Below are 110,377 nucleotides of genomic sequence, written 5' to 3'. Positions count from 1 at the left end.
CCAGTTTCCGCATTATCGTTTCCCCTTTTAGCGAAATCACGCCACGTCGTGGCCGTTGTCTACCGCTTCTATTGTATTCATGCAAGCGGACACACACCCTGACTGTTGCCAAAAAACAACAACGAAGTGTTGTTCTAACGACAAAACCATTGTGGAAACGCCCTCATGTGCCCCTCCAAATGCGATCTCGCCGATTTGGTTCCGTCAGCTGGTCGAAAAAATGCCCGAACTTTGCAGAAGTCCCAGAATTGCGCCGATTGCGGTGCGTGCCTGCGCATCGACCACCGTTCCGCCGGAGGGCGCCGGCGGGGCAACTGACCGCTGCCACGATCCGGCATAGGTCAGCTGGCATCCGCGGCTGGCGTCATGGACGCGAAGCCCGGCATGGGGCGCAACGAAACGCCAGCCACCTTCCGACCACGCCGCGATCGTATCCTCGCGGCCGGCAAAGGCGCCGACGGCACTGGTCGCCACGATCCAGCACGCGCCGACGGTGGGCGCGGCAGGCGCACTCGCGCTCGTTCCCTGAACCACCGGGTGCAGCAGGATATCTGCAAGCAGCAGGGCCTCGTTGACGGTCGTCTCCTTCTGGCTCTGGCCCACGAAAAGCATGGGCAGGGCGTGCCTGGCGGTGGTCGAGGTAAAGGCTACCGGGTCAGTCATGCTTGGCTCCATCGGAAAAGCTGGTCATGCGGGAAAAGCGATCGACAAGGTGCGGGACACCGATCCCCTGCCGATCTGGCGCACCTGGAAGAATGCGCCGCCCGGCGCCGCTGCCAGGCCCGCCAGTTGTGACGCGGGAATGGTGAGTTGCGGTTCGGCAGTCCGCCAGCGCAGCGCCGCCGCGGCGAAATCGCCGGCGGCGATCTCCCAGGCCTCGGTTTCTTCGTTGAGCGGTGTGTCGACGCCGTCGGGCCATGTCCATGCGCCCCTGGCGCGGCGGACCCAGGTCAGCGTGACAGATCCGTCGGCCAGCCGCCGCGCATCGCCATGCACCGGGGCCAGTGGGCGCAACGTCGTTCCCGCGCCCGCAACGGCGGCCTGCGCGGGCGTGATGTCGCCCCGGCCCACGGCTATCACCACGGGGTCGTTGCCGCTGCCCACGATGTCAGCGCGCAGCCGGGTCGGGCGGGCGTCGAGCAATGCAAACGGCTCGCCCGGGGCATGGCCGCCCACGGCCCACTCCGTCCCTCCGCGACCGCGCAAAAGGCCGGACAGCAGCCAGCGACCCGCGCCGGCCGGCGCGGCCCTGCTGAACTGGATCACCTCCGCGCCCACCAATGCGCGGCCCGCGCCGTTGAACAACTGGGTGGCGGTGGCGTTGGGCAGCGTCAGGTCGTCGGCCACAAGCTGCACTTCGAGCACGGATACCTGATCCACCAGCAAGGGAGATGCCGGTCCGAGCTGGTTGATGGTGGTGCCGATCACCGCGCGGCGCTGCGCCGCCGGGCCGAGCGGCAACAGGTCGTCGGAAACGGCGGCCGGGCGGACAAACAGGGCCGCTCCTTTCCAGCCCGTCGATGCGCCCGATGCGGCAGCAAAGATGTCCGGCGTCGTCCCGCTGCCCACGCCGTCCCAGGGCAATTCAAATGCCTGCAACAGTGTTGGCGCGGCCACGGCATCCGCGATCTGGTTGTAGCGCCCGGCGTCGATGGCCGGGCTTGCGGCCGATCCGCCGACTTCCGTCGCCGGAACCGCTGTCAGATCGAGCAGCACGCCGTCCTTCTGCCATTCCCATCCGTCCACGCGCCACAGCCCCGCCGCCACCGGCACGCGGACGACCGAGCCGGGCGCGATCGCGGGGTCGATTTCCGTGATCCGGTAGGTCATTGCATCCCTCGGCCGCGATAGACGGCGGCCAGCCGCATCGGCGATGGCACGCGCTTCCGATGCCGAAAGCGAGGCTGGCAGTTCGATCATGGCGAGATCGCCCTGCTCGCTCCGGCCGATCCCGCGTTGCAGCCCCGGCTGATAGTCGCGCCCCGTGTCGTAATAGCGCAGGCCGCACTGCCGCGAGCGGGGCAGCGGCTGCCGCCGCCGCGCCCATCCTCCGGCCTTGGCCTGTTCTGCCTGCTGGTCCTCGCTGGCGGCGGGTAGGGGCAGCATCGCGAGGGCCGCCGGCAGACCTTCGGCCGATCGCAGCACCAGCCGCTCTCCATGCAGCGAGCAGGCGAGGGGAACCGCATCGCCGATCGTCGCCAGCGTATCGCCAATGGTGCCCTGGTCGATGGTGAACCCGCCAAACACCATCCGCAGGTCCGTGCCATCTGCCTCGGGCAGGATTTCGGCCGCGATGTCCTGCACCTGGCACGGACCTTCGTCGGCGATGATTTCGAACGTCAGCGAGGGCAGCCGGTTGCCGTATTCGGCCAGTTCGAGATCCTCGAACATGACATAGGCGCACCCCCGATGGGCAGGGCAGTTTCCAGCCCCTTCGGCCTGCGCGAGCAGCGGATCGGCCGGCTGGTCGCCGTGGCCCCGATGAACGCGCATCGTCCCGCCCACCTTGAGGTCTCCGGCCGCGCCGCGCAGCAGGTTTCCGTCCGCCCACACCCGGCCGATGCCCGCGATCGGCCGGCTGGAGACGGCCACCGCGAACGAAGCGGTGTAGCTGTAAGACGTCATCGAAGGACGTCCCTTGCCGCCGCCCGAGGTTTCCTCGTGTTCGACCAGTTCGGTCGACCAGATCACGCATCCCGCCGCCCGCATCCGGCCGAAATGCAACGGAAGCGCGGTGCCATAGCTTGATGTCTGGACCGACAGTTCCTTCAGCCGAGGCCCTGAAACCCTGCGTCCGCCGATGACGGCAGCGTCGACCTGCCGTCCCACCAGCGCGCCCAGCGCACCGCCGAGAGGGCCGCCAAGGACCGTCCCGACGGCGGTCAGAATAAGTGTAGCCATGGTGCTAGCGTCCTAGTTGGGGGCGATCCGCCATTGCAGCGGGATGTGCCAGGGCAAGGGGCCGGGCATGAGCGCCACCCGGCGCAGGCCGGCGTGGGCGTGGACAAACCCGCCCTCCACCGCGATCAGCAGGTGCGGCTGGATGGGATTGACCATCGCCAGCGCAATGTCGCCCCCGGCATCGACGGCACGAAAACCGTTGCGTTCGGCAAAGGGCAGCCAATGCCGGAAGGACAGGTTCCGCAGGGTATATCCCTGCGGCGCGGTCGCCGGGTACCCTGCCCGGCGCAGGGCTTCCGCAACCAGGCCCACGCAGTCGAGGCCTGTTTTCGCATCGCGCCCGTGCAGGCGATAGGGGGTGCCGACGAGGCCAAGTGCGGCCTCTGCGAGGCGCGGGTTCATGCCAGGGGCGCCGGGTAGCGTGTCAGCAGGTCGTTGCCCGGAAGGAACGGTTCGCCCTGGAAGTTGATGGCGTTGGCGAAGCGGGCCGCGCAGGTCTGCAGCGTGTGATCGCAGCCCTCGCGCACTGCCAGCCGCGTAGCCGGAAGCGTGGCGAGGCTGACCGCGCGGTCAAGCATCAGCCAGTCGCCGTCCACGCCCTCGATCCGCCGCCAGAGGCCGGCTTCGGGGCCGTCAATCCAGCGCATCTTCCCGAATGCCAGGTTCGCAGCGGCGGGGCCGCCTGCAATGCGCACGGCATTCCCCTCGGGCGCGATGTCCGTCAGTGTGCAGACGGTGGCGAACCGGCCGGCAGACAAGGTGCAGCCTTCGCCGCAGAATTCGGCGCGGCAGGTCGGCGATGTGCGGGGCACGATCTCGCGGTCGAGCATGGCCTTGAGCGACTGAAGATCCGCCGAAAAGCCCGACCCTTCCATGCCGACGGTGCCGATGGTGCCCTGGTAGAGCGTCACCCGCTCGCCGTTTTCCCAATCGACCAGCCCCATCGCTACCGCCGCGCCGTCGAAGCGCCCGGCGGACAGATCCTCCTCACGGATGGCATCGTGGCTGAGCGCGCCGGCGATTTCGGCGCTGTCCGGCTCGAATGTCGCGGTGCGGCGGATGGCCGACGGCACCATGCCCGGCGCGGTGCGGTGGACCACGCCGTCGATGTCGAGATTGCGGTCGTGGCTGGTAAAGCCCAGCGTCACCCCGTCGGTGCGTTCGATCCGCCACCATACGGCGGCCGTTTCCAGCGGCTGGCTGAACCAGATGCGCGCGCTTCCGGCCATGTCAGGCATCCTCCCGCAATTCGACCAGCGGCACGCTCGGCGCCTCTCCAGCGGCAAAGGCTGCGCCGGAAATGTCCAGCCGGTCTTCGGCGAAGCGCACCGGCACGTCGAACAGGAAGCCCGCGCGGACTAGCGCGCCCGCTGCGGGCGCGGCTGCGAATACGATCGTGCCCAGCGCATCGAGCGACCAGTCGTGGTTCTCCGTCCCACCCACGCTCACGCGCAGGCTTTCCGCGCGCGGCCGGGTGATCCGCCGCCGTTGGGCATCGCTGCCCGCGCCATAGGCCTTGATCAGTTCGAAGCGCGCCGCCGCCCCGTCGCCGGTGCCGATCAACTGGTCGACGGGGGTGGGCGTGCCGGTCATCCCGTTCGAGCTGAAATCCGATGGATCGCGCAGGCGAAACCCCCGCGCCTGTCCGCGCCGCGCACGGAAGAAGCCGATCAGTTCGCCCAGTTCGGCTTCGGAGCGCACCCCCGGTCCCACGTCGAAACGCAGCCGCGCGTCCGACCACAGGCTGTTGCGCCGCTCGAAGCCCGATGCGGTGATGGTGACGTCGGTCGAAAACTCCGGTGTGACCGTGGCGTCGCGGCCCAGCGCGATGGGGAACAGCACATCGTCGAACGGTTGCATGGACAAGTCCTCGGTCGGATCGGGCAAGCGGGTGAAGCCGTCGCGGGCCACCTGCGGCAGCGCCCAGATGAAGGTTTCGCGCACGCCCAGTCGGCGCGCCTCGGTCGCGGCGGCGTCGATGCGCGGCCAGAGCGCGGGCGCATCGGCGGCGTTCAGCACGAAGCCCGAAAGGTAGTGCTGGCGGTGGCGCGGATAGGCCAATCGCTCTTCGGCGATCCGGCGTCCTTCGGCGCGGCGCGCGTCATATCCGGCGGTCAGCCAGTCGTAGTCTTCCAGCTGGAGCACGTCGAACGCGGGCGAGGCCCAGCCGGCCGGCAAGTTTGCCCGCCGCGCTTCGGGCTGCGCGGGATCCAGCACGGTCGGCAGGAAGGCCAGCAGCAGCGCCTCGGCTCCGGCGCTCCCGGCCTCGGCGCGCACCGCGGCAACCATCCCGGCGGTTGCACTTGCCAGCAGGCTTCCGGCCGCATCCAGCAGCGCCGTCTGCGCCGCGCTCAGCGTGGCGGCCATGTCGTTGATGACCACCGGATTGCCGCCCAGGGCTGCTTTCGCGGCATCGTCATACAGGCAGATCCGCCGGTCGGATGTCACCCACCACCACGGCTCACCGACCTGGTAGCGCACCGGAAGACCGGCCGCCTTCTGCATGGCGGCCAGCTTCACCGCCACCTTGCGCAGCCATGCGGTGGCGCCGGCATGGGCGGGCGAGAGCAGCGCGGACGGCGGCGACCAGCCCGTGCGCGCCGGATCGCCATTGGCGGCGCGCTGCTGCCACGACGCCGGGCAATGCTGCGCCAGCACCTCGAACGATTGGGAGAGGATTACGGTGAAACCCAGCGCCTTCGCGTCCGCCAGAAAGGCGCGGTGCCATGCCTCCGCCGCGCCGTTCATCGCCGGCAGTGCGGGATCGACCACGAACCCGCCCGCCCCGTCCGGCGTCAGCGGGAAGAAGTGGCTCATTCCCACATAGTGGTTGATGCTGCCGCGATAGCCGAGGCCGATCGCCGCGCGCAGCACCCGCGCCGGGGTCTGGTTGTAGCCGTCGTCATAGCCGGTCGCGATGGAAAGGCCGTGCGGCGGCACCATCACGTCGCCGATGGGCAGCATCGGCCGATGGCCCTCGCAGCGGATGTCCGACAACTCCGCCCAGCCGCTCGCGGCGGCGGCGAACGCGGCGGTGCTGCCAGGCGCATAGCCCGGCGATGCCAGCGAGACGAACATCCGGTCGATGTCCGAGGGATGAACCGGGTCGGCCTCACCGGGCAGCAGGAAGCCGCCCGAAAGGCTGGAGAACGGCAGTGTCACCCTCGCATCGGTCGGCGTGCCGGTGGCATAGTTCCACAGCCGCACGTACCACGTGCGCGCGGCACCGGCGGCATCGCGGCCCTCGATGGTCAGAGTTGGCCCGTGCACCGCGTCGAGCGCCAGCAGTCCCGACGACCGCCAGCGGAACGACAGCGTCAGCCGCGCGTAATCGCGGTCCGTGTCATAGGCCAGCAGCGGATGGTCCCAGCGGTCCTCGCTTTCCCAGATCAGGCCGACAAGGTCGTCGGCCTTCTGGAACACCGCATCGACGCGCAGCGCGTCGGGAGCCGTGGTAACGACTGCCGCCATCGCCGGGCGGGGAAAATCCACCGTCCAGAAGCGCGGGTCGAAACGCTGGATCAGGTCGGCCTGCTGCACCGTGCGCCGTTTGGCGAGCCAGAAGCTCATGGTCTGGCCTCCCTCAATATTCGTTGAGCGCGCGGCGCACGGCCTGCGCCACCTGTCGGCTCGACCGGCGCAGGCTTTCCGGATGGCTGCTGCCAGCCGGGGAAACGACCCGGATCGAGACGTTGACGGCGCGCGCCTGACCACCGCCCCCGCCGGTCTCGACCCGGCCGGCGGAAGTCGGCACGAACATCTCCGGTCCGCGCTCGCCCACCACATAGGGCCGCCCTGGCGAGACCGGCCCGCCGGTGGCGCGCCCCGGCAATCCGAAGATAGAGCCGATCAGCGATGTCAGCCCGCTGCCCGCCACCGACGCCAGCCCGCCATCCCCGCCGCCCAGCCCGATGGACCCCAGCCCTGCGCGCAGCGCCTGCGCGGCGATGTCGTCCAGCACGCGCGTCGCCACGCGTCCCAGATCCTCGAAGCCAAGGCTGCCCTTGCGGATCGCGCCTGCAAGGCTGCGTTCGAGCGTGCCCCCCGCGCGGGCGAAACCATCGACCAGGATCGCGTCGAAACTGCCGCGCATCCTGCCGATATCGGCGGCGAAGCCGTCGGTGCTGGCGCGCACGTCGACGACCAGAGTGTCCAGACTATCCATGTTGCTCATGCTCCATCAGGGCATTCAGCGTTCGCCGGTCGATGCCATCGCCGGCGGCGGGCGCAGCGGCGGTCAGCACGCTCGCCAGTTCCTCGGGCGTGGCCTGCCAGAACCGCTCGGGTGACCAGCCCAGCCACAGGCCGATCTGGCCGGAAAGGCGCGCGGCCCCTGCGCCGAACTGCTCGGTCACGCCGCGCCCTTGAGCACCTGCACCAGCAGCGCGCGCAGCACCGGCGCGCAGGCGGCCAGCCCGGCGCGGGCCAGCGCCTCGGCAAAGGAATCCCGGTCGGTGTCCTTGCGGTCGCGCAGGCAGTGCCAGAACAGCGCGGCCATCTCGCGCAGCGCCAGCCGCCCTTCGCTAGCCCGTTCGACCAGCGTGAACAGCGGGCCAAGCTCCTCCTCGGCGGCGACCAGCGCGCCGAAGCTGGGGCGCAGCACGTGTTCTACGCCGCCGAGCACGATCATGGCTTCCCCGCGATGGGGGTTCGCGGGCGCGCTCATGCCTGGGCCACCATGCCGGAGCTTTCCAGCGTCATGGTGTAGTTGCGCTCGCCGTTGAAATCGCCGGAATAATCCAGGCGCTGCACCAGGAACTTGCCGCGCATCCGCTCGCCGCCCTCGAACGACAGCTCGTAGTCGGCGATGGTGCCGGCCAGCGCGTTGCCGCGCACCTGCGTTTCGGCCGCGCTGCCCAGGAAGATCCCGGCCGCGCTCACCGTCACCGAGCGGGTGCCGGCGCCGGACAGCAACTCGCGCCAGCCGCCCGAATCCTTGCTGGTGACGACCACCGCCTCGCCGTTGATCGACATCTGCGTGGTGCGCAGCCCGGCCACGGTGTTGTAGGTGGGCGTTGCCGCGCCGTCGCTGATCTTCAACAGGAAAGCGCTTCCCTTCTGGGCTGCCATCTTGCGTCTCCTTGAGTGAGGTTGCGCCCCATTGCCGGGGCAAACGTGTTCGTCGGGCGGCCGATCAGGCCGCCATCAGCCGTGCCCGGTATTCCAGCACCAGCGCGCGCCGCGCTTCGCCGCGCTGTTCGGCCCGGGCCTTCAGGAACATCAGGCTGGCGATGCGGAATCCGGCGGCGGTCTGATCTGCCGGCAGGCTCTCGGCCCGCCGCTCGATGGCGGCGATCAGCGCGCTTTCAGCCAGCGGATCGTCGCCGCGATAGTTCAGTTCGAGTGCCACGCGCACTTCGCGTCCCGGCTCTGTCTTGGTGCTCCAGTCGCTGCTCGCGCTGGCGGTCAGCGCCAGCCAGGGCAGCGCGGTGCGGGAAGGGGCTTCCTCCGCGATCGCGTTGAGGTTCGCCGAAAGCGCCGGGTCGGCCGCCAGCCAGCCCAGCAGCACGGCGCGAAAGGCCAGTTCCATGCGTCAGTCCTTTCCGAACAGGGGCCACAGCAGGGCTGCGGCGCGCCATTTGCGGGGCGATGGGCCGAGGCGGACGGCGTCGGCACGGCGAGCGCCCAGCGCCTGCGCCTTTTCGCGCAGCCGCCGTTCCAGACCGGCCAGGTCCGCCCGGATTCCGATGATTCCGCTCCCGGTCATGCCAGTCGCATCCGGCGCCATGGTCGCCACAGCGCGGCGACAGCGGCGGGCGGAAAGCCCGATGCGACCGCCTTGTCGGCATCGCGCCCGCGGTGCTGGTGCGCCGCCAGCCGCATGATGCCGTGCCGCAGCGGATCGGGCAGCGCGCTCCACCCGCTGGCAAGCCCGGCGGTGAACGTCACTACCACCCGCGCAGGGTCGATCGGCCGTCGCAGCCGGAACAGCCCCGCGCCCTCGGCATCGAGGTCGAACTCGTAGTCGCTGGCTGAAAGCGCCGTGCGCGAGCCGTTCACGGCCAGCGCCGCCGCCCCGGTGATTGCCTGCACGGGCCGCGTTGCCAGCGCCTGCCATTCGGCAGAGGCAGGCAGCACTTCCTCGCAGCCGGCCTGCAACGGCAGCGTGCCGGTGAAGCCTTCGCACAGGTCCAGCGCGGTCATGATGAGCGCGGTCAGTTCCGCGTCGTCGCGGCTGGTGCTGATCCCCAGCCACGCCTTCAGCTCTGAAAGCGCCGCCGGTGCCAGCGAAGGCGGCGCGACTATTGCCCGCTTCATGGCAATCTCCGGTTGTTTGGAAGGAAGAAAGGGCGTCCGCGGCGGCGGTTGAAACCGCCGCGGACGCAGGCACCGGGCGCGCGAAGGGGGCACGCGCGCCCGTGGATCCGAAGGATCAGGTGGAGATCTTCAGGAGCTTGATCGCGTCGCTGTCGAGCACCTGCCCGCCGATGCGGCGGGTGGCGTAGAACTGGACGTAGGGCTTGTTGGTATAGGGATCGCGCAGGATCGTGGTCGCGGCGCGCTCGGTGATGAGGTATCCCGCCTTGAAGTTGCCAAAGGCCACCGGGAACGCGCCCGCGCCGATGTCGGGCATGTCCTCGGCTTCCATCACCGGATAGCCCAGCAGGCGGTTCGGCTGGCCATCGACGATGCCCGGCTGCCACAGGAACGAACCGTCGGGCGCCTTGAACTTGCGCACCGCCGCCAGCGTGGCGGAGTTCATCATCCACACTGCGCCCTGGCGCAGGCCGGCGCGCAGCGAGAAGACCATGTCGATCAGCTTCGAATCCGGCGCGGTATCGAAGCCCGTGGCATTGCCCGAAACCACGTGCTGCAACGTGCCATAGGCACGCACCGTGTCCCCGGTCGTTGCCGATCCCGCCTGGAGAAAGCCCTTCGGCTGGTTCGTGCCGGTGCCGTTGATGAAGGCCGCGCCTTCGGCCCGCGCGAACTCGGTTGCGATTTCGCCCGCCAGCCAGTTCTCGACGTCGAACGCCGCATCATCGAGCATCGCCTGCGTGGCAGAGGGATTGGCGTAAAGCTCTCCCATCGGCGGCACGATTTCGGCCAGCTTGGGGCTGGCGCTGTCCGGGCGGGCGGCGGTTTCGCTGACCCAGCCGGAGGCGGTGCCGCCGGTCGAGATCAGGCGGCGGAAGCCGCTGGTGCTCGTCTGCACCACGCTGGCCACGCTGCGCACCGGGCTGATCTTCACCAGGCGGCGGGCGATCAGCTCGTCGATCTGGCGCGGCACGGCATAGCCGCCATCGACCGCGACCGCGGTCGAAAGCGACTTCAGCTCGGTCTCGCGGCCGCTGCGGATGTAGCCGTCGATGAAGCCCTTCACTTCCGGGGCCGCATCCCCCGCGCCCAGCATCGGCCGCGCCGCGCCGGTGCGATAGACCCGGTCGAGCCGGCTTTTCACTTCGTCCACCTCGCCGCGCAGCATGGCGAGCGCCGCATCGTGCGCTTCCTGCCGTGCGGCAAGATCGAACGAGGATTCCAGCGCATCGGCCTTGGTTTCGAGATCGAGCGAGCCGTCGAAGCTCTCGTGGTTTTCGATGTCCATGGGGCTGAACGTCCTTTCTGCTAGGGGGCCACCCCACGGGCGGCCTTGGAAAAATGAAGGGATCAGTCGTTGGCCGGGTCGACCATGTGGACCCGCGCCAGCGGCTGCATCGGGCGGGAGACGAGGCTGACCTCGAACAGGTCGACCGCGCGCAATTCGCGCCCGCCGGGGCGCATCTGCCCCTCCCGCACCCGGTATCCGAACGACAGCCCGGTCACGGCGCCGCGCGCCAGCGCACGGGCTGCCGGGCTATCCGGCGCGGAAAGCTGTGCCACCACGCGCAGGCCGCGGGCGTCCTCCTCGGCGCGTTCGATCCAGCCGATCTGCTGGTCCGGCCGGTGCTGCCAGTAGAGCGGCAGGCGTGCGCCGGTTTCCCGGCGGGCCGCCAGCGTCGCGGCGAAGGCACCGGGCACGATCGTATCGCCGCCGCTGTCGCGCTTGCCGAAGACGGCGGCATATCCCGCGAAGCGCAGGGGGAGCGTGCTCATCGCAGCAGGTCTCCCGATCCGAAGCGCACCGCGATGGCGAAGATCAGAAGCGCCAGCACGCCGCGCACCGTCCAGTCGACGATGGCCTTCCACGCGCTCGCCTTGGCATCGCGCCAGGCGCGCAGCAGTTCGCGCAGTTCGGCCAGATCCTCGTGTGCGCCGTCGTCGGCCAGCCCCATGCGCTTCAGCACCCGTGCCGCGCCAAGGTCGGTGGCTTCCTCCACGATCGCGCGCAGCGTGATCAGCTCGGATCCTTCGGTCTCGGCCTGCGCCACCAGCCGCGCCAGCATATCCTCGCGCTTCATCACGCGGCCTCCGGCGCCAGGCCGAGCACGCGGCGCTTTTCTTCGGGGCTGAGGAAATCGGCGGCGGAAACCTGCGACCACAGCCGCTCGCGGTCCTCGGCCAGAGCCGGCACGCGGTCGAGGTCGATGGTCAGCCGTGCGTCCGGAAACCATGGCGCCAGCCCTTCGGCCAGCGCCGCCAGCACCTTGCCCGCCAGCGGCAGCAGCGTCAGCCGCCACAGCGCGCGGTTCGCCTCGCGGTAGTTCGCATATGTGCTGTCGCCCGGCAGGCCCAGCAGCATCGGCGGCACGCCGAAGGCCAGCGCGATGTCGCGCGCCGCCGCGGCCTTCAGCGTGGCGAAGTCCATGTCAGCCGGGGTCAGCGCCATCGACTGCCACTTCAGCCCGCCTTCCAGCAGCATCGGCCGCCCGGCATTCACCTGCCCCGAATAGGCGGCGCTCAGTTCGGACTTGATCCGGTCGAACTGCTCGGCCGTCAGCGTCGCGCCCGCTTCGCCGGGGTCATAGACCAGCGCGCCCGATGGCCGCGCCGCGTTGTCCAGCAGCGCCAGGTTCCAGCGCGATGCGGCGTTGTGGACCGCCACCGCATCGTCCGCCGCCTCCAGGCATCCCGCGCCGTAATGGTCGTCGGAGGGGTGAAATCCGCGGATGTGGATCACGTTCGGCTGGCCGAAATCGTCGAGCGCATCCAGCGTCATGGTCCGCTCGCCCACCTTGTAGGCAAAGCCCGCCGGCCATCCGCCCGCATCGGGCACCACCGTCACCCGGTCGGGACGCAGCGCGAACAGCTCGGCCGGTTCGCCATCCGCATCGCGCAGCACCTGCACATAGGCATTGCCATGCAGCAGCATCTGGCTCGCCAGCGTCTCGATCAGCGCCTGCCCCGCGCTCGTCGCGTTCACCAGCGCGGCCAGCGCCGGATCGGATGCGGTCAGCGGCGCCCCGCCCAGGCTTTCGGCCACCAGCCGCACTGCGCGCTGGGCCACCGGATTCTTGAGATAGGCCTCGCGCGTCGCCACCGGATAGTTCAGCGGGCCGCGCGCATCGCCGCCGCGCCAGTCGAAAGCTTCGGCCCAGGGCGAAACGAAGCTGCGTCCCAAAGGCGCGCGCGGGGTCACTGCCGCGCCCTTGAAGGCGGCGGCCAGGTTCTGGAAAAAGGACATGGAATACCTTTCGAATGCGAAGGGATCAGTCGAACCACACCTTGGGTTCGCCGGCCCGGCCCAGCATGAGTTCGGTCAGCGCCCACACGCAGGCGTCGGCGCGGTCGGGGGACCGGCCCGGCCCTTGGTAGGAGCCGCCCGGCATCAAACCGCAAAGCTCGTCTTCCAGCCGGGCGAACTGCCCGGCATGGCGCACGCGTCCCGCTTCGTAGAGCGCCGCCACCGGCTCGGCCCGGGCCACTTTACCGCGGCTGGCGTGGACCAGCCGCAGCGGTAGCCGCTCGCTCGCCGCCCGAAGCACCGCTTCCACCATCGCGCCGCCCTGGTTGGCCTCTGCCACCACCCGGTCCGCGGACCACGCGCGCGCCGCGTCGGCGGCGGCCCGCGCCCAGCGTTCCGGGCTGGCCCGCTCGATCGAGGCATCGGCCAGCACCCTCGCGATGCGGTCCTCGCCAATCCCGCAGACCACGATGCCGCAGGCATCGCCCTCGGCGCTCGCCGGCGGGTCGATGCCCACCACGATCCGCGTCAGCGGCGGCGACGCCGCTTCGCGGCAACGTTCGATCAGCGCGCGCGTCCACAGCGCGCCCGGCAGGTCCGCGATCAATTCGCCGTCCAGTTCCTGCCGCCCCAGTTGCGAACCGCCGAACGAACGCCGCATCGCCTGCACGAACCGCGCAGGCAGGTTGTCGGCATTGTCATACGTGGTGCCGCGCGTGACGGCGGTGTCGCCGCTCCGCGCCTCTGCCAGCAGCCGGCCGACCAGCGGCACCGCGCGCGGCGTCGTCGTCGCCAGCACGCGCGGATCGCGGCCCAGCCGCAGCCCCATCAGCAGGTTGTCCCAGGCGCTTTCGGCGCGGGCAGAGGCATTGTCCCACTTCGCGATCTCGTCGCACCAGGCGTGGCTGTGCTGCGGCCCGCGCAGCGATTCAGGTTCCGCCGCCGAATAGAGCAGCGCCTGCGCCCCGTTCGGCCACACCAGCCGGCGCAGCGAAGGCTCGAAATCCGGTCGGCGCCACGGTGCGGTGGCGCAAAGCAGCCCGCTTTCGCCTTCGATCATGATTGACCGCGCCTCGCCCAGGTTGGCCGCCACCAGCGCAATCCGCGCATCGGGATCGGCCTCCGCCACTGCGCTTACCCATTGCGCGCCGGTGCGCGTCTTGCCGAAGCCGCGCCCCGCCATCAGCAGCCACACGCGCCAGTCGCCCGGGGGCGGCACTTGCGAACCGCGCGCCTGCAGGCCCCAGTACCAAGGCCATTCGCGCAGTTCGTTCGCGTTCAACTCGCCCATCAGCGCATCGATCTCGGCCTTGCCCGCCTCGGCCATCCAGGTCAGCGGATCGTCCTCAAGCATCGGCTGCGCCTTCCTCGTGGAGGTCAGCCCCGACTTCTGTCCGGACTGCGGCCCCGGCTTCCGCCTCCTGCTGCGCCTCACGCTGCGCCAGCAGCTTTTCGCGCAGCCGCGCCAGTTTCGCGTCGATAGAGGCGCGCACCAGGGCGACGTCCTCGTTCTCGCGCATGGCGCGCTCGCGGGCGGCCGTCTCGCGGTGCTGTCCCAGCAGCCGCAGCGCGGTGGCGTTGTCGAACTTGCGTTCGTCGTCCTTCGGCTCGCCGAAACGCAGCCGGTGGAGCACTTCCATCTCCAGGTGTTCGTATCCTTCCAGCAATGCGCCGCGCCATGCGCGGGCAAAGTCGGGTTCCGCCCGGCGCACCTTGTAGGGTCGGCTGGGATGCACGCCCGCGGTCGTCGATGCCGCGGACACGTTTGATGTCGCGGCCAGTTCGGCAAGGAAGGCTCCCCGCCAGTGGCGATTGCTCTTGTCCTCGGTCTTGACCAGGTCAGCACTGATCTTCGTCCGGCGCTTGCCGGGCGAAGGCCGTTTGGGTTCGGCCATGAACCATCCTCGCTCTGGTTAAGGGGGGCGAAGGAGCGGCCGGCTGGCGACTCACACCTTCACGATGTTCTTGTTATGTACCTATCAAGCGTGGCGATGTCAAGATTTTTGTGCCAAATAGGTTAACTAGTGCGCGCGGCTGGCACTTTCCGGCGCGCTTGGGTAAGCCCTGCCGCAACGCAACAGATCCGGATGCCTGCCACGATGCTTCGCCGCCTCTACGATTGGACCATCGCCAAGGCCTCGCATCCCCACGCCGAATGGTGGCTCGCGCTCGTCGCTTTCGTCGAAGCCAGCTTCTTCCCGGTGCCGCCGCATCCGCTGCTCGGGCTGATGTGCCTGGCGGAGCCGAAGAAGGCGGTGCGCTTTTCGCTGATCGCCACCGTCGCGTCGGTGCTGGGCGGCCTGCTCGGCTATGCCATCGGGCACTTCCTCTACGACAGCGTGGGCACCCAGCTGCTCGCCGCGCTCCACCTCACCGAAAGCTTCCCCAAGGCGGCGTGCTACTTGCGCGAATACGGGGTGGAAATCATCGTGATCAAGGGCGCCACGCCCATCCCGTTCAAGCTGCTGACGATCACCGCGGGTTTCATCTCGATGCCGCTGGTGCCGTTCCTGCTCGCCAGCCTGGTGTCGCGCTCGATCAGCTTCATGATCGTCGGCGTGCTGTTCCGCCTGTTCGGAGCGCCGATCAAGCGCTTCATCGACAAGTATCTCGGCCTCGTCACGATCGGCTTCGTCGTCCTCGTCGCGGGCGGTTTCGTCGCGGCGTCGATGCTCGGCGGCGGCGGCAGCAAGCAGGCTCATGCCAAGTGCGAGCATTCGGCCCAGTCCCAGCTTCAGGGCCAGTCCCAGCTTCAGGCCCAGATCCAGCCCCGGCCCTGATCGCATCCCCCGCTTGCCACGCGGCGGCAAGCGGGTACAGTTCACAACCATGATAACACTGTACCATTGCCGCGACGCGCGCTCGTTCCGCGCCCTCTGGGCGCTTGAGGAACTGGGGCTGGACTACGATCTGAAAGTCCTGCCGTTCCCGCCGCGCCAGCGGCACGAAGGGATGAAGGACATCAATCCGCTGGGAACCATTCCGGTGATGTTCGACGGCACGGCGCGGATGACCGAAAGCGCGGCGATCCCACACTATCTGGCGACGAAATACGGACCCAGCCCGCTCGCCGTGGCGGTGGAGGAGCCGGGCTATGCCGACTACCTCAATTTCCTCGTCATGGGCGAGGCGACGCTGACCTTCCCGCAGACGATTCACCTACGCTACGCCGTCTTCGCCCCGCCCGAGGCGCGCCGGCCCGAAATCGCGCGCGACTACGCTGAATGGTTCGGCTCGCGGCTGCGCAATGCCGAAGCGATGATGGACGGCGATTATGCCGCTGCCGGCCGCTTCACCATGGCCGATGTTTCGCTGGGCTATGCGATCAAGCTCGCGCTCAATGTTGGCCTCGCCGAATTCGTTACCCCCGGCATGAACGCCTATTTCGCGCGGCTGAGCGCGCGCGAGGGCTATGTCCGTGCGATGGAAGCGCAGAAGGTCGCTGAAATCTGAGGGCGGGAAGGGCGCAGGGGCGGTAAGCCCCTGCCGCGAATACCCCGTGTCTCGCGGTCAGCGCCGTCCCATCGCCTGCGCCTTGCGCGCGGCGACCTGCTTCTCCGCATCGGCCAGCGCGGCGCGCGCGATCGGCTCCATCACCGCATAGCCGGCGGCGGTGGGGTGGACGTTGTCGCCGGACAGGCCCGGTTTCATCCCGCCCTCGGTGTCGGTCATGGCGGCGTGGTAATCGGCGAAGACCAGCCCGCGCTGCTTGGCCAGTTCGCGCAACCAGCCGTTGATGGCGATGACCTGCGCCGCCGGGCGATAGCCGGGCCTCCACGAAACGCTGGAAACCGGCAGCACGCTGCCCAGCACCACGGCGATGCCGTTGGCCTGTGCCAGATCGACCATCGCGGTGATCGCGTTGGCATATTCTTCGGGGCTGGTCGGCCCCGTGTTGCCGAACAGGTCGTTGGTCCCTGCCATGATGTGGACCACGCGCGGGCGCAGCCGGATCACGTCCTGGTAGAACCGTGCCAGCATCTGCGGGCTGGTCTGGCCCGCGATCCCGCGATCCAGCACGCCGCTGGCAAACAGTCCGGGCGAGGCGGGCAGCCAGTATTCGGTGATCGAATCGCCCATGAACACCGCGCGCGGCGGGCCGCTCACCTGCTTGTCCGCCTGCTGGTATTTGCACAAAGCGGGCCAGTCGTTGCCCGGTCCGCGCGGTTGGGCGCAGGGCTGCGCGATCATCGCGGTCAGCGGAGCCGTTGGGCTTGCGGCCGGCCGGGCGGCCGCCGCCGGCGCCGGCGCTTGGGCCAGTGCCGAAGCCGCCGTCAGGGCCAGCGCCGCCGCCGGGATGATCCCGACCATGCGCATCAGATGATCCCGACCGACTTGCCGGCGCGCTCGAACATCCCGATGATCGCCTGCACCTGCTCGGCCGAATGCTCGGCGCACAGCGAACAGCGCAGCAGCGTCATGCCTGCAGGCGTTGCCGGCGGGCGGGCCAGGTTCACGTAAAGCCCTTCGTGCAGCAGCGCTTCCCACATGGCGGCGCCGCGTTCCAGATCGGGCATGATGACCGAGATGATCGCGCTCTGCGGCTCGCTGGTGCCCAGCTGGAAGCCCTTGTCGCGCAGGCCCTTGTGCAGCGTGCGCGAATTTTCCCACAGGTGCGCGCGCTTGTCGCCCGCGTGCATCAGCTTGCGGATGCTGGTCGCGGCGGTGTGCATCACGCTTGGCGGCAGGCTGGCAGTGAAGACATAGGGGCGGCAGACCAGCCGCAGGATCTCGAATTTGGGGTGGTTCGACACGCAGAACCCGCCGACCGTACCCACCGACTTCGAGAACGTGCCGATCACGAAGTCGACCTGGTCCAGCACGCCCTGTTCCTCGGCTACGCCGCGCCCGTTCGGGCCGATGAAGCCCATCGAATGCGCTTCGTCGACCAGCACCATCGCGCCGTTTTCCTTGGCGATGCGGATCATTTCCTTGAGCGGCGCGATGTCCCCCAGCATCGAATAGACGCCTTCCAGCACGACCAGCTTGCCTGCGCCTTCGGGAATTCGCTTCAGGCGCTTTTCCATCGCCTCGATGTCGTTGTGCTTGAAGGGCACCACTTCGGCATCGCCCATCTTGCAGCCGTCCCAGATGGAGGCATGGCTATCGATGTCGAGCACGATGTAGTCGCCCTTGCCGGCGATGGTGCTGATGATGCCCAGGTTGGCCTGGTATCCTGTCGAGAACACCATGGCATGATCCATGCCATAGAATTCCTTGAGCGCATCCTCGCACAGGCGGTGTCCGGCATACGTGCCGTTGAGCACGCGGCTGCCGGTGGTGCCCGCGCCGAAATCGTCGAGCGCCTGCTTGCCGGCCGCGATCACGTCGGGGTCGAAGGTCATGCCCATGTAGTTGTAGGTGCCGAGCAGGATCGTCTCGCGCCCGTTGCACACCGCCACGGTGGGCGAGAGCACGCGCTCCATCACCAGGTTGAACGGGTCCTCGACGCCGGTGTCCAGCAGCGCCTGGCGCTGCTGGATGAGCGGATCGAACTTGCTGAAAAGATCGGTCATTTCGCTTGTCAGCCCTTGAGCTTGGTCACCGCGTCGACGAGCTGGCCATACGTCTCGATCTCGGCCTGCTGGTTCATGCTGATGATGATGTCGAACTCGTCCTCGATCGCCGCGACGAAGTCCATCACGGTCAGGCTGTCCCATTCGAGGTCGCCGGCGAAGGTCGTCGCATCGCTGATGGCCACGCCCTTCTTGTTGAACGGCTCGATCAGTTCGGCGATGCGGGCGGCGGTTGCGGCGCGATCCATTGTCATTCTCCACTGGGCCGGCAGGCCGGGAAACGGTCTCGAAGCCGCCTGCCAGACGATTGCGGCGGAAAAGCGGCCTTGTCCCCCGCTTGTCAAGGACGGTGGCCCCGTGTCATCCACGAACGCGATGAATATCGCATGATCAAAGGGGGGAACAGATGGCCCAAGCAGCGCCCGATCCGCAGCCTCGCGTCGTGGCAACCCCGTCGCCGCCTTCGCCCTCGGGTTTTTCGAACCACGCGATCCATCTGGTCCGCACCTCGCAGCAGATCAACCTGACGCTGAGCCAGATGGCCGACGCCAAGGCCTCGATCCTGATGGGGGCGACGTTCCTCGTCTTCACGATTTCGGTGGGGCAGGCGAAGAACGGCAGCCTGCCGTGGTCGCTCTCGGTGCTGGCGCTGTTCGCCTTCGCCTCGGCGATGTGCGCCGTCTTCGCGGTGCTGCCATCGGTGTCGAACCCGCAGGGCAACAAGCTGCACGGAAAGCCCAACAAGCTGTTTTTCGGATACTTTTCGCATCTGGACGAGGATGCGTGGATGGATTCCGTGATCCACGAACTGCGTGCGGACGAGACGATTTTCCGCACTATGCTGCACGACATCTACCAGAACGGGCAGGTGCTTCAGCACAAGAAGTACCGCTACCTCGCGCTGGCCTACAAGATCTTCATGGCCGGGCTGTGCCTGACCGTGGCGACGTTCATCGCCGAAAAATTCTTTCACTGATTACAGAAGCTTGCGCACCGCCTGCATGAACGGGGTGATAGACACCGGCTTGGCGAGATAGCCCTCTGCGCCGGCCTCGCGGATGCGTTCCTCGTCGCCCTTGCCGGCGTAGGCGGTGACGGCGAGAATCGGGATGGTGCGCAGTTCGACGTCGGCCTTCAGCGCCTCGATCAGGGACAACCCCGACACATTGGGCAACTGGATGTCCATGATGACCAGATTGGGCACGAAAAGGCGCGCCCGTTCAATGGCTTCCCGGCCATCGGCAACAGGCTCCACGGTGAACCCGTTGGCCTTGAGCAAGTCGCAGAACAGCTTGCGGTTGAGGTCGTTGTCCTCGACAACCAGAATTCTTTTTGTCACTGGACACGCCTACCCTGAACCACACCTAAGTGCACCTGAAGCGCACCTCTATTGACCCGGAAAGGCCCTGACAATCATTCGGACGCGCGCAGAGATGCCAGATGCTTCCGCCGTGGCGCTGCAGGTGCTCGGCTGGGTGCTGTCGGACAGCCAGCGGGCCGAGCGCCTGCTCGCGCTGACCGGGCTGACGCCGGACGCCTTGCGCGCCGGGCTGGGCGATCCGGGGGTGCTGGGCGCGGTGCTCGATTTTCTCGCCAATCACGAGGCGGACCTTGTCGCGGCGGCCGAGGCACTCGACATTAGCCCCGAAACGATCATTTCCGCACGGGAGAACCTGACATGAGCCGTCCGCTGGTCATCAGCGACTGCGACGAAGTGCTGTTGCACATGGTCGCGCCGTACCGCGATTTCCTCGACGAGGCGCACGGCATCGATTTCGTCATGAATTCCAGCGATTTCAGCGAGGCGATGCGTTACCGCGAGGACGGCCGCCTGGTCGAGCCGGCGGAAATCTGGCGCCTGCTCAACCTGTTCTTCGACACCGAGATGCACCGCCAGCAGCCGATCGCGGGCGCGGTGGAGGGTATCAACGCGCTGGGCGAGCACGCCGACGTTGTGATCCTCACCAACCTGAACGACCACCGCCGCGACCACCGCGCCGAGCAGCTGAAGGCGGTGGGCATCGATGCGCGCGTGTTCACCAACCAGGGGCCGAAGGGGCCGGCGCTGAAGGCCATCCTCGACGAATACAACCCGACCCGCGCGCTGTTCATCGACGACCTGCCGCAGCACCACGGATCGGTGGCCGACCTTCTGCCGCACGTGAAGCGCCTGCACCTGTGCGGTGAGCCGATGCTGGCGCCCTTCATCGATTGCGCGCACAAGGCGGGCCACGCCCACGCCCGCATCGACGACTGGAACCACGCGCTGCCGTGGATCCTCGAACAGATCAATGGAGCCGACAATGACTGACACGATCGCCGACCGTCTTGCCTCGCTGGGCCATGTGCTGCCGCAGCCGGCTGCGCCGGTGGCGGCCTATGTTCCCACCGTCGAGGTGAATGGTCTGCTGCACGTGTCGGGCCAGCTGCCCTTCGTGGACGGCAAGCTGGTGACCGGCCGGCTGGGCGAGGACGTGAGCCTTGAGGACGGCACCGCCGCCGCGCAGGCCTGCGCGCTGATGCTGCTGGCGCAGGTCAAGGCCGCGCTCGGTTCGCTCGACCGGGTGGCGCGCGTGGTCAAGCTGGGTGCTTTCGTCAATTCCGTGGGCACCTTCACCGACCAGCCCAAGGTCGCCAATGGCGCGTCCGAACTGATGGTTGCCGCGTTCGGCGATGCCGGCCGCCATGCCCGCAGCGCAGTGGGCGTGCCGGTGCTGCCGCTGGGCGCCGCTGTCGAAGTCGATGCTGTCTTTGCTATTCATCCTGCTTGATCGCTGGCTGGCACCCGCGCCGGCGGCGGACCGGGTCGGCTGGCTGACCCGGACGACGTACGCCCACCGCGGGCTGCACGGCGGCGGGGCGCCCGAAAATGCGCCCTCCGCCTTCGCGCTGGCGGTCGAACGCGGGCTGGGCATCGAATGCGACGTCCAGCGCACCAGCGACGGGCAGGCGGTGGTGTTCCACGACTGGGAGCTTGACCGGCTGACCGGCGCGAGCGGCCCGGTGATCGACCGCAGCGCCGCGCAATTGCAGACGCTGGCGCTGGCGGGCGGAAGCGAGGGCGACACGATCCCCGGCCTGCGCCGCGTGCTCGAACTCGTCGCCGGGCGCGTGCCGCTGCTGATCGAGATCAAGTCCAAGCGGCAGATGCACGTGGTGCCGCTGTGTCTGGCGGTGCGGCGGATGCTGGAAGGATATCGCGGCCCGGTTGCGGTGATGAGCTTCGATCCGCGTGTGTCGCGCTGGTTCGATCGCCATTCCTCGCACGTGGTGCGCGGACTGGTGATGACCGAGGACGGCCGCTCCACGCTGCTGGCCCGCGTGCGCCGTCATCTTGCGCTGTGGCACGCGCGCCCTGACTTTCTGGCCTATGACGTGCGCGACCTGCCGAGCCGCTTCGCCGCCGCGCAGCGCCGCCGCGGCCTGCCGCTGCTGACCTGGACGGTCCGGTCGCCGGAACTGGCCGAACGCGCGCATGACCATGCCGACGCGGCGATTGCGGAAGGCGCGGGGCTGGCCCCGTCGATCGCGTTCTCGCCGTCGTTTGCCCGGTCGTCCCCATCGCCGTCGCAATCTCAGGGACAGCCGGAGCCGGCGTGAGCGTCACCGCGCGCATCCACCATGGCGTGAGCGAGATCGACGCCGCGACGTGGGACCGGCTGGCCGGGCCGGGTAATCCCTTCACCAGCCACGCGTTTCTCTCGCTGCTGGAAGAATCGGGCAGCGTGGGCGAAGGCAGCGGCTGGTCGCCGCTCCCGGTGGTGATCGAGGACGAGAGCGGCGCGGCGGCGGCGGCGCTGCCCGCTTATCTCAAGAGCCACAGCCAGGGCGAATATGTGTTCGACCATAGCTGGGCCGATGCCTGGCACCGCGCGGGCGGCAGCTATTACCCCAAGTTGCAGATCAGCGTGCCGTTCACCCCCGCGACCGGGCCGCGCCTGCTGACGGGCGAGCGCCCCGATCTGGCGGTTCCGCTGCTGAAGGTGGCGGAGCAGCTCTGCACGCAGAACGGGCTGTCTTCCGCGCACGCCACGTTCATCGCCCCCGAACAGGTGCCGTTGTTCGAGGAGGCGGGCTGGCTGCTGCGCTCCGACATCCAGTTCCACTGGGAGAACCGGGACTACGACAGCTTCGATGCCTTTCTGGCCGCGCTTTCGTCGGACAAGCGCAAGAACCTGCGCAAGGAGCGCGCGAAAGCGCAGGACGGGGTGGAGATCCGCACGCTGACCGGGGCGGAGATCAGGCCCGAGCACTGGGACGCGTTCTGGGTGTTCTATCAGGACACCGGCGCGCGCAAGTGGGGCAGCCCTTATCTGACGCGCGAAGCCTTCGACCTGATCGGCGAGCGCATGGCCGACAAGGTGCTGCTGGTGCTGGCCTTCCTGGACGGGCAGCCGGTGGCGGGCGCGCTCAACTTCATCGGCGCGGAGGCGCTCTACGGCCGGTATTGGGGCGCCGTGGTGGACAAGCCGTTCCTCCATTTCGAGCTGTGCTATTACCAGGCGATCGACGCCGCCATCGCGCTGGGCCTGCGCCGCGTGGAGGCCGGCGCGCAGGGGCAGCACAAGCTGGCGCGCGGCTATGCGCCGGTGCAGACGTGGTCTGCGCACTGGATCGCGGACAAGGGTTTCCGCCGCGCGGTGGCCGATTTTCTCGAGCGGGAGCGCGCCGGCGTGGCGCAGGACCAGCAGTGGCTGGGCGGGCACACGCCGTTCCGCAAGGGCGACTGAGGAACGGCTGGGGATCGGTGGAGGCGGCGTGCCACTTTGTGCGCCCGCGCGATTGCCGCGCGAAGTGGCAGATGCTAGGCGGCGCGCCAATCGTCCAGCACATCCATTCGCACGAAAGCACGAACCATGGCCGACGAAGGCAACATCATCAGCAACCTCGATCTCGACCAGCCGGAAGGCCCGCTTGCCAATGGCGAGGACACCGCGCCCGCGATCGGCCTGATCTCGCAGTACGTGAAGGATCTCTCGGTCGAGAACCCGAACGCGCCGGAAAGCTACCAGTGGGCCGAACAGCCCGAAATGCAGGTCGATTTCAACATCGGCGCGCGCACGCTGGGTGACGACGTTCACGAGATCGAGCTGAAGATCAACGTCTCGTCGAAGACCAGCCAGGGCACCGCCTTCGCGGTCGAGCTGGCCTATGGCGCGCTGATCGGGATGCGCAACGTGCCCGACGAGCAGGCCCATCCGTTCCTGTTCGCCGAAGGCCCGCGCCTCGTGTTCCCGTTCGCCCGCCGGATCATTGCCGATGCGGTGCGCGATGCCGGCTATCCGCCGCTGATGCTCGACCCGATCGATTTCAACGGCCTCTACCTCGCGCAGCTGCAGCAGCGCCAGGAAGAAGAACTGGCCGCCGGCGCGGGCCAGGCCTGATCCTTTCGGCTGACGTGCCGGTCGTACGCGGGGTGATGCGATGAATCTCCTGAAGGCGACCGGCACGATCGGCGGGCTGACGCTGGTCAGCCGCGTGCTCGGGCTGATGCGCGACAGCCTGTTTGCACGCTATATCGGGGCGAGCTTCGCCTCGGACGCGTTCCTGGTGGCGTTTCGCCTGCCCAACATGTTCCGCGCCCTGTTCGCGGAAGGGGCCTTCGCCTCCGCCTTCATCCCCATGTTCAACCAGAAGGTCGGCAATCCCGAAGGGGAAGGGCTGAAGGACGGGCTGGTCTTTGCCGAACAGGCGCTGGCGGTGCTGCTGCCGGTGCTGCTGGCCATGACCGTGCTGCTGGAAGTGCTGGCATGGCCGGTCACGTTCCTGCTTTCGGGCAAGTTCAACGGCGTGAGCCACGACCAGTTCGCCTTCGCGGTCACGCTGTCGCGCCTCACCATTCCCTACCTGATGCTGATCAGCCTCGTCTCGCTGTTCGGCGGCATCCTCAATTCGATGCACAAGTTCTGGGTGAACGCGGCGGCGCCGATCCTGCTGAACCTGACGCTGATCGCCGCGCTGCTGGTGTTCCACCATGCCGATCCGCTGGTGACGGCGCGCAACCAGGCCATCGCGGTGTCCGTCTCGGGGGCGCTCCAGCTGGCGTGGCTGGCGTGGGCGTGCAAGCGCAACGGCGTCAGCCTGCGGCTGCGGCTGCCCCGGCTCAACCCTGACGTGAAGCGGCTGATGGCGCTGATCTGGCCGGCCGCGGCGGGCGCGGGGGCGGTGCAGATCAACCTCGTGATCTCGACCGCGCTGGCCGCCTCGCTGCTGGCGCACGGCTCGGTCACCTATATCTACATGGCCGACCGGCTGAACCAGCTGCCGCTCGGCCTCATCGGCATCGGCCTTGGCACGGTGCTCCTGCCCACGATCTCTCGCCAGCTGGGTGCGGGCGAGGAGCGTGCGGCGATGGAGACGCAGAACCGCGGGATGGAACTGGCGCTGCTGCTCACCCTGCCGGCCACCACCGCGCTGGTGCTGTGCGGCGAGCCGATCGCGGCGGCGCTGTTCGGCTATGGCCGCTATACCGCGCAGGACACCCACTTCACCGCGCAGGCGCTGGCGGCGTTCTCGATCGGGTTGCCCAGCTACATCCTGGTCAAGGTGCTGACGCCGGGGTTCTATGCCCGGCAGGATACCAAGACCCCGGTGCGCTATGCCACGATGAGCATGGTGGTGAACCTTGTGGGCAACCTCGCGCTGATCGTGCCCTTGCAGCACATGGGGCCGCCGCTGGCGACCGCCATCGCCTCCACCGTCAATGTCGCCATGCTCTACCGCACGCTGGTGGCGCGCGGGCACTTCGTGGCGGACGCGCGGCTGCGTCGGCGCGCGCCCCGCCTCGCGCTGGCGGCGCTGGCAATGGGCGGCGTGCTGTGGGCCGCGCAGGGGCTGCTGATGCCCTATGTCCATGGCTCGTGGCACGTCCGTTTTGCCGCGCTGGCTGCGCTGGTTTCGGCCGGCGCGGTGGTCTATGGGCTCGCCACCATCCTTCTCGGCGCGTTCTCGAAGGATGACCTGCAACTTCTCCTGCGGCGCAGGCGCACCACCTCGTAAGGCACACAGTCCATGCGTATCGTTTCCGGCATCCAGCCCACCGGCAATCTGCACCTCGGCAACTACCTGGGCGCGATCCGCAACTGGGTGGCGATGCAGGACGAATGGACCGCCAAGGGCGCGACCTGCCTCTATTTCCTCGCCGATCTCCACGCCATCTCGATGCCGCACGTGCCGGCCGAGCTGGCCGCCAACACGCGCGAGATGGTCGCCGCGCTGGTTTCCTGCGGGATCGACCCCGATCGCTCCATCCTGTTCAACCAGGCGCAGGTGCCGCAGCACGCCGAGCTGCAGTGGCTGCTCAACGGCACCGCGCGGATGGGCTGGCTCAACCGCATGACCCAGTGGAAGGACAAGGCGGGCAAGAACCGCGAAGGCGCCAGCGTTGCCCTGTTCACCTACCCGGTGCTGCAGGCGGCGGACGTGCTGCTCTACCAGGCGACCCACGTGCCCGTGGGCGAGGACCAGAAGCAGCATCTGGAACTGGCGCGTGACGTGGCGCAGAAGTTCAACAACGACTTCGCGAGCGAGGACAAGCCCGTCTTCACCCTGCCCGATCCGATCATCCCGCCGCAGGCTGCGCGGATCATGTCGCTGCGTGACGGCAATTCGAAGATGAGCAAGTCCGATCCTTCGGACATGAGCCGCATCAACCTGACCGACGATGCCGATACGATCATGCAAAAGGTCAAGAAGGCCAAGACCGATCCCGAGCCGCTTCCGGCCGAGATCGAGGGGCTGGCGGGCCGGCCCGAGGCGAACAATCTCGTCGGCATCTACGCGGTGATGGCGGGCGTGACCCCGGCGGACGTGCTGCGCGATTTCGCGGGCAAGGGCTTCGGCGCGTTCAAGCCGGCGCTGGGCGAACTGCTCGTGGAAAAGCTCTCGCCGATGGCGGCGCGCTATCGCACCCTGCGCGAAGACCGCGCCGCGCTCGACGCGATCCTGGCGAAGGGCGGCGAAAAGGCGCGCGCGCTGGCGTTGCCCACGCTGAATGCCGCTTACGACGCGCTGGGCCTCGTTCGCTCTTAACATACTGAATAGAGGCACAATGTGCGGTGGCTGCAACTTATGTTGCAGCCACCATTCAACGCGCATTCAGCACTTCTCGCCTATCGAATCTCCATGCTAAGACCGTGCTCGGCCCGCTTTGCCGGGGAAGCAGGGCCGTACACATGGAGTCGCCATCGATGAACACCACTTCCAGGCCCCGGACCAAGCGGCACCGCCTTGCGCTGCTGGCCCTTCCCGCGCTGCTCGCGCTGTCCGCCTGCGCCACCCCGTTCAACGCCAACGTCTCGCGCTACCAGCGCGAATTGCCCGCGCCTGCCGGCCAGACCTTCGCGGTCGTGGCGGACGACCCGCGTGACGAAGGCGGGCTGGAATTCGCGCAATACGCCAGCCTCGTTTCGGCGCAGCTGCAGAAGCTGGGCTATGTGCCCGGCAATCCGCAGACGTCCGATCTGGTCGTCCGGTTCGATTACGGCGTCGACAAGGGCCGCGACAAGGTGCGGACCACCGGCTTTTCCGATCCCTACTTCGGCGGCTGGTACGGGCCGGGCTGGGGCGGCTGGGGCCATCCGGGCTTCTACGGCCGCCGCGGCTGGGGCTACGGCTGGTATGATCCGTTCTTCTGGGGCGGTCCCGGCTACCAGAGCGTGGACGTGGTGACGGTCTACGCCAGCGGCATCGACATGAAGATCGACCGCCGCGCCGATGGCCGCCGCCTGTTCGAAGGCAAGGCCGAAGCGGCGTCCACCTCGGACCGCCTGCCCTACCTGGTGCCCAATCTGGTCGAGGCGATGTTCACCGATTTCCCCGGCCACAACGGCGAGACGGTGCGCATTTCCGTGGCGCCCGAAAAGAAGAAGCGCTGACGGTTTCTTCTGCAAAGCTGCGCCGTCCCGGTTGACCCATCGTCACCGGGACGGGCATGGCCCTGTCGTCGCAAGGCTGAAAGGGCACACGCATGGCGTTCACCGCAAGGATCCTCCTGCTCGGTTCGGGCGAACTGGGGCGCGAGTTCGTGATCTCGGCCAAGCGGCTGGGCTGCCATGTCACCGCCTGCGATTCCTATGACGATGCCCCCGCGATGCAGGTGGCGGACGCGCCCCGCGTGTTCTCCATGCTCGACGGAGAGGCGCTGGCCGCGACCATCGCCGACGTGAAGCCCGACTACATCGTGCCCGAGATCGAGGCGATCCGCACCGAAGTGCTGGCCGATTTCGAAGCGCAGGGCTTCAACGTGGTGCCCTCGTCGCGCGCCACGATCATGACCATGAACCGCGACCGCATCCGCGAAGTGGCGGCGGTGGAACTGGGCCTGCGCACCTCGCGCTATCGCTATGCCGAAAGCCTTGCCGAAGCGCGCGAGGGCGCAGCGCACACCGGCCTCCCTTGCGTGATCAAGCCGGTCATGTCCTCGTCGGGCAAGGGCCAGAGCACGGTGCGCGATGAAGCCGGTATCGAGGCCGCGTGGGACTATGCCGTGGCGAACATGCGCGGCGACCGCAAGCGCGTGATCGTCGAGGAGTTCATCGCCTTCGACTATGAAATCACGCTGCTGACCATCCGGCACCGGGGCGGCGTTTCGTTCTGCCCGCCGATCGGCCACCGGCAGGAACGCGGCGATTACCAGGAATCTTGGCAGCCCACGCCGATGTCGGCACAGGCCATCGCCGACGCGCAGGACATGGCGCGCAAGGTGGTCGACAACCTGGGCGGCTACGGCTTGTTCGGCGTCGAGTTCTTCGTGCGCGGCGAGGACGTGATCTTCTCCGAACTCTCGCCGCGCCCGCACGATACCGGCATGGTCACGCTGGTGTCGCAGGACCTGACCGAGTTCGACCTCCACGCGCGCGCCATTCTGGGTCTGCCGATCCCGGCCGAGATCGGTCTGCGCGGTCCCAGCGCCTCGGCCGTGGTGCTGGCCGACCGCCATGCCGAGGATTTCCGCATCGAAGGCGTGGCCGAGGCGATGGCCGTGCCGGGCGAGGCGGTGGACGTGCGCGTTTTCGCCAAGCCGGTCACTCGGCCCTATCGCCGCATGGCGGTGGCGCTGGCGCGCGGCGCGGATACCGACGAAGCGCGCCGCGTTGCGGCCGAAGCGGCGGGCAAGGTGCGGATCGTTTACCCCGATTGAGGGCCGGATTGAGGTTCGGGTGAGTGGCGTCGATCAGCCCGGCGGCGGGATCAGCCCGGCAGGGCGGAAAGCCCGCCGGTCGAGCCGAAGCCGCCTTCGCCGCGCCTGGTCGAATCAAGTTCGTCCACTTCCATCCAGCTGGCGCGCGTCACCGGCGCCACCACCAGCTGCGCGATGCGGTCGCCCCGGCGGATCGAGAACGCCTCCGTGCCGAGGTTGACCAGGATGACTTTCAGCTCGCCGCGATAGTCTGAATCGATCGTGCCGGGCGCATTCGCGACGGTGACGCCGTGCTTGAGCGCGAGGCCCGAGCGCGGGCGCACCTGCACTTCGAAGCCCGGCGGGATGGCGAGCGCGAGGCCACTGGCCACCGCATGGCGCGCGCCGGGGGCAAGGTCCAGGTTCTCGGCCGAGACGACGTCCATACCGGCGGCGCCATCGGTGGCATAGGCGGGCAGCGGCAGGTCTTCGTTGCCGGGCAGGCGCTTGACGCGGACGGGAACGGGTTCATGCGAGTGCATCGGCAATCCTTTGAACGAGCGCGGCCGCGACCTGCTCCTTGGGCATTTCGGGAAGGCTCTCGACCCGGCCGGTGCTGACGATGTGGACGGCGTTGAGCGTGCCGCCCATGACATCGCCCGAAACGTCGTTTGCCACGATCCAGTCGGCCCCCTTGCGCGCCAGCTTGGCCTGCGCGTGCGCGATCACCTTCTCGGTTTCGGCCGCGAAGCCGACCACCAGCGGCGGGCGCCGGTCCGACCGGCAGAGCGTGGCGAGGATGTCGGGGTTTTCGGTGAGTGCCAGCGGCGGGACCTTGCCCGAGCCGTCCTTCTTCAGCTTCTGGCCGGCGGAATCGGCGGTGCGCCAGTCGGCAACGGCGGCAACCATCACCGCGACATCGGCCGGCAGCGCGGCGTCGACCGCGGCGGCCATCTCGCGCGCGGTTTCCACATCCACGCGCGTCACGCCCGGCGGCGTGGGCAGGTGGACCGGGCCGGACACCAGCGTCACGCGCGCACCGGCGGCGGCGGCGGCGGCGGCGATGGCGAAGCCCTGCTTCCCGCTCGACCGGTTGGCGATGTAGCGCACCGGGTCGATCGGTTCGTGCGTGGGGCCGGCGGTGACGAGCACGTGCCGGCCGGACAGGGGGCCGGTTGCAGCCGCTGGCGCCGACTGGCCCAGTGCGTCCGCAATCGCGCGCCAGATCGCTTCGGGCTCCGGCAGGCGGCCGGGGCCGAATTCGCCGCAGGCCATCGCGCCCTCGTCGGGATCGAGCACGGTCACGCCGCTCTCGCGCAGCGTGGCGACGTTGCGCTGCGTGGCGGCGTGCTGCCACATCCGCACGTTCATCGCGGGCGCGGCCAGCACCGGCTTGTCGGTGGCGAGCAGCAGCGTGGTGGCAAGGTCATCGGCGATGCCGGCGGCCATCCGCGCCATCAGGTCCGCCGTGGCCGGGCACACGACCACGAGATCGGCCTGCCGCGACAGCTGGATGTGCCCCATCTCGACCTCGTTCTTGAGATCCCACAAAGTGGTGTGGACGGGGTTTTCGCTCAGCGCCGCCAGTGTCATCGGGGTGACGAAGTGCGTTCCGCCCTCGGTCAGCACGCAAGTGACGGACGCGCCGTTCTTGCGGATCAGACGAACGAGTTCGCAGGACTTGTAGGCGGCGATGCCGCCGCCGACGATCAGCAGGATGCGCGGGGCCGAGGTCATGCGCGCAGCTTCTGCAATGCGGTCGCCGTGCGCGCAATCCTTTTGCGTGTTGACGCGCGAGCGGGCAGGATGCCTTCAAACAAGGGGAAGGGGTTTTCCTGATGCGTCTCGTGCTCACCGCGCTGATTTTCCTGGCGGGAATGTTCGACCTGTTCATGGCCGTATCGTTCCTGACCGGGCCGCAGCAGACCGCCGCCGGATTCGGGCTGGCGCCGCTGGGCGTGGCCGGCCTTTCCACGCTGCGTGCAGATTTCACGGCGTTTTTCGGCGTGGCCGCGTTCTGCATGATGTGGGGCGCGTGGCGGCGCAATGCCGACCTGCTGCTGGTGCCCGCGCTGCTGTTCGGCGCCTCGCTGGTGGGCCGCATCGTCAATCTTGCGGTCGTGGGTCCCTACGAAGCGTGGATCGTGCCGATGGGCGTGGAGGCGGTGCATGTCGTGCTGCTCGTCGCGGCATGGCGCATCCTGCCCCACCACCGCATCGAGGAAATCGCGGGCTGAGGTCCCTCAAGCCTGCGCGGCGGCGGGTCGCAATTCGCGCAGGCGCTGGGACAGCCGGTAGATTCCGCGCTGCGCCGGCCGCTCGATCCAGCGGTGCGAGGCAAAGCCCACCAGAATGCTGAGGCCGACGAAGAAGGCGAGGAACGCCGGCTGGCGCGCGATGCCCCGGCTGCCCAGCGCGGCGTCGATCAGCAGAACGAGCATCAGCTGCAACGGGAAGTGCCACAGGTAGATGCCATAGGAGGCATCGCCCAGCTTGCGGCCGATCTTCAGCACGTCGTTGCGGTCGGCCATGTCGATCGCCAGCGTGAAGAACAGCGCGGCGAAAGTGCCCGCCAGCGTCGTTGCATCAAGCGAGTGGAACGCCATGTGGGCATGGAACGCGAGCCCGAGGCACCCCAGCCCGAGCGCGACCAGCACCGGCACCCGCAGCCAGCCCTTCAGCGCCGCGCCATAGACCGCCGCGCCGCCGAAGAAATAGCCCACGCAGGTCAGCGCCGGCTCGTTCGGCGCTCCCATGAAGAATGCGCCCAGCATCAGCGCGGCGACGGGCACCGCCAGCAGCAGCGGTGCGCGGCGCAGGCCCGGCAGCAGCAGCCAGAACGCGGCATAGGCGAGGATCTCGGTCGAGAGCGACCACGACGGGCCGTTGAACGACTGGTTGGTCTGCCAGCCCCAGTAATGCGCCAGCACCAGGCTCATCAGGAAGTGCTTCACGTCCTGCTGGTGATAGACGAACGCGGTGCCGTTGATCCCCGAATAGGCCGCCTGCAGCACCGCCACGAGCACCAGCGTCAGCAGGTGGAGCGGCCAGAGCCGGGCAATGCGCGCCAGCCAGAAGCGGCCCCGCGCGTTGGCATCGGCCAGATAGACGTGCGCGAAGACGAAGCCCGAGACTGCCCAGAAATACTGCACGGCGGCGTGGCCATAGTCGAACAGCCAGCGCAGTTCGGCATAGAGCGGGGTCACTGCCTCGCGCCGGACGTGGAATCCATAATCCACCGGCGGCACGAAGAAATGCTGGTAATGCCAGAACAGCACCGCGCAGGCAGCCAGCAGGCGCGACAGGTCGAGCGCGTTGAAATGGCGCTTTTCGAGCCGCAGGCCATCGAGCGGGGCGGCGCTCATTTCAGCCCCACCAGCCCAGCGTGACGCCCGCGGCGACTGTGGCTGCACCCGCAGCCGCGGCGAAGACGTGGCCGAGCCATGCCGGGGCACCGCGCCGCTTGCTGTCCCACATCAGGTCCACGTGCGGCAGCGGCGGCGCTTCCGGCGCGCCGCCCTTGGCGGGGAAGCGGTCCTCGATCCGGCGGATCAGGTCGGGGATGCGCAGCAGCGTTTCGGTGTCGGTGCGGATGCGATCGGCAATCGCGGCTTCCGGGCCAAGCTCGTCGCGAATCCAGTTGCGCACGAAAGGCGCGGCGGTGTCCCACAGGTTGATGCCGGGATCGAGCTGCGTGGCGATGCCTTCGACCATGACCATCGTCTTTTGCAGCAGCAGCAGGTGCGGCTGGGTCTGCATGTCGAAGTCGCGGGTGATGGCGAACAGGCCATCGAGCATCTGACCCACCGACAGCTCGCTCACCGGCTTGCCGCGCATGGGTTCGCCCACGGCGCGCAGCGCGGTCGCGAACTCGTCCACCGAATGGTAGGACGGCACGTATTGCGCCTCGAAGTGGATTTCGGCGACGCGGCGGTAATTGCCCGTGGTCAGGCCATAGAGGATTTCGGCGAGCCACTGGCGCGCGCGGCGGTCGATGCGGCCCATGATGCCGAAGTCGATCGCGGCGATCGTGCCGTCCGGTTCGACGAACAGGTTGCCCTGGTGCATGTCGGCATGGAAGAAACCGCCGCTGATCGCCTGGGTCAGGAACGCGAGGACAAGGCGCTGGGCCAGTTCCTTGCGGTCGTGCCCCGCGGCATCCAGCGCGGCGTTGTCGCTGATCTTGATGCCGTCGATCCAGTCGAGCGTCATCACCCGGCCATTGGTGCGGTCCCAGTCGATCGCGGGCACGCGGTAGCCGTGGAAGGCGTGCATCAGCTCGGCCAGTTCCGAAGCGGAGGCGGCCTCGCGGCGCAGGTCCAGCTCGCGCACGGTCCAGCGCTTGAAATTGGCGATGATCAGGCGCGGGCGCAGCCGGCTCGCTTCGCCGCCCAGTGCTTCCAGATGCGCGGCCGCCCATTCGTAGGTGTCGATGTCGCGCGCGAACTTCTCGCGCACGCCGGGGCGCAGCACTTTCACCGCGACGTGGCGGCCGTCGATGGTGGTGGCGCGGTGGACCTGCGCGACCGAGGCCGCGCCCACCGGCACCGGATCGAACGTGGCGTAGAGCGCTTCGAGCGGGCGCTCGAACGTCGTTTCGATCTCGCGCCGGATCAGCGCGACGTCCACCGGGGGCAGGCTATCCTGCAAGGCCAGCAGGTTGCGCGCGGCTTCCTCACCGACAAGGTCGGGCCGGGTGGCGAGCGTCTGGCCCAGCTTGATCGCGGCGGGGCCGATGGCGTGGAAGGCGCCGGCATAGTCGGGCACGCGCGGCTGGCGCGTGCCGAAGCGCGCGATCCGGCACAGGCGGCGGACGGGCGCCGGGGTGTTGGGGCTTTCCTCGATCAGGCGCAGTGCGCCATGCCGCGCAACGGTGCGGCCCCAGCCGAGCAGGCGGCGGATGTGGGTGGCCGGATACGTCACGGTGCGTGTGGGCCCCTCAGACCTTCCAGCCGGAATGGATCGCGACCAGCCCGCCCATGATCGGCTCCACCTTGGTGTGACGGAAGCCGGCGGTGCGGATCATGCCCTCGAATTCGCGCATCTTGGGAAAGCGGCGGATCGATTCGATCAGGTAGCGGTACGAATCGGCATCGCCCGCGATGGCCTTGCCGATCTGCGGAACCAGCTTGTGCGAATAGACGTCGTAGGCCTGCGCGAAGCCGGGCCATTCGGTGGTCGAGAATTCCAGGCAATAGAACCGGCCGCCGCGCTTCAGCACGCGGTATGCCTCGGCCAGCGCCTTGTCGATGTGGGTCACGTTGCGGATGCCGAACGCGATCGTATAGGCATCGAAGCTCTTGTCCGCGAAGCTCAGTTCCTCGGCGTTCTGGCACGACCATTCCAGCCCGCCGATGCCGCGCTTGGCCGCGCGCTCCATGCCCACGTCGAGCATGTCCTGGTTGATGTCCGACACGGTGATCGCCGCGCCCGAAGGCGCCATGCGGAACGCGATGTCGCCCGTGCCGCCAGCCATGTCGAGAATCGATTCGCCGTCGCGCGGCTTGACCCGGCGCACGAAGCGATCCTTCCACAGCCGGTGCATCCCGCCCGACATCGCGTCGTTCATGATGTCGTATTTCTTCGCCACGCTCGAAAATACGGCGCCGACGCGCGCCTGCTTTTCTTCGGCGGGGACGTCCTCGTAGCCGAAGGACACGGTTTCCGGTTGGGTCATGGACAAGGGCCTTTAGTGAGGAATTGCCCGGACGGCAAAGACTGTTAGGGGTTTGATCGATATGCCCGAGCTTCCCGAAGTAGAAACCACCGTTCGCGGCCTTGCCACGGTGCTGGACGGCCAGACCATCGCGCGCGTCGCGGTCAACCGCGCCGACCTGCGCCGCCCGTTCCCGGTCGATCTCGTGCAGGCGCTGACCGGCGCGCGCGTCACCGGGCTGAGCCGCCGCGCCAAGTATGGCCTCGTCCATACCGACCGCGATACCACGATGGTGTTCCATCTCGGGATGTCGGGCCGCTGGCGAATCGATCCGGAGGAGCCGGGCAAGCACGATCACCTCGTGCTCGAAACCGGCAGCGGCCATGTCCTCGCGCTCAACGATGCGCGCAGGTTCGGCTCGGTCGATCTGGTCGATACGGCCCGTCTCGATGCCTTCCCGGCCTTCGCCGCATTGGGGCCGGAGCCGCTGGGGCCGGGCCTGACCACCGCGCACCTTGTGGACGCCTTCGCGGGGCGCATTGCGGCAGTGAAGCTGCTGCTGCTCGATCAGCGGATCGTCGCCGGGCTGGGCAACATCTACGTGTGCGAGGCGCTCAACCGCGCCGGAATCCATCCCGAGCGTGAAGGCGGCAAGGTGTCGAAGGCCGCGCTCGCCCGGCTGGTCCCGCTGATCCGCGAAGTGCTGGAGGAGGCGATCGCGGCCGGCGGATCGACCCTGCGCGACTATGCGCGGCCCGATGGCGAGCTTGGCTATTTCGCCAAGGACTGGCGCGTCTATGGCCGCGAAGGCGAAGCCTGCCCCTGCGGCGGGACCGTTCAGCGCATCGCGCAGGGCGGACGCTCGACGTTCTTCTGCCCGAAATGCCAGAAGTAGTTAGTTGATCGACTAACAAGCGGGTTGCGACCTCTCCGCCCCGCCCCTACGCTCGCCGTCACGAGGCCGGGCGCCAGACCCGGTGGCATGGAGAGACGCAGATGCAGCACCGCCCCACCGTGCTCGTTGCCGGCGCCAGCGGCGTGATCGGCCAGGCCGCCGTCGCCCATTTCGGCGCGTCCGGCGAATGGGATGTGCTGGCGCTGTCGCGCCGCGCACCCGACGTGGACGTGCCATGCGAACATCTCGCCATCGACCTGACCGACGCGGCAGCCTGCGCCGCGCAGGCGAAGCGTTTTTCAGCGGTGACGCACGTGATCTACGCTGCGCTTTACGAGAAGCCGGGTCTTTATGCCGGCTGGCTCGAACAGGACCAGATGGAGCGCAACCTGCTGATGATGCGCAACCTGATGGAGCCGCTCTGCGCCGCGGCCACCGGCCTTGCCCACGTCAGCGCGTTCCAGGGCACCAAGGCCTATGGTGCGCACGTCCACCAGATCGCGGTCCCCGCGCGCGAAGATGCGCCGCGCGATCCACACGCCAATTTCTACTGGTTGCAGGAAGACTACCTGCGGCAAAAGCGCAAAGGCGCGGACTGGAGCCTGACGATCTGGCGACCGCAGATCGTGTTCGGCGGCGCGACCGGCGCCGCGATGAACCTGATCCCGGTGCTGGGCGCCTATGCCGCGATCTGCCGCGAACTCGGGATGCCGCTGGCCTATCCGGGGCGGCCCGGCGGAGTTTCGGAAGCGGTCGATGCCGATCTGATCGCGCGCGCGCTCGGCTGGGCGGCAACGCATGGCGAAGCGGCGGACCAGACGCTCAACATCACCAATGGCGATGTCTTCGCCTTCGCCAACGTCTGGCCCGCGATCGCCCGCGCGGTGGGGCTGGAGCCGGCGTTCGGCCCGCCGTTCAGCCTGGTCGATTTCCTGATGGAGCACCGTGACACCTGGGCGCGGATCGCCGCGCGCGAAGGCCTGCGCGAAGCGGACCTTGAGGCGCTGATGGGCGAATCGCACCACTACGCCGATCTGCTGATGGGCGTGCATGCGCCGCCCGACGCGGACCGCGCGCCGGTGCTGGTCAGCACAGTCAAGTTGCGCAAGGCCGGCTTTGCCGATTGCGAGGATACGGAAGAGATGTTCGTGCGCTGGCTCGGCCGCATGGCCGAGCGCGGGATCATCCCCGCGCCGGCGGGTGCGGGGTAAACTCCTCCCACTCGGCGTAGCCCGCGTCCTGCGGGATGAACACCACCGTCCCGCCTTCGCGCGGCTCCACCACCGGCAGCACGGGCACCACCTGACGCGTCAGGGTGGCGGCGAGCGCGGTCTGCGGGCAGGGCGTTTCGGTCAGCCGCAGCAGGCTCAGCTTGGTGGGGAACATGATCCCGGCGTCGCCCCGGCGCGCACGGTCGAGCGCTTCGTGCGGGGCGATCCATTCCATTTCCACCGTCTCGCTGCCGTCGCAGCGCGCTTCCTGTTCGCGCGTCACGTGCGCCAGGTAAAAGCGCGTGTCGAACCTGCGCGGGGCATCCACCGGGGTGATCCAGTGGCCGAACGGGGCCAGTGCGGCCAGATCCAGATGCCCGCCGCTGTCGGCCACGATCTGCCGGAACAGCGTCGGCTCGGGCCGGTCGGGCGGCAGCGGGCAGGCGGTATCGCCCTCGCGCACCAGCAGGATCGCGGCTTCTTCCCATGTCTCGCGCGCGGCGGCCACGCGGTGCGCGCGCTCTTCGATGCTGAGCCCCTCGTGCCCGCGCAGGTGCGGCAGCCAGTCCTCGCTCGCGTCCTCGGCCTCGACCATGCCGCCGGGGAACACCAGCGCCGATGCGAAGACGCCGCGCGCGTTGCGGCGGACCATCAGCACTTCGAACGGATCGTCGCGCAGCAGCAGCACCGTGGCGGCAGGGCGCGGAGTGGCGGGCAGGGTGCTCATGGCGCGGTGGTCTCCTCGGGAATGCGCGACAGCATCGCCGGCACTTCGGCCAGCGAGCGGACCACGTCGTTCAGATGGGTGCAGCCGTTGGTCCGGCGCAGCATTTGCAGCACGCGTGCGCGCAGTTCGGTCAGCGGGGTGCCGACCAGAAAGCGCAGGTTTGACATCGCGCCGGGACATTCGGGATAGGGCAGCGTGCCCGCGTGCGCCTCGATCCGCGTCAGCAGCCCGGTGCGCGCGTCGGCCTCGGCTGTCAGGTGATATTCGTGAAGCGCGGTGCGGCCACCTTCGCGGGTGTTGGCGCTGTCCTGAAAATGGGTGTCGATGCGGATCGTGTCGCCTTCCATCCACGCGTCGATGCGGCGCGCCCGGCGGAACTGGATTTCGTCGGTCAGGTCGGTCAGCGGGTGCCAGCCATCGGGATCGGCCGGGTTCGCCAGCGGGCCGACCGCCGAGGTGTTCTGCCCCAGCGTCGGCGCGCCCTGATCCACAATGCCGCTCGATCCGGGGCGCAGGCCGGTGCAGGCGCCCAGCATCCCTGCCGCGTGGGCCTTGCGTCCTTCCTCGGTCGGGGCGGTCGCCCAGCCGGGAAACCAGCGGCTCCACGCCCAGCGCGCGACCAGCGTGGCGCCGGCCAGATCGTCGAGCAGCAGGTAAAGCGGCGTGCCGGCTTCTCGTTCGCCGGGCAGCGCTTCATTCAGCGTGGCGCGAAACTTGCCGCCGGGGCGCGTTCCTTCCAGCGCGGCGAGTTCGGGATGCGGCGGCTCGGCGGTCAGGTGGACGATCGTGCGTTCCTGCGCGCTGACCGTGAGCCGGTCCTCGGCCAGCACCGCAGGCGCGCGCGCGGGATCGGCGGTGAAGGCATCGCGGCAATGTCCGGCGATGATGGTTGGCCCGAGCACCCCGCCGGGCCACGTCGCCTCCAGCGTCATCGTCCGGCGCACCGATCCGGCGCGGCGCGGCGGTGCGAAGCCCACGGGCGCGGACGGTGCCGCCGGCCATACCGGCAGCGGCTGTCCGCCCAGATCCAGTCCTGCGGTGCCGGGTTCGCCTTCGTGGCTCATGCGGTCACCTTGGTGCGTGGATGCGCGAACAGGCCGTTCAGCGCCGCGACCAGCGCCACCGGCTGCTCGATCATGGCGTGGTGGTGGCAGAACGGCAGCGAGACGGGCACGCCGCAGGTCGGCATCGCCGCCACGAACGCGTCGATCGCATCCATCCCGGCAAAGTCCGATCGGGCCGCATGGATATAATCCACCGGCACCGCCAGCCCGCGCAGCGCGGCGGTCATCTCCTCGCGGTCGGACGCGGCGAAAGTCGCGGGATCGAACTTCCAGCCCCAGCCTTGCGGGGTTTGCCGCAGCGAATGCTGCGCAACATGAGCCAGCACGTCGCGGTCCGGCCAGGCGCCCGGCGGGCTGAGCCGGTAGCGCGCCAGCGCTTCCTCGCGCGTGGCATAGAACTTCTCGGCGGGCACCGCGCCCAGCCTGCTTTCACCCGTGCGGAAAGGATGTGCGTCGATCACCACGGCGCGTTCGACAAGGTCCGGCTCCAGATGGGCCGCGTAAAGCCCGGTGATCGCGCCGAAACTGTGCGCCACGATGGTGAGCGGTGCCAGCCCCGCGTCATGCGCCACCGCCAGCACTTCGCGCGCATATTGCTTGCGGCTGTAGGCGGGCCGACGGTCGCTGTCGCCCATGCCCGAAAGGTTGATCGCCGCCACGCGATAGCGGTCCGCGAACCACGGTGCGATGTGGTCCCACCAGCGGGCGTGGGCGATGAAGCCGTGGACTAAGATCAGGCCCGGCTTGTCGCGCCCGTCGTCCAGCCCCCACGCGCGGTAACGCACTGCCGCGCCTTCCACCTCGACCGCGCGGTCCTCGGCCGGCATGGCCCAGGCTTCCTCCAGCCACAGCCGCTGCGGCGGCACGTCGGCGGGCGCATCGTCATAGCCCATGCCGCCCGCGCGGATGGCGAAAGTCTTGCGCGGCTTCTCGCTCACCGTTCGCGCTCCGCGCGCAGCGCCTGCTGCCACGCGGCCTCTGCCAGCGGATGGAACCGCTTCGCCACTTCGTGCGACTGCGCGTTGGAGGCATTGCCGCGCAGCGTCCGCCCGATGATTCCGTGCAGGATCGCGGCCAGCCGGAACATGTTGAACGCCACGTAGAACGACAGGTCGGGGATGCCGCTGCGCCCGGTGCGCCGGCAATAGGCCGCGACGTATTCCTCCTCGCTCGGCAGGCCGGGCAGGCGCGCATCGCCCATCAGGCTGTTGCCGGCCTCGGGCGGGGTGCGCCACACCATCACGTTGTAGGCGAAGTCCGCCAGCGGATCGCCCAGTGTCGAAAGCTCCCAGTCGAGCACCGCGATGATGCGCGGCTCGGCGGGATGGAACATCACGTTGTCCACCTTGAAATCGCCGTGAACCAGCCGGCGCGACTCCGTGTTGGCCGGCATGTTGGCGGGCAGCCATTCGATCAGGCGGTCCATCGCCTCGCTGCGCCCGGCCAGTTCGTCCTCGCGGTATTGCCGCGAAAACCGCGCCACCTGCCGCTCGACGTAGTTCCCCGGCCGGCCATAATCGCCCAGCCCTGCCTGATCGACATCGATGGCGTGCAGGCGCGCGATCGTCTCGTTCATCGAATCGAACGCGGCGGCGCGCTCGGCGGGCGACAGCTCGGGCAGCGTGGGGTTCGAGAACACGCGGCCGGGCACGCAGTCCATCACGTAGAACATTGAGCCGATCACGGCGTCGTCGGTGCACAGGGCGAACACGCGCGGCACGGGGAAGCCCTGCGCCCCCAGCGCGTCCAGCACGCGGAACTCGCGGTCGACGGCGTGGGCGGAGCTGTGCACCAGCCCCGCCGGCTTGCGCCGCATCACATACGTGCGCCCCGGCGTGGTCAGCCGGAACGTGGGGTTCGATTGCCCGCCGGCGAATTTCTCGACCGCCAGCGGCCCGGCATAGCCTTCGACATGGGCTTCCATCCAGCGCGCCAGCGCCGCCTCATCGAACTTGTGGCGATCCTGCGCCGCGCCTTCGCTCATCCTGTCACTTTCCCTTGAACACCGGCTCGCGCTTTTCGAGGAAGCTGGCGACGCCTTCCTTGTGGTCTTCGGTTTCCATCAGGCGGCGGATCGCCTCGATGGCCCAGGCGCCGATCTCGCGCGGGTCGCCGTACGAGAAGCGGCTCAGCCCCTCCTTGATGAAGCGCAGCGCCAGCGGCGGGTTCGCCGCGATGCGCGCGGCCAGCGCCTGCGCGCGCGGCAGCAGGTCGTCGTGCGGGGTCACTTCGCTCACCAGCCCGATGCGCAGCGCTTCGGCCGCGTCGATCACGTCGCCGGTAAACATCAGCTCGGCCGCCTTGGCCGGGCCGACGATGGCCGGCAGGCGGTAGAACCCGCCCACGTCGGGCACCAGCCCGCGCTTGATGAACATCTCGGAGAACTTGGCCTTTTCCGAAGCGATGCGGATATCGGCATAGATCGCCAGTTCCATGCCCCAGCCGATCGCCGCGCCGTTGACCGCCGCGATCATCGGCTTCTCGCATTCCAGCGCCGCCATTGCAGCGGGCGTGGGCTGGTGCTTCACGATGGTCAGCGCCGAGCGCGTCGCGGCGAATGCGTTCGGCCCCGCCATGATCTCGGCCACGTCGTCGCCCGAACAGAACGCCGGGTCCGCCCCGGTGACGATCACGCAGCGCACCTCGCTGTCCGCCGAGGCCGCCTTCAGCGCGGTCTCCAACTGGGCATAGGCGTTCCAGTTCAGCGCATTGCGCCGATGCGGGCGGTTCAGCGTGATTGTCGCGACGTGATTCGCAACGGCATAGATCACGTCCTCGGCGGGGTTTTCCTCGCTCATGGCATCCTCTCCAAATGACGCTGCCCGGGGTCAGCCCCGGTGCAGCAGGGCCAGCGCCTGTTCGGCGAGGAACGGGCAGCCGTTTTCGCCCACCTGCGCGGTGGGGGTCTGCCCCGCCAGCGCGCGGGCATAAACGCCGTGGCTGATCGAGGCGAGGCGGAACACCGAGAACGCCAGCAGGAAGTTCCAGTCGTCGAGGCTTTCGCGCCCGGTGCGGCGGCAATAGGCGTCCACCCACTGCTGCTCGGTGGGGATGCCGCTCGTGGCGAAGTCCACGCCGTCGAGCGAGCCCCAGCTGGCGCCGTGCGAATGCCACAGGAAGCCCGAATAGCCGAGGTCCGCCAGCGGGTGGCCGATGGTCGAAAGCTCCCAGTCCAGCACCGCGACGATGCGCGGCTCGGTCGGGTGGTACATCACGTTCTCAAGCCGGTAATCGCCGTGCGCGATGGTGACCGACTGGTCCGCCGGAATGCGCGCGGGCAGTTCCTCGATCAGTTGTTCCATCGCCGGCACCGGCGGCAGCGGGCAATCGCGATACTGCCGCGTCCAGCGCGCGATCTGGCGCTCGAAATAGTTGCCCGGCTTGCCATAGTCGCCCAGCCCGACCGCCTGCCAGTCGACCTTGTGCAGCCTCGCCAGCGTGGCGTTGAGATCGTCATAGATCGCGGTGCGCTCGGCCGGCGCCATTCCCGGCAGGGTGGCATCGCGGAAGATACGCCCTTCGAGGAAGTCCATCACGTAGAACGTCGTGCCGATCACCTCGGGATCGGTGCACAGCCCGCGCATGATCGGCACCGGCACATCGGTGTCCTTCAGCGCGGCCATGACCTTGTATTCACGGTCCACCTGGTGGGCGCTCTGCAGCAGCTGGCCCGGCGGCTTCTTGCGCAGCACATAGCGCTTGCCGCCAGAGATCAGCAGGAACGTGGGATTGGAAGCGCCGCCCGCGAACTGGCGCACTTCCAGGTTCCCGGCATAGCCTTCGACGTTCGCCGCCATCCAGCGGTCGAGCGCTGCCTCGTCGAAACGGTGCTTGTCGGTCACCGCGCCGATGCGCTGGCCAACCCCTTCTTCCGGCGCCACGGCGGCAGCACTCATTCCTTGTTCCCTTCCATCATCGCGATCATTTCCTGCCGCAGCACCGGCTTCAGCGTCTTGCCGCTGGCGTTGCGCGGGAATTCCTCTGTCCGCACGTCGATCCGCACCGGCACCTTGAACGGGGCCAGATGCTTCGCAACGTGCGCCTTCAGTTCTGCCTCGTCCACGCTTTCGCCCGGCTTCAGCTGCACCACCGCGCCCACTTCCTCGCCGAGCACGCGGTCGGGCAGGCCGACCACGGCGGCGTCGATCACCGACGGGTGCGAGACCAGCACGCTTTCCACTTCGACGCAGTAGATGTTCTCGCCGCCGCGGATCAGCATGTCCTTCTTGCGGTCGAGCAGATAGATGAAGCCTTCCTCGTCGATGCGGCAGACGTCGCCGGTATGATACCAGCCGTCGGTGAATGCCGCCGCGGTGCCTTCGGGATTGTTCCAGTATCCGGCGACCACGTTGGGCCCGCGAATGCACAGTTCGCCCGATGCGCCGCGCGGCAGTTCGTTGCCCGCATCGTCCACCACTTTCACGTCCACGCAGGGCACCGGAATGCCCACGCTGTCGGGATGGGTCAGGTAATCCTCGGCGCTGTGCGTGGCCGAAACCGACGATGTCTCGGTCGCACCATAGCCCTGCCCCACCGGGAACCACGGGAACAGCTGGCTGAACTTGATCGTCAGTTCGGGCGCGATGGCCGCGCCGCCATAGCCATAGCCTTCAAGGCTCGACAGGTCGCGCTTGGCGAAGTCGGGCGATTCCAGCACCTGCCACACCATCGCGGGCACGCCGGTCGTCGAATTGATCCGCTCGCGCTCGATCAGTTCGAGAAAGCGCTCCGGGTTCCACTTGTACATCAGCACGATCTTGGCGCCGCCAAGGATGGCCGGGACCATCATCGAATTGGTGCCGGTGACGTGGAACAGCGGCACCGGGATCAGGATCGCCTTTTGCGCGGGAGGCGGGGCATCGGGATCGGCGGGCGGGGGGATCAGCGATTCCACCGGCTCGCCCCGGCGGATCGCCGCGCGCGCCGGGTTGAAGCTCAGGCTGATGATGTTGTGCATGATGTTGCGGTGCGATCCCATCGCGCCCTTGGGCCGCCCGGTCGTGCCGCTGGTGTAGAGGATCGTCGCCAGATCATCGGGCTCGCAGCCGGGATCGGGCATGGGATCGTCGGGCAGGCTGCCGTAATCTGCCGGCGTGCCGATCAGGCTTTCCAGCGTGACCGCACCGTCCGAAGCCTGCCCCCGCGTCACGATCAGGCCGTCAAGGTTCAGGTCCTTGACGTGCGGCGCCAGCCGGTCGAGTCGCTCTCCGTCGACGATCGCCACCTTCGCGCCCGAATTCTCGATGCCATAGGCCAGTTCCTCGCCCGTGCCCCAGGCATTCAGCGGGGTCAGCACGGCGCCGATGGACGCGCCCGCCCAGAACGCGATGATCCATTCGGGCAGGTTGCGCATGGCGATGACCAGCCGGTCGCCCTTTTTCATGCCATAGCGTTCGGCCAGCACGCGCCCCAGCGTTCCGGCGGCGCGGAATGCCTGGTCATAGGTGATGCGCTCATCCTCGAAGACGATGAACTCGCGGTCGCCCCAGCTTCGACCGATCTCGAAAACCTCGCGCAAGGTGCCCATCGCGTTGACGTAAGTGCGATAGGTGCGGCCCCGGATCTCGGTCTCGCGCATTTCGAACGGCGCGCCGGGCGCGGTCAGCACGCGGTACGTCTCGGCGATGCTCACCGCCGGCCAGCCTGCGGGAATCGCGGCTGCGCTCTTGCCCGATACGCTCTTGCTAGCTGCTGGGGACGCTTCCATGATCGTTCTCTCTCCCGGGGCATCCATCGCGGCTGGCATCGGCCGCCCGGTCGCCCTCGACCTTTGTTTGTGGGTGCCATTAGTTAATCGCTTAGTCAAACGGCGGTGCGGTGTTATTCTCCTGTCGCGGCCCCGGCTGCCGCAACCGGGGCGCAAGCTCTTGCGTTCCGGAACTTATAACAAGATATAAGTTTATCGCGCGACCGGAAAAATGCCGGCGGCTTCGTGAACGATGGGAGAGGAATGGCCATGCTGGTGGGAGAAATTCCGGCACTCGCGGCGCATCGTGCGCCGGATGTCCTTGCGGTGCAATTCCAGGGCCGCAGCTGGACCTATGCCCAGATGCGCGACAAGTCGTGGCAGCTCGGCAATGCGCTGCTGCGAATCGCAGCCCCCGGCGACCGGATCGCGATCCTCGCCGAAAACTGCCCCGAATATGTCCTGGCCTATTACGGCGTGCCGTCGGCGGGCATGGCGCTCACGTTCCTCAACTACCGCCTGTCGCCGCGCGAACTGGCGTGGATCATCGGCAATGCCGAACCCACGGTGCTGATCGTCGAGGACAAGTTCATGGGGGCGGTGGCGCAGATCCGCGACCAGATCCCCAGCGTGAAGCATTTCGTCTCCATCGGCGAGCTTCAGCCCGGCACGACCGGCTTCGACGCGCTGCTGGAAACGGGCGAGGCCAGCCCGCCGCCGGTCACGATCGGCGAGGACGACCTGGCGTGGCTGCTCTACACTTCGGGCACCACCGGTCTGCCCAAGGGCGCGATGCTCAGCCACCGCAACGTCGTCGCCGCGGTGATGAACAGCCTCGTCAGCTGGGACAAGGACCCGCCGGGCGGGCCCGATCCGGTGTTCATGCTCACGTTCCCGATGTATCATGTCGCGGGCTATGCGCTGCTGGTGAACCATCTGCGCGCGGTGCCCGTCGTGGTCATGCAGAACTTCGACATCGAGGTGTTCTTCGGCACCATCGAGCGGCACAAGGTCACCGCTCTGTCGCTCGCGCCGACGATGATCGCGATGCTGCTCAACCATCCCAGCCGCCCGAACTACGATCTCTCCTCGCTGCGCAGCATCGGCTACGGGGCCTCGGCCATGCCCGCCGCCGTGCTGCTGCGCGCGCGTGACATCTGGCCGCAGGTGCGCTTCGCCACCGGCTTCGGCATGACCGAACTGGGCGGCAACGTCATGGTGCTGACCCCGGAGGAGCACGACCGCGCGGTGGACGAAGGCCTGCCCATCCTCAATTCGGTCGGCCGCCAGATGCTGCTCAGCCGCGTCCGCGTGGTCGATGGCGAAGGCCGCGACGTAGCCCCCGGGCAGGAGGGCGAGATTCTCGTCAAGGGCGACCAGGTGCTGTCGGGCTACTGGCGCAATCCCGAAGCGACCGAAAAGTCCTTCGTCGATGGCTGGTTCCACACCGGCGACGTCGGCCGCTGGAACGAGGACCGCTACTTGTGGATCGTCGACCGCAAGAAGGACATGATCGTCACTGGCGGCGAGAACGTCTACCCGCGCGAGGTGGAGGAAGTGCTCTACAAGCACCCCGCCGTGCTCGAAGCCGCCGTCATCGGCGCCGAGGACGAGCAGTGGGGCGAGGAAGTGGTCGCGGTGATTTCCTGCCGCGCTGGCGAAAGCACCACGCCGGGCGCTCTCGTCACCCACTGCCGCGAACACATCGCCAGCTACAAGAAGCCGCGCGCGGTCGCTTTCGTCGACGAACTGCCCAAGAACGCCTCGGGCAAGGTGCTGAAGCGCGAGCTGCGCGAATGGATCAGGGACGGGCGGCTGGAACTGCTCCGCCCGTGACACGACAGGAGCCGGCAAGCGCGCGCTTGCCGGCTCCCATGTCTCGTTCGGTGTCGTCAGGTGCGCTTCAGGTCACCACCACGGATAGCCTTCGGGCATATCGCTGGAGACCTTGTTGGGAAACGCGGGCTTCCTCTTTTCTATAAAGGAAGCAACGCCTTCCTTGACGTCGCCGCCCGATCCCAGCTCCAGCGCGAACGGGCCGTCGATCTTCAGCAGGTCGAACGGCAGTTCCGCCGAACCGAACCGCCAGATCATTGCGCGGGTCAGCGCCACCGAGACGGCCGAGGTGTTCTCGGCAATGCCCAGCGCGATTTCACGCGCGCGATCAAGCAGTTGGTCATGCGGGACGACTTCGCTGACAAGGCCGCCTTTCAGCGCCTCCGCCGCATCGAACACATTGCCCTCGATCGCCCAGCGCAACGCCTGCGCGGTGCCGACAAGGCGCGGCAGGAACCACGCACTGCCGGCTTCGGGCACAAGGCCCCGCCGCGCAAAGACGAAGCCGAAGCGCGCCTGATCGGACGCGATCTTGATGTCGGTGGGTAGCGCCATCGTCGCACCCACCCCCACCGCAGGGCCGTTGAACGCTGCAATCGTTGCCTTTTTCGCATTGAACAGCGCGCCGACGAACCCGCCATCACCGCCCAGCCCGCCATCCTTGTCGGCGCTGCGATTGGCGCCGAAGTTCTTGGCGCCTTCGCCCGACTTGGTGTCGAAGCTGCCCGCGCCGGCGGAAATGTCCGCACCCGCGCAGAAGCCACGGCCCGCGCCGGTCAGGATGACCACGCGGACCGCGTCGTCCGCATCGGCCAGCTTGATCGCCTGCGCCAGTTCGGCGCCCATGGTCGCGGTGAAGGCGTTCAGCTTGTCGGGCCGGTTGAGCGTGATGGTCGCCACCGGCCCGTCGACGGCATAGAGGATGTCGCTGAAATTCATCGGCTTTCCTTCCTCAGGCGTTGAAGTTGAGCTTGAGGCCAGGACGGGGCCAGCGCGTCTTGTAGAGCTTGCCGGTGCCGGAGCAGGTGATGAACGCGGTCTGCATGTCATCGCCGCCGAAGCAGATGTTGGTCGTGATCGGATCGGGGAAAGCGTAGTGTTCCCAGGTGCCATCCGCCGGTTCGAATGAAGTGATGCCGCCATTGACCAGCGTCGCCACGCAGACCCGGCCATTGGCTTCCACGGCAAGGCTGTCGAACAGCTGGTAGCCGGGCAGCGGCCCCATCACCTTGCCCGCGGTCCACATGTCGGCGGGCGCCGCCAGTTCGCCGGGGCCGGCAATGTCGAATTCCCACAGGCGACCGGTCTGCGTTTCTGCGACGAACACCGACTTGCCATCGGGCGAAAGGCCGACGCCGTTCGGAGTGGTCATGCCATCGCGGGCCAGCACGATCTTCTTGCCGTCGATGGTGGCATAGTGGAGGTGGCCGACGTGGCTGACATCACCGTTGCTCTTGCCAAGATCGGTGAACCAGAAGCCGCCATCGGCATCGAACACGATGTCGTTCGGCCCGCGCAGCGGCTTGCCGTCGCATTCGCTGTAAAGCGTGGTCACTTCACCGGTGGCGAGATCGACGCGCTGGATGGAGCCTGAGACGTAGTAGTCCGGCGTGCCGTGCGGAAGCAGCAGGCCGCCAGCCTCGTTCCACTGGAAGCCGCCGTTGTTGCAGACATAGACCGCGCCGTCCGGGCCGACCGCGGCGCCGTTGGGGCCGCCGCCAAGCTGGGCGATCACGTCCTGCCGCCCGTCCGGATGGACGCGGGTCAGGGTCTGGCGCTTGATCTCGACCAGAACGACCGAACCATCGGCCATTGCGATCGGACCTTCGGGGAATTGCAGTCCTTCGGTGACGAGTTCGAATTCCATTGTTCTCTCTCCCGGTTGGGGCGGTCCTTGCGGGACCGCCCCTTCGTCAGTGTCGGCTGCTCAGCGGATGCCCGGCACGTGCAGCTTGGCCGCTGCTTCGTTTTGGGCGCGGGTCAGTTCGTCGGCGTACTTGCCGAATTCCATGCGCGCGATGGTGCGGGCGTGGACTTCGTCCGGGCCGTCGGCGATGCGCAGCGAACGCTGTCCGGCCCACATCCGCGCCAGACCCGGATCGCTGGTGACGCCGGCGCCGCCGAACGCCTGGATCGCATCGTCGATGATCGAGAGCGCCATGTTCGGCGCCTGCACCTTGATCATCGCGATTTCGAGCCGGGCCGACTTGTTGCCCGCGCGGTCCATCATGTCCGCCGCCTTGAGGCACAGCAGGCGCGTCATCTCGATGTCGATGCGGGCACGCGCGATGCGCTGTTCCCACACGGAGTGCGACGAGATGGTCTTGCCGAAAGCGACGCGCGACTGGAGGCGGCGGGCCATCTTTTCCAGCGCGGCTTCGGCCGTGCCGATCGAGCGCATGCAGTGGTGGATACGGCCCGGCCCGAGGCGGCCCTGCGCGATCTCGAACCCGCGGCCCTCGCCCCAGATCACGTTTTCGACCGGCACGCGGACGTTTTCGAGCAGCACTTCGGCGTGGCCGTGCGGCGCATCGTCATAGCCGAACACCGGCAGCATCCGCAGGATCTTGATTCCCGGCGTGTCCATCGGCACGAGCACCTGCGACTGCTGGGTATAGGCGCCGGCCGAAGCATCGGTCTTGCCCATCAGGATGGCGACCTTGCAGCGCGGATCGCCCACGCCCGAAGACCACCACTTGCGGCCGTTGATGACGTATTCGTTGCCGTCGCGGACGATGCTCGTCTCGATATTGGTCGCGTCCGAGCTGGCCACGGCAGGTTCGGTCATCAGGAAGGCCGAGCGGATATCGCCGTTCATCAGCGGGCGGAGCCACTGCTCCTTCTGCTCGCGCGTGCCATAGCGGAAAAGCACTTCCATGTTGCCGGTATCGGGCGCGGAGCAGTTGAACACTTCCGACGCGAAGCCGACGCGGCCGAACAGTTCGGCGACAGGCGCATATTCGAGGTTGGTCAGCTGTTCGCCTTCGAACACGAATGTGTCGTCAAGCTGCGGCTGGCCCGAATGCGGCGGCATGAACAGGTTCCACAGGCCGGCGGCCTTGGCCTTGGCCTTCAGTTCCTCGATGATCGGTATGACCTTCCAGCGCTCGCCTTCCTCGTGCTGCTGTTCGTAGATCGGGATGGCGGGGTAGACGTGCTCATCCATGAAGCGCGATACGCGCTCGATCCAGTAGCGCTGGCGGTCGTTATATGTGAAATCCATTGGCATCCTCCGGTGATCGTTGGGGCGTGAAAAGCGCCCGTTGCGTGGATTCGAGAAAGTTGTAACGCGTTATAAGTGGCGAGAGAGGCCACGCGGTGGAGTTGAACGCATGGGTGAAGATACGGTCCGGCGAGCCCGCACGGGCGCTTTGGCGGACCATGGGGCGGACCTTGCTGCGGAGCCTTCGGCCGGCACGGGGGGCCACACCACGAAAGAGGCCGCGCCGCCGCGTGCCCGTGGACGGCGCGAGGCCGGCAAGGAGGAGCGGCGCCACCGCATCATCCAGGCCGCGCGCGAGATGATCCGCGAAACCGGCCGCACCGGACTTTCGATGCGCGCGCTGGCAGAGCGCGCCGGGGTCAGCCTGGCGACGCCGTACAACCTGTTCGGATCGCGCGGCGCGGTGGTGCTGGCGGTGCTGGAGGACGTGCGCGATTTCCAGGCGCGCTTCGCGCAGGTCCGCAACGGCGACCCGGTGGACCACATCCTCGCGGTCGTGGACCTGGCCGTGGAATTCTACCTGGGCGATCCGGCGTTCTACACCACGCTCTGGCGCGAGGTGTTCTCGGTTTCGGGCGAAGTCCGCACCGCGATCTACAACCCGCGGCGCGACGAATTCTGGCTGGGGCTGGTGAACGACATCGCCGCCGCCGGCGCGCTGCGCGAGGAGATCGACACGGCGCTCCTGCTGCGTCAGCTCGATCATCAATTCCGCTCGGTCATGCTCGACTGGGTGGCCGGCGATCTTTCCGCCGGGCTGCTCGGTCCCACCATCAAGCTGGGCTACGCGCTGATCCTGTGCGGCGCGGCAAGCGACGAGGCGCGCGAGCGCATCGCGCACCGCGTCGCCGAGAGCCAGCGACTGCTGCGGGAAGCCGGGGAGCGGGCCGCCGGCGCGACGCCGTCCTGACGGCGGCTGGCATGCCGCTCCCCGGTCGGGGGCAGAAGCGGACAGGCGGACGCCGGCCGGCAAGGGCCGGACGTCCACCATGCCGCGAGGGATGCCCCCTGCACCCATTTACAGCGCTTCGGGCCGCGTCGTGTCGATCGCCTGCCAGCCGCTGCGCGGACGGATCTGCGACTGCTTGCGGTAATCGACGTCGTCGTAGGTGAGTTCAGCGAACTCCTTCCGCTTCGGGCCGAGGTAGCCGAACAGGAATGCGCCAACCTTGCGCATCTGGATTTCCTCGGTGCCTTCGGTGATGCGGTAGCGGCGGTGGTGGCGATAGATGTGCTCGAACGGCTTGTGGCGCGAATAGCCGATGCCGCCGTGGACCTGGATGGCGCGGTCGGCCGCTTCGCAGCACAGCCGGTTCGCCCAGTAGTTGCACATCGACACCTTGTCCGAGATGCGCTTCTCGACCTCGGGGTGGGTCATCTGGTCCATTTCCCACGCGGTCTTGCGGATCAGCAGGCGCAGCATCTCGCACTGGGTGGCCAGTTCGACCAGCGGGAACTGGATCGCCTGGTTGCGCGACAGTTCCTCGCCGAAGGGCTGGCGCAGGCGGGCGTAACGCACCGATTCCTCGATGCAGTAGACGGCTGAACCGAGCGAACCCGCAGCCTGACGGATACGGTTTTCGTGCACGAACGACTGCGCGAGCGGCAGTCCGTTGTCGATCGGGCCGAAAATCGCGCTGTCAGGCACCCAGACATTGGTGAACGACACGCGCGGGTGGTCGGTCGGCATGTTGAAGGTCCACAGGTACTGTTCGACCTTCACGCCCGGATCGTCCGCAGGAACGAGGAAGCAGGTGATGCCGCGCGCGGCGCCATCCTCGCCCGTGGTGCGCGCGAACAGCGCGCAGTGGGTGGCGACGTGCATGCCGGTCGTCCACATCTTCTCGCCGTTGATCAGCCAGCCTTCGACGCCGTCACGGGTTTCGCGCACGGCGCGCGTCTCCATGTGGGTCGCATCCGAGCCGTGGTGCGGTTCCGTCAGGCCGAAGGTGATGCGGCGCGTGCCGTCGAACATCCCCTGGATGAATTCCTCGCGCTGTTCAGGCGTGCCGAAATCGTCGAACATCTTCGCGAACGGATTGTTCGCCACGATCGAGTGTTCGCTTTGCTGGTCGTAATGCAGGCCCAGCCCCTTGGCGGCCATGTATTCGCGGATGACGGTCATCCACAGGTTGGAGCCGCCCTTGCCGCCGAACTTGGGATCCATGGCGAAGCGCAGGTGGCCGGCCTTGTCGGCGCGGCGCTTGGCCTCGCGCATCAGTTCTTCCCATTCGTGGCGGGGAAGGCCGTCGTTGTCGAAATCGGTGCGCGCCCATTCGCGGCGGTGATCGAAGAAGCGGATGTTGTCGTCCTGCTCCTCAAGCGGCTTGATCTCGGCCTCGATGAAGGCGTCCAGTTCCTTGAGGTAATCGAGCAGTTCCTGGGGCAGGGTGAAATCCATCGCGTCTCTCTCCGTCGTTATCGTTTGGATTGGCGGCAGCGCCGGCCGGGCGTGAGAGCCCGGCCGGATGCCTTGGTGGCAGGGATGGTGCGGACTGGCGCCATCCTGCGGATCAGTATCTGAAGCTCAGCGTCGCGCCGAAGGTGCGCGGGCTGCCGGGGTAGCGGTTGACCGAATCGTTCACCCGGTAGGCGGCGGTCCAGTAGTACTTGTCGGTCAGGTTGCGCGCCCAGAGCTGGAGCCGCCACTTGTCGTCGTGGCTGGCCACCCCGAGCCGCGCGTCGAACGTGGTGTAGGCGTTGATTGCCAGCACCGGATATTGCCCGAACGCGCCGTTGGTGTGGCCGTAGTAGAGCATGTTGCCGCCCACGAACGCGTCGAGCCCGTCGTTGATCGGGAAGCTGTATTCCGCATCGACGTTGGCCTGCCACTTCGGCGTGTAGGGGAAGGGCTCGCCGCTGAAGTCGAGCTGCTGGCCGAACGAATCGAAGTTCACGAACCCGTCACCCAGCTTCGAGTTGATATAGGTGATGGCGGGGCGGATGCGCAGGCCGTCGATGGGGTTCAGCGTGACGTCGAGCTCGGCGCCCCAGATGCGCGACTTGGGCACGTTGACCAGCGAGGGCAGCGGACCGAAGGCGATGTCGGGGATGCGGCCAAGGATCTGCTTGTTCTTGTAATCGTAGTAGAACACCGCGCCGTTGGCCTGGATGCGGCCATTGGCGGCCGTGACCTTGGCGCCGCCTTCGAAGGCCAGCACGGTTTCCTGCACCACCGGGTCGAACTGGCGCGTGGTGGCCGCCGCAAGCGTCGGGAAGCTGCCCGCCTTATACCCGCGCGAGACGTTGACGTATAGCAGCACGTCGCGCGTCGGCTTGTAGTCGAGGCCCACGCGCCACGACACGTTGTTCTGGTTGAGCTTGGCGTGCGCGCCTTCCGGCTGGACGTTTTCGAGGTTGATCGTGCCGCAGCCGCCGATGGGGATCGGGGTCGACGTGATCGGTTCGCCGCGCAGGAAGTGGATGTAGCCCTGGATCGCCTGCGAGACGAGGCCCCAGCTGCCGTCGATGTCCTGCCCGCAACCATAGAGCAGTTCACGGTTGGCCTGGGTAAAGCGGATGCCGCCGTGCGCGGTCACCTTGTCTGACAGCTCGTAGTCGAGGTTGCCGAACACGCCGTAGGTGCGCAGGCGCTGCTGCGTGTTGGGGCGCGTGGGGCCGAGCGGGATGCCGAACACGCTCGCGCTCGACGATTGGGTGTAATACTGGATCGTGTTGTCGTTGACGAAGTCGTACTCGTAGTTCGCGCCGATGATGTAAGACGCGTTGCCGATCTTCCCGTCGAGCCGCAGCTCCTGGTAGAACGTGTTGATCTTGCCGAAGCTTTCCGCGCGGTAGTCGTTGAACGGCGTGCCATCGCCTTCGACCGGCTGGAAGCGGCGGAACCGCTGGAGCGAGGTGAGCGAGGTGATGTGCGCGGCATCGCCCAGATCAAGCTCGTTGCGCAGCGAGCCGAAGGTGAAGCGGTTGTTGCGGTGGAAGTCGACACCCGGATCCCAGTCGGTCACGCGGTTGTCCTCCGGCGCGCGGGGGAAGCTGCGGAACCCTTCCGGAATCAGCGGCCCATCGTTGAGCGCGACGAACTGGGTGAACTGCGAGGACAGCGATTCGGAGCGGTCGCGAAGCGCGGTGAAGTTGAGCGTCGTCTTCCAGTTGCTGGTCGGCTCCCACACCAGCAACACACGGCCCTGGAGGAAGTCCTTGGCGCCCAGGCGGTCGCCGGGGCGGGTCATGCTGCGCTGGAACCCGTCGCCCCGGGTATAGCGGCCTGCAACACGGACGCCGAGCGTTTCCGTGATCGGCGCCGCGATATGGCCTTGCAGATCGACGGTGTTGAAGCTGCCATAGCTGGCATCGAACCCGCCGGTGAGGTGGTCGGTGGGCTTGCCCGCGATGTAGTTGAGCGCGCCGCCGGTGGAGTTGGAGCCGAACAGCGTGCCCTGCGGACCTTTCAGCACTTCGAGACGCTCAAGGTCGAGCCCGAGGCCAACCGTTTCGGCCGAGAACGGCACCGGCACTTCATCGATGTACGAGCTGACCGCAGGGCTGGCGCCGAGGCTGGTTTCCTGGAAGCCGACACCGCGGATGGTGAACACGGGCGTGCCGTAAGCGGTTTCGTTGTAGGTGAAGCCGGGGACGACCTTGGTCAGCTGCGAGGCATCGGTGACGCCGAGCTTGGTCAGCTGGTCCCCGCTGGCGGCGGTGATCGACATCGGCACGTCGTTGATGTTCGCGGCGCGCTTCTGCGCGGTCACGATGATCGCCTCGTACTCGCGCTGGGTATCGGCCTGAGCGGCTTGCGGCGCCTGTGCTTGCGCATGGGCGGTGGAAGAAAGCGCCGCGAATGCGACGGCCATGACGGAAATGCCGAGCGCTGGACTGGTTCTGGACATAGGATTTCCTCTCCTGCGGAACCATCCCGCCGGCGCTTTGCGCCGTGCGACTGGCTCCTGTCTCGTTGTTTGCCCGGTCCACGGAGGCACCTGCGATGTCTCCGCTGGGGCAAGCAATAGCTATATCATGTTATAACTTTGTCCAGTGGTCCTGCTGCCGAGTCTCTCGATCCCGGCGGTCGGACCGCGCCGATGGCGTCGGCGCTGCGCTTTCCTGTCCCTTCCGTCGCTAGGTCATCCCTTTGTAATCATGATCTTAAACCGCTTCCGGGCCGGTCTGTTGCGTTGCTGGCAGCGATGCGTCAAACATTTTACTTGAGCGATTAATTGAATTGCGAGAATGCAGCATCGGACGTGAAAGGCAAGGGCCGCGTCGCCGGATCGTGCCGGAACCGCAGCCGGCCGGCTTGGCAGACTCCACGGGAACAGGATGAAAAGAACATGAGCGCTTCCGGAAAGATCACGATCTCGCGCGAAGGCGACGTCTGCGTTGTCCGCTTCAACGATCCGGCCAGCCGCAACGCGCTGGGCATGGACATGGCCGCAGAGATTCGCGACGCCCTGCTCGCCGCCGAGGCCGATTGCGGCGCGGTGCTGCTGGCGGGGGGCGACAAGGCGTTCTGCTCTGGCGCCAACCTTGGCGGGCCGCGCATGGGCGACGGCGCGATCGATGCCGGACTGATCCTGCAGGACACGGTCAACCCGCTGATGATGACCATCCGCGACCTCGCGATTCCGATCGTCACTTCGGTGCGCGGTGCGGCGGCGGGCGTGGGCGCGTCGCTGGCGCTGGCCGGCGACATCATCGTGGCCAGCGAAGACGCCTTCTTCCTCCAAGCGTTCTGCCGCATCGGACTGGTCCCCGATGGCGGCTCGCCGTGGCTGCTGATGCGCACCGCCGGGCGCGCGCGCGCGATGGAAATGATGTTGCTGGGTGACCGTCTGCCTGCGGCCAAGGCGCTGGAATGGGGCATGATCAACCGCGTCGTGCCCAGCGCGGAGGCCGATGCCACCGCGCTCCAGATCGCTCAGCAGCTGGCCGATGGCCCGCGCCTCGCGCTCGGCCTGATCCGGAAGGCCGGCTGGTACGCCGCCGACCACGGCTTTGGCGACGAATTGGCGCTGGAGCGCAATCTGCAGCGCACGGTGGGCAAGAGCGCGGACTTCGCAGAGGGCGTTGCCGCTTTCCTCGAGAAGCGCCCCGCGCGCTTCAATCAGGGCTGAAATCGAAAAATCACGGGAGAGAACAGATGAACGACCGCGTCAGCATCACCATCGAAGGCGGCGTCGCCGACGTCCGCCTGACCCGCGCCGACAAGCGCAACGCCTTCGACGACGCCATGTTCGAGGGCATCAATGCCGCCATCGCCGCGGTCGCGGCGGATAACGCCGTCCGCGTCGTGGTCGTCTCGGGCGACGGACCGTGCTTCTCGGCCGGCCTCGACCTGACGAGTTTCGGCAAGATGGTCTCGGGCGAGTTCAAGGGCGGCTCGGCCATCGTCGACCTGCCGCGCAGCAAGACCGGCGCCAACCGCGGCCAGCAGGTCAGCTATGGCTGGCGTGACCTGCCCGTTCCCGTCATCGCCGCCGTGCACGGCGTGGCACTGGGCGCGGGCTTCCAGCTGGCGCTGGGTGCGGATTTCCGCTTCGTGGCGCCGGATGCCAAGATGAGCGCGTTCGAGATGAACTGGGGCCTGATCCCCGACATGGGCGCGTTTCCGATCCTGCGCGAACTGGTGCGCGCGGACGTGGCGCGCGACCTTGTCTATTCGGCGCGCATCGTCGAGGGCGAGGAAGCGCTGGCCATCGGGCTTGCCAGCCGCGTCTGCGCCGATCCGCGTGCCGAGGCGCTGGCCTATGCGCGCGAGATCGCGGGCAAGAACCCCGACGCGATCCGTGCGGCCAAGCGCATTTTCAACATGGGCGCGGATTCCTCCACGGCCGAATTGCTGATGGCCGAAAGCCGCGAGATGGGCGCGCTGATCGGCTCGCCCAACCAGAGCGAGGCAGTCAAGGCGCGGCTCGAAAAGCGCGAGGCCCAGTACGCCTGAGCCTCGCAGGGTGAAACGGCGGTTTCAGGCGCTCAGTGCGTCTGGCCGCCGTCCACCGGCATCACCGCGCCGGTGACGAAGCTGGCGCGGGGGCTGAGCAGGAACGCGGCGGCATTGCCGATTTCCTGGGGCGTGCCGAAGCGGCGCAGCGGCACTTCGCGCTTGATCCAGTTCCACCACGCTTCGCCGCGCTCGCCGGTGGAACGCGCTTCCCAGTCGCCGCCGGGGAAGATGATGTTGCCGGGCGCGATGGCGTTGACGCGCACCCCGTCCTTGCCCGCCACGCGCGCCAGTTCCTTGGCCAGATGGTTCATCCCGGCCTTGGCGGTGCCGTAAGTCAGCGGCGTGCCGAGCGCGCCGAGGCCCGCGATCGAGGTGATCAACACAAGCGCGCCTTCCTTGCGCGGGGTCATCACGCGCAACAGGGAGCGCGACAGGCGGAACGCCGAATCCAGATTCTGGCTGATCCCTGCGTCCCACGTCTCGTCGTCGATCTCGAAGCCGGGCGGGCAGGGGTGCAGGCCCACGTTGGCGACGCCGCCCCAGATCGGGCCGAGCGCCTTTTCCGCGCCCGCGACGACGGCGTCGATGGTGGCGCTGTCCCGCAGGTCGCCGGCCATGGCCCACACGCGGTCCGCGCCGTATTGCGCGGCGAGGCGGGCGCGCTGCTCCTCCAGCGCTTCGCTGCCGCGCGCCGCGATCGCCAGCCTGGCGCCTTCGGCCATGCAGGCTTCGACGATGCCGAGGCCGATGCCCCGGCTCGCGCCTGCGACCAGAATTACCTTGTCCTTGAGGCCGAGGTCCATTGTGCTCTCCCTTGTTCGTTGGAGAGCACGCTATTGCTTGATCGATTAAGTGACAACCATTCGCGCATCAGGTGGCGCTGGTTTGCGCGCTGACCGGGGCTTTCATTCCGGGGTCGGCTTCAATCCGGCAAGGACGATTTCGGCAACCTGATCGGCAAAGCGTTCGCGCAAGGTCTCGTCGATCTCCTTGACCCCGAACACGTGATCGAGCGCCGAGCGTGAGTGGAAGATCGAATCGCACGCGCCCACCAGCGAGAAGTGGAACAGCATCGGGTCCACCTTGCGGAACACGCCGGCCTTCACGCCTTCGTCGATGATCGCTGTCTGCGCATCGACCGCGCGGCGGGTGTAGCGTTCGGAAATGTGCCGCGCGATATCGCTTTCGCTTTGCGATTGCAGTTCGATCAGCAGGCGGTTGAGGTAGGGGTAGCGGTGGTAGAGCCGCATGATGCCCTGGATGTGCTTGCGCATCTTTTCCTCAGGGCTGCACGCCAGGCTCACCAGCCGGTCCAGCCCGTCGTAGCTGCTGCCCGCGTCGCGCTCGATCAGGGCTTCTAGCAGGCCCTGCTTGCTGCCGAAGTGATAGCGGATCAGCGCCGAGTTGATGCCGGATCGCTCGGAAATATCGGCAAAGCTGACGTTGGTGGTGTTGCCTTCGCTCATCAGCGCGCCGGTGGCATCGAGCAGGAGATCGCGTGTCGAACGGCCTTCTCCGGCTGCGGTGCCGGACGGGGACTTGCGCTTGGGCGTAGCGGGGCTGTTCATGGGGAACCTGACGGATACGCGCCGGAGCGGTTCGTCCGGAAGCGTGAGGGAAACGCTCGCACTAATCCGATTGCGTTACTTGGTCAACCAAATCACGCGGGCTGACGCTACGGCCTCGGTGCTTGGGCCGGTGCCGCCCGGACTATTGCCGGGCCTAAGTAATTGTCACTAGGGCGACATAGCAGCTCCGTAACCAACCTCGGTTCGGTCGGGGCAAGCGCGGCCTCGCACATATCGAAATGCAGGGGCAAAAAATGACCGTAAGTCAGGGCGACATCATTTTCGTCGGCATCAATACCGCCGGTGCGGGAACGGGCACGGATCAGGACTGGTTTGCCTTCGCCGCGGTGAAGAACATCGCTGCGGGCGAGGTCGTCTACTTCACCGACAACGAACTTGCGACTTCCGCCTGGACAGGCGCCCATCCTGTCCTATCCGTCTTGCGGCATCACGTCGCCCTTTCATGAAGTGTGGATGGAAACACCCTCTCCGCTGTCTCCTTGCCGCTAAGAGCCAGCGAATTACTGGGCGATGCGCGGTCGATGTGTAGTCAGGTGGCTGCCTAATTGGTTGACGAATTTATCGGAATCACTGGCCGCGCAAATCATCCAGATAGTCGCTCCACCATTGAGCCATGAGTACCCGCTCATTCCAATGCACGCCCCGATGGTACGCCGGTCGCACCTTGTCGCTGTCCCCGTGTGCCAGCGCGCGCTCAATCGCATCCGGGTGCCACTTGCTGCTTTCGTTCAGCAGGGTCGATGCCATCGCGCGAAAGCCGTGTGCGGTCATTTCGTCGCTGGAATAGCCAAGACGGCGGAGAGCGGCGTTGATGGTGTTCTCGCTCATCGGCCGGGATCGGGAGCGGATCGAGGGAAAGACGTACCCCGTCGGACCCGTGACGGCGTGAACTTCCCGGAGCAGCGCGACTACCTGTCGGGACAGCGGCACTTGCGCATCTTCATCTTGCCAGCCGGGATCACCCACAGTGTTCCGTCGAGATCAATCTCGCTCCACTCTGCGTGTCGCAGTTCCCCCGGTCGCACGAAGACGTGCGGCGCAATTTGCATGGGGAACTTCGTCAGGCCTTGCCCTTCGTAGCCATCGATCGCCCGCAACAGTCCGCAAACCTGCTTGGGGTCGGTGATCGCGCCGTAGTGCGTGACCGTCGGAGCGGTCAGAGCACCCGGTAAATCCCTCGTCGGATCGGACCTTAGCCGCGCGGTAGCTACTGCATAGCGAAACACGGCACCGGCGAGTTGAAGCGTTCGTCGTGCACTTTCCAGTTTGCCCCGTGTTTCAATTTTTCGAATTGCGGACAGGGCGTCCGCGGGCTCGATCTCCGCGATCGCCAGCCGCCCGAAGCTGTTGTTCAGCTGGGCGAGCAGATATTCGCTACGAGTCCCCGTTGCCGGTGCCCACCCCTTGTCGCCATCCTTGCGGCGCTTCTTGCAGAACTCTTCCGCAATCGCGGTGAAGGTGTCCGCCGCCTGGACTCGTGCCCGAATCTTGTCGCGTTGCTTTTCGAGGGACGGGTCCTTGCCTTGCGCGATCATCGAGCGCGCTGCATCGCGCCGTTTCCTGGCCTCGCTCAGGCCGATCTCTGGGTATGGCCCGATCGCAAGCAGCTTCTCGCGTCCGTCAATCCGGTACTTGAGCCGCCAGAGCTTGCCGCCGGACGGGGTGACCAGCAGGAACATTTCCGCCCCGTCGGCCAACTTGACCTGCTTTGCGCCTGGTTTCGCATTGCGGATAGCTACGTCGGTAAGCGCCATGTGCCTCCAGCCTTCCACGGGGTGGACCCCGTAGCGTACCCCATCGGTGGGGGTATCGAATTGACCAAAAGCGGAAACCCCCCAAATCTACCCCCATCAGGAGTTGGCAGTATTCGGACGTGATCGGACGCCTTTGGCCTCTAGGCCGCAGAATACCGGGGATTTCCGGGGGGTGTCCAGATGGATCGGGATGGCGATGGACTTGAAATTGGAGCGGGTAGCGGGAATCGAACCCGCATAGCTAGCTTGGAAGGCTAGTGCTTTACCACTAAGCTATACCCGCTCGGTCTGGCGCGATTGCCACGCGGGGGGGCGCGTCGTCAACCTCCGTTTGCGGCGATGCCGGATTCGCCCGCATTCAACAGCACGATCCGCTGGCGGACCAGGGGAAGCTGGTCATTGCCGAAATACATATGGTCTCCGCCCACGAACAGCGTGGGCGAACCGAAGGCGCCGCGCGCGATGGCTTCGTCGGTATTGGCGCGCAGCGCGTCCTTGGCGGGTTGCTCGCCGGCGCGGCGCAGCAGGTCTGCGCCACTGATGCCGACGCCATCGGCGATGGCGACCAGTTCGGCCGGATCATCGATGTTCCGCGCCTCGCCGAAATAGGCGCGGAACGCGGCGTCCGCGAAGCGGAACAGCGCGGGCTGGTCCTGCTCGAGCGCGCAGGCGCAGCGCATGGCGTTCACCGATTTCACCGGGTGATGGGGCGAGGGGAAGTTCATCGGCTGGCCGGCCAGGCGGGCCCATTCCTTCAGCCAGCCGAAGCTGCGCTTCATCGCCTTCTGCTCGGGATCGGCGCGCATTTCGTAGACGCGCGGATTCACCGCGTTGAACACCCCGCCGACGAGGAACGGTCGCCAGCGTACCGTCGCGCCCGTCTCCGCCAGAATCGGCTGGATGTTGTTGAATGCGAGGAAAGTCCAGGGCGAGGAGATGTCGAAGAAGAATTCCACGGTCACGGTCATGCGAGTCCCTTTCCTGAAATGCCGAACAGGGTGCGGGCGGCTTCCGCATCGTCCTGCGGCCGGCGGCGGAGGCGGTCGGCGCCAAGCGCAACGCCTCTGCGCAGGCCCTCCCGCTGCTTCAGGCGGTCGTACCACGCCTTGACGTGGGGGAAGTCGTCCAGCGGGATGCCTTGTGCCTTCCAGGTGCGGATCCAGGGCCAGCAGGCCATGTCCGCGATGCTGTAGGTACCGCCCGCGATATGTTCGCGTCCGTTCAGGCGCCGGTCGAGCACGCCGTAGAGGCGCAGTGTCTCGCGCCGGTAGCGTTCGGTGGGATAGTCCAGCCGCTCGGGCGCATAGAGCGCGAAGTGACCATGCTGGCCCAGCATAGGGCCAAGCCCCGCCACCTGCCAGATCAGCCATTCCAGCACTTCCTTGCGGCCGCGCAGGTCGGTCGGGAGGAACTGGCCGGTCTTCTCGGCAAGATAGATCAGGATCGCCGCCGTCTCGAACACCGGCAGGGGGGCGCCGCCGTCCGCAGGATCGGTATCGACGATGGCGGGGATGCGGTTGTTCGGACTGATCGCAAGGAAGTCGGGCGCGAACTGCTCGCCCTTGCCGATGTCGACCCAGTGGACGCGGTAGGGCAGGCCGCATTCCTCGAGCATGATCGAGATCTTCCAGCCATTCGGCGTGGGTGCGGTATGGAGTTCTATCATTGTCCTTCTCCCGGCCGCCAATGCAGCACGGGAGAAGGCCGCGGGCAAGCCGGTCAGTGGCCGTGGAAATGCATCAGCGATTCCACGGTGAGACCGGCATCGCGCAGACGCGCCGAACCGTGGAGGTCGGGCAGGTCGATCACGAACAGGGCGTGGTCCACGATGGCCCCGGTGCGGCGGAGCAGTTCCGCGGCGGCGAGGGCGGTTCCACCAGTGGCGATGAGATCGTCGACGAGGACGACGCGCTGGCCGGGGTGGACCGCGCGAGGATCGATCTCGAGCCGGTCGCGCCCGTATTCGAGCGCATAGTCGATGCCGATGGTTTCGACCGGCAGCTTGCCCGGCTTGCGCACCGGAACGAAGCCCAGACCCATGTGCGCGGCGACGGCGGCGCCAAAGATGAAGCCGCGCGCTTCCATGCCGGCGATGATTTCGGCGCCGGCATCGGCGGCAAGCCGTGCGAGGTGGCCGATCGATGCGGCGAAGCCTTCGCCGTGGCCGATCAGCGTGGTCACGTCGCGGAACAGGATGCCGGGGGCGGGAAAGTCCGGCACGGTGCGGACCAGCGCCTTCAGATCGTCCGGGGTCATGTGCATCCTCATCGGTGAAGTCGGTGACGACTTATCGCCGGATACGAAAAAGGCCACCGTTTCCGGTGGCCTTTGTCCGTTTCGCGCCGGGCGAAGAAGATCAGTGGGCGTTGGCCCAGACGTTCTTCTTGGCGAGGTAGGCGAGGATGGTCGCCGCGAACAGGAAGCCGAGCACGGCCCAGCCGGTCTGCTTGCGCTTTTCGAGCTTCGGCTCGGCCGTCCAGGTCAGGAACGCGGAGATGTCCTTGGCCTGCTGGTCGACGGTCGCCTTGGTACCATCGGCATACGTGACGCCGCCGTCGGTCAGCGGGGCCGGCATCGCGATGTTCAGGTTCGCGAAGTACGGGTTGTAGTGCAGGCCGTCGGGGATCTTGGCGTCGGGGAACTTCTTGAGCACCTCGGCGGGCTGGTCCTGATAGCCGGTCAGCAGCGAATAGATGTATTCCGGACCTTCGTGACGCGCCTTGGTGATCAGCGACAGATCCGGCGGGTTGCCGGTGCCGGCATAGTACACCGCCGGGATGTGGTCGGCAGCGATGTTGTCACGCTCGCCCGCGTCGCCGGTCTTGGGATCGAAGGTCTTGGCCTTCGTCGCCCACTGCTTGGCGATCGCCTTCACTTCGGCTTCCGAGTAGCCGAGATCGGTGAGGTTGCGGAACGCGACCTGCTTGAGCGCGTGGCAGTTCGAGCAGACTTCCTTGTAGACCTGGAAGCCGCGCTGGAGCTGCTGGCGATCAAACTTGCCGAAAGGACCGTTGAAGGAGAATTCCACTTCCTTGGGAGTCTTGTGGAATTCGTGCACGGCCGTCGGGGCAGTGGGTTCGGTAATGGCGAGATAGGCACCATTACCGAACGACCAGAGCAGCGCGACGGCGAAGAAGAGGCCGACCAGGGGGCCAAAAAGACGGACCATAGGGTTCTCTTTCTCTTACGCTTCGGCTGGCTCAGGCAGCGGTGGGGTTGGCGTGGAGGACGGCGCCCTCGTCCTTGCCGAGGACCGCTTCGGTGATCGAGTACGGCAGCGGGGCCGGCTTCTCGATCGACGAGACGATCGGCAGGATGACGAGGAAGTGCAGGAAGTAGTACATCGAGGCGATCTGCGAGATCATCACGAAGGGTTCCGCTGCCGGCGCGCCGCCGCAGTAACCCAGCACCACCACGTCCACGAGGAGCAGGTAGAAGGCCTTGCGGAACAGCGGACGATAGTGGCCCGAACGCACCGGCGAGGTATCCAGCCAGGGCAGGAAGAACCACACCAGGATCGCCGAGAACATCGCGAGGACGCCCATCAGCTTCGCCGGGATGAAGAAGAAGTCCGAGGTGAAGGCGCGCAGGATCGCGTAGAACGGCCAGAAGTACCATTCGGGAACGATGTGCGCCGGCGTCGAGAGCGGGTTGGCCGGAATGTAGTTGTCCGGGTGGCCCAGCATGTTCGGCGCGAAGAACAGCACCGCGCAGTAGAGGATCAGGAACACGCCGAGGCCGAAGCCGTCCTTGGCGGTGTAGTACGGGTGGAACGGAACGGTGTCCGATTCCTGCTTCACTTCCACGCCGGTCGGGTTCGACGAGCCGGGAATGTGCAGCGCCCAGATGTGCAGGATGATAACGCCCGCAATCACGAAGGGCAGCAGGAAGTGCAGCGAGAAGAAGCGGTTCAGCGCCGCGTTGTCAGGCGCATAGCCGCCGAGCAGCCATACCTGGAGCGGCTGGCCCACGACCGGGATCGCACCGAACAGGCCGGTGATGACCTTGGCGCCCCAGAAGCTCATCTGGCCCCAGGGAAGCACGTAGCCCATGAAGGCGGTGGCCATCATCAGCAGGAAGATGACCACGCCGAGCAGCCAGATCATCTCGCGCGGGGCCTTGTACGACGAGTAGAAGAAGCCGCGGAAGATGTGGATGTAGACCACGACGAAGAACGCCGAGGCACCGTTGGCGTGCGCGTAGCGCAGCATCCAGCCCCAGTTCACGTCGCGCATGATGTGCTCGACGCTGTCGAACGCCACCGAGCCGTTGGCGGCGTAGTGCATCGCGAGGATGACGCCGGTGACGATCTGGAGGGCCAGGCAGAACCCGGCGAGCACGCCGAAGTTCCACATGTAGTTGAGGTTGCGCGGAACCGGGTAGCCGGCGCCGACCGCGTTGTAGACGAAGCGCGGCAGCGGCAGCTTCTCGTCCAGCCACTGCATCAGCGGGTGGCCAGGCTTATATTCTTTCGCCCAGGGAAAGCTCATCGGGTCTTATCCTCAGCCGATCTTCACGACAGTGTCGGAAGTGAATTCATAGGAGGGCACCTCGAGGTTCTTCGGTGCCGGGCCTTTGCGGATGCGGGCCGCGGTGTCGTAGGACGAACCGTGGCAAGGGCAGAAATAACCGCCGAACTCGCCGCGCACTTCACCTTCGCCCGCGCCCAGCGGCACGCAGCCGAGGTGGGTGCAGACGCCCATGGTGATGAGCCAGTTCTTCTTGCCCGCCTTGGTGCGTTCATCCAGCGTCTGCGGATCGCGCAGCGAGCCGGTGTCGACCTTCTCGGCCTCGGCGATCTCTACCGGCGTCAGATTGCGCACGAAGACAGGCTGCTTGCGGAAGACGGCCTTGATCGCCTGACCCGGCTGGATCGCGGAAATGTCGATCTCGGTCGAGCTTTCCGCGAGCACGTCGGCCGACGGGCTCATCTGGGAAATGAGCGGGTAGAGAACGGCAAGACCGCCCACGCCCGCAAAACTTACCGCCGCGATATTGATAAAATCGCGGCGCCGCACGCCCTCTCCGGTCACATCAGCCGGATCGATGCTCGCCTCATCAGCCATTGAAATTCCCTGCCTGCTGCCGCCGCGCCCGCGGACCGGGCGCGGTCCAACTTGCCCCTCTTGAACCGTGCGAGAGGCGAAACCACATGGGAAATGCCGCCGCACGTGCGGGAGAATGACGTGCACATTCGCAGCGCGCCCTACCCCACTTGGCGCGCCTGATAGACGCAAATCTGTGGCTTTGCCAACAGGCATTTTGGCCTGCGCAAACCTGCGGTTTCGCGGGGGATTCGCCCGGGACGTGCGGTTTGGCCCCGGTTTGCGGGGGATTCGCTAGAAGCCGGCGCCGTCGGGCCATTCGGGCGCGGCCAGGCCCATCACCTTGAACAGCGCCCCCATCTGCCCCTCGCCGATCAGCCGGTCGCGCGCCACCGCGATCGCCGCGGCGTGCTCGGGGGCGAAGCTGCTCAGCGCCTCGGCCCGCGCCTCGATTCCCAGCCCGCGCAGAAAGCGGCCCTGCTCGACCGTGCCGAGCCAGCGCACCCCGCGCGATTGTGCGATGGGGGCCAGCGCCGAGAAATCGACATGGGCGGTGAGGTCCGCTTCCCCGGGGCTGGAAAAGACATCGACCTTGCGATGGGCGCGAACCGCCTGGAGCGAGCTGCCATAGCGCGGCTCGGCATGGCCGTAGTCGATCAGCAGTGCCGCACCGCCCTGTGCGGCGAGCCGGCCCGCGATCTCGTAGGTCACCGCCGCTGCCGCCGGGCAGGTTTCGAGGATCGTGCCTTCGGGTGCCTGCGCGCGGTCGGCGGGCACGGCCGCGTCCATCGGGCGGTCGCCCGCCACCGGCACAAGCTGGCCGTCGGCAAGCCCCACCATGCGTTCGCGCCAGCCCTGCGCAGTCTTGACCAGCTGGCGAACGGGCAGGGCATCGAGAAACTCGTTGGCGACGAGCAGCAGCGGTCCGTCCGTGGGCAGCGTGGACAGATCGGCGTGCCAGCTCGCCTGAGCGTGGTGTTCGAGCTGGATCGCCTTCAGCGCGGTGCTCGCCTCGACGAAGTGGACGCGCGGGACGAGGCCGTAGCGCCGCGCGGCCCCGAGCGCGTCGCGCGCCAGCGTGCCGCGGCCCGGTCCGAGTTCGACGTAGTGGACGGGTTCGGGCCGGCCGGCGCGTATCCAGATGTCGGCCAGCCACAGCCCGATCAGCTCGCCGAACATCTGGCTGATCTCGGGTGCGGTGATGAAGTCTCCCGCACCGCCCAGCGGATCGCGGCTGTCGTAATAGCGCGCGTTCGATTCGGCCATGTAGTGGGCCAGGCTGATCGGTCCGGTGTTGACGATCAGCCGCTCGAAGATGCGGCGCAGCGTTTCCTTCACCCGCGCGTGACTCCCGCGTCGACCGTGCTCCCGGCCTTGGCGTCTGCACCGGAGAACGAGACCGAAACCGGCGGGCGCGAAAGCGCGCGCACGATCAGGACAAGGCCGATCGCCATCATCGGCAGCGTGAGCCACTGGCCCATCGACAGCCCCGAGCGATGCGCGAAGTCCTGCAACTGGGCATCGGGCTCGCGGAAGAACTCGACCGTGAAGCGCGACAGCGCATAACCGAAGCCGAACGTGCCGACGAGCAGGCCCGGCCGCCAGCGCGCCTTGGTCTTCCAGAACAGCGTGAGCAGCACCGTGCCCAGCACCAGCCCTTCAAGCACCGCTTCGTAGAGCTGGCTGGGATGGCGCGGCATCGGCCCGCCGCCAGGAAAGGCCATCGCCCAGGGAATGTCGGCGGTGGTGACACGGCCCCAAAGCTCGCCGTTCACGAAGTTGGCGCAGCGGCCGAAGAACAGGCCGAACGGCACGCAGGGGGCGATGTAGTCGCATACGCGCACGAAGCCGAGGCCGCCCTTCCACGAAACCCACGCGATCGCCAGCGTGGTGCCGATCAGCCCGCCGTGGAAGCTCATCCCGCCTTCCCACAGTTTGAGCAGGTTCTGCGGGTGGCTGAGCAGTTCGGGCGCGTAGAATACCGCGTAGCCCAGTCGGCCGCCGAGGATGATGCCGAGCGTGGCATAGAAGAACAGGTCGTCGGCGTGGCGCTGGGCGAGCGGGGCGCCGGGCTGGCGGATCATCTTCGACAGATGCCAGTAACCCAGCATGATCCCCGCCAGATAGGCGAGCGAGTACCACTTGATCGTGAAGAAGCCGAGGTCGAGCGCGATCGGCGAGAGGCCGAGATCCGTCCAGTTCAAGGGCTGGTGGGTCGGAAGCGCGGCGGCGGCCGAGAGTGAAAGCAAGTGGCAGACTCCGTGCAGGTTGCGTATTGATACTTTTCCGGCCAGCCTCGCGGAGGTGCCCGAACGGGAAATGCCCGCGAGCTTTTGGCACAGGGAAAAAGCGCGGGCAAACCGCAAAAAGCCGCCGGCACGAGCGGGATAGCGAACGGAGAGAGACAAACGCGATGCAGACGCAGCTTGATCGTGAACTGAAGCAGGTGATGGACGGCCTGACGGCGCCGGGCGGGATGTTCGCGCTGACCACGTTCAACAAGTTTGACCGCGACCTGCCGATGATCGCTGCCGCGCCGCCGAGCATCCCGGCCTATCTCGCGCATTACTGCCACGAACACGCCGACAAGGAGTTCATCATCGATGGCGACCTGCGGCTGACGTACGCGCAGATCTACGCCGCCGCGCGCGAAGTGGCGGGCGGGCTGATCGAGGGGCACGGCCTGCAGAAGGGCGAGCGGGTCGGCATTGCGGCGCGCAATTCGGCCAGCTGGGTCGTCGCCTACATGGCGGTGCTGATGGCGGGCGGCTGCGCGGTGCTGCTCAACGGCTGGTGGCAGGGCGAGGAACTGGTCCACGGCGTCGACCTCGTCTCGTGCCGTTACCTCATTGCGGACAAGTCGCGCGCGGACCGTCTGTCCGGGCATACGCACGGCGCGCAGATCCTGCTGCTCGAACACGATTGTCCGCCGCTGGAAGGATTGAAGTCGCTGACCGCCAAGGGCGGCGGCAGCGCCACGCCTCTGCCGGACCTGACGCCGGACGATCTGGCGACGGTGCTGTTCACCTCCGGCTCCACCGGCATGTCGAAGGGCGCCTATTCCGACCATCGCGGCGTGATTCAGGGCACTTTCAACTACATCGCGCAAAGCGTGCTGGCGCTGGGCGTGGTCGTGGCGCGCGGGGAAACGCCCCCGGCCAACCAGCCGACCACGCTTGTCAACGTGCCGCTGTTCCACGTCACCGGGGAAGTGCCGGTGTTCCTCCAGTCCTTCGCGCTGGGGCGCAAGCTGGTGCTGATGGCGAAGTGGAACGTGGTCCAGGCGATGCAGCTGATCGAGCGCGAGAAGGCGAGCTACTTCGTCGGCGTGCCGCTGATGAGCTTCGAGATCGCGACCCATCCCGACCGCGACAAGTACGACCTTTCCAGCTGCGTGACCTTCGCGGCCGGCGGCGCGCCGCGTCCGGTGGAGCACGTCGACCGCCTGCGGCAGGCGCTCCCGCACGCGTTCCCGATCATCGGCTATGGCCTGACCGAGACCAACGGCGTGGGCTGCGGCAACCTCAACGAGAACTATCTGGCCAAGCCGAACAGCACCGGCCTGCCGTCGCGCCCGCTGGTGGACATGGCCATCCTCGACGACGACGGCCATGCGCTGCCCGCCAATGCCGTGGGCGAAGTGTCGATCCGCTCGGTCGCCAACTTCCTCGGATACTGGAACAATCCGGAAGCGACCAAGGCTGCGATCATGCCCGACGGCTATTTCCGCACCGGCGACCTCGGTTATCTGGACGAGGACGGCTACCTGTTCATCGTCGATCGCAAGAAGGACATCATCATCCGCGGCGGCGAGAACATCTCGTGCATCGAGGTGGAAGCCGCGATCTATGCCCATCCCTGCATCGCGGAGGTGAGCGTGTTCGGGTTGCCCGACGACCTCTATGGTGAAGTGCCCGCAGCGGTCTACCTGACCAAGGACGGGTGCAGCGCCAGCGCGGAGGAACTCACCACCTTCCTTGCCCAGCATATCGCCCCGTTCAAGATCCCGGTGAAGTTCTGGCAGGTCGACCAGCCGCTGCCCCGCCTGGGCACGGAAAAGGTGGACAAGCGGTCGCTGCGCGAGCGCTACACCAAGGAATGGAGCGAGACGAAAGTCGCCTGATCGCGTATCAGTGGGCGCATGACATTGCCCCGCATTGCGAACCAGCGCGCCATCGTAGACCGGCGCGCTCTTGCCGACGCCGTTGCCGCCGCAGTTGCCCGCGACGGGGCAAAGGCGCGGCCGGCCGTGGTGGAGATGCTTCGCAACGCGCTGGCCGACGGGCGCGGCGAGCTGGCGCGCCGGCTCGAGGAGCGACCCTCGGCCGGTTATGAGTGCGCGCAGGGGCAGGCGTTCCTGATCGACCAGCTGGTCCGCGTCATCCACGATCACGTGGTCGGCCATGTCTACCGCGCCAGCAACCGTTCGACCGGCGAGCGAATCGCGGTGGTGGCCGTGGGCGGCTACGGGCGCGGCGAGATGGCGCCGCACTCGGACGTCGACATCGCTTTCCTCACGCCGATCAAGGCCACGTCGTGGTGCGAGCAGGTGATCGAGGCGATGCTCTATTTCCTGTGGGACCTGGGGCTGAAGGTCGGCCATTCCAGCCGCTCGCTCGACGATCTGGTGCGGATGGGGCGCAGCGACCTGACGATCCGCACCGCGCTGCTCGAAGGGCGCTACGTGTGGGGCGACAGGGCGCTCTACGAGGAAGGCTCGCGCCGGTTCTGGGCCGAAGTGGTCAACGGCACCGAGCGCCAGTTCGTGGCCGAGAAGCTGGCCGAGCGCAACGAGCGGCACAAGCGGCTGGGCGACAGCCGCTACGTGGTCGAGCCGAACGTGAAGGAGGGCAAGGGCGGCCTGCGCGACCTGCACACGCTCTACTGGATCGGGAAATACATCCACAAGGTGCGCGATCCCAGCGAACTGGTCGACGTGGGGCTGCTGACGGCGGCCGAATACCGCCAGTTCCGCAAGGCGGAGAACTTCTTCTGGGCGGTGCGCTGCCATCTCCACACGATTACCCGCCGTGCCGAGGACCGGCTGACCTTCGACCTTCAGCGCGAAGTGGCAACGCGGATGAATTTCGCCGACCGCCCCGGCAAGAGCGCGGTCGAGCGGTTCATGCAGCTGTTCTTCCTCCACGCGAAGCAGGTCGGGTCGCTGACCGGCGTGTTTCTCGCCGAGCTGGACGAGCAGTTTGCCAAGACCAAGCGCGGCTTCTTCGCCGCGTTCAAGCCGCGCCGCAAACGCAAGGTCGGCGTGTTCCCGATCAGGGCGGACAAGATCGGCGTGGATGGCGACAGCTTCTTCGCCGACGATCCCGTGCGGCTGGTGGAAATCTTCACCGTGGCGGATCGCGAACGTCTGGAAATCCATCCCGAGGCGATGCGCCTGGCCAGCCGCGATGCCGGGCTGATCGATGCCGCCGTGCGCAAGGACCCGCGCGCCAACGCCTTGTTCCTCGATCTGCTGACCAGCCGCAACGATCCCGAGACCGTGCTGCGCTGGATGAACGAGGCCGGCGTGTTCGGCCGGTTCGTGCCCGACTTCGGCCGCGTCGTGGCGCAGATGCAGTTCGATATGTACCACCACTACACGGTGGACGAGCACACCATCCGCGCCATCGGCCTGCTCGCCAGGATCGAGAAGGGTGAGGAAAGGGAGCAGCACCCACTGGCGAGCGAGGTGATCGCCAAGGTGTCGTCGCGCCGCGTGCTCTATGTCGCCACGCTGCTGCATGACATCGCCAAGGGCCGCAGGGGGGACCATTCGGTGCTCGGCGCGGAAGTGGCGATGAAGCTGTGCCCGCGCCTTGGCCTGTCGCGTGCGGAAACCGAACTCGTCGCGTGGCTGGTGCGCGAGCATCTGCTGATGAGCGCCACCGCGTTCAAGCGCGACCTGGCCGACTACAAGACCATCGCCGATTTCGTGAGCGTGGTGCAGAGCCAGGAACGGCTGCGCCTGCTGCTGGTGCTGACCATTGTCGATATCCGCGCGGTCGGTCCCGGCATCTGGAATTCGTGGAAACGGCAGCTCCTGTCCGACCTGTTCCTTTCGGCCGAGGAAATGCTCCGGCTGGGCCACAAGCAGCACGGCCGCGCGGAACGGATCATCGCCAAGAAGAAGGCGGTGGGCCTGCTTCTGAAGGAACGCGACAACCTGATCGGCACGGTCGGCCGGCAGCTGGGCGACGCGTACTGGATCGCCGAGCCGGAAGACATCATCGCGCTCAATCTTCAGCAGATGGACCGCGCCATCGGCGAGCCGCTGACGGTTGAAACGCATTGGTACGCGGCGCGGGGCGCCACGCTGGTGACCGTGCTCGCCGCCGACCATCCCGGCCTGTTCTACCGCATCGCCGGCGGCATCCATCTTGCCGGCGGCAACATCATCGATGCGCGCATCCATACCGCGCGCAACGGCACCGCGGTCGACAACTTCCTGGTGCAGGATCCGCTGGGGCGGCCCCTCAATGAAGGCACCCAGATCGCCCGGCTCAAGACGGCGATCGCCGATGCGCTGGCCAACCGGGTCAAGCTGCTGCCGCAGCTCGCCGCACGCCCTTCGGCCCGGCCGCGCGCCGATGCCTTCGAAGTGCAGCCCATCGTGATCTTCGACAACAAGGCCTCCAATCGCTTCACCGTGATCGAAGTGGGCGCGCTCGACCGCCCGGCGCTGCTCAGCCGTCTGGCGCGCGGCCTGTTCGAGGCGCGGCTGATCGTGCATTCCGCGCATATCGCCACTTATGGCGAGCGCGCGGTCGATACGTTCTACGTCACCGACCTGTTGGGCGAGAAGGTCGAAGGCGAGACCCGGATGCGGGCCGTGGAAAAGCGCCTGCTGGAAGCGGCGACCGAGGAGCGCGGGCGCAAGGCGGCCTGAGCCTCTCGGCGCTTTCCCTCAGGTTGCGTGAGGGGTAGGCTGGGGAAATGACCGAAGCCCAATATCTCGCCGGCCGCCTGTTGCTCGCCATGCCCGGCATGGGCGATCCGCGTTTCGATCATGCGGTGATCGCGATGTGCGTGCACGACGAGCATGGCGCGCTCGGCATCGGGCTTGGCCAGGTGCGAGAGGGCATCACGTTGCACGGACTGCTGAAGGACGTGGGCATCGACCCAGGCGTGGCGCCCGACGTGCCGGTGCTGGCAGGCGGCCCGGTCGAGACGGCGCGCGGGTTCGTGCTCCATTCGAGCGACTGGGGCGGCGCAGGATCGGTCGAGGTCAGCGGCCTGTGCGGCCTGTCCGCTTCGCTCGATGTACTGCGCGCGATCGCTGCCGGGCGGGGACCGAGCCAGTGGCTGGTGGCGCTGGGCTACGCCGGCTGGGGTGCGGGCCAGCTCGAAGGCGAGATGCGGCGGCACGGCTGGAATGCGGCGCAGGGACGCCCCGATATCCTGTTCGGCACCGACGTTTCCGCACGCTGGGGATCGGCCTGGCGTGCCGAGGGGATCGATCCCTCGCACCTTGTGGGCGTGACGGGCAGCGCCTGACGGCTCTCGACTGACAGATGGTGGGCCGGGTCAGCCCGCTGCGCCCTCGTGCAGCGCGTGGGTGTCGTACCAGGTGGCGTAGCGAAGCAGGCGCCGCACCAGCGGCAGCCGGGCGAGCGCCCGCATCAGCCTGGGGTGGCTGCCGATCAGGGCATAGCCCACGAAAATCCGGCGGTAGCGCTGGATGGCCTGCGCGGCGGTGAGCCACGATCCGGGGAGATCGGCGCCGAACGGGCCGGACGCGCCTTCGGGAAAGGTATGGGTGAAGCGCGAGCCATCGCGCGCGGCATAGGTGCCCGAGGTGTGACGGCTCTGGTCGATGACCTTGAAGCGCGTGTAGCCCAGCGCTTCAAGCGCGCGGAACTCCGCCCGGAGCGCGGTCCAGGATGCGCTGCTGGATTCGATCGAGAGCAGGGCCGGCCGCGCCCCGGTCTGTTCCAGCGCGGCGATGCACAGCATGTCCGCGCCTTCCACGTCGACCTTCAGGTAATGCGGGCAGCCATGGCGTTCGAGGATGGCGGCAAAGGGCACGCAGGGCACGGTCAGGCTGCGCGAGGGCGCGCCGTGGCGGCGATTGCGCTCGGCCCAGGCCGGATCGGCCGTGCCCCAGTCGGACACCAGATCGTTGACATAGAAGGTCAGCGTGCCTTCGCGCGGCCCCACCGCGCGCTCGACAAGCGTGTAGCGCCCCTGCGCGATGGCATCGGCAAAGCGCAGGCGCAATTCGGCGGCAAGCGCCGGGTTGGCTTCCACCGCGACCACGCGGTAGCCCGCCTTCAGGTAGAAATCGCTGTCCTCGCCGTGGTGCGCGCCGACATCGTAGACCAGATCGGATTGAGGCGTGCGGTCCATGCGGGCGCCAGCATATGTGGCGTGGGCGCGGTTGGCCAGCGGCTCAGGCCGAAAGGCGGCGGACAGCCTCTGCCCGGTCGATCAGCGGCAACAGCGCTTTCATGTCCGGGCCGTGATCCATGCCGGTCAGCGCCTGGCGCAGCGGGAGGAACAGCGCCTTGCCCTTGCGGCCGGTCGCGTCCTTGAGCGTCTGGGTCAGCGCGGGCCACGGATCGGCCCAGTCCAGCCCGGCCGCCACTTGGGCCGCCGTGTGCAGGAACGTGCGGGTTTCCGCATCCTGCTCGGGCGCGGCGACGGGGCCGGTGACGACGCTCCACCAGTCCGCCGCTTCGCCGATATGCGCAAGGTTGGGGCGGATCGCATCCCATGCGGCTTCGCCCATGCCTTCGGGCAGGAGATGGCGAACCCGCGCGAACGGCAGGTGATGGACGATGGCGGCGTTGACGCGGTGCAGTTCCGTATCGTCGAAGCGCGCCGGTGCGCGGCCAAAGCGCGACAGGTCGAAGCTGGCGGCGAGCGCATCGGCATCGAGCGCGGGATCCACCGGATCGGACGTGCCGAGCCGCGCGAGCAGGGCGACCAGCGCTTCGGGCTCGATTCCCGCTTCGCGCAGGTCCGCCACGCCGAGCGAGCCAAGTCGCTTCGACAGTTTGCCTTCCGCCCCGGTCAGCAACGCCCCATGCGCGAAGCGCGGCGGGTTTGCGCCAAGCGCGGCGAACATCTGCACTTGCGCGGCGGTGTTGGACACATGGTCTTCGCCGCGCAGCACGTCGGTAATGCCCATCGCCACGTCATCGATCGCGCTGGGCAGCATGTAGAGCCACGAGCCGTCGGCGCGGCGCACCACTGGATCGGATATCTGGCGCGGGTCGAAATGCTGGGGGCCGCGAATGCCGTCGTCCCACGTGATCGGGCTGTCGTGGTCGAGCTTGAAGCGCCAGTGCGGCCGTTCGCTCGCTGCTTCCTTCGCGGCGTGGTCCGCCTCGGTCAGGTGCAGCGCGCTGCGGTCGTAGATCGGGGGAAGGCCGCGTCCCAGCAGGATCTTGCGCTTGAGGTCGAGCTCCTGCGCGGTTTCGTAGCAGCGATAGACGCGCCCCTCGCCGGCGAGGCGCTGGAATGCCTCTTCATAGAGCGCGAAGCGCAGCGACTGGCGCTCCTCGCCGTCGGGATGAAGGCCCAGCCAGGCGAGATCGGCGCGGATCGCCTCGACATAGTCCTCGCGGCTGCGCGCGGCATCGGTATCGTCGATGCGCAGCAGGAAGCGCCCGCCATGCTTTTTCGCAAGCAGCCAGTTGTGCAGGGCCGTGCGGATGTTGCCCACGTGGAGGTTGCCCGTGGGCGACGGGGCGAAGCGGGTGACGACGGGGGCAGTGCTGGTCATGCCCCGCCTATAGCGACTGGGGCGCGGGTTGCTAGGCAGCGCTGGCCTGAAGCGTGGCGACGGCATGGAGCGTGGCCTCAGGCAGCAGGGCCGGTTGACCATGAAGGGTTCCGGCCAGGTGCGGGTGATGGTGAGCACCAGTCCGTGGACGGCGCAGGCCGCTTCCACGCTATGATAGCGCTGGGCAAGGTCGGGCACGGGGTCGCGCCCGGCGCGCTCGAACAGCGCGCACAGGCGCATGGCCATGACCAGATGCAGCGCGGCCAGCGGCAGGGCGCGGATATCGTGCGGCCGCGCAAGACGGGCCAGCGTGGCGGCGAAGGTCTGACTTGTGGACGCAGGCACGCGCGGCCTCCTTTTGCGAATGATTCGCAAGGAGGCTATGGCGCAGCTATGCCCCTGTCAATGCGAATGACTCGCAATAAGCGGCGTCAGGCCGTGCGGAACCCATGCGTGATGGGGTAACGGCGGTCGCGCCCGAAGTTGCGCGTGCCCAGCTTGACCCCCGGGGGCGCCTGGCGCCGCTTGTATTCGGCCAGGTGGAGCAGGCGTTCCACGCGCACCACCGTGTCGCGGTCGAACCCTTCGGCCACGATCTGGTCGACGCTCTTTTCGTTTTCGACAAGCCCCATCAGGACCGCATCGAGCACCGGATAGTCGGGCAGGCTGTCCGAATCCTTCTGGTCGGGGCGCAGTTCGGCACTGGGGGGCTTGGTGATGATCCGCTGCGGCATCACCGGGCCATCGGGGCCGAGGCCGATCTTGGGCTTCGCGGTGTTGCGCCATTCCGAAATGGCGAAGACCGTGGTCTTGTAGGCGTCCTTCAGGGGGTTGTAGCCGCCGTTCATGTCGCCGTAGATCGTCGCGTAGCCGACGCTCATCTCGCTCTTGTTGCCGGTGGTCACCAGCATCGGGCCGAACTTGTTCGACAGCGCCATCAGCGTGGTGCCGCGGATGCGCGACTGGAGGTTCTCTTCCGCAAGATCCGGCGCGCGCCCGGCGAAGGCCGGGGCAAGCATTTCGGCGAAGGCATCGACCGCGGGCATGATGGGGATCGTGTCGAGCCGAACGCCCAGCATCGCGGCGCAGCCGGCCGCGTCGTCCAGGCTTTCCTGGCTGGTGAACTTGCTGGGCATCATCACGCACCAAACGCGGTCCGCGCCCAGCGCATCGACCGCGATGGCGGCGCAGATCGCCGAATCGATCCCGCCCGAAAGGCCGAGCACCACGCCGGGAAAGCGGTTCTTCTCGACATAGTCGCGCAGGGCCATGACCATTGCGCAGTAGATGTCCTCGGGATGCTCGGCGAGTTCGTGGACGTCGCCCGCCTCGCACCGCCAGCGGTGGCCGGCGCCCGATTCGACTCGGTTCCACACGGTGTGGACCACCGATTCTTCCCAATCGGGCATCTGCACCCACACCGCGCCTTCGGGGCCGACGACGAAGCTGGCGCCGTCGAACACGATCTCGTCCTGTCCGCCCACGCGGTTCAGGTAGGCGAGCGGGATACCGGTATCGATCGCGCGGCGCTTGGCCACCCCGTCGATGCGCAGCACGTCCTTGTCGATCTCGTAGGGGCTGCCGTTGACGCAGATGAAGATCTCGGCGCCCAGTTCGGCCAGGTGGCGGCACACGTCGGGGTGCCAGATGTCCTCGCAGATCGGCAGGCCCAGCATCGCGCCCTTGAACAGCACCGGCTCCGGCAGCGGGCCGGGCAGGAAATAGCGCTTTTCGTCAAAGGTGCCGTAGTTGGGCAATTCGTACTTGAACCGCGTGGCGGCGATCCGCCCGCCTTCGAGCAGGGCCACGCCGTTGTGCAGCGCCCCGTCGCGCACGAACACCGAGCCGACCAGCATCGCCGGGCCGCCGTCGGCGGTCACGCGGGCGAGGTTTTCCAGTTCCACCGCCGCGCGCTCGATCAGCGCGGGCTTCTGGATCAGGTCTTCCGGCGGGTAGCCGATCAACTGCATTTCCGGGAAGACGATCAGGTCGCTGCCGGGCGACCGTTCCCGCACGGCGAGCATCGCCGCGGCATTGGCGGCAAGGTTGCCGACCTGCTGGTTGAGCTGCGCGAGGGTGATCGTGAGTTTGTCGGCCATGACCTGTTCCTAGGGGGCAACGTCAGCCCGGCGCAAGAGTTGCGGGACAAGTCGCGGGGAATCGTTGCAAAGCTGTCATCTTTGGCTAAGGGCGCGCCAGAGGGATCAGGCAAGAGGGACTCGGCCGATGAAGATCATGTCCGGCAACGGCAATCTGCCGCTGGCACGCGCCATCGCGGCTTATCTGGAACTGCCGCTGACCGATGCGGCCGTCCGCCGCTTCGCCGACGAGGAAGTCTTTGTCGAAATCCACGAGAACGTGCGCGGCGAAGACGTGTTCGTGCTCCAGTCGACCAGCTACCCCGCGAACGACAACCTGATGGAACTGCTGATCTGCATCGACGCGCTGCGCCGTGCATCGGCCAAGCGCATCACCGCGGTGATCCCCTACTTCGGCTACGCCCGCCAGGATCGCAAGCCGGGGCCGCGCACGCCGATCTCGGCGAAGCTGGTGGCGAACCTGATCACCGAGGCGGGCGCCGACCGCGTGCTGTCGGTCGATCTCCACGCCGGCCAGATCCAGGGCTTCTTCGACATTCCCACCGACAACCTGTTCGCCGCGCCGGTCATGGCGGCGGACATCCAGACCCGTTACGGCGGGCAGGACCTGATGGTCGTCTCGCCCGACGTGGGCGGCGTGGTCCGCGCGCGTGCTCTCGCCAAGCGGCTGGACAACGCGCCGCTGGCCATCGTCGACAAGCGCCGCGACAAGCCTGGCCAGTCGGAAGTCATGAACATCATCGGCGACGTGAAGGGCCGGATGTGCATCCTGATCGACGACATCATCGATTCGGGCGGCACCCTGTGCAACGCGGCGCAGGCGCTGATGAACGCGGGTGCGACCGGCGTCGCCGCCTACATCACCCACGGCGTCCTTTCGGGCGCTGCCGTGGCGCGCGTCGGCAATTCGGCGCTCAAGGAACTGGTGATCACCGACACCATCCTGCCCACCGAAGCGACCAAGGAATGCAGCCGTATCCGCGTGCTGACGATCGCGCCGTTGATCGGCGAGGCCGTGCGCCGCATTGCGGACGAAAGCTCGGTCAGCTCGCTGTTCGACTGACCTGCCGGCGGTAAGCGCGAAGGGCCTGGCCCTTCGTGGTTGCCGGAGGAACGGTTGTCGGGCCTGAACGCTTACGCGGCGCGGCGACCCGCAGCGCGCAGCCATTCGCGCGCACGGCGCTGGGCTTCGGCGATCTCCCGGGCGGTCATGTCTTCGGCCACGTCTGCGCGGCACTGCGCGGCTTCCTCATGACCGCTGACGGCGGCGAGGTTGAACCACTTGTGCGCCTCGATCAGATCGCAGTCGACATCGTGGCTGCCGGTCGAAAAGGCCACGCCAAGATCGAAATAGGCGGTGCCGTCGCCCTGCTGCGCGGCGGCGAGGCAGGCCCCGACGATCGCATTTGCGGCTGCGGCCCGGGCCGTCCGTTCATTATTGAACCCCGAATCGGTTTGCACCAGCGTGATCCCGATCTGCCCCATGTCCCTGTTCCCTGTTCCCGTTCGGGACGCCATCTGCGGCATCCGACGAGGGAGAACCTCGCCAAGTATGGTCAACAAATGGTTAACGTGCCGGCCCGCCTGGAAAAACAGTGCCGGATCAAGCACGTTCGGCTCTGCTTCATCCTTCCTGTGAAAGGAGTGAGGAAGGACTTGTAGCGATTCAGGCCGGACCTTATAGGCGCGGCCAAACCAAGAGCTTGCGCCGCGTCGCCTTGCGGCGCTGAAAGCCGGGGGGTCGACGTTCTTGAGCCTAGACCCGAGAGGGAAGGCAATGCGGAGGGCCGAATGGCTGGGGTTTTGAGTGACGAAATCGACGTGCTGGCAAAAGCCCGCCGGGCGATGCCGGGCGATTATGTTCCGAGTGACGACGAACCGTACATGAGCGAGCCGCAGCAGGACTATTTCCGGCGCCTGCTGCTCGAATGGAAGAAGTCGATCCTGTCGGCATCGGCTGGAACGCTGTCGGCGCTCCAGGACGGCCCGCTGCGGGAGCCCGACCTCAATGACCGGGCATCGAGCGAGACCGACTGGGGCATCGAACTGCGCACCCGCGACCGCCAGCGCAAGCTGATCGCCAAGATCGATTCGGCCATGCGCCGCATTGATGAGGGCGAATACGGTTTCTGCGAAGTGACGGGCGAGCCGATCGGCCTTGGCCGCCTGATCGCGCGCCCCATCGCGACGATGACGGTCGAGGCGCAGTCCGCGCACGAACGCCGCGAGAAGATCTCGCGCGATATGTGATGCGCACGGGGCGTTCGTGCAGGGACGCCTTCGCTGCCATTTCTGTCCCGTCGCGGGACGCTGCCTTGTGTATTAACACTTTCTTTGCCAAGGAATTTTAGGAAGCTGCGGCAAAGTTCTGCGACATTCGCGCAGGCAATGAAGGCGGGATGGCGCGAGGCCCTCCAGCCAGGTTTTCGCAGGGTGCGGGACATCGACCGGTGGACGAACTCGATCATCGACAACTGGGCCGGGACAGTCTGTTCCTCATGGCCGACCTGCGTGTCGTAGGCAGCGAGGCGGAGCACCGCGTCAAGGTGCGCAACCTTTCCGCCGGCGGCATGATGGCCGAAGGCCAGGTCAAGGTGACGCGGGGCACGCGAATCGAGGTCAGCCTGCGCAACGTCGGCTGGGTCGAAGGCGTGGTCGCGTGGATCCAGGAAAACCGCTTCGGCATCGCTTTCGTCGAGGAAATCGACCCCAAGCTGGCGCGCGAGCCGGTGGCCCCCACCGGCGAAGGCGCGCCGCGTTTTGTCCGTACCCCGGTGCCGCAGGTTGATCCGACGCGGCTGCGGAAGATTTGACGGGAACGCCCTGTCAGGCCGCCCGGTGTTTCCACCCGGCCTCAAAATGATCTAGCACCTGTTCGATGGTCCGCGTGTTCCGATCCGCCGTGTGCGTCGTCCTGCCGCTTGCCCTGCTCGCCAGCGGGTGTGGGCGCGGCAAGGAAGGGCCGTTGCCGGTCGCGCTGGTAGGCGACGAGGATTCCTTCCAGCTTGCCGGAGCGCGGCTTTCGCCCGCCGCCCAGCAATTGCGGGCGGCGACGGTCGAGGGACTGGTCGGGTTCGATTCGGAAGGCCGGGTGGTGCCTGCGCTGGCCGACCGCTGGATCGTGACCGACGACGGGCAGAGCTACATCTTTCGCCTGCGCGACGGCACCTGGCCCGATGGCGCGCGCATTACCGCCGATGCGGCTGCGGTAGCGGTGCGCAAGGCGCTGGCCGCGCTGCGCGGCACCGCGCTGGGGCTGGATCTTTCGCCGGTCGAGGAAGTGCGGGTCATGGCGGACCGGGTGATCGAGATCGATCTCGCCGCGCCCGTGCCCGATCTGCTCACCTTGCTGGCCCAGCCCGAAATGGGCCTGCCGCACGACAAGCGCGGCTCCGGCCCGATGGCGCTGAAGCGCGATGCGGAAGGCGCGATCCTGACGCTGATCCCGCCGGAGCGGCGCGGGCTTCCCGCGCAGGACGGCTTCGCGCGGCACACCCGCTCGCTCAAGATCGAGGTCGGCCCGGCGGGCCGTGCGGTGGCGCGGTTCAACGATGGCTTTGTCGATGCGGTGCTGGGCGGGCGGATCGATTCGCTGCCGCTGGCCGGCGTGGGCGGGCTGACGCGCGGCAATGTGCAGCTGGACCCGGTGATCGGGATGTTCGGCGTGATGGTCGACCGCGCCGAGGGTTTCCTGGCCGATGCTCCCAATCGCGAGGCACTGGCGCTGGCGATCGACCGGTCGGCCCTGCTGGGCGCGTTCAATGTCGGCGGCTGGGATCCGACGACGCGGATCGTCTCGTCCGATGTCGAGGACGATCTGGGCACGGTGGGCGAACGCTGGGCGGCGATGGACATGGCGGCGCGCAGGGCCGCCGCGAGCGAGCGCGTGGCGCGCTGGCGGGCCGCAGCGAAGGCGCCGCCGACCTTGCGCATCGCCATGCCCGAAGGCGCCGGATCGCGGCTGGTGCTGGATCGGTTGACCGCCGATTTCGCGGCCATCGGCGTGAAGCTCACCCGCGTTCCCGAAGGGCAGAAGGCCGAACTGCGGCTGGTCGACAGCGTGGCCCGCTATGGCCGGGCGACATGGTTCCTCAACCAGCTGACGTGCACGGTGCAGAAGGCAGTGTGCAATCCCGCGGGGGACGAGAGGCTTGCGGAAGCGCGGCTCGCCAAGGACCCGCGCGAACGTGCCGCGCTCTTGGGCGAGGCGGAGGCGGAGATCACCGCAGCCAACGGCTTCATCCCCATCGCGCGGCCCCTGCGCTGGTCGCTGGTGCGCGGGGGCGTGACGGGCTTCGCGCTCAATCCGTGGGGATGGCATCCCTTGCCGCCGCTGGCCGTGCTCCCCAAGTAGGGGGCATGACGACCACCACTTCGACCGTTCGCCCCGCCCGCATGGGCCCGCAGATCCCCGGTCTGGGCAATGATCCCGCCTCCGTCCGCCAGCGGGTGGAAGTGATGGAGCGGCTGCTGGAACGCAGCATCGCCGTGCCGGGCCTGGGCCGGGCCATCGGGCTGGACGCGGTGATGGGGCTGGTGCCGGTGGTGGGCGATCTCATCACCGCTGCATTGGGCGCGTGGCTGGTGTGGGAGGCGCGCAACCTCGGCATGTCAAAATGGAAGTTGTGGCGCATGGGCGCCAATGTCGCCTTCGATACCGCCATCGGCGCGGTGCCGGTGGTGGGCGATGCCTTCGACTTCGTGTTCCGCTCGAACAGCCGCAATCTGAAGATGATCCGCAAGCATCTGGACCGCCATCACCCCCAGTCGCAGGTGATCGAAGGGTAGCGGTCCGGGTGCCGCCTCAGAAGTCGATGGCGATGCCGTTCTTTTCCCAATCGCCGAAGCGCGTCGGGTCGATGCCATCCGGGTCCTCGCCGCGTTCGATGGGGCGCGGTGCGGGGGCGGGATCGTTGGTCCAGTGCGCGGGCGGCGTGAACGTGGCCGGGCGCGAGGTGGCGCGCTTCAGCGAAGGCGCGGATACGGGCTTGTCCATGCCGGTGCAGATGCGCGCTTGTTGGGCCTAGTGCAATTGCCAATCGCTGCCCGAAGCGCGATAGGCGGCAGATGCAAGCTCCTCGCTCCGATGAAACCCCCGGCGTCCCCGCGCGCCGTGCCGCCCTGCGTATGCTCGATGCCGTGTTGCGGCGGGGTGAGCCGCTCGATCAGGCCGGGCCGCCGATCCTGCGCGGGATCGAGCGTGGCGATGACCGGGCGCTGGCGCTGGCCATCGCGCAGGAAGCCCTGCGCTGGCTGGCCGATCTCGACGCGCTGATCGACGGCGCGACCCGGCAGATCCTGCCTGCGGACGCAAAGGCGCGCAGCGTGTTGCGGCTGATGCTGGCGCAGGCGCTGCGGCTGGAGCTGCCGCCGCACGCGGTGATCGCGACCGGCCTGCCGCTGCTGGAAGGCGGCCCGCGCCGGCTGGCGCACGGCGTGTTCTCGGCGGTTTTGAAAGGGGCGAAAGGGCTGCCTGCCGCGCCCACGCTGCCAGCCCCGGTGTTGGAACGCTGGTCGCGCGACTGGCCGGAACGGGTCTCTGCCATCGCCGCCGGCCTCGCCGTGCCGCCGCCGCTCGACCTCACGCTCAAGGACCCGGCGACGACTCAGGAATGGACGGAGCGGCTTGGCGGTGTCTCGCTGCTGCCCGGCCACGTCCGCGTGGCGCGTGCCGGGTCGGTCGAGGCACTGCCCGGCTATGGCGAAGGCGCGTGGTGGGTGCAGGATCTGGCGGCCAGCATTCCGGCGCGGCTGCTTGGCCCGGGCGAGGGTCGGCGCGTGCTGGACCTGTGCGCGGCACCGGGCGGCAAGACCATGCAACTCGCCGCCGCGGGCTGGAAAGTCACCGCGCTCGACAAGTCCGCACGGCGGCTGGAGCGGCTGCAATCGAACATGGAGCGCGTCGGACTTGCGGCCGATGTCGTCACCGCCGATGTGATGCAATGGCGTCCGGCGGAGATGTTCGATGCGGTGCTGCTCGATGCGCCGTGCAGTGCGACGGGCACGTGCCGCCGCCATCCCGACGTGCTGCTGCGCATGACGCCCTTTGCCGAGCTGGAGGAATTGCAGCGCGGGATGCTGGAGCGCGCGGCTGGTGCGCTGCGGCCCGGCGGTGAACTGGTCTATGCCGTGTGCTCGCTGGAGCCGGGCGAGGGCGAGGCGCAGGCCGACTGGGTGCGCGCGCTGCGCCCGGTGCCGGTCCCGTCAGACGTCCTGCCCGCGGGCATCGCGCCCACGCCGCGCGGCTGGTTCCGCAGCGATCCGGGTATGCTGGCCGAGGCCGGCGGCATTGACGGCTTCTTCACCGCGCACTGGCGCAAGGACGCGTAAGCACCCTCGCGCCAGCCGTGCGGCAGTTCAGCCCTTCACCTTGCTGGCGAAGCTCTTGCGCAGCTTCATCAGCTTGGGCGGGATGACGGCGAGGCAGTAGGGGTTCCGCTGCCCTTCGCCGTCCCAGTATTCCTGGTGGTAGTCTTCCGCCGGATACCATTCCGCCGGTCCTTCGATCGTGGTCACGACCGGTTCCGATCGTTCCGCCTGCGCGCGCGCGATCGCGGCCTCGAATTCGGCCTTCTGCTCGTCGTCCAGCGGGAACAGCGCGCTGCGGTATTGCGTGCCGACGTCGTTGCCCTGGCGGTTGAGCTGCGTCGGATCGTGGGTGGCGAAGAAGATGTCGAGCAGCTGCGCCAGGCTGATCGCGTCCGGATCGTAGGTGACGCGGATTGCCTCGGCATGGCCGGTGCTGCCCGAGCAGACCTGCTTGTAGGTGGGATCGGCGACCGTGCCGCCGATATAGCCGCTTTCCACTTCGGTGACGCCGATCACATCGCGGAACACCGCTTCGGTGCACCAGAAGCAGCCGCCCGCCATGATTGCCTGAGCCATGATCGTCCTTTCGTTCGTGTCTTGCGGTCCAGATAGGGAGCCGGGCCGTGACTGTCACCGTCCGGCCGTTGAATTGCGCGGGCATCCGCCATAAGTCCGCCTCATGACCCAGATCACCGTCGCCGCCCTGCAACTCGCGCTCAACCATGCCGAAGAGGCGCAGAACATCGCCGCCGTCGCCGCGCTGGTGGAGGAAGCCGCCGCCAGGGGCGCGCAGATCGTGCTGCCGCCCGAACTTTTCGCCGGCCCCTATTTCTGCAGCCGAGAGGACGAGGCGCTGTTCGCGCTGGCCCGCCCGCTGGACGAGGACCCCTCGGTGAAGGAAATGCGGCGGCTGGCCAAGGCGCTGGGCATCGCCATCCCGACCAGTTTCTTCGAGCGCGACGGGCATCACTATTACAACACGCTGGCGATGATCGGTCCCGATGGCGAGATCATGGGCACTTATCGCAAGAGCCACATCCCCGACGGCCCCGGCTATGAGGAAAAGTTCTATTTCCGCCCCGGCAACACCGGGTTCAAGGTGTGGGACGTGTTCGGCGCGCGGATCGGCGTGGGCGTGTGCTGGGACCAGTGGTATCCCGAATGCGCGCGCGCCATGGCCCTGATGGGCGCGGAACTGCTGTTCTACCCCACCGCGATCGGGTCCGAGCCCTACGACGCCAGCTTCGACACCAGCCGCATCTGGCGGCGCGCGATGCTGGGCCATGCCGCATCGAACTGCATGCCGGTGATCGCCGCCAATCGCATCGGCACGGAGGAAAACGACCAGCGCTTCTACGGCCACAGCTTCATCTGCGACCAGTGGGGCGATTTCCTGGCGGACTACGGGGCGGAGGAAACCGGCGTGCTGGTGGCAACCGTCGATCTGGCCGAAGCCGCCAAGCACCGCGCGGGCATGGGCTTTTTCCGCGACCGGCGCCCCGAACTCTACGCCCGCCTCGCCGAAGACAAGTGAGCGCCCCGCCGGAGCGCTACCTGATCGCGCTTGGCTCCAACGTCCGCCACGCGCGCCACGGCGCGCCGGCGGCAGTGCTGCGCGCGGCGGTGGCGGCCATGCAGGATGCAGGGTTGGCGGTGCGCGCATTCTCGCCGGTGATCGCCAGCGCGCCGCTCGGTCCCTCGCGCCGCCGCTATGCCAATGCCGCGGCGCTGGTCGAAACCCCGCTGGCGCCACGCGCGCTGCTCGCGCGGCTCCACGCGGTCGAGCAGGCGTTCGGCCGCGTGCGGCGCGGCGCGCGCTGGGGCGCACGGACGCTCGACCTCGACATCGTGCTGTGGAGCGGCGGCAAATGGCGCGACAAGGCGCTCGTCATTCCCCACCGCGAATACCGCGCACGCCATTTCGTGCTGGTCCCCGCCGCCCGCATTGCCGCCGACTGGCGCGATCCGCACACCGGACTTGCGGTAAAACACCAAGCCGCCCGCTTGACCCGCCGCACCCCGGCCCTTAGTTGCCCCTGACGCCGCGCGAACACGCGCACAGGGCGGGCCCTTAGCTCAGTCGGTAGAGCAACTGACTTTTAATCAGTAGGTCGCTGGTTCGAACCCAGCAGGGCTCACCACCGCAGGCGTTGCGGTCCCCAAAGCCAGCACTGGTCCCGGGAAGCGGACCGGCCCTTTGCCGAAGTGCGAATCCCAATCGCACAGAAGCGCGGCGAGCCAATGAAGGTATCGCGGATCGCCTCCCTGATCGTAGGCGGCGATGTGGGAATCGGCGCAGCGGACCATGTTGAGCTGCGCGCACCAATTGCGGTCTAAATAGGGATTCTGGTCCCAATCGAGCGGAAGGTCGAGCGGCAGCGGCGCGACGCCGGGGCGCGGGGCGAAGCTGATCGGGCCGGGACCGGCAATGGCCTGGCGGTTCTTGAGGGTCGGAATCCGTGCGGCCGAAACAGGCAGTGGCGCGTCCGAAGACCGGCGGCGCAGCAGGCGGAGAATCCCGGAAATGGTCATGATCCCCCGCGCAATCACGAGGGGACGCTGCCGGTGCCCCCGCCCCGCCAACGCACGTCCCCTGCGGGCGGGGTGGCAGCAGCGGGGCCATGCTGTCAAGCAAGGTGCAACGCGGGTCGGACCGGGGCAAATCCATCGACAGCACGGCGCTTGCCTCGGCCATCGACCTCGCCGGGGCGCCGTCAGTCGATCTGCGCGCAGATGCGGTTCAGGTGGTGTTCGATCAGGCGCTCTCGGTCCACCCACGCGAAGTGGGGGCGCGCGATGAGCAGGGAGGTAAGGCCGTGGACCGAGGCCCAGATCGACTGGGCGTTCAGTTCCACCGTCTCATCATCCGCATCCAGCATTCGCGCCAGCACCGTGCGCAGCACGCCGAACGCGCTTTCGCCGGCTTCCATGGCGGGATCCTTGCCCTGCTGTACCAGTGCGGAAACCGCCTCGGGCGGTTCGAGCATGAACGCGAGCCGGTACATGTCGGGATGGTCCAGGCCGAAATCGACATAGGCGCGGCCGAGCCGGCGGAACTGTTCGAGCGGTGTGCCGGGCTGCGCCATCACCTCTATCGAGCGGCGGTAAAGCGTCTCGAAAGCGCGGATGCACAGTTCGGCCGAGATTTCGTGCGCGGTGCGGAAGTGCGCGTAGAGCGAGGGCTGCGAGATGCCCACCGCCTGCGCGATCTGGCGGGTAGAGACGTGCGCCATCCCGTGCTGCGCGAACAATTGCAGCGCCACCTCCAGAATCTGTTCCCTGCGCTCACCGCCGCGCTGGCGCTTGTCGCTGCCTGACATCTGCCTTCCTTGTGATGGCCCGCTCTAGCGCTTGACAACCCTGCCGCCAACCTATCAATGATAGCCTGTCGGGGATAGGGGGGAATGTGATGCCGTCTCGGCACCGGATCGTAATCGCGTCAGGCCTGGCGCTTGCCGCTGCGTTGGCATTGGCGGGAAGCCTGCGCGGTGCGGATGCGCCGGTGCGGCCCGCAGAGCCGCCGGCAACCCCGGTGCAGGTCTTTGTGGTGGGGGCAGCCGGGCAGGGCACAAACGCCGGGATGGCAGCCGCTCACGCGGCAACGCTCCACCGCGACCGCGAGGCGACGCTCTCGTTCCGGCTGGGCGGAAAGCTGATCGCGGTGCCGGTGCGCTATGGCCAGCGGCTGGGCGCTGGCGCGCTGGTCGCCGCCATCGACGCTACGCCTTATGCGGCCGCCTCGGCGCGGCAGGCGGCGGACGTGGCGCGGGCAGGGCGCGCGGCCGAGCGTTACGGCGCACTGGCGCCCGAGGGCGCCATCTCCGATGCACAGGCGCGCGATGCCCGCGATGCTCTGGCCGCCGCGCGCGCGGGGCAGGCATCCGCGCACTACGATCTGGCATCGACCCGGCTGACCATGCCATTCGCCGGAGTGGTTCTGTCGCGCAGCGCCGAAGCGGGCGAAACGGTGGCGCCGGGCCAGGCGGTCGCGGTCGTGGCCGATCTGTCTTCGCCGCTGATCGCGGTGGCGCAAGTGCCGGTGGCAGCCGCAGCCGGTCTGCGACCCGGCATGGGCGCCCGCGTCACCGTTCCCGGGCGCGCCGAACCGATGGCCGCGCGCGTGTTGCGAATCGCGGGCGGCGGCGATGCGCGCTCGGGCACGGTGCTGGTCGATGTCGCGGTCATCGGGGACGGTGGTCTTGCCAGCGGCACGCCGGCATCGGTTGCGTTCGAGGGCGACGGCGGCGCGCGCCAGCCCACGGGCGAAGTGCTGATCCCCGCCGAGGCGATCCTTGACGCACAGGGCGCGCGCGCGTCGGTCTATGTCATTGATGCAAGGGGCCGGGCGCGCCGGACGGAAGTGGTCTTCGGCGGCTTTGCGGACCGGTTCGCGCGAGTCACCGGGTTGCCGGCGGGCGCGCGGGTCATCACGGCCGGGGCCGGCTTTGTCGGCAATGGCGATCCTGTAGCGGTCACCGGCGCATGAACGGGATCATCGAATTCGCGGTGCGACGCTGGCAGTTTTCGCTGCTTGCCTTCGCCATGCTCGTCGCGCTGGGGCTGAACGCGTTTTTCGCGGTGCCGCGCACCGAGGATCCGCAGCTCAGCTTCCCCAACTATTTCGTCACCGCCGTTCTGCCCGGCGCCACGCCCGCCGACATGGAACAGCAGGTGACCAAGCCGATCGAGGATGCGCTCGCCGGCCTGGACAACTTGCGTGAGGTGCGCTCGACAACGGGCGACGGCGTCGTCGCGGTCACCGCCGAATATGTCTGGGGCACGGAGCCGGAGCGCAAGTACGACGAGATCGTGCGCGAGATCAACGCGCTGCGCCCCAGCCTTCCGGCCGGGGTCGCGCGGCTGGAAATCCAGCGCGCACGGCCGACCGGTGTGCCCATCGTGCAGGTCGCGCTGGTCAGCCGGATCCTGCCGATGCGCGCGCTGGACAAGCAGGCGCGCGACTTGCGCGATGCCTTCGCGCGCGTGCCCGGCATCCGCAAGGCCGAAGTGTTCGGCGCACCCGTCAGCGAGTTGCGCGTCGCGCTCGATACCGCGCGCCTTGCCGCAATGGGCATCCCGGCGGGCGCAGTGATCGACGCGCTGCGTGCGGCCGGTGCGGATACCCCCATCGGCAGCGTCAACGCGGGCGCCCGCCGTTTCAACGTGCGCTATGCCGGGACCTATCCCGATCTGGCGGCGGTGCGCGCGGTGCCGGTGGGCATCTCGGGCGGCCGGTCCGTGCTGGTGGGCGATGTCGCCGCGGTCGACTGGGCGCAGCGTGAAGCCTCGCACATCGTCCGGTTCAATGGCGAGCGCGCGCTGGTGGTCACGGCGGAGCAGGCCGATCACCAGGACGTGCGGATGCTGACCGACCTGCTGCGCACCGAGATCGACCGCTTTCGCCTGACCTTGCCGGGCAGCGTGCGGCTGGAAACCGGGTTCGTCCAGGCGGAGAACGTGCGCCGCCGACTTGGCTCGCTGGGCCGGGATTTCCTGCTCGCCTTCGCCATCGTCGCGTTCACGCTGCTGCCGCTGGGCTGGCGCGCGGCGGGCGTGGTGATGCTGGCGATCCCGGTGTCGCTGCTGATCGGGATGAGCCTGCTGGCGACCACCGGCTTCGGGCTCAACCAGATGGCGGTCACGGGGTTCGTCATCTCGCTCGGCCTGCTGGTGGACGATGCCATCGTGGTGATCGAGAACGTCGCGCGGTGGCTGCGCGGCGGGGCCGATCCGATGACCGCCGCGATTGGCGCCACGCAGCAGATTGCGCTGGCCGTGCTGGGCTGCACCGCCTGCCTGATGTTCGCATTCCTCCCGCTCGTGGCGCTGCCGGAGGCGGCGGGCGAGTTCATCCGTTCATTGCCGGTCGCGGTCCTGGGCACGGTGCTCGGCTCGTTGCTGGTCTCGCTCACGCTGATCCCGTTCGCCGCCAGCCGGTTCCTGTCGCGCAACGAGGATCCGCACGGCAACGGGCTGCTGCGGCTGATGACCGGCGGCATCGAGCGCGTCTATGCTCCGGTGCTGCGGTGTGCGCTGGCGCGGCCGTGGCGCGCGCTGGCGATCATCCTTGGCATCGCCATGCTTTCGGTGCCGCTGCTTTCCGCCATCGGCTCCAGCCTGTTTCCCCCGGCCGAGCTGCCGCAGTTCCTGATCAAGATCGAAATGCCCAAGGGCACGGCATTGGCGACGACCGATGCCATGGTGCGCCGCATCGACGCCCGCGTGCGCCGCGAACCGTCCGTGGTGTGGACCGTCGCCAATGCTGGGCGCGGCAGCCCCCGGCTTTACTACAACAGCGTTCCCGCGCCCGAGGACCCGGCGCTGGGCGAAGTGGCGGTCAGTTTCCGCACATGGGACAACCATGACAGCACGCGCGTGCAGGACCGGCTCCGCGCCGAGTTCGACCGCATCCCCGGCGCGCGGATCAAGATCGTCAATTTCGTCCAGGGCCCCCCGGTGGAAGCACCGGTGGCGGTGCGGATCGTCGGTCCGGATCTCGATACGCTGACGCGGCTGGCCGATCGGGGCGAGCAGGTGCTGCGGTCGATGCCCCAACTGCGCGACGTGGCCAACCCGATGCGCATGGCGCGCACCGATCTTCAGGTGGAAGTCGACGAGGCCCGCGCCAGGGCGCTGTCGGTGCCCGCCGGCGCCATCCGCCAGGCGATGCAGGTCGCGCTCGGCGGGGCAACGCCCGCCGTGCTGCGCGATGCCGATGGCGACGACTATCCGGTCACGGTGCGCCTGCCAATGGCGGGCCGCAACGAAGTCTCCGCGCTCGACCGGGTCTACGTCTCGACCCCGGCGGGCGGCAGCGTTCCGTTGTCCACGCTGGCAACGTTGCGGTTGCATTCCGGCGCGGCGCAGATCGAGCGCATCCAGCGCGAACGCGCGGTCACGCTCAGTGCGTATGTGCGCGACGGCGTGCTCGTCAGCCGTGTCACCGAAACGGCGCTGGCGCGGCTGGGCCGGGAGCTTGTGCTGCCACCAGGCTATTCGCTGAAAGTCGCGGGCGAGGCCGATGCGCAGCAGCGCAGCTTTGGCGGGCTGCTGCCTGCGGTCGTGGTGGCCACGGTGGGCATCCTTGGGGTGCTGGTGCTGGAATTCGGCACGTTCCGCAATGTCATCGTGATCGCGGGCGTGGTGCCGCTGGGCTTCTTCGGGGCGGTCGGCGCGCTCTGGCTCACGGGCAACAGCCTGTCGTTCACCGCCGCAATCGGGTTGATCGCGCTGGTGGGGATCGAGATCAAGAACTCGATCCTGCTCGTCGATTTCACCGAACAGTTGCGACGCGACGGCTTGCCCGTGCGCGAGGCGGTGGAGAAGGCGGGCGAACTGCGCTTCCTGCCGGTGCTGCTCACCTCGATCACCGCGATCGGCGGCCTTCTGCCCCTCGCTATCGAAGGCAACGGGCTGAATGCGCCCATGGCCATCGCGATGATCGGCGGGCTGGTCACCTCCACCCTGCTCGCGCGCATCGCCACGCCGGTCATGTACCTGCTGCTCGCCGAGCGGGCGGAACCGCGCGCGCGGTTCGATCACGCCGTGGAAGGAGCGCTGGCATGAGCCGCAGACTGATCCCCGCCGCCGCGCTGCTGCTGGGCGGCTGCGCGGCCGGCACCGCGTATGCCCCGCCGCAACTGCCGGTCGCAGGTGCGTGGAAACAGGCCGCCTCGATGCCCCGTCCGGCGGAGCGCGCATGGTGGTCCTCGTTCGGCGACCCGGTGCTGGACCGCCTTGTCGCCCGCGCGCTGGCGGGCAATCCGGACATCGACGTGGCATTGGCGCGGGTCGAGCAATCGCGCGCCGCCGCGGGGCTGGCGCGCGCGGCGGCACTGCCCTCGGCCACGGTAAGCGGCACGGCCGCGCGCTCGCAGCAGTCGCTGGAGGAAGGGCTGGGGCGGCTCTCGCGCTACGTTCCGGGATTCGGGCGCACCCAGAACCGCATCGATCTTGGCCTCAACCTGTCATGGGATCTCGATTTCGCGGGCGGGCTTGCGCGCCAGAACGAAGCGGCGAGGGCTGACCTCGTCGCCGCCGCCGCGGGCACCGACGCGGCCCGCCTCGCGGTCGCAGCCGAAGTGGCCGATACCTATCTGGGGCTTCGTGCGGCCGAAGAGCAGCTGGCGCTTCTCGCGCAGCGCCGCACGCTCGTTGTCGAACGCCACGCCATCATGGGGCGGCGCGTGGCGCGGGGAGAGGCGGCGGCGAACGCGCTGGAGGAGCCGACGGCGATGCTCGCCGCGCTCGATGCCGCGCTGCCCGCCGCGCACGGGGCGGTGCAGGTGGCGAAAGGGCGGCTGGCGATCCTGGTCGGCGAACCGGCGTCCACCGACCTGCCCGAACTCGCGGCCGGCGGCGCGGTGCCACAGGCGGGCGATCCGGCCGCAGGCGTCCCGGCGGACCTGCTGCGCGCGCGGCCTGATCTTGTCGTTGCCGAAGCGCGGCTGCGTGCCGCCCATGCCCGCGTCGGGCAGGCGCTGGGCGAATATTGGCCCAAGCTCAGCCTCGCCGGCCTGCTCGGCTTCAGCAGCAACACGCTGTCCACTTTCGGCAGCGGGGATTCCAGCGTGATCCAGGGCGGCGTCGGGCTGCGCTGGCGCCTGTTCGATTTCGGCCGGGTGGATGCAGAGATCGCCCGCGCACGCGGACAGGAGCACGAGGCGCTGGCGACTTATCGCGGACAGGTGCTGAAAGCCGGCGAGCAGGTCGAAAGCGCCTTCATCCAGCTGGCGGCCGCGCGATCGGCGCTGGTGCAGCGGCAGGCGCAGGAGGCCGCGCTGGCCCGCGCCGCCACACGCGCCGCCGCCGCGTTCAGGGTGGGCGAGATCAGCCGCGACCAGCTTCGCGCGGTGGAAACGGTCCGGCTCGACGGCGCGGACGCGGTGCTCGATGCCCGGCTCGACGCCGCCCGCGCGGTGCTCGCCTGCCACCGCGCGCTGGGTGGCTAGCCCGCGAACTTGCCCAGATCGGTGAAGCGCACATTGTCCTTGGCGATGCCGTCCAGCACCACGTCCAGCCCGCCCGCGCGGATCATCCATTCGAGCCGGTGATCCCGGTATTGCCGCTTGAACAGCCCGGCCTCGAGGAAGGCGGCGACTTGCGCCATTGGCTCGACCTGCGCCTCGGCTTCGGCAAAAGTTTCCGCCACCGATGGCCGTGCGCGCACGCGTTCGAGCCATGCCTCCAACCGCGACCCAGACCGGGGCGGGAAGCCGAACAGGCCCGACATCATGACGTAGGGCGCGGCGCAAAGGTCGCCCCAGCCGAAGTCCGGCCCGGTCAGCCAGCCGCTGTCCTGAATCTGCGCCTCAAGCCAGTTCTGGAGCTGTGCCGTCTCGCGCCCGGCACTCGCCCGCAGCGCCTCGGCCTTGTCGGGGGCTCGTCCGAAGAAGCGGATTTCGCCAAGGCCCCAGTTGATCGCCTCGTAGTGCGTGTCGCACACTTCCTCGATCAGCCGGCAGCGTGCGCGTTGCAGCGGATCGGCCGGACGCATCGCGGGCAGGGGGTGGGCGTCCTCGATATATTCGAGAATCACCGTGGAATCGTAGAGCGTGGCGTTGTCGTCCACCACCAGCGCGGGCACTTCCATGCGCGGGTTGTGGCGGGCGTAGTCGTCGCCTTCGCCCGAGCCCACGCCCGGCGGCATCGCCTGCGTGAAGGCGAGGCCCTTTTCGCGCAGCATGATGCGCACCTTCTGGCCATAGGGCGAGAAGGGATGGTCGTAGAGCAGCATGGAAAATGTATCCGGAATAGGCGGGCGGGAGCAGCAGCCTGCCCCCGCCCTCGCAAGAATCAGGCGCTTGCGGCCTGCGCGGCGCGGCCCGCCATGATGCGGCTGCCGATGTAGAAGATGCCGCCGAAGTAGAGCGTCGCCAGCGCGATCGAGGCGAACACGTTCTGGAAGTTTTCGCCCTGCTGGATCAGCGGCGCGTTCATCACGGTCACGAACAGCATGTAGCTGGCGTTGAACACCAGTGCCATGCGCTGGGCGATCACCATGAACAGCGCGATGATGATGATGGCCAGAGCCGCGATCACGAGCGCGGTGTTGCCCGTGCTGGCGCCGATCTGCACCATGTAACTGGTGGCAGTGCCGGCCAGCGCACCGATTACCGCGGCGGGCAGCTTCTTCAGGTCGGACATATCGACCGTGGTCCAGAACCACAGCAGCGTGAAGCCGGCATAGAGCGGCTGGAGGTGCAGCGCGGTGCCAAGCGCGATGAAACCGGCGATCAGGATGATGGCGGCAAGCGTGATGCCGGCGGCAAGGCCGGTGGATGGCGGGGCGTGCGCCGCCGCTGTCGGTTCAGTAGACATGGACCTCTCCTTGTGCGCCCGGTTCGTGCCGGCCGTCTGCGTGCCATTGGGCCATGCCGGGGCACCGCTGTCAATCATTCGAGTAAGTAAGAGCGTGGGGTCGTCGCGGGATTTGAACCTTCCACGGCGCGTTGCTAGGCCACGGAGCATGATTGCCCGGCTCGAACCCTTTCACGCCATATCCGTCTCGGTCCTCGCGCATCGCCTCAAGGCGGAAGGGCGCGACGTGATCCACATGGAATTCGGCCAGCCCTCCACCGGGGCGCCCGCCGCCGCCATCGCCGAGGCGCACCGCGTGCTCGATAGCGATCCAATGGGATACTGGCAGAGCGACGCGCTGAAGGCGCGGATCGCGCTGCACTACAGGGAAAGCTGCGGGGTCGCGGTCGATCCCTCGCAGGTGATCCTTACCTGCGGCGCCTCGCCCGCGCTGGTCATGGCGCTGTCGCTGCTGTTCGGCCCCGGCGCGCGCGTCGCCATCGCCCGCCCCGGCTATGTCGCCTATCGCAACAACCTGCGTGCGCTGTTCATGGAAGCGGTGGAACTGCCCTGCGGCCCGGAGCAACGTTTCCAGTTGACCGCCGCCGCGCTCGAAGCGCTCGATCCGGCGCCTGACGGTGTGATCCTCGCCAGCCCGGCCAATCCCACGGGCACGGTGATCCCCGCCGACGAACTTGCCGCCATCGTCGATGTCTGCCGCCGCCGCGGCATCCGCATCGTGTCGGACGAGATCTACCACGGCATCACGTATGGCGAGCCGGCCGTCTCGGTCCTCGGGTTCGATAGCCAGGCGCTGATCGTCAACAGCTTCTCCAAGTATTTCAGCATGGCCGGGTGGCGGCTGGGCTGGCTGGTGGTGCCGCCCGATCTCGTGGGGCAGGCGGTGGCGCGCATGGGCAACCTGTTCCTCACCCCGCCTTCGCTCAGCCAGCATGCGGGGCTGGTGGCGTGGGATTGCCGTGACGAACTGGAAGATCACGTCGCCACTTATGCGCGCAACCGAGACCTGCTGCTCGATGCGCTGCCCGGCATGGGCCTTGCCCGGATCGCCCCGCCCGATGGCGCCTTCTACATCTGGGCCGACATCGGCCACCTGACCGATGACAGCCTGGCCTTCTGCGAACGGCTGCTGCGCGATACCGGGGTCTGCACCGCGCCGGGCATCGATTTCGATCCGGTCGAGGGCCACCACTTCATCCGCTTCAGCTTCGCGGTATCCACCCCGCTGGTCGAGGAGGCGATCCGCCGGATGAAGCCCTGGTTTGCCGCGCAGAAGAAGGACTGAGGCCGGGCGCGGGTGCAATGGCGGGGGGGCGCTTCCTATCTGGGGGCGGTCCCTCTCCCAAGGAGCACCTGATCCCATGTCCTCTCCCAAGCTGTTCCAGCCTTTCGACGTCGGCGGGCTTCACCTTGCCAACCGCATCGTCATCGCGCCGATGTGCACCTATTCCGCCGTCGACGGGCAGATGACCGATTGGCACACGATCCATCTGGGCAGCCTTGCCCATTCAGGCGCGGCGCTCCTCACCATCGAGGCGACCGCAGTCGAACCCGAAGGCCGGATCAGCTACGCCGATGTCGGCCTGTGGGACGATGCCACCGAAGCGGCGATGGCGCGCACGCTGGAAAGCGTCCGCCGCCATTCGGCCATGCCCATCGCCATCCAGCTCGCCCATGCGGGGCGCAAGGCTTCCACCGCGCGGCCGTGGGACGGCGGCGCGCAGATCGCGCCGGGGCAGGCCCATGGCTGGCAGACGGTGGCGCCCTCCGCGCTGCCCTTCGCCGCGGGCGAGAACCCGCCGGCCGCGCTGGACCGCGCCGGGCTGGACCGCGTCCGCGATGCCTTTGTCGCCGCCGCCCGCCGCGCCGCGCGGCTGGGGATCGACGCGGTGCAGATCCATGCCGCGCACGGCTACCTGCTGCACGAATTCCTCTCGCCGCTCTCCAATCATCGCACGGACGACTATGGCGGCAGCCTTGAGAACCGGATGCGCTTCCCGCTGGAAGTGTTCGACGCGGTGCGGGCCGCCTTCCCCGCAGATCGCCCGGTCACGGTCCGCGTCTCGGGCACCGACTGGGTCGAAGGCGGGTGGGATATCGAGCAGACCGCCGCTTTCGCCAAGGCGCTCGAATCGCGCGGCGCCGATGCCATCCACGTTTCCAGCGGCGGGCTCGATCCGCGGCAGGCGATTCCGGTCGGCCCGAACTATCAGGTGCCGCTGGCGCGCGCGGTGCGGCAGGCGGTGTCGATCCCGGTCGTTGCGGTGGGCCTGATCACCGAGCCGGAACAGGCCGAGGCGATCGTCGCCACCGGCGATGCCGATCTGGTCGCGCTGGCGCGCACCGTGCTTTACGAGCCGCACTGGCCGTGGCGCGCCGCCGCCGCGCTGGGCGGGCAGGTGGAAGTGCCGCCGCAATACCTGCGCAGCCAGCCGCGCCAGTATCGCGACCTGCTGCGGACTTCCGTCCCCGCTGCATAAAGGAAAAGGGGGCGGTCCCGGCGGGCCGCCCCTCTCGCGTTCTCCTGCGGAAACCTCAGAGCGCGATGCTGAGCGAAGCGCGCGCCGAGTAGGACGTGCCGCCGCCCTGCGTGCGTTCCGCCCCGGCGCTGAGCTTCCAGGTATAGTCCAGCCCGCCTTGCAGGATGCTGGCCTCGCCCACCCACGCCGAGCGGATCGATTCGGGGGTGAGCGTGAAGGCGTTGCCACCCGTGAAGTTCGCAGTCACGTCGCCGAGTTCACCCGACAGGCGGTTGCGCCGGCCAGCTTCGAGTTCGACCGTGAACGGCCGCCCTTCGTAGCTGCCCTGTCCCGCGCTCCATGCCGCCACCAGCGTGGTCGTGCCGTTCAGCGCGCTGCTGTTGCGGCTGCCAACCGCCAGCGCCAGCGCGGCATCGCCGGTTTCGGTGTAGCCGTTTTCGTGCAGGCGGTAATAGTCGAGCACGGCCTTGGGCTTCAGCGAGAAGCCGCCGCCCACGTCCACCTTGTAGGACAGGCCGCCCGTTCCCGAGACGGTCCAGCCCTTCCAGCTGCCGGCGGCGGTATAGGTGAAAGCGGTGCTGTCGGCCGTTCCGGCGAACGTCCGGGTCGACGTGAACGAAGTCTTGCCGACCCCGGCGCGCGCGTAGGCGTAGAGCGGACCCTTCGCCAGCCGCCAGAACGCGCCCAGTTCATAGCTGTTGCCCTTGACCGTCTGCGCGTCGCCGGTCTTGGCATTGCCCGAGAAGTAGAGGAACGAGGCGCCGATGTTGCCGATGCCGGTGCGCCGCTCCATCCCGAACGAGAGGCCGTAGCCATCGGTCTTGAACCCGGCGCCGGTCGCGTCGGCCTTCTCGGTGCCGCGGAAGTAGATCGGCTCCAGCCAGCCGCCCACATCGCTGATCGTGAAGATCGACGAATCGTCGGCCACATGGCGCGCGGCCAGCCGCGATCCGCGCGTCACCAGGTCGAACGTGCCGCCGTTGAATACCGGCAGAAGCTGCGAGAACTGCGATTGGAGCGTGGCAACGTCCGCCACCTGGAGCAGGCTGGTCTGCAAGCTCGCATAATTCACGGCATTCGCCAGGATTGCGCCATAGGCCGACGCCTGCGCCGCGTTCAGGCCAAGCTGGTCGGCCGTCTTGCGCGAGATCGTCAGCAGCAGGTCATTGCCCTCGGCGCTCACCGTGCCGTTGTAGAGCACCGGCATGTTGAGCGCGGTATCGCCGATGTTGCCGGTGCCGGTCAGCGTGCCCGCGCTCAGCACGGTGTAGGTGCCCTCGGCCTCCGCCAGCGAGGAAACGGTCGCGGAAATCTTCGCGCCGCTGGCGAAGCTGGCGGTATCGGCGACAAGCTTCGAACTCGTCCCCGTCGCCCCGTCGACATAGACCGCCAGCGTGCCGCCCGCGCCAATGTTCAGCGCGTGAACGGCCGTGGTGCCGGTGGCATTGGCGCCGAAGGTGCCGGAATTGACGTTCACCGTCAGCTGCGACCCCCCCGTCACCGTGCCCAGCCAACGCGCGCTGTCCGCCAGTGTCAGCGTGCCGAGCTGACCGTTCAGCGCCATCGTGCCGGTAAAGCGCGAATTGCCGGCCATCGTCATCGCGGCGGTGCCGGTGCCGAAATCGATCTTGCCGATGTACTTGGCATCGTCTGCCAGCTTCACCGTATCGTCGCCCGCCGCGAGGTAGGTGTTGCCGGTGATCTTGCCGCTGCCCACGTCGAGCGTGTCGTTCCCGCTGCCGGTATAGATGTCGCCAGTGATCGAGGTGTAGACGGTGGCCGTGTCCGGGTTGTAGCCGCTCGCGGCCTTCGCGGTGGCCTGCAGGGCGGCGTTGGTGGCGTTCAGGGACTGCTTGATGGTCACGCCGGTGGTGTTCGCCGAAACGTCGATGGCGGCCAGCTTGTCCTCGCTCGATCCGCTGACCGCGATCGTGCCGGTGTTGCTGATCGTGGCCAGCGTGCCCGACATGTCCTTGATCGCATAGGATCCGCCGATGCCGGGCGAGCTGATGACGGCCTTGATCGTGCCGTCGTTGCTCAGCGTGGTCACGCTCGACCCGGCATTGATCAGCAGTGCCGTGGCCGAGGAATCGATCGTCGTGGCGGTGATCGAGCCGGAAACCCCGATGCCGTTGGTCAGGGTCACGTTGCCGCCCTGTCCGCCGATCACCACGCCATAGGCATCGGTCGAACTGTAGTACGACGTGGCCGAAACCGACCCGTCGATGCCGAGCGAATACGTGCCGAGTTTGGTCGTGCCGCCGCCGATGGTGGTATCGGCCGCGCCGCCGATCAGCAGCGCGGGGCTGTTGCCGAACGCAATGATCGAGCCGGTCGACTGGTCTGTGGCAGACGAATCCACCGGCGCGTAAAGCACGACGCCGCCCGCCACGTTGCCGCCGATCTGCACCGCGGCCTTGCCCGAATGGAGCGCGCTGCGCGACAGAACCTGCGTCGTGCCATCGTCGGCGGTGTAGCTGGCGGCCTGCGTCAGCGCGCCGTTGATCTTGACCTTGCCGCCCACGTCGCCGCTCACCACCAGCGCCTGCGCGCCCTGGCCGATGACCGAGACGGAGCCGCCCGCGTTGACGCTTCCCGCCACCGCGCCGGTGCGGATACCCACGCTGTTGTCGCCCTTGACCTTGATCGTGCCGGTGGTCGTGAGATCGCCCGTCAGCGCCGAATCCACGGCAATGCCTGCGGAATTCAGCCCGTCGACGGCGATTGTCCCGGTGTTGCCGATCGAGCCGGTCATGGTGCCGCCCGATGCGACGTGAATGCCGTAGCGGTCGCTTGCGCTGGCCACCGGCCCGTCGGCGATGCCGTTGCTGTCGGCGTCCGCCGCGGTGAAGGTTTCGGTGACGGTGATCGTGCCGTCGTTGGTGATGGTGGTGGCGACCGGCGCCACGAAGATGCCCATGGCGCCGTTGCCCGTGCCGGCGGTGATCGCGCCGCCACTGTTCACGGTTACCGTCTTGCCGGCATCGACCGTGACCGCGTTGCCGGTCGTCACGGCCACCGTGCCGCCGCTGGCGACAGTGACGTTGCCCGCGCTGGAGGTGGCGAGCGGCGCGGTCGTGCTGGTGCTGATGGTGGTGTCGGCAAGGGCGGGGGCAGCGCCCGCCGCCAGCGCGACCGGGATCAGCGCGAACGTGGCGGTGGAGGCGAGGAAGCGGTTGGCGGCGTGGCGCGGCATGGCATCGTTCTTCCGAATCAAGGAGGGCATCCGAAAAGGGGGACCTGCGCCGTCCGGTCTCAAGCCGGAGTGCGCAGGCCCAGGTGTCTGTCTGCTGCGCGAATCGCGGGGACATCGCCCCTCGCGCAAAGGCCGTTCAGTGTTGGAAGCCGCGCGGCGGGTCCGGGGGCGGTGCCGCACGGCTTCCGCATGGCTCAACGGCAGGCGCCGCATCGCCCTTCGCCGCAGGGCCGAAAAAATTGCGGCGGGGTTTATGGCTCGTAAATTTGGCGTTCAGGCGGAAATGCCCAGCAGAGGCACCGGGGACAGGGGGAATTGGACGGAGATACCCTCGTGCGCGCCTGCGATCACCGGAAGCCGACCGCATGATGTTTCATGGCGACATCCAGCGCCACGCCGACATGCTCGGCGATGGCGACTATATTCCCGGCGACATGCGGCAGGATCCCGTGACGCCCCCAATCGACGCCCGCATGGATGACACCGCGCTGATGGCCGAGGTGGCCCTCGGCAATGCCGATGCGTTCGCAGAGTTGGTCGACCGGCACACCGCGCCGCTTTACCGCGTGGCCATGCGGATGCTGGGCGATGGGCATGAAGCGGAGGACGTGGTGCAGGATGCCTTCACCCGCCTGTGGCAACAGGCGCCGCGTTGGCAACCGAGCGGCGCCGGGCTGGTCGGCTGGCTCCACCGCGTCACCATGAACCTGTGCTTCGATCGCAAGCGGCGGTTCCGCGTGGTGACGGCGCCCGAACTGCCCGACATGGCCGATGAAGCGCCGCTGGCCGATGCCCTGATCGAGGCGGGGCAGGCGCGCAGTGCGGTCGCCGCCGCGCTGGCCGACCTGCCGGAGCGGTATCGGGCCGCGTTGGTGCTTTGTTATTATGAAGGTTTTTCGAATGCCCTTGCAGCCGACGTGTTGGCGCTCAACATAAAGGCTATGGAATCCTTGCTGTTCAGGGCCCGGCGCCAGATGCGCGACCTGTTGGAAAAGCGCGACGTGCGCTGCCGCGACCTTGCCGCCGCGGGGCCGCTGGCGTGACGCGCCGCGTGCCCATCTCGCCCGAACGGCGCGAGGCGGCGCTCGACCGGGCGCTTGATCTCGCCGCCGCACCGCGCGTGCCGTCCGGCCTTGCCGCGCGCATCGCGCGGGAGGCGGTGCGCCTGCCGCAGTTGCCGCCAGAGGTGGCACCGGCTCCACAAGTAGAGCCTGTTCCGGCGGTGCCCGCGATGAACGGGCCCGCCGCGGTGGCCGTGCTCCCGTCCCGGCGTGAGCCGCGCCGCTGGCTGCTCGGCGCGGGCGCGGGCTTTGCCGCGATCGCCGCAGGCATTGCCGCTGTTGCCATGGTCGGCGGGGCGAACGAGCCTGCGGCATTGATCGCCCCGCCAGCCCCGATGGCGGCGTTGCCGGCGAGCGGCCCGGCACCGGCGGCCCCCGCCGCGCCTTTCGCCCCCGCCGTGCCTTTTGCCAGCGCCGTGCCGCAATCCGCCGGACAGGGCTCGCCCGCGCTTTCCCAGCCGACCCGGCTGGCCGGACCATCGGCGACGCCGGTTACCGCGCAGCGCCGTGCCGCACCTGCCGCCACGGTAGCGGACAATCCCGTCGTCCCGGCCGCTGCGGCGCCCGCTGCGCTGGCTGTCGCGACCCCGCCGTCCTCCGCATCGCCCTCCGCATCGTCCTCAGGGCCGGTGGCCAGGCCGGACGATGAGCCGGCCGCGCCGATTCCCGGCGCACGCGGCCAGATGGGACCGTTCCTGCCGCAAGGCTACGGCTACACCGGCGGTGTGCCCGGCACGATCCCGCAGAGCGCTCCGGTGACGATGTCCGGAGGTCCCGGCGGTCCAGGAGGCGGCCCCGGCATGGGCGGTCCCGGTCCCCGGCGGTTCTGACTTCCCGCCCGGCCGCCGCGCGGGTAAGGTTCGCTTCCGCGTGATCGATGCCGAAGGGCGCACGCAGCGCGGCAGGGAGTGACAGCGATGAGCGGACGGATCCTTCTGGTCGAAGACGACCGGCAGATCAGCGACTATGTCGCGCAGGGGTTCGACGAACTCGGCTTCACGGTCGATCGTGCGGACAATGGCCGTGATGGCCTGTTCCTCGCGACCGACAGCCAGTTCGACGTCGTCGTGCTCGACCGGATGCTGCCGGGCATGGACGGCCTCGCCCTGCTCAAGGCGCTGCGCGCCGCCGGAGTGACGACGCCGGTGATCATGCTGTCCGCACTCGGCGGGCTGGACGACCGGATCGTGGGGCTGAACGCGGGCGCCGACGATTATCTGGGCAAGCCGTTCTCCTTTGCCGAACTGCTGGCGCGGGTTCAGGCGCTGATCCGCCGGGGCGGCGGCAGCGCGCAGGCAAAGCCGCAGGAAACCGTACTTCGCTGCGGTGATCTGGAGTTCGACCGGCTGACCCGGCAGGTGCGCCGCGGCGCGCGCAAGATCGCCTTGCAGCCGCGCGAGTTCCGTCTGCTCGAATACCTCATGCTGCATCAGGGCGAAGTGGTGACGCGCACCATGCTGCTGGAGGCCGTGTGGGATTATCACTTCGATCCAGGAACGAACGTGATCGACGTGCACATCAGTCGCCTGCGCCGCAAGATCGACGATGGAGAGGCGTGCCCGCTGTTCCACACCGTGCGCGGCGCCGGCTACCGCCTCGCGGCCGACTGAGTTTCCCATGAGCGCCGCACCGCGCCGTTTCTCGCCCACCATGGTCCGCCTGGTGACGGCGGTGTTCGTGCTGCAACTGCTGTCCAGCGCCGCGGCGATCTTTTTCCTGCGCACCCAGATGCTCGACGTGGTGCGGGCCGACCGGGTGCGCCAGGTGATCGACGTGCGGGACGATCTGCTCGCCGCCTACTACGATGGCGGGCACGAGGAACTGGCGGAGTTCATCACCTCCCGCCGGGGCAGCGCGGCCGATCCCACGGTGTTCATCGCGCTCACCGGCGGCGAAACTGGCGGAGCGCCGGTGCTCGCCAACCTGACACGGGCGCCCACGGTCCCGATCTCGGCGCGGCCTGTGCCGGTCATGGTGCGCCACGGCGCGCAGGCTCCGCTGCTGGAGGGCGTGGCCGTCGCGGGCGGGCTCTCCGACGGATCGAAGCTGGTCGTGGGCGTGGCGGGGGGAAGCGATCGCCGGCTGGACCTGGCGTTCGCCACGGCCATCGGCGTGACCATCGCCGTCGCGGTGGTCTTCGCCACGCTCAGCGCGCTGGTCCTGGGCATCGTCATCAGCCGCCGCACGCACGAGATTGCGGAAACCGCCGCGCAGCTCGCCTCGGGCAATTTCGGCGCGCGCGTTTCCACCGACGAGGCGGGCGACGGGTTCGATCACCTGCGGCTCCAGATCAACCTGATGGCGGAGCGCATCGACCAGCTCGTGTCGCAGCTGGGCGCGGTGTCGGGCGCGCTGGCGCATGATTTGCGCTCGCCCGTGACGCGTCTCTCGGCCGCGATCGAAACGGCCATGGCCCGCACCGAGGAACCGCGCGCGCTGGAAGCGCTGGAAGCCGCACGCGCCGACGCCGAGGGGCTGCGCGCGATGCTGGAAACCGCGCTGGAGATCAGCCGCCTCGAAGGCGGCGTGGTGCAGGACCGCCGCACGCCGCTGGATCTGGCGGTCGTGGCCGAGGATCTGGTCGAACTCTACGAACCGCTGGCCGAACAGGCGGGCGTCCAGCTGGCGGCGGACCTCCTGCCTGTCACCGTGGTGGCGGACCGCGAACTGCTGTCACGCGCGCTGTCCAACCTGATCGACAATGCCATCAAATACGGGGGGACGGCGATTACCGTCACCACCCGCACCCAAGGCAGCCGGGGCGAGATCACCGTGGCCGACAACGGCCCCGGCATCGCGCCAGAGGACCGGGACCGCGCGGTCGAGCGGTTCGTCCGGCTCGACAATGCGCGCACCCGGCCCGGCGGCGGACTGGGCCTCGCCATGGTCGCCGCGGTGGCGCGGCTTCATGGCGGGGAACTGGTGCTTTCAGGTGAGAGCGGGCTGATCGCTACCCTGCGGCTGCCCTTGCGCCGCTGAGGGCGAGGCCACCCGGCCCGTCCGTTCAAGCTTGCCCCAGCCGATACCGAGGCCCGCCAGAGCGGCACCGACCGCGCGGATCACGACACCGTACATCAGCTGGCGGTAGACGAAGCGCTGTGCCAGCAGCAGCCCCGGCCGGAACCGCTCCTCGCGCACGTCGAGCCGGAACGCGACCCATCCGCACAGCACGTCGATGGTGGTGAACGCGGCCCAGTAGAGGCCCATGCGCAGCACGTCGGTCTGCGTTTGCGCCCAGCCGTGCTGGACCACGCGGATCACGGTGCCGATGATCGAGACGCCCAGCGCCAGGTCGATCAGGGGGGAGACCATCGCGAACACGATCTGGAACAGCCAGGCCTGCGGCATTCCGACGAACGCCAGGCCGGACGGGCGCCGCTTCGTCATGATCGAGCGGTGCTTCCACAGGCACTGCAGCGTGCCGAAGGCCCAGCGGAAGCGCTGTTTGCCCAGAGCGCGCAGCGTTTCGGGCGCTTCGGTCCAGGCCACGGCGTCTTCGTCGTAGGCGATGCGCCAGCCCTCGCGCTGGATGGCGATGGTCAGGTCCTGGTCCTCGGCCAGCGTGTCCTCGGGGAAGCCGCCGACCGCGTCGAGCGCCGAGCGCCGCCATGCACCGACGGCGCCGGGCACGACCATGATCGCGTCGAAGCGGGTCAGCGCGCGGCGTTCGATGTTCTGCGCGGTGACGTATTCGATCGCCTGCCAGCGGGTGACGAGGTTGACCCGGTTGCCCACCTTGGCGTTGCCCGCGACCGCGCCGATCCTGTCATCGACGAACCAGCGGACGAGCTTGGCGATCGTCCCCGGCTCGAACTGGGTGTCGGCATCGAGCGCGACGACGATCTCGCCCGAGGCTTCGGCGAGCGCGCGATTGAGCGCCTTGGCCTTGCCGCCGTTGACCAGCGTGAGCAGCCGGACGCGCGGATCGTTGCCGAACGCCTCGGTGACGATGGCGCTGGTGCGGTCCTTCGATCCGTCGTCGGCCACGATTACCTGCATCGGGCCGTAATCGCTGGCCAGGATGCGGCGGATCGAGGATTCGATCACGCGCTCTTCGTTGAAGGCGGGGATGATGACGGTGACGATGGGGTCTGCACCGCCGGGCGCGGGCGCCTTGTGACGGTTGGGGATCAGCGCCAGCACGGTCATGCCGACGGCGCGGATGGTGCCCAGCGCGATGGCGAAGAAGAAGATCCACACCAGCGAAGCGAACACGGTGGCAAGGATGCCGAAGATCGCGACGTCCGCGCGCACCGCCACGAGATCCCAGCCGTTCACCACCGGCATCACGTCGTCGCGCTTCAGTCCGGCGAGCGTGGAGACGGGGACCAGCCGGTAGCCGTCCGCTTCCAGGCGCTCGATGATCTGCGGCAGCGCGATCAGGGTCTGTTCGCGGTTGCCGCCGCCATCGTGCAGCAGGACGACGTTGGCGGTGCGATCGGGCGTGGCGTTCTCGATGCCGCGCACCGCGGCATCGACGATGGCAGAGGCGTCCTTCTTCTTCCAGTCGTTGGTATCGGCATGGAGACCGACCACGGTATAGCCCTGCTGCTGCGCGATCAGCGCCGGCCCCAGTTCGTCCGCGGTGGTCGGCTCGGCATCGCCGAAATAGGGCGCGCGGAACAGGCGGGTGGAGCGCCCGGTATAGGCCTCGATCAGCCGCTGCGTGGCGTTCAGTTCCAGCTTCACCCCGGCGGTGGATTCGTCCGCCATGTTGGGGTGGGTGTAGCTGTGGTTGCCGATCTCGTCCCCGTCGGCGGCCATTCGTTCGAGCAGGCTGCGGTTGCCCACGCCGTTTTCGCCGACGACGAAGAAGGTGCCCGGCACGTGGTAGCGTTCCAGGACCGAGAGGATCTTCGGCGTCCAGGCCGCATCGGGGCCATCGTCGAACGTGAGCGCGACCAGCTTGGCGCGGTCGCCGGTGCGCCGCACGACATAGGGCGTGGGCAGCACGGTATAGTTTTCCGCCGTGACCAAGTGCGAGCGCGGATCGAAGGCAATCGTGCGCGCGCCGGAGCGCGGGGTCGCATCGACGCGCAGGATCTCGCCATTGCCTTCCACGTCGACGTTGTTGGCCTGCGCGATCGCGGAGAGGTTCGGCGGCGTGTGCCCGCCGCCCCGCCACGACTTGAGCGTGGGCCAGAAGCCCGGATCTTCCGAGCCCAGCCGCCACAGCGCGACATTGCCCAGGCCGAGGTGCGAGAGCACCTGCATCTGGTTCCAGCTGGCCGCGGCGTCGAGCATCCACACGTCGTGGCGGACGGGGCCGTGATCGGTATTGTCGGTATAGGCGAAACCAAGGTTGCCGCTGGCCTTGTCCCAGGCGGGAACCGCGCCGCTGTCGTGCGCGGCCAGCCACGCTTCCTCAACCGTCTGGCTGTCGGCATGGCCTTCGTGCCAGTCATAGCCATAGTTGCCCAGCGCGACGATCACCTTGTCGCGTGCCACGCCCTTGATCTGGTCGGCGAGATGCCCGGCGAACCAGCCCTGCGAAGCGATCGGACCGGGCTGACCGCCCTGCCAGTGCTCGTCATAGGCCATCAGCACGACCTTGTCGGCCACGCGGGCGAGGTCGCGCGCGGACCATTCGGGGCTGTCGATCGGCATGGTCACCGCCACGACGCGGTGCTTGGGCGCAAACCGGGCATGGAGATCCGCGGCGAGCGTGCGCAGCGCCGCGATGCCGTTGGGCGGCAGATTTTCGAAGTCGATCATCACGCCGTTGTCGCCCGAACGGTCGAGCGCGGCATCGATGCCGGCGACCAGCGCGGCGCGGCGTGCGGAATTGGTCAGGACTGCGGTGGTGCCGGCGCCGTCCCAGGTGCCGTTGGCCGCATTCTGGAGCACGGGCACCACCAGCGGGCGATGCAGCGCGCCGGCGAGCACGCGGCGCATCGGCGCATCGTCGGTGACGGTCAGCTGGCCGGCATGGTCGATCGACATCAGCGTGGGCGCGACCCAGTCGAGCTGGCCCACGTGACGCGCCAGAACTTCGGCGCTGCCGTCGGTCCAGGACGTGTAGAACCCGACCGTGATCGGCGCACCCTTGCCGCGCACCGCCGCCGTGGGCCGGTGGCCGAACAGATCGGCCAGGCGGTGCGACAGCCGGCTGACCTGCGTCTTCAGCGGCAGCGGCGCCATGCGCTCGAAGCCGAGCGGCAGCGGCTGCGCCGCGGGAACCGTGGCAAGCGTGGTGGCGAAGACTGCCGCCAGCGCGATGAGCAGCGCGAGCGCGGCAAGCGCCGCACGGCGCGTCCAACGATGACGTTGACCAGTGGGATCGAAAAATACGGGACGAGACACGGCGTTTCCTTGCGGGATCGGCATCGCCGATCGCGGCGCACGCGGCCGGCGCGGGTGACGGTGAGCAATCGACGAATGGGAATCGGAACAGGGGACCGTCACGTTGCGATTCGTCGGCGACTGCTCACCGTCGAAAAGCGGAATACCCGTTCGCGCCGCACCAGCGGGTGAGCAAAACATTACGTTTTGGCCATTCGACGCCCCCTGCGCGCCCATCTGTTCGGCGAAGTCGAACGAAGCCGCGTGTATTTTCGCACTTCTTGGCAGTGCCCGGCGTGCCTAGGTTGCAGAGGCAGCAACAGGATGACTTTCGCCATGACGCTCCAGCCGGTCTTTTTTCTTTCGCACGGCGGCGGACCCTGGCCGTGGCTCGACGGTCCGTTTCGCCGCAGCTTCGATCTGCTGGAGGCGTCGCTCAAGGCCATTCCGGCCGAGCTTCCCGAACGCCCGCGCGCGGTGCTGGTGGTGTCGGGGCACTGGGAGGAGCCGGGCTTTACCGTATCGACGGCCCAGCAGCCCGGCATGGTCTATGACTATTACGGCTTCCCCGAGCATACCTACCACATCCGCTACGCTGCGCCCGGATCGCCCGAGGTCGCCGCGCGGGTGGTGGAACTGGGTGCGGCGGCGGGCATCCCCATCGGCACCGACGCGGCGCGCGGGTTCGACCACGGCACATTCTCGATGCTCCAGCCGATCTATCCCGACGCGGATATTCCCGTGGTCAGCCTGTCGATGCGGGCGGACTACGATCCCGCCGCGCATCTTGCACTGGGGCGCGCGCTGGCGCCGCTGCGCGCGGAAGGCGTGGTGATCGTGGGATCGGGGCTTTCGTATCACAACCTGCGCCGGTTCGATCCCAGCGCCGCCGTCCCTTCGGCCGGGTTCGACGCGTGGCTGCGCCATGCGCTGACGCAAGTGCCGCCCGCCGAGCGCGAGGCCGAGCTGCGGCGCTGGGAAGCAGCGCCCTATGCTCGCGAGGCGCACCCGCGGGAAGATCACCTCATCCCGCTGATGGTCGCGGTGGGCGCGGCAGGCGGCGATCCGGGCACCGTGATCTATGCGCAGGACGACCTGCGCGGCGGGGTTACCGCGTCATCCTACCGTTTTTCGCAGGACACCACGCCCAGTCCCTTCGACCGGCTGCGCGCGGCCGCCTGATCTCAGCGCCCGTCGAGCCGCCGCCCGAGCGTCTCGACGGCCTGGCTCTCATAGCCAAGGGCCGCATAGAACGCCTTGGTGGCAAGGTTGTCGCTGCGGACCATGAACATGATCTTGGGGCAGTCGCGGGCCTTGAGCCAGTCCTCGGCTGCGGCCATGAGCGCGCGCCCGGTGCCGGTGCGCTGTCGCGCGGGATCGACGCCAAGATAATAGACCCAGCCGCGATGCCCGTCGAAGCCGACCATCACTGCGCCGGCCATGTCGCCCGCGTGTTCGGCGACCAGCACGCAGGACGCGGGAGTTCCCTGCGCCATGCGGAAATCGGCGTTGGGATCGTTCCACGGGCGGGTCAGGCCCGCCGCCTGCCACAACGCGACGACTGCGGCCTCGTCGGCCGCCGTCGCCTCGCGCAGCGTGTGGGTCACGCCCACTCGGTGCTTATTCCCATTCGATCGTGCCGGGCGGCTTCGACGTGTAGTCGTAGACCACGCGGTTGATGCCCTTGACCTCGTTGACGATGCGCGTCGCAACGCGGCTGAGGAAGCCGGCGTCGAAGGGGTAGATGTCGGCCGTCATGCCGTCGGTGCTGGTCACCGCGCGCAGCGCGCAGACGCTGTCATAGGTGCGGAAATCGCCCATCACGCCCACGGTCTTGACCGGCAGCAACACCGCGAAAGCCTGCCAGATCGCGTCGTAGAGACCCGCGTTGCGGATTTCCTCGAGGTAGATCGCATCGGCCTTGCGCAGGATGTCGCAGCGTTCGCGCGTCACTTCGCCGGGGATGCGGATGGCAAGGCCAGGGCCGGGGAAGGGGTGGCGACCCACGAAGATGTCGGGCAGGCCCAGCTCGCGGCCCAGCGCGCGCACTTCGTCCTTGAACAGTTCGCGCAGCGGTTCGACGAGCTTCATGTTCATGCGCTCGGGCAGGCCGCCCACGTTGTGGTGGCTCTTGATCGTCACCGAAGGCCCGCCGGTGAACGAAACCGATTCGATCACGTCCGGGTAAAGCGTGCCCTGCGCGAGGAAATCGGCGCCGCCGACCTGCTTGGCCTCGTCCTCGAACACGTCGATGAAGGTCTTGCCGATGAACTTGCGCTTGGCCTCGGGATCGGTGACCCCGGCCAGCCCGTTCAGGAACAGCGCCGACACGTCCTTGTGGACCAGCGGGATGTTGTAGTGGTTGCGGAACAGGCTGACGACCTGCTCGGCCTCGCCCATGCGCATCAGCCCGTGGTCGACGAACACGCAGGTCAGCTGGTCGCCGATCGCCTCGTGGATCAGCACGGCCGCCACCGCCGAATCGACGCCGCCCGAAAGGCCGCAGATCACGCGGCTGTCGCCCACCTGCTCGCGGATTTCGGCGATCTTGGTCTTGCGGAATTCCGCCATGGTCCATTCGCCGGTGCAGCCGCAGACGTGGCGCACGAAGTTGGCGATCAGCTTGCCGCCGTCGGGCGTGTGGACCACCTCGGGGTGGAACTGGGTGCCGTAGTACTTCTTCTCGTCGTTCGCGATCACCGCGAAGGGCGCACCGTCGGACACGGCCACGATGCGGAAGCCGGGGGCGAACTGCGTGACCTTGTCACCGTGGCTCATCCACACCTGATGGCGCTCGCCGACCTGCCAAAGCCCGTCGAACAGCACGCAAGGCTCGGTCACGGTCAGGAAGGCGCGGCCGAATTCGCCGGAATCGCCGGGTTCGACCTTGCCGCCCAGCTGCTCGCTCATCACCTGCTGGCCGTAGCAGATGCCCAGGATCGGCAATCCGCTGTCGAACAGGCACTGCGGTGCGCGGGGGCTGCCATCGGCGGGCACGCTGGCCGGCGATCCCGACAGGATGATGCCACTGGGCTTCATCCGGTGGAACGCGGCTTCGGCCTGCGTGAAGGGAGCGATTTCGGAATAGACCCCTGCCTCGCGCACGCGGCGCGCGATCAACTGGGTCACCTGGCTGCCGAAATCGACGATCAGGATCGATTCTGAAGGCTGGATGCTCATGGGTGGCCGATAGGCATCATGGCGCGCGCTGTCCAGCCGGTGCGGGACTGCGGCGCGCGCAATTGCATGGCGCGAGTTGCAAAAACTGCACGTGCAGACGCCCCGTTCGCACTTGCAGCATACGCCGATCGGCGTATTGCGCGCCTCGTTCAGCAAGCTCCTGCAATCCACCACCCTGCCGGCGCCGATGAACTGGGAGACTGCCTGAGAGTGCCTCATCAACAGGAGGACACACCATGCGCAGCATCGCTTCGTTCGTGCTGCCGATCATCATTGCTGCTGGCGTCAGCGGCATGATGTTCACCGCCACGCTCGTCTGAGCCACGCGGTCATTCGGCCACAAGCTATAAAACGGCTGCCCCTGCACTTTGGGGCAGCCGTTTTGCTTTCCGGACGGTGCGCGTTAGTGTCCGGGAAGTGACGATCACGCGCTTCGCCCCCAGCCCCAACGGCCCGTTGCACCTTGGTCATGCCTATGCGGCGATCGTGGCGCATGATCGCGCCAAGCGGGATGGCGGCGAATTCCTGCTGCGGATCGAGGATATCGACGGCGCGCGCAGCCGGCCGGAACTGGCCGAGGAATTTCGCGAGGACTTGCGCTGGCTGCGGCTCGATTTCCGCGAGGTCGCGCCCCAGTCGCAGCGCATCGCCAGCTACCGCGACGCCGCGGATTCGCTGCGCGCGATGGGCCTGCTTTATCCCTGCCGCTGCAGCCGCGCCGAGATTGCCGCCACCGCCACCCGCATGGGGCCGGACGGCCCGGTCTATCCCGGCACCTGCCTGCACGCGCCGATCATGCCGGGGCCGGGCGTGGTCTGGCGGCTCGACATGGAGCAGGCGACCGACCTGTGCGGACCGCTCAGCTGGACCGACGAACGGCGCGGCGAGCAGCAGGCACGGCCGGACCTGTTCGGAGACGTGGTGCTGTGGCGCAAGGACGCCCCCGCAAGCTACCACCTCGCGGCGACGCTCGACGATGCGGCCGATGGCGTGACCTGCGTGACGCGGGGGGCGGACCTGTTCCAGGCCACCCACGTCCACCGCCTGCTCCAGGCATTGCTCGGTCTGCCCGAACCGGTGTGGCACCACCACCCGGTGCTGATCGAGGCGGACGGGCGCAAGCTGGCGAAGCGACGCGGCGCCTCCGCGATCGCGGATCGCCGCCGCGCGGGCGAAGATGGCCGCGCCGTGGCCGCCGAACTGCGTGCCGGGCTATTCGACACTGGTATTTCCCTCTCGGACTACATACATCAGGCTGCATGACCTACGTCCTTGTCCCGCTCCTGCTGATCTTCATGGGCCTCGCGGTCTATTCGCTGGTCCGCGGCATCATCGCGTTCCTCCAGACGACGAAGGAAGGGCTGGAGCGCGGCGACGAGGGGCTGAAGGAAATGCAGCTTCTGCAGAACCGGATGATGTTCAACCGCATCAAGTTCCAGGGTCTCGCCATCGCCGTCGTGGCGATCCTCTTGGCGGTGGCGCGCTGACCGCGTAAGCGGCTGCGCATGGTCAAGCTCAACAAGATTTACACCCGCACCGGCGACGACGGCACCACCGGGCTGGTCGATGGCTCGCGCCGCGCCAAGCACGATGCGCGGATGCACGCCATCGGCGAAGTCGACGAACTCAACAGCGCACTCGGCCTTGCCGCCGTCGCGCTGCCAGATGATCGTGCCCAGCCCCTGCAACGCATCCAGAACGACCTGTTCGACCTGGGCGCGGACCTTGCCACGCCGGGCGAGGATTTCACGCCTTCGGAAATGGTGCTGCGCGTGGTGCCGGGGCAGGTCGCATGGCTGGAACGCGCTATCGACGCGGTCAACGAAGGATTGCCCCCTCTCACCAGCTTCATCCTGCCGGGGGGCAGCGAGGGCGCCGCGCGCGTCCACCTCGCGCGGTCGATCGCGCGCCGCGCCGAACGCGCGGCCGTCGCGCTGGCCGCGGTGGAAGCGGTGAACCCGGCGGCGCTCGGCTACCTCAACCGCCTGTCCGACTACCTGTTCGTCCTTGCCCGCGCGATCAACGCCGGCGCGGACCCGTTGTGGGTGCCGGGCGCCTCTCGTCAGGATTGATCCTCGGGGTGCCAATGGA

108 protein-coding genes, 2 tRNA genes and 1 pseudogene (1 of these 111 cut by a window edge) are annotated in these 110,377 nt (G+C 67.9%); 46 read left to right on the top strand and 65 right to left on the bottom strand.

All coding sequences use genetic code 11. The annotated features are described in order from the left end of the window. From OLX02_RS10335 to OLX02_RS10245, 19 genes are all read right to left on the bottom strand, one after another. On the bottom strand, positions 1-13 hold the 5' portion of the coding sequence (locus tag OLX02_RS10335; RefSeq protein WP_264422554.1) for an OmpA family protein. The gene continues 1,076 nt to the left of window position 1, outside the view; the window shows 13 of its 1,089 coding nt (coding positions 1-13); the start codon lies at positions 11-13; its stop codon lies off the left edge, out of view. Between the two features lie 191 nt (positions 14-204). Continuing rightward, complete coding sequence (locus OLX02_RS10330; protein ID WP_264422552.1) at positions 205-663, bottom strand: DUF2793 domain-containing protein; 459 nt, start codon at positions 661-663, stop codon at positions 205-207. A 24-nt stretch (positions 664-687) separates the two neighbouring features. Continuing rightward, a complete protein-coding gene (locus OLX02_RS10325) occupies positions 688-2,901 on the bottom strand; it encodes a phage tail protein (RefSeq protein ID WP_264422550.1) in 2,214 nt (737 codons plus the stop codon). 12 nt (positions 2,902-2,913) lie between these two features. Next, positions 2,914-3,303, bottom strand: a complete 390-nt coding sequence (locus tag OLX02_RS10320) for a peptidoglycan endopeptidase (RefSeq protein ID WP_264422548.1) — start codon at positions 3,301-3,303, stop codon at positions 2,914-2,916. Beyond that, positions 3,300-4,130, bottom strand: coding sequence for a DUF2163 domain-containing protein (locus OLX02_RS10315; RefSeq protein WP_264422546.1), 831 nt, complete (start codon positions 4,128-4,130; stop codon positions 3,300-3,302). Before OLX02_RS10315 ends, OLX02_RS10320 begins: the two co-directional genes overlap by 4 nt. Before the next feature lies 1 nt (position 4,131). Next, positions 4,132-6,471: a DUF2460 domain-containing protein gene (locus tag OLX02_RS10310; protein ID WP_264422544.1), complete on the bottom strand. Its 2,340-nt coding sequence runs from the start codon at positions 6,469-6,471 to the stop codon at positions 4,132-4,134. Between the two features lie 13 nt (positions 6,472-6,484). Beyond that, positions 6,485-7,066, bottom strand: coding sequence for a tail tape measure protein (locus tag OLX02_RS10305; RefSeq protein ID WP_264422542.1), 582 nt, complete (start codon positions 7,064-7,066; stop codon positions 6,485-6,487). Next, positions 7,059-7,256: a phage tail assembly chaperone gene (locus OLX02_RS10300; RefSeq protein WP_264422540.1), complete on the bottom strand. Its 198-nt coding sequence runs from the start codon at positions 7,254-7,256 to the stop codon at positions 7,059-7,061. Before OLX02_RS10300 ends, OLX02_RS10305 begins: the two co-directional genes overlap by 8 nt. After that, positions 7,253-7,567, bottom strand: coding sequence for a gene transfer agent family protein (locus OLX02_RS10295; protein ID WP_264422538.1), 315 nt, complete (start codon positions 7,565-7,567; stop codon positions 7,253-7,255). The genes OLX02_RS10300 and OLX02_RS10295 overlap by 4 nt, the downstream gene beginning before the upstream one ends. Then, positions 7,564-7,971: a phage major tail protein, TP901-1 family gene (locus tag OLX02_RS10290; RefSeq protein WP_264422536.1), complete on the bottom strand. Its 408-nt coding sequence runs from the start codon at positions 7,969-7,971 to the stop codon at positions 7,564-7,566. The genes OLX02_RS10295 and OLX02_RS10290 overlap by 4 nt, the downstream gene beginning before the upstream one ends. 64 nt (positions 7,972-8,035) lie before the next feature. Next, positions 8,036-8,431 (bottom strand): DUF3168 domain-containing protein, encoded by a 396-nt coding sequence (locus OLX02_RS10285; RefSeq protein WP_264422534.1) that lies wholly within the window; start codon positions 8,429-8,431, stop codon positions 8,036-8,038. A 3-nt stretch (positions 8,432-8,434) separates the two neighbouring features. Then, entirely contained in the window at positions 8,435-8,608 is a 174-nt protein-coding gene (locus OLX02_RS10280) for a hypothetical protein (RefSeq protein ID WP_264422532.1), read from the bottom strand. Beyond that, positions 8,605-9,159: a head-tail connector protein gene (locus tag OLX02_RS10275; RefSeq protein ID WP_264422530.1), complete on the bottom strand. Its 555-nt coding sequence runs from the start codon at positions 9,157-9,159 to the stop codon at positions 8,605-8,607. The genes OLX02_RS10280 and OLX02_RS10275 overlap by 4 nt, the downstream gene beginning before the upstream one ends. Before the next feature lie 115 nt (positions 9,160-9,274). Beyond that, positions 9,275-10,447, bottom strand: coding sequence for a phage major capsid protein (locus OLX02_RS10270; RefSeq protein ID WP_264422529.1), 1,173 nt, complete (start codon positions 10,445-10,447; stop codon positions 9,275-9,277). A 62-nt stretch (positions 10,448-10,509) separates the two neighbouring features. Next, positions 10,510-10,935 carry an HK97 family phage prohead protease gene (locus tag OLX02_RS10265; protein WP_264422527.1) on the bottom strand — a complete coding sequence of 142 codons (426 nt, stop codon included), beginning with the start codon at positions 10,933-10,935 and terminating at the stop codon, positions 10,510-10,512. Beyond that, positions 10,932-11,240: a DUF6127 family protein gene (locus OLX02_RS10260; protein ID WP_264422525.1), complete on the bottom strand. Its 309-nt coding sequence runs from the start codon at positions 11,238-11,240 to the stop codon at positions 10,932-10,934. Before OLX02_RS10260 ends, OLX02_RS10265 begins: the two co-directional genes overlap by 4 nt. Then, positions 11,240-12,403 carry a phage portal protein gene (locus OLX02_RS10255; RefSeq protein WP_264422523.1) on the bottom strand — a complete coding sequence of 388 codons (1,164 nt, stop codon included), beginning with the start codon at positions 12,401-12,403 and terminating at the stop codon, positions 11,240-11,242. Before OLX02_RS10255 ends, OLX02_RS10260 begins: the two co-directional genes overlap by 1 nt. Positions 12,404-12,428: 25 nt before the next feature. Further along, entirely contained in the window at positions 12,429-13,757 is a 1,329-nt protein-coding gene (locus OLX02_RS10250; RefSeq protein ID WP_413630152.1) for a DNA-packaging protein, read from the bottom strand. Continuing rightward, on the bottom strand, positions 13,750-14,298 hold the full coding sequence (locus tag OLX02_RS10245) for a hypothetical protein (RefSeq protein ID WP_264422521.1): 549 nt from the start codon (positions 14,296-14,298) through the stop codon (positions 13,750-13,752). The genes OLX02_RS10250 and OLX02_RS10245 overlap by 8 nt, the downstream gene beginning before the upstream one ends. A gap of 204 nt (positions 14,299-14,502) precedes the next feature. Here OLX02_RS10245 and OLX02_RS10240 point away from each other — a divergent pair, with 204 nt between their 5' ends. Then, positions 14,503-15,183 carry a YqaA family protein gene (locus OLX02_RS10240; protein ID WP_264422520.1) on the top strand — a complete coding sequence of 227 codons (681 nt, stop codon included), beginning with the start codon at positions 14,503-14,505 and terminating at the stop codon, positions 15,181-15,183. 49 nt (positions 15,184-15,232) lie between these two features. Next, a complete protein-coding gene (locus OLX02_RS10235) occupies positions 15,233-15,856 on the top strand; it encodes a glutathione S-transferase family protein (RefSeq protein WP_264422519.1) in 624 nt (207 codons plus the stop codon). Positions 15,857-15,913: 57 nt separating this feature from the next. On the opposite strand, the gene OLX02_RS10230 is transcribed toward OLX02_RS10235, so the two are convergent. Genes OLX02_RS10230 through OLX02_RS10220 form a run of 3 tightly spaced genes read right to left on the bottom strand, consistent with a single transcriptional unit; the run spans position 15,914 to position 18,167 of the window. Then, on the bottom strand, positions 15,914-16,720 hold the full coding sequence (locus OLX02_RS10230) for a GDSL-type esterase/lipase family protein (RefSeq protein WP_264422518.1): 807 nt from the start codon (positions 16,718-16,720) through the stop codon (positions 15,914-15,916). Further along, entirely contained in the window at positions 16,720-17,919 is a 1,200-nt protein-coding gene (spt, locus tag OLX02_RS10225; RefSeq protein WP_264422516.1) for a serine palmitoyltransferase, read from the bottom strand. The genes OLX02_RS10230 and spt overlap by 1 nt, the downstream gene beginning before the upstream one ends. 8 nt (positions 17,920-17,927) lie before the next feature. Continuing rightward, positions 17,928-18,167, bottom strand: a complete 240-nt coding sequence (locus OLX02_RS10220) for an acyl carrier protein (protein WP_264422514.1) — start codon at positions 18,165-18,167, stop codon at positions 17,928-17,930. A 158-nt stretch (positions 18,168-18,325) separates the two neighbouring features. Between OLX02_RS10220 and OLX02_RS10215 the strand changes: the two genes are divergently transcribed. Beyond that, positions 18,326-18,895, top strand: a complete 570-nt coding sequence (locus OLX02_RS10215) for a Pycsar system effector family protein (RefSeq protein WP_264422512.1) — start codon at positions 18,326-18,328, stop codon at positions 18,893-18,895. Here the strand turns inward: OLX02_RS10215 and OLX02_RS10210 are convergent, their stop codons facing one another. Beyond that, on the bottom strand, positions 18,896-19,258 hold the full coding sequence (locus tag OLX02_RS10210) for a response regulator (protein ID WP_264422510.1): 363 nt from the start codon (positions 19,256-19,258) through the stop codon (positions 18,896-18,898). A 94-nt stretch (positions 19,259-19,352) separates the two neighbouring features. On the opposite strand from OLX02_RS10210, the gene OLX02_RS10205 reads away from it, so the two are divergent. The 10 genes from OLX02_RS10205 to purT all read left to right on the top strand — a co-directional run bounded on the left by OLX02_RS10205 (position 19,353) and on the right by purT (position 28,060). After that, on the top strand, positions 19,353-19,601 hold the full coding sequence (locus tag OLX02_RS10205) for a DUF3572 domain-containing protein (RefSeq protein WP_264422508.1): 249 nt from the start codon (positions 19,353-19,355) through the stop codon (positions 19,599-19,601). Then, positions 19,598-20,230: an HAD family hydrolase gene (locus OLX02_RS10200; protein ID WP_264422506.1), complete on the top strand. Its 633-nt coding sequence runs from the start codon at positions 19,598-19,600 to the stop codon at positions 20,228-20,230. Before OLX02_RS10205 ends, OLX02_RS10200 begins: the two co-directional genes overlap by 4 nt. Continuing rightward, entirely contained in the window at positions 20,223-20,690 is a 468-nt protein-coding gene (locus OLX02_RS10195) for a RidA family protein (protein WP_264422504.1), read from the top strand. Before OLX02_RS10200 ends, OLX02_RS10195 begins: the two co-directional genes overlap by 8 nt. Next, positions 20,662-21,519, top strand: coding sequence for a glycerophosphodiester phosphodiesterase family protein (locus OLX02_RS10190; RefSeq protein WP_264422502.1), 858 nt, complete (start codon positions 20,662-20,664; stop codon positions 21,517-21,519). The genes OLX02_RS10195 and OLX02_RS10190 overlap by 29 nt, the downstream gene beginning before the upstream one ends. After that, positions 21,516-22,649, top strand: coding sequence for a GNAT family N-acetyltransferase (locus tag OLX02_RS10185; protein ID WP_264422500.1), 1,134 nt, complete (start codon positions 21,516-21,518; stop codon positions 22,647-22,649). Before OLX02_RS10190 ends, OLX02_RS10185 begins: the two co-directional genes overlap by 4 nt. Before the next feature lie 126 nt (positions 22,650-22,775). Continuing rightward, entirely contained in the window at positions 22,776-23,303 is a 528-nt protein-coding gene (secB, locus tag OLX02_RS10180) for a protein-export chaperone SecB (protein WP_264422498.1), read from the top strand. A gap of 40 nt (positions 23,304-23,343) precedes the next feature. Further along, positions 23,344-24,918, top strand: coding sequence for a murein biosynthesis integral membrane protein MurJ (murJ, locus tag OLX02_RS10175; RefSeq protein WP_264422496.1), 1,575 nt, complete (start codon positions 23,344-23,346; stop codon positions 24,916-24,918). A gap of 12 nt (positions 24,919-24,930) precedes the next feature. Beyond that, positions 24,931-25,950 (top strand): tryptophan--tRNA ligase, encoded by a 1,020-nt coding sequence (trpS, locus tag OLX02_RS10170; protein WP_264422495.1) that lies wholly within the window; start codon positions 24,931-24,933, stop codon positions 25,948-25,950. Between the two features lie 158 nt (positions 25,951-26,108). Then, on the top strand, positions 26,109-26,795 hold the full coding sequence (locus tag OLX02_RS10165; protein ID WP_264422493.1) for a DUF4136 domain-containing protein: 687 nt from the start codon (positions 26,109-26,111) through the stop codon (positions 26,793-26,795). Between the two features lie 92 nt (positions 26,796-26,887). Next, complete coding sequence (gene purT, locus OLX02_RS10160) at positions 26,888-28,060, top strand: formate-dependent phosphoribosylglycinamide formyltransferase (protein ID WP_264422491.1); 1,173 nt, start codon at positions 26,888-26,890, stop codon at positions 28,058-28,060. Positions 28,061-28,110: 50 nt separating this feature from the next. Here the strand turns inward: purT and dut are convergent, their stop codons facing one another. Together dut and coaBC are read right to left on the bottom strand one after the other, a co-directional pair. Then, positions 28,111-28,581, bottom strand: coding sequence for a dUTP diphosphatase (gene dut, locus OLX02_RS10155; RefSeq protein WP_264422489.1), 471 nt, complete (start codon positions 28,579-28,581; stop codon positions 28,111-28,113). After that, positions 28,568-29,776, bottom strand: a complete 1,209-nt coding sequence (gene coaBC / locus OLX02_RS10150) for a bifunctional phosphopantothenoylcysteine decarboxylase/phosphopantothenate--cysteine ligase CoaBC (RefSeq protein ID WP_264422488.1) — start codon at positions 29,774-29,776, stop codon at positions 28,568-28,570. Before coaBC ends, dut begins: the two co-directional genes overlap by 14 nt. A 101-nt stretch (positions 29,777-29,877) precedes the next feature. Between coaBC and OLX02_RS10145 the strand changes: the two genes are divergently transcribed. After that, a complete protein-coding gene (locus OLX02_RS10145) occupies positions 29,878-30,276 on the top strand; it encodes a hypothetical protein (RefSeq protein WP_264422486.1) in 399 nt (132 codons plus the stop codon). A gap of 6 nt (positions 30,277-30,282) precedes the next feature. Here the strand turns inward: OLX02_RS10145 and OLX02_RS10140 are convergent, their stop codons facing one another. The 3 genes from OLX02_RS10140 to OLX02_RS10130 are packed head-to-tail and all read right to left on the bottom strand — an operon-like array spanning position 30,283 to position 33,716. Beyond that, positions 30,283-31,404, bottom strand: a complete 1,122-nt coding sequence (locus OLX02_RS10140; RefSeq protein ID WP_264422484.1) for an acyltransferase family protein — start codon at positions 31,402-31,404, stop codon at positions 30,283-30,285. A gap of 1 nt (position 31,405) precedes the next feature. Next, positions 31,406-32,962: a 2-polyprenylphenol 6-hydroxylase gene (gene ubiB / locus OLX02_RS10135; protein WP_264422482.1), complete on the bottom strand. Its 1,557-nt coding sequence runs from the start codon at positions 32,960-32,962 to the stop codon at positions 31,406-31,408. Between the two features lie 16 nt (positions 32,963-32,978). Then, on the bottom strand, positions 32,979-33,716 hold the full coding sequence (locus tag OLX02_RS10130; protein ID WP_264422480.1) for a class I SAM-dependent methyltransferase: 738 nt from the start codon (positions 33,714-33,716) through the stop codon (positions 32,979-32,981). A 61-nt stretch (positions 33,717-33,777) separates the two neighbouring features. Here OLX02_RS10130 and mutM point away from each other — a divergent pair, with 61 nt between their 5' ends. Continuing rightward, positions 33,778-34,590 carry a bifunctional DNA-formamidopyrimidine glycosylase/DNA-(apurinic or apyrimidinic site) lyase gene (mutM, locus tag OLX02_RS10125; protein ID WP_264422479.1) on the top strand — a complete coding sequence of 271 codons (813 nt, stop codon included), beginning with the start codon at positions 33,778-33,780 and terminating at the stop codon, positions 34,588-34,590. A 101-nt stretch (positions 34,591-34,691) separates the two neighbouring features. Then, positions 34,692-35,801, top strand: coding sequence for an NAD-dependent epimerase/dehydratase family protein (locus OLX02_RS10120; RefSeq protein WP_264422477.1), 1,110 nt, complete (start codon positions 34,692-34,694; stop codon positions 35,799-35,801). Here OLX02_RS10120 and OLX02_RS10115 read toward each other — a convergent pair. Genes OLX02_RS10115 through OLX02_RS10085 form a run of 7 tightly spaced genes read right to left on the bottom strand, consistent with a single transcriptional unit; the run spans position 35,773 to position 43,299 of the window. Then, positions 35,773-36,528 (bottom strand): NUDIX hydrolase, encoded by a 756-nt coding sequence (locus OLX02_RS10115; RefSeq protein ID WP_264422475.1) that lies wholly within the window; start codon positions 36,526-36,528, stop codon positions 35,773-35,775. The genes OLX02_RS10120 and OLX02_RS10115 overlap by 29 nt on opposite strands. Next, a complete protein-coding gene (locus OLX02_RS10110; protein WP_264422473.1) occupies positions 36,525-37,592 on the bottom strand; it encodes a DUF2889 domain-containing protein in 1,068 nt (355 codons plus the stop codon). Before OLX02_RS10110 ends, OLX02_RS10115 begins: the two co-directional genes overlap by 4 nt. Further along, positions 37,589-38,530 (bottom strand): alpha/beta fold hydrolase, encoded by a 942-nt coding sequence (locus tag OLX02_RS10105; RefSeq protein WP_264422471.1) that lies wholly within the window; start codon positions 38,528-38,530, stop codon positions 37,589-37,591. The genes OLX02_RS10110 and OLX02_RS10105 overlap by 4 nt, the downstream gene beginning before the upstream one ends. After that, positions 38,527-39,576, bottom strand: coding sequence for a phosphotransferase family protein (locus OLX02_RS10100; protein WP_264422469.1), 1,050 nt, complete (start codon positions 39,574-39,576; stop codon positions 38,527-38,529). Before OLX02_RS10100 ends, OLX02_RS10105 begins: the two co-directional genes overlap by 4 nt. Before the next feature lie 4 nt (positions 39,577-39,580). Next, the gene (locus tag OLX02_RS10095; protein ID WP_264422468.1) at positions 39,581-40,390 is read right to left on the bottom strand and encodes an enoyl-CoA hydratase/isomerase family protein; all 810 of its coding nucleotides are present in this window, start codon (positions 40,388-40,390) and stop codon (positions 39,581-39,583) included. Positions 40,391-40,420: 30 nt separating this feature from the next. After that, complete coding sequence (locus OLX02_RS10090; RefSeq protein WP_264422467.1) at positions 40,421-41,488, bottom strand: phosphotransferase; 1,068 nt, start codon at positions 41,486-41,488, stop codon at positions 40,421-40,423. Beyond that, entirely contained in the window at positions 41,485-43,299 is a 1,815-nt protein-coding gene (locus OLX02_RS10085) for a class I adenylate-forming enzyme family protein (protein WP_264422465.1), read from the bottom strand. Before OLX02_RS10085 ends, OLX02_RS10090 begins: the two co-directional genes overlap by 4 nt. Before the next feature lie 249 nt (positions 43,300-43,548). Between OLX02_RS10085 and OLX02_RS10080 the strand changes: the two genes are divergently transcribed. Then, complete coding sequence (locus tag OLX02_RS10080) at positions 43,549-45,114, top strand: class I adenylate-forming enzyme family protein (RefSeq protein ID WP_264422463.1); 1,566 nt, start codon at positions 43,549-43,551, stop codon at positions 45,112-45,114. Between the two features lie 72 nt (positions 45,115-45,186). On the opposite strand, the gene OLX02_RS10075 is transcribed toward OLX02_RS10080, so the two are convergent. From OLX02_RS10075 to OLX02_RS10065, 3 genes are read right to left on the bottom strand one after another with little or no spacing between them, the layout of a single operon-like run. After that, entirely contained in the window at positions 45,187-46,053 is an 867-nt protein-coding gene (locus tag OLX02_RS10075) for an enoyl-CoA hydratase-related protein (RefSeq protein ID WP_264422461.1), read from the bottom strand. A gap of 13 nt (positions 46,054-46,066) precedes the next feature. Further along, a complete protein-coding gene (locus tag OLX02_RS10070; protein ID WP_264422459.1) occupies positions 46,067-46,981 on the bottom strand; it encodes an SMP-30/gluconolactonase/LRE family protein in 915 nt (304 codons plus the stop codon). A gap of 60 nt (positions 46,982-47,041) precedes the next feature. Further along, complete coding sequence (locus OLX02_RS10065; protein ID WP_264422457.1) at positions 47,042-48,337, bottom strand: acyl-CoA dehydrogenase family protein; 1,296 nt, start codon at positions 48,335-48,337, stop codon at positions 47,042-47,044. Between the two features lie 109 nt (positions 48,338-48,446). On the opposite strand from OLX02_RS10065, the gene OLX02_RS10060 reads away from it, so the two are divergent. Further along, positions 48,447-49,247 carry a TetR/AcrR family transcriptional regulator gene (locus OLX02_RS10060; RefSeq protein WP_264422455.1) on the top strand — a complete coding sequence of 267 codons (801 nt, stop codon included), beginning with the start codon at positions 48,447-48,449 and terminating at the stop codon, positions 49,245-49,247. Positions 49,248-49,355: 108 nt separating this feature from the next. Here OLX02_RS10060 and OLX02_RS10055 read toward each other — a convergent pair whose 3' ends face one another. Continuing rightward, positions 49,356-50,738 carry an acyl-CoA dehydrogenase family protein gene (locus tag OLX02_RS10055; RefSeq protein WP_264422453.1) on the bottom strand — a complete coding sequence of 461 codons (1,383 nt, stop codon included), beginning with the start codon at positions 50,736-50,738 and terminating at the stop codon, positions 49,356-49,358. Between the two features lie 112 nt (positions 50,739-50,850). After that, complete coding sequence (locus OLX02_RS10050; RefSeq protein WP_264422451.1) at positions 50,851-53,190, bottom strand: TonB-dependent receptor; 2,340 nt, start codon at positions 53,188-53,190, stop codon at positions 50,851-50,853. 441 nt (positions 53,191-53,631) lie between these two features. On the opposite strand from OLX02_RS10050, the gene OLX02_RS10045 reads away from it, so the two are divergent. After that, on the top strand, positions 53,632-54,414 hold the full coding sequence (locus OLX02_RS10045) for an enoyl-CoA hydratase-related protein (RefSeq protein ID WP_264422449.1): 783 nt from the start codon (positions 53,632-53,634) through the stop codon (positions 54,412-54,414). Positions 54,415-54,440: 26 nt separating this feature from the next. Beyond that, positions 54,441-55,241 (top strand): crotonase/enoyl-CoA hydratase family protein, encoded by an 801-nt coding sequence (locus tag OLX02_RS10040; protein WP_264422447.1) that lies wholly within the window; start codon positions 54,441-54,443, stop codon positions 55,239-55,241. 32 nt (positions 55,242-55,273) lie between these two features. Here the strand turns inward: OLX02_RS10040 and OLX02_RS10035 are convergent, their stop codons facing one another. Next, complete coding sequence (locus OLX02_RS10035; protein WP_264422445.1) at positions 55,274-56,047, bottom strand: SDR family NAD(P)-dependent oxidoreductase; 774 nt, start codon at positions 56,045-56,047, stop codon at positions 55,274-55,276. A 102-nt stretch (positions 56,048-56,149) separates the two neighbouring features. After that, positions 56,150-56,812 carry a TetR family transcriptional regulator gene (locus tag OLX02_RS10030; protein WP_264422443.1) on the bottom strand — a complete coding sequence of 221 codons (663 nt, stop codon included), beginning with the start codon at positions 56,810-56,812 and terminating at the stop codon, positions 56,150-56,152. A gap of 254 nt (positions 56,813-57,066) precedes the next feature. Between OLX02_RS10030 and OLX02_RS10025 the strand changes: the two genes are divergently transcribed. Next, positions 57,067-57,279 (top strand): hypothetical protein, encoded by a 213-nt coding sequence (locus OLX02_RS10025; RefSeq protein WP_264422441.1) that lies wholly within the window; start codon positions 57,067-57,069, stop codon positions 57,277-57,279. Between the two features lie 121 nt (positions 57,280-57,400). Here the strand turns inward: OLX02_RS10025 and OLX02_RS10020 are convergent. From OLX02_RS10020 to lgt, 10 genes and pseudogenes are all read right to left on the bottom strand, one after another. Further along, positions 57,401-58,587, bottom strand: a pseudogene (locus OLX02_RS10020) (tyrosine-type recombinase/integrase). Positions 58,588-58,796: 209 nt separating this feature from the next. Next, positions 58,797-58,870, bottom strand: a tRNA-Gly gene (locus tag OLX02_RS10015). A 37-nt stretch (positions 58,871-58,907) separates the two neighbouring features. Then, positions 58,908-59,555 carry a 2-hydroxychromene-2-carboxylate isomerase gene (locus OLX02_RS10010; RefSeq protein ID WP_264422440.1) on the bottom strand — a complete coding sequence of 216 codons (648 nt, stop codon included), beginning with the start codon at positions 59,553-59,555 and terminating at the stop codon, positions 58,908-58,910. After that, positions 59,552-60,253 carry a glutathione binding-like protein gene (locus OLX02_RS10005; protein ID WP_264422438.1) on the bottom strand — a complete coding sequence of 234 codons (702 nt, stop codon included), beginning with the start codon at positions 60,251-60,253 and terminating at the stop codon, positions 59,552-59,554. Before OLX02_RS10005 ends, OLX02_RS10010 begins: the two co-directional genes overlap by 4 nt. A 53-nt stretch (positions 60,254-60,306) precedes the next feature. Beyond that, on the bottom strand, positions 60,307-60,843 hold the full coding sequence (locus tag OLX02_RS10000; protein WP_264422436.1) for an adenine phosphoribosyltransferase: 537 nt from the start codon (positions 60,841-60,843) through the stop codon (positions 60,307-60,309). 100 nt (positions 60,844-60,943) lie between these two features. Beyond that, positions 60,944-61,756 (bottom strand): cytochrome c1, encoded by an 813-nt coding sequence (locus tag OLX02_RS09995; RefSeq protein WP_264422434.1) that lies wholly within the window; start codon positions 61,754-61,756, stop codon positions 60,944-60,946. A 31-nt stretch (positions 61,757-61,787) separates the two neighbouring features. Continuing rightward, positions 61,788-63,077: a cytochrome b gene (locus OLX02_RS09990; protein WP_264422433.1), complete on the bottom strand. Its 1,290-nt coding sequence runs from the start codon at positions 63,075-63,077 to the stop codon at positions 61,788-61,790. A gap of 12 nt (positions 63,078-63,089) precedes the next feature. Beyond that, a complete protein-coding gene (petA, locus tag OLX02_RS09985; protein ID WP_264422431.1) occupies positions 63,090-63,653 on the bottom strand; it encodes a ubiquinol-cytochrome c reductase iron-sulfur subunit in 564 nt (187 codons plus the stop codon). Between the two features lie 273 nt (positions 63,654-63,926). Then, entirely contained in the window at positions 63,927-64,970 is a 1,044-nt protein-coding gene (locus OLX02_RS09980) for a class I SAM-dependent methyltransferase (RefSeq protein WP_264422429.1), read from the bottom strand. Beyond that, a complete protein-coding gene (gene lgt / locus OLX02_RS09975) occupies positions 64,967-65,881 on the bottom strand; it encodes a prolipoprotein diacylglyceryl transferase (RefSeq protein ID WP_264422427.1) in 915 nt (304 codons plus the stop codon). The genes OLX02_RS09980 and lgt overlap by 4 nt, the downstream gene beginning before the upstream one ends. A gap of 164 nt (positions 65,882-66,045) precedes the next feature. Between lgt and OLX02_RS09970 the strand changes: the two genes are divergently transcribed. From OLX02_RS09970 to OLX02_RS09960, 3 genes are read left to right on the top strand one after another with little or no spacing between them, the layout of a single operon-like run. Beyond that, positions 66,046-67,755 (top strand): class I adenylate-forming enzyme family protein, encoded by a 1,710-nt coding sequence (locus tag OLX02_RS09970; protein WP_264422426.1) that lies wholly within the window; start codon positions 66,046-66,048, stop codon positions 67,753-67,755. 18 nt (positions 67,756-67,773) lie between these two features. Then, positions 67,774-70,518 (top strand): [protein-PII] uridylyltransferase, encoded by a 2,745-nt coding sequence (locus tag OLX02_RS09965; RefSeq protein WP_264422424.1) that lies wholly within the window; start codon positions 67,774-67,776, stop codon positions 70,516-70,518. 47 nt (positions 70,519-70,565) lie between these two features. Then, on the top strand, positions 70,566-71,126 hold the full coding sequence (locus OLX02_RS09960; RefSeq protein ID WP_264422422.1) for a YqgE/AlgH family protein: 561 nt from the start codon (positions 70,566-70,568) through the stop codon (positions 71,124-71,126). 30 nt (positions 71,127-71,156) lie between these two features. On the opposite strand, the gene OLX02_RS09955 is transcribed toward OLX02_RS09960, so the two are convergent. From OLX02_RS09955 to OLX02_RS09945, 3 genes are all read right to left on the bottom strand, one after another. Beyond that, positions 71,157-71,978, bottom strand: a complete 822-nt coding sequence (locus OLX02_RS09955; RefSeq protein WP_264422420.1) for an FkbM family methyltransferase — start codon at positions 71,976-71,978, stop codon at positions 71,157-71,159. Between the two features lie 43 nt (positions 71,979-72,021). Continuing rightward, positions 72,022-73,359, bottom strand: coding sequence for a glutamate--tRNA ligase (gene gltX / locus OLX02_RS09950; protein WP_264422761.1), 1,338 nt, complete (start codon positions 73,357-73,359; stop codon positions 72,022-72,024). Between the two features lie 431 nt (positions 73,360-73,790). Continuing rightward, entirely contained in the window at positions 73,791-75,458 is a 1,668-nt protein-coding gene (locus OLX02_RS09945) for an NAD+ synthase (protein ID WP_264422418.1), read from the bottom strand. 127 nt (positions 75,459-75,585) lie between these two features. Between OLX02_RS09945 and OLX02_RS09940 the strand changes: the two genes are divergently transcribed. Then, positions 75,586-76,521, top strand: coding sequence for a ribose-phosphate pyrophosphokinase (locus OLX02_RS09940; RefSeq protein WP_264422416.1), 936 nt, complete (start codon positions 75,586-75,588; stop codon positions 76,519-76,521). A gap of 71 nt (positions 76,522-76,592) precedes the next feature. Here the strand turns inward: OLX02_RS09940 and OLX02_RS09935 are convergent, their stop codons facing one another. Next, entirely contained in the window at positions 76,593-76,943 is a 351-nt protein-coding gene (locus OLX02_RS09935) for a hypothetical protein (RefSeq protein WP_264422759.1), read from the bottom strand. A gap of 306 nt (positions 76,944-77,249) precedes the next feature. Here OLX02_RS09935 and dksA point away from each other — a divergent pair, with 306 nt between their 5' ends. The 4 genes from dksA to OLX02_RS09915 all read left to right on the top strand — a co-directional run bounded on the left by dksA (position 77,250) and on the right by OLX02_RS09915 (position 80,246). Further along, positions 77,250-77,708 (top strand): RNA polymerase-binding protein DksA, encoded by a 459-nt coding sequence (dksA, locus tag OLX02_RS09930; protein ID WP_264422414.1) that lies wholly within the window; start codon positions 77,250-77,252, stop codon positions 77,706-77,708. Between the two features lie 200 nt (positions 77,709-77,908). Beyond that, the gene (locus OLX02_RS09925; RefSeq protein WP_264422412.1) at positions 77,909-78,271 is read left to right on the top strand and encodes a PilZ domain-containing protein; all 363 of its coding nucleotides are present in this window, start codon (positions 77,909-77,911) and stop codon (positions 78,269-78,271) included. A 65-nt stretch (positions 78,272-78,336) separates the two neighbouring features. After that, positions 78,337-79,812 carry an ABC transporter substrate-binding protein gene (locus OLX02_RS09920; protein WP_264422410.1) on the top strand — a complete coding sequence of 492 codons (1,476 nt, stop codon included), beginning with the start codon at positions 78,337-78,339 and terminating at the stop codon, positions 79,810-79,812. A gap of 5 nt (positions 79,813-79,817) precedes the next feature. Further along, positions 79,818-80,246, top strand: a complete 429-nt coding sequence (locus OLX02_RS09915) for a DUF4112 domain-containing protein (protein WP_264422408.1) — start codon at positions 79,818-79,820, stop codon at positions 80,244-80,246. Positions 80,247-80,262: 16 nt separating this feature from the next. Here OLX02_RS09915 and OLX02_RS09910 read toward each other — a convergent pair whose 3' ends face one another. Continuing rightward, a complete protein-coding gene (locus tag OLX02_RS09910; protein WP_264422406.1) occupies positions 80,263-80,454 on the bottom strand; it encodes a DUF1674 domain-containing protein in 192 nt (63 codons plus the stop codon). Positions 80,455-80,525: 71 nt separating this feature from the next. Here OLX02_RS09910 and OLX02_RS09905 point away from each other — a divergent pair, with 71 nt between their 5' ends. Further along, positions 80,526-81,788, top strand: coding sequence for an RsmB/NOP family class I SAM-dependent RNA methyltransferase (locus OLX02_RS09905; protein WP_264422404.1), 1,263 nt, complete (start codon positions 80,526-80,528; stop codon positions 81,786-81,788). A 27-nt stretch (positions 81,789-81,815) separates the two neighbouring features. Here OLX02_RS09905 and msrA read toward each other — a convergent pair whose 3' ends face one another. Further along, entirely contained in the window at positions 81,816-82,343 is a 528-nt protein-coding gene (msrA, locus tag OLX02_RS09900) for a peptide-methionine (S)-S-oxide reductase MsrA (RefSeq protein ID WP_264422402.1), read from the bottom strand. A gap of 103 nt (positions 82,344-82,446) precedes the next feature. Between msrA and aguB the strand changes: the two genes are divergently transcribed. From aguB to OLX02_RS09885, 3 genes are all read left to right on the top strand, one after another. Then, positions 82,447-83,301, top strand: coding sequence for an N-carbamoylputrescine amidase (gene aguB, locus OLX02_RS09895; RefSeq protein ID WP_264422400.1), 855 nt, complete (start codon positions 82,447-82,449; stop codon positions 83,299-83,301). Further along, positions 83,298-83,807, top strand: a complete 510-nt coding sequence (folK, locus tag OLX02_RS09890; protein ID WP_264422398.1) for a 2-amino-4-hydroxy-6-hydroxymethyldihydropteridine diphosphokinase — start codon at positions 83,298-83,300, stop codon at positions 83,805-83,807. Before aguB ends, folK begins: the two co-directional genes overlap by 4 nt. Positions 83,808-83,832: 25 nt before the next feature. Further along, a tRNA-Lys gene (locus OLX02_RS09885) sits at positions 83,833-83,908 on the top strand. A gap of 573 nt (positions 83,909-84,481) precedes the next feature. Here the strand turns inward: OLX02_RS09885 and OLX02_RS09880 are convergent. Next, positions 84,482-85,087, bottom strand: coding sequence for a TetR/AcrR family transcriptional regulator (locus OLX02_RS09880; RefSeq protein ID WP_264422397.1), 606 nt, complete (start codon positions 85,085-85,087; stop codon positions 84,482-84,484). Positions 85,088-85,176: 89 nt separating this feature from the next. Between OLX02_RS09880 and OLX02_RS09875 the strand changes: the two genes are divergently transcribed. The 3 genes from OLX02_RS09875 to OLX02_RS09865 are packed head-to-tail and all read left to right on the top strand — an operon-like array spanning position 85,177 to position 90,718. Further along, positions 85,177-86,253 carry an efflux RND transporter periplasmic adaptor subunit gene (locus OLX02_RS09875; protein WP_264422396.1) on the top strand — a complete coding sequence of 359 codons (1,077 nt, stop codon included), beginning with the start codon at positions 85,177-85,179 and terminating at the stop codon, positions 86,251-86,253. Next, positions 86,250-89,333, top strand: coding sequence for an efflux RND transporter permease subunit (locus tag OLX02_RS09870; RefSeq protein WP_264422394.1), 3,084 nt, complete (start codon positions 86,250-86,252; stop codon positions 89,331-89,333). The genes OLX02_RS09875 and OLX02_RS09870 overlap by 4 nt, the downstream gene beginning before the upstream one ends. Continuing rightward, positions 89,330-90,718, top strand: coding sequence for an efflux transporter outer membrane subunit (locus OLX02_RS09865; RefSeq protein ID WP_264422392.1), 1,389 nt, complete (start codon positions 89,330-89,332; stop codon positions 90,716-90,718). Before OLX02_RS09870 ends, OLX02_RS09865 begins: the two co-directional genes overlap by 4 nt. Here OLX02_RS09865 and OLX02_RS09860 read toward each other — a convergent pair. Beyond that, on the bottom strand, positions 90,715-91,503 hold the full coding sequence (locus OLX02_RS09860) for a glutathione S-transferase family protein (RefSeq protein WP_264422390.1): 789 nt from the start codon (positions 91,501-91,503) through the stop codon (positions 90,715-90,717). The genes OLX02_RS09865 and OLX02_RS09860 overlap by 4 nt on opposite strands. 59 nt (positions 91,504-91,562) lie before the next feature. After that, positions 91,563-92,087: a hypothetical protein gene (locus tag OLX02_RS09855; protein WP_264422389.1), complete on the bottom strand. Its 525-nt coding sequence runs from the start codon at positions 92,085-92,087 to the stop codon at positions 91,563-91,565. Between the two features lie 148 nt (positions 92,088-92,235). Here OLX02_RS09855 and OLX02_RS09850 point away from each other — a divergent pair, with 148 nt between their 5' ends. After that, positions 92,236-93,372, top strand: coding sequence for a pyridoxal phosphate-dependent aminotransferase (locus tag OLX02_RS09850; protein ID WP_264422387.1), 1,137 nt, complete (start codon positions 92,236-92,238; stop codon positions 93,370-93,372). Between the two features lie 76 nt (positions 93,373-93,448). Next, complete coding sequence (locus tag OLX02_RS09845; RefSeq protein WP_264422386.1) at positions 93,449-94,567, top strand: NADH:flavin oxidoreductase/NADH oxidase; 1,119 nt, start codon at positions 93,449-93,451, stop codon at positions 94,565-94,567. Positions 94,568-94,622: 55 nt separating this feature from the next. On the opposite strand, the gene OLX02_RS09840 is transcribed toward OLX02_RS09845, so the two are convergent. After that, positions 94,623-97,763, bottom strand: coding sequence for an autotransporter domain-containing protein (locus OLX02_RS09840; RefSeq protein WP_264422385.1), 3,141 nt, complete (start codon positions 97,761-97,763; stop codon positions 94,623-94,625). Between the two features lie 365 nt (positions 97,764-98,128). Between OLX02_RS09840 and OLX02_RS09835 the strand changes: the two genes are divergently transcribed. From OLX02_RS09835 to OLX02_RS09820, 4 genes are all read left to right on the top strand, one after another. Continuing rightward, positions 98,129-98,806, top strand: a complete 678-nt coding sequence (locus tag OLX02_RS09835) for an RNA polymerase sigma factor (RefSeq protein ID WP_264422384.1) — start codon at positions 98,129-98,131, stop codon at positions 98,804-98,806. Then, positions 98,803-99,654 (top strand): hypothetical protein, encoded by an 852-nt coding sequence (locus tag OLX02_RS09830; protein ID WP_264422382.1) that lies wholly within the window; start codon positions 98,803-98,805, stop codon positions 99,652-99,654. Before OLX02_RS09835 ends, OLX02_RS09830 begins: the two co-directional genes overlap by 4 nt. Positions 99,655-99,741: 87 nt before the next feature. Further along, on the top strand, positions 99,742-100,434 hold the full coding sequence (locus tag OLX02_RS09825; RefSeq protein ID WP_264422380.1) for a response regulator transcription factor: 693 nt from the start codon (positions 99,742-99,744) through the stop codon (positions 100,432-100,434). 7 nt (positions 100,435-100,441) lie between these two features. Further along, positions 100,442-101,803, top strand: a complete 1,362-nt coding sequence (locus tag OLX02_RS09820) for a sensor histidine kinase (protein WP_264422377.1) — start codon at positions 100,442-100,444, stop codon at positions 101,801-101,803. Here OLX02_RS09820 and OLX02_RS09815 read toward each other — a convergent pair. Continuing rightward, positions 101,753-105,127 carry a glycosyltransferase gene (locus OLX02_RS09815; protein WP_264422375.1) on the bottom strand — a complete coding sequence of 1,125 codons (3,375 nt, stop codon included), beginning with the start codon at positions 105,125-105,127 and terminating at the stop codon, positions 101,753-101,755. The genes OLX02_RS09820 and OLX02_RS09815 overlap by 51 nt on opposite strands. A gap of 303 nt (positions 105,128-105,430) precedes the next feature. On the opposite strand from OLX02_RS09815, the gene OLX02_RS09810 reads away from it, so the two are divergent. After that, positions 105,431-106,288, top strand: a complete 858-nt coding sequence (locus OLX02_RS09810) for a DODA-type extradiol aromatic ring-opening family dioxygenase (protein WP_264422374.1) — start codon at positions 105,431-105,433, stop codon at positions 106,286-106,288. A gap of 2 nt (positions 106,289-106,290) precedes the next feature. On the opposite strand, the gene OLX02_RS09805 is transcribed toward OLX02_RS09810, so the two are convergent. Then, entirely contained in the window at positions 106,291-106,719 is a 429-nt protein-coding gene (locus OLX02_RS09805) for a GNAT family acetyltransferase (RefSeq protein ID WP_264422372.1), read from the bottom strand. Positions 106,720-106,726: 7 nt separating this feature from the next. Then, positions 106,727-108,286: a glutamine-hydrolyzing GMP synthase gene (gene guaA / locus OLX02_RS09800; RefSeq protein ID WP_264422370.1), complete on the bottom strand. Its 1,560-nt coding sequence runs from the start codon at positions 108,284-108,286 to the stop codon at positions 106,727-106,729. A 417-nt stretch (positions 108,287-108,703) separates the two neighbouring features. Here guaA and gluQRS point away from each other — a divergent pair, with 417 nt between their 5' ends. Genes gluQRS through OLX02_RS09785 form a run of 3 tightly spaced genes read left to right on the top strand, consistent with a single transcriptional unit; the run spans position 108,704 to position 110,358 of the window. Beyond that, positions 108,704-109,549, top strand: a complete 846-nt coding sequence (gene gluQRS, locus OLX02_RS09795) for a tRNA glutamyl-Q(34) synthetase GluQRS (protein WP_264422368.1) — start codon at positions 108,704-108,706, stop codon at positions 109,547-109,549. Continuing rightward, positions 109,546-109,773, top strand: a complete 228-nt coding sequence (locus OLX02_RS09790; RefSeq protein ID WP_264422366.1) for an HIG1 domain-containing protein — start codon at positions 109,546-109,548, stop codon at positions 109,771-109,773. The genes gluQRS and OLX02_RS09790 overlap by 4 nt, the downstream gene beginning before the upstream one ends. An 18-nt stretch (positions 109,774-109,791) precedes the next feature. Further along, positions 109,792-110,358: a cob(I)yrinic acid a,c-diamide adenosyltransferase gene (locus tag OLX02_RS09785; protein ID WP_264422364.1), complete on the top strand. Its 567-nt coding sequence runs from the start codon at positions 109,792-109,794 to the stop codon at positions 110,356-110,358. Positions 110,359-110,377: the final 19 nt, after the last annotated feature.

The sequence above is a fragment of the Novosphingobium sp. KCTC 2891 genome, assembly GCF_025938155.1.
Taxonomy (GTDB): domain Bacteria; phylum Pseudomonadota; class Alphaproteobacteria; order Sphingomonadales; family Sphingomonadaceae; genus Novosphingobium.
This window is presented reverse-complemented; position numbering and strand designations above follow the sequence as displayed.

What these genes read in the sequence shown, in the direction of transcription:
- OLX02_RS10330 (WP_264422552.1), bottom strand. Translation starts at nt 663, where the DNA reads ATGACTGACCCGGTAGCCTTTACCTCGACCACCGCCAGGCACGCCCTG.
- OLX02_RS10325 (WP_264422550.1), bottom strand. Translation starts at nt 2,901, where the DNA reads ATGGCTACACTTATTCTGACCGCCGTCGGGACGGTCCTTGGCGGCCCT.
- OLX02_RS10320 (WP_264422548.1), bottom strand. Translation starts at nt 3,303, where the DNA reads ATGAACCCGCGCCTCGCAGAGGCCGCACTTGGCCTCGTCGGCACCCCC.
- OLX02_RS10315 (WP_264422546.1), bottom strand. Translation starts at nt 4,130, where the DNA reads ATGGCCGGAAGCGCGCGCATCTGGTTCAGCCAGCCGCTGGAAACGGCC.
- OLX02_RS10310 (WP_264422544.1), bottom strand. Translation starts at nt 6,471, where the DNA reads ATGAGCTTCTGGCTCGCCAAACGGCGCACGGTGCAGCAGGCCGACCTG.
- OLX02_RS10305 (WP_264422542.1), bottom strand. Translation starts at nt 7,066, where the DNA reads ATGGATAGTCTGGACACTCTGGTCGTCGACGTGCGCGCCAGCACCGAC.
- OLX02_RS10295 (WP_264422538.1), bottom strand. Translation starts at nt 7,567, where the DNA reads ATGAGCGCGCCCGCGAACCCCCATCGCGGGGAAGCCATGATCGTGCTC.
- OLX02_RS10290 (WP_264422536.1), bottom strand. Translation starts at nt 7,971, where the DNA reads ATGGCAGCCCAGAAGGGAAGCGCTTTCCTGTTGAAGATCAGCGACGGC.
- OLX02_RS10285 (WP_264422534.1), bottom strand. Translation starts at nt 8,431, where the DNA reads ATGGAACTGGCCTTTCGCGCCGTGCTGCTGGGCTGGCTGGCGGCCGAC.
- OLX02_RS10280 (WP_264422532.1), bottom strand. Translation starts at nt 8,608, where the DNA reads ATGACCGGGAGCGGAATCATCGGAATCCGGGCGGACCTGGCCGGTCTG.
- OLX02_RS10275 (WP_264422530.1), bottom strand. Translation starts at nt 9,159, where the DNA reads ATGAAGCGGGCAATAGTCGCGCCGCCTTCGCTGGCACCGGCGGCGCTT.
- OLX02_RS10270 (WP_264422529.1), bottom strand. Translation starts at nt 10,447, where the DNA reads ATGGACATCGAAAACCACGAGAGCTTCGACGGCTCGCTCGATCTCGAA.
- OLX02_RS10265 (WP_264422527.1), bottom strand. Translation starts at nt 10,935, where the DNA reads ATGAGCACGCTCCCCCTGCGCTTCGCGGGATATGCCGCCGTCTTCGGC.
- OLX02_RS10260 (WP_264422525.1), bottom strand. Translation starts at nt 11,240, where the DNA reads ATGAAGCGCGAGGATATGCTGGCGCGGCTGGTGGCGCAGGCCGAGACC.
- OLX02_RS10255 (WP_264422523.1), bottom strand. Translation starts at nt 12,403, where the DNA reads ATGTCCTTTTTCCAGAACCTGGCCGCCGCCTTCAAGGGCGCGGCAGTG.
- OLX02_RS10250 (WP_413630152.1), bottom strand. Translation starts at nt 13,757, where the DNA reads ATGCTTGAGGACGATCCGCTGACCTGGATGGCCGAGGCGGGCAAGGCC.
- OLX02_RS10245 (WP_264422521.1), bottom strand. Translation starts at nt 14,298, where the DNA reads ATGGCCGAACCCAAACGGCCTTCGCCCGGCAAGCGCCGGACGAAGATC.
- OLX02_RS10240 (WP_264422520.1), top strand. Translation starts at nt 14,503, where the DNA reads ATGCTTCGCCGCCTCTACGATTGGACCATCGCCAAGGCCTCGCATCCC.
- OLX02_RS10235 (WP_264422519.1), top strand. Translation starts at nt 15,233, where the DNA reads ATGATAACACTGTACCATTGCCGCGACGCGCGCTCGTTCCGCGCCCTC.
- OLX02_RS10230 (WP_264422518.1), bottom strand. Translation starts at nt 16,720, where the DNA reads ATGCGCATGGTCGGGATCATCCCGGCGGCGGCGCTGGCCCTGACGGCG.
- spt (WP_264422516.1), bottom strand. Translation starts at nt 17,919, where the DNA reads ATGACCGATCTTTTCAGCAAGTTCGATCCGCTCATCCAGCAGCGCCAG.
- OLX02_RS10220 (WP_264422514.1), bottom strand. Translation starts at nt 18,167, where the DNA reads ATGGATCGCGCCGCAACCGCCGCCCGCATCGCCGAACTGATCGAGCCG.
- OLX02_RS10215 (WP_264422512.1), top strand. Translation starts at nt 18,326, where the DNA reads ATGGCCCAAGCAGCGCCCGATCCGCAGCCTCGCGTCGTGGCAACCCCG.
- OLX02_RS10205 (WP_264422508.1), top strand. Translation starts at nt 19,353, where the DNA reads ATGCCAGATGCTTCCGCCGTGGCGCTGCAGGTGCTCGGCTGGGTGCTG.
- OLX02_RS10200 (WP_264422506.1), top strand. Translation starts at nt 19,598, where the DNA reads ATGAGCCGTCCGCTGGTCATCAGCGACTGCGACGAAGTGCTGTTGCAC.
- OLX02_RS10195 (WP_264422504.1), top strand. Translation starts at nt 20,223, where the DNA reads ATGACTGACACGATCGCCGACCGTCTTGCCTCGCTGGGCCATGTGCTG.
- OLX02_RS10190 (WP_264422502.1), top strand. Translation starts at nt 20,662, where the DNA reads ATGCTGTCTTTGCTATTCATCCTGCTTGATCGCTGGCTGGCACCCGCG.
- secB (WP_264422498.1), top strand. Translation starts at nt 22,776, where the DNA reads ATGGCCGACGAAGGCAACATCATCAGCAACCTCGATCTCGACCAGCCG.
- murJ (WP_264422496.1), top strand. Translation starts at nt 23,344, where the DNA reads ATGAATCTCCTGAAGGCGACCGGCACGATCGGCGGGCTGACGCTGGTC.
- trpS (WP_264422495.1), top strand. Translation starts at nt 24,931, where the DNA reads ATGCGTATCGTTTCCGGCATCCAGCCCACCGGCAATCTGCACCTCGGC.
- OLX02_RS10165 (WP_264422493.1), top strand. Translation starts at nt 26,109, where the DNA reads ATGAACACCACTTCCAGGCCCCGGACCAAGCGGCACCGCCTTGCGCTG.
- purT (WP_264422491.1), top strand. Translation starts at nt 26,888, where the DNA reads ATGGCGTTCACCGCAAGGATCCTCCTGCTCGGTTCGGGCGAACTGGGG.
- dut (WP_264422489.1), bottom strand. Translation starts at nt 28,581, where the DNA reads ATGCACTCGCATGAACCCGTTCCCGTCCGCGTCAAGCGCCTGCCCGGC.
- coaBC (WP_264422488.1), bottom strand. Translation starts at nt 29,776, where the DNA reads ATGACCTCGGCCCCGCGCATCCTGCTGATCGTCGGCGGCGGCATCGCC.
- OLX02_RS10145 (WP_264422486.1), top strand. Translation starts at nt 29,878, where the DNA reads ATGCGTCTCGTGCTCACCGCGCTGATTTTCCTGGCGGGAATGTTCGAC.
- OLX02_RS10140 (WP_264422484.1), bottom strand. Translation starts at nt 31,404, where the DNA reads ATGAGCGCCGCCCCGCTCGATGGCCTGCGGCTCGAAAAGCGCCATTTC.
- OLX02_RS10130 (WP_264422480.1), bottom strand. Translation starts at nt 33,716, where the DNA reads ATGACCCAACCGGAAACCGTGTCCTTCGGCTACGAGGACGTCCCCGCC.
- mutM (WP_264422479.1), top strand. Translation starts at nt 33,778, where the DNA reads ATGCCCGAGCTTCCCGAAGTAGAAACCACCGTTCGCGGCCTTGCCACG.
- OLX02_RS10120 (WP_264422477.1), top strand. Translation starts at nt 34,692, where the DNA reads ATGCAGCACCGCCCCACCGTGCTCGTTGCCGGCGCCAGCGGCGTGATC.
- OLX02_RS10115 (WP_264422475.1), bottom strand. Translation starts at nt 36,528, where the DNA reads ATGAGCACCCTGCCCGCCACTCCGCGCCCTGCCGCCACGGTGCTGCTG.
- OLX02_RS10110 (WP_264422473.1), bottom strand. Translation starts at nt 37,592, where the DNA reads ATGAGCCACGAAGGCGAACCCGGCACCGCAGGACTGGATCTGGGCGGA.
- OLX02_RS10100 (WP_264422469.1), bottom strand. Translation starts at nt 39,576, where the DNA reads ATGAGCGAAGGCGCGGCGCAGGATCGCCACAAGTTCGATGAGGCGGCG.
- OLX02_RS10095 (WP_264422468.1), bottom strand. Translation starts at nt 40,390, where the DNA reads ATGAGCGAGGAAAACCCCGCCGAGGACGTGATCTATGCCGTTGCGAAT.
- OLX02_RS10090 (WP_264422467.1), bottom strand. Translation starts at nt 41,488, where the DNA reads ATGAGTGCTGCCGCCGTGGCGCCGGAAGAAGGGGTTGGCCAGCGCATC.
- OLX02_RS10085 (WP_264422465.1), bottom strand. Translation starts at nt 43,299, where the DNA reads ATGGAAGCGTCCCCAGCAGCTAGCAAGAGCGTATCGGGCAAGAGCGCA.
- OLX02_RS10080 (WP_264422463.1), top strand. Translation starts at nt 43,549, where the DNA reads ATGCTGGTGGGAGAAATTCCGGCACTCGCGGCGCATCGTGCGCCGGAT.
- OLX02_RS10075 (WP_264422461.1), bottom strand. Translation starts at nt 46,053, where the DNA reads ATGAATTTCAGCGACATCCTCTATGCCGTCGACGGGCCGGTGGCGACC.
- OLX02_RS10070 (WP_264422459.1), bottom strand. Translation starts at nt 46,981, where the DNA reads ATGGAATTCGAACTCGTCACCGAAGGACTGCAATTCCCCGAAGGTCCG.
- OLX02_RS10065 (WP_264422457.1), bottom strand. Translation starts at nt 48,337, where the DNA reads ATGGATTTCACATATAACGACCGCCAGCGCTACTGGATCGAGCGCGTA.
- OLX02_RS10060 (WP_264422455.1), top strand. Translation starts at nt 48,447, where the DNA reads ATGGGTGAAGATACGGTCCGGCGAGCCCGCACGGGCGCTTTGGCGGAC.
- OLX02_RS10055 (WP_264422453.1), bottom strand. Translation starts at nt 50,738, where the DNA reads ATGGATTTCACCCTGCCCCAGGAACTGCTCGATTACCTCAAGGAACTG.
- OLX02_RS10050 (WP_264422451.1), bottom strand. Translation starts at nt 53,190, where the DNA reads ATGTCCAGAACCAGTCCAGCGCTCGGCATTTCCGTCATGGCCGTCGCA.
- OLX02_RS10045 (WP_264422449.1), top strand. Translation starts at nt 53,632, where the DNA reads ATGAGCGCTTCCGGAAAGATCACGATCTCGCGCGAAGGCGACGTCTGC.
- OLX02_RS10040 (WP_264422447.1), top strand. Translation starts at nt 54,441, where the DNA reads ATGAACGACCGCGTCAGCATCACCATCGAAGGCGGCGTCGCCGACGTC.
- OLX02_RS10035 (WP_264422445.1), bottom strand. Translation starts at nt 56,047, where the DNA reads ATGGACCTCGGCCTCAAGGACAAGGTAATTCTGGTCGCAGGCGCGAGC.
- OLX02_RS10030 (WP_264422443.1), bottom strand. Translation starts at nt 56,812, where the DNA reads ATGAACAGCCCCGCTACGCCCAAGCGCAAGTCCCCGTCCGGCACCGCA.
- OLX02_RS10025 (WP_264422441.1), top strand. Translation starts at nt 57,067, where the DNA reads ATGACCGTAAGTCAGGGCGACATCATTTTCGTCGGCATCAATACCGCC.
- OLX02_RS10010 (WP_264422440.1), bottom strand. Translation starts at nt 59,555, where the DNA reads ATGACCGTGACCGTGGAATTCTTCTTCGACATCTCCTCGCCCTGGACT.
- OLX02_RS10005 (WP_264422438.1), bottom strand. Translation starts at nt 60,253, where the DNA reads ATGATAGAACTCCATACCGCACCCACGCCGAATGGCTGGAAGATCTCG.
- OLX02_RS10000 (WP_264422436.1), bottom strand. Translation starts at nt 60,843, where the DNA reads ATGACCCCGGACGATCTGAAGGCGCTGGTCCGCACCGTGCCGGACTTT.
- OLX02_RS09995 (WP_264422434.1), bottom strand. Translation starts at nt 61,756, where the DNA reads ATGGTCCGTCTTTTTGGCCCCCTGGTCGGCCTCTTCTTCGCCGTCGCG.
- OLX02_RS09990 (WP_264422433.1), bottom strand. Translation starts at nt 63,077, where the DNA reads ATGAGCTTTCCCTGGGCGAAAGAATATAAGCCTGGCCACCCGCTGATG.
- petA (WP_264422431.1), bottom strand. Translation starts at nt 63,653, where the DNA reads ATGGCTGATGAGGCGAGCATCGATCCGGCTGATGTGACCGGAGAGGGC.
- OLX02_RS09970 (WP_264422426.1), top strand. Translation starts at nt 66,046, where the DNA reads ATGCAGACGCAGCTTGATCGTGAACTGAAGCAGGTGATGGACGGCCTG.
- OLX02_RS09965 (WP_264422424.1), top strand. Translation starts at nt 67,774, where the DNA reads ATGACATTGCCCCGCATTGCGAACCAGCGCGCCATCGTAGACCGGCGC.
- OLX02_RS09960 (WP_264422422.1), top strand. Translation starts at nt 70,566, where the DNA reads ATGACCGAAGCCCAATATCTCGCCGGCCGCCTGTTGCTCGCCATGCCC.
- OLX02_RS09955 (WP_264422420.1), bottom strand. Translation starts at nt 71,978, where the DNA reads ATGGACCGCACGCCTCAATCCGATCTGGTCTACGATGTCGGCGCGCAC.
- gltX (WP_264422761.1), bottom strand. Translation starts at nt 73,359, where the DNA reads ATGACCAGCACTGCCCCCGTCGTCACCCGCTTCGCCCCGTCGCCCACG.
- OLX02_RS09945 (WP_264422418.1), bottom strand. Translation starts at nt 75,458, where the DNA reads ATGGCCGACAAACTCACGATCACCCTCGCGCAGCTCAACCAGCAGGTC.
- OLX02_RS09940 (WP_264422416.1), top strand. Translation starts at nt 75,586, where the DNA reads ATGAAGATCATGTCCGGCAACGGCAATCTGCCGCTGGCACGCGCCATC.
- OLX02_RS09935 (WP_264422759.1), bottom strand. Translation starts at nt 76,943, where the DNA reads ATGGGGCAGATCGGGATCACGCTGGTGCAAACCGATTCGGGGTTCAAT.
- dksA (WP_264422414.1), top strand. Translation starts at nt 77,250, where the DNA reads ATGGCTGGGGTTTTGAGTGACGAAATCGACGTGCTGGCAAAAGCCCGC.
- OLX02_RS09920 (WP_264422410.1), top strand. Translation starts at nt 78,337, where the DNA reads ATGGTCCGCGTGTTCCGATCCGCCGTGTGCGTCGTCCTGCCGCTTGCC.
- OLX02_RS09915 (WP_264422408.1), top strand. Translation starts at nt 79,818, where the DNA reads ATGACGACCACCACTTCGACCGTTCGCCCCGCCCGCATGGGCCCGCAG.
- OLX02_RS09910 (WP_264422406.1), bottom strand. Translation starts at nt 80,454, where the DNA reads ATGGACAAGCCCGTATCCGCGCCTTCGCTGAAGCGCGCCACCTCGCGC.
- OLX02_RS09905 (WP_264422404.1), top strand. Translation starts at nt 80,526, where the DNA reads ATGCAAGCTCCTCGCTCCGATGAAACCCCCGGCGTCCCCGCGCGCCGT.
- msrA (WP_264422402.1), bottom strand. Translation starts at nt 82,343, where the DNA reads ATGGCTCAGGCAATCATGGCGGGCGGCTGCTTCTGGTGCACCGAAGCG.
- aguB (WP_264422400.1), top strand. Translation starts at nt 82,447, where the DNA reads ATGACCCAGATCACCGTCGCCGCCCTGCAACTCGCGCTCAACCATGCC.
- OLX02_RS09880 (WP_264422397.1), bottom strand. Translation starts at nt 85,087, where the DNA reads ATGTCAGGCAGCGACAAGCGCCAGCGCGGCGGTGAGCGCAGGGAACAG.
- OLX02_RS09875 (WP_264422396.1), top strand. Translation starts at nt 85,177, where the DNA reads ATGCCGTCTCGGCACCGGATCGTAATCGCGTCAGGCCTGGCGCTTGCC.
- OLX02_RS09870 (WP_264422394.1), top strand. Translation starts at nt 86,250, where the DNA reads ATGAACGGGATCATCGAATTCGCGGTGCGACGCTGGCAGTTTTCGCTG.
- OLX02_RS09865 (WP_264422392.1), top strand. Translation starts at nt 89,330, where the DNA reads ATGAGCCGCAGACTGATCCCCGCCGCCGCGCTGCTGCTGGGCGGCTGC.
- OLX02_RS09860 (WP_264422390.1), bottom strand. Translation starts at nt 91,503, where the DNA reads ATGCTGCTCTACGACCATCCCTTCTCGCCCTATGGCCAGAAGGTGCGC.
- OLX02_RS09855 (WP_264422389.1), bottom strand. Translation starts at nt 92,087, where the DNA reads ATGTCTACTGAACCGACAGCGGCGGCGCACGCCCCGCCATCCACCGGC.
- OLX02_RS09850 (WP_264422387.1), top strand. Translation starts at nt 92,236, where the DNA reads ATGATTGCCCGGCTCGAACCCTTTCACGCCATATCCGTCTCGGTCCTC.
- OLX02_RS09845 (WP_264422386.1), top strand. Translation starts at nt 93,449, where the DNA reads ATGTCCTCTCCCAAGCTGTTCCAGCCTTTCGACGTCGGCGGGCTTCAC.
- OLX02_RS09840 (WP_264422385.1), bottom strand. Translation starts at nt 97,763, where the DNA reads ATGCCGCGCCACGCCGCCAACCGCTTCCTCGCCTCCACCGCCACGTTC.
- OLX02_RS09835 (WP_264422384.1), top strand. Translation starts at nt 98,129, where the DNA reads ATGATGTTTCATGGCGACATCCAGCGCCACGCCGACATGCTCGGCGAT.
- OLX02_RS09825 (WP_264422380.1), top strand. Translation starts at nt 99,742, where the DNA reads ATGAGCGGACGGATCCTTCTGGTCGAAGACGACCGGCAGATCAGCGAC.
- OLX02_RS09820 (WP_264422377.1), top strand. Translation starts at nt 100,442, where the DNA reads ATGAGCGCCGCACCGCGCCGTTTCTCGCCCACCATGGTCCGCCTGGTG.
- OLX02_RS09810 (WP_264422374.1), top strand. Translation starts at nt 105,431, where the DNA reads ATGACTTTCGCCATGACGCTCCAGCCGGTCTTTTTTCTTTCGCACGGC.
- guaA (WP_264422370.1), bottom strand. Translation starts at nt 108,286, where the DNA reads ATGAGCATCCAGCCTTCAGAATCGATCCTGATCGTCGATTTCGGCAGC.
- OLX02_RS09790 (WP_264422366.1), top strand. Translation starts at nt 109,546, where the DNA reads ATGACCTACGTCCTTGTCCCGCTCCTGCTGATCTTCATGGGCCTCGCG.
- OLX02_RS09785 (WP_264422364.1), top strand. Translation starts at nt 109,792, where the DNA reads ATGGTCAAGCTCAACAAGATTTACACCCGCACCGGCGACGACGGCACC.